The sequence below is a fragment of the Sphingomonas aurea genome (assembly GCF_030678875.1).
Lineage (GTDB): Bacteria > Pseudomonadota > Alphaproteobacteria > Sphingomonadales > Sphingomonadaceae > Sphingomonas > Sphingomonas aurea.
The window spans coordinates 1,054,753-1,168,737 of the sequence record NZ_JAUUDS010000001.1 but is presented as its reverse complement, the minus strand read 5'-3'; the positions used below and the strand labels follow the sequence as shown (position 1 = coordinate 1,168,737).

Here is a 113,985-nt window from a genome sequence, read left to right as displayed (position 1 = left end):
ATCGCGGCCAGTGCGTGGAGCAGCGCGTCCACCGGCGACAGCGGCTCGGCCCGGTCGCTCCACCAGTAATTGACCAGCACGCTGACCGGGTCGAGCGACCGGACCGCGTGCCACCACAGATAGGGAATGAAGATCGCGTCCCCCGGCTCCAGCTCGGCGGTCAGGCCATGTTCCAGCGCCTCGGCGAAGCGTGGGTAGCGGACGAAGTCGGGGGCATCGACGTCGACCATGCTGACCGGGGTGCCGGCCGGCGTGACCTCGAGCGGGCCGACATAGAGGTTTGCGACTTGGTCGGGCGGAAACAGGGTGAAGCGGCGGCGGCCGGCGACGACGCAGGCGACATTGTCGTTCGAGTCGTAGTGGGTCGCGACCGCCACCCGGTTGCCGACCCAGATCCGTGGGCGGACATGGGCATCGAGCAGCGGCAGCGGATTATCCTCCGCGAAGCCGGGCAGCACCACGTCGGTCGGTGCGGACTGCATCGCCAGCGTCAGCGGCTCGGCCGCGGCGGCCTGTTCGACCAACTGATCGAGCAACTCCCCGAGCGGTGCCTCGCGCCGACCGAAGTTCATGCCGCGCATGTCGGCGCGGTAGAAGAACCGGCCTCTGATCGCGGGGACGCCGACCACGCAAGGGGCGGGGCGCTCGCCGGCCGCGGCCCGGAGATGGTCGACGATCTCGCCCCGGCGCGCAGCGGCGACCGCGGGCCAGTCGGCAACCTGTTCACGCAGCACCAGCGGCCGCCCTGCCGCAACGATGGCGGCCCAGTCCTCGCGTCCGATCCGTCCGGATTCCGGCAGGTTCCGCATGCTCTTGTCTCCTGTGAGGGCGATCTACTCCCGACGATGTTAGCGGTCCACATATTCGTGTTGCTCCCGCATCGGACCAATGCTAACAACCGTCAACCGGCCGATGAAGTCGGGGAACTTATTTGAAAACGAACCGCACTTTCTGCCCCGATCTGTGATAGCGCTATCAAGAGCGTGGGGTGAGAGAGCTGACGGCTTCGGGAAGGTTCGTCCCTGCAGGGACGTCGGAGAGGGGAACTGAAATGAGCGATTCGTCCTATTCGTCGATGATCGTCCGGGATCGTCGGCCGCTAACCGCGCTGCGCGCCGGCGCCTCGATCGCCGTGCTGGCGGCGCTGGCGCTGAGTGCGCCCGCCTTCGCGCAGCAGACGCCGGTCGAGAACACCGCTGCCGACCAGACGAGCATCCCCGCGACCACCGGTGGTGCGGGTCAGGAGACGACATCGGCTCCGTCCGACAACCCGACCGCGCAGAACACCGACGGCGAGATCATCGTCACCGGCATCCGCGCCTCGCTGCAGGGCGCGCGCGACCGCAAGAAGAATGCCGAGCAGGTGATCGACTCGATCACCGCGCAGGATATCGGCGCGCTGCCCGATCGATCGGTGTCGGAAGCGCTCCAGCGCATTCCCGGCGTCACGCTGCAGCGGACCAACGAGAATCGCGACCCTGCGCGCCTGTCTGCCGAGGGCGGCGGCGTGTTCATCCGCGGCCTGTCCTTCGTCCGCTCCGAGCTGAACGGTCGCGACGTCTTCTCCGCCAACAACGGCCGCGGCCTGTCGTTCGAGGACGTGTCGTCCGACCTGCTAGCGGGCGTCGACGTGTACAAGAACCCCTCGGCGGAGCTGGTCGAGGGTGGCATCGGCGGCATCGTCAACCTGCGCACCCGCAAGCCGTTCGACGCGACCGGGTACGTCTTCGCCTTCTCGGGCGATTCCAACTATGCGGACCTGCGCAACAAGGGCTTCCTGTCGGGCAACGTGCTGGGCAGCGGCCGGTGGCAGACCGGCCTGGGTGAAGTGGGCCTGCTGCTCAGCTACTCGATCGGCAATATCGGCAACCGCACCGACAGCATCACCGCCGGTCGCTATGACCGCGCGACCCTGACCAGCGCGCAGGACGGCGTGGCGGCGGGTTCGACCGTGTACGTGCCGGCCGGCATGGGCTTTCGCCGGATCGACTGGCAGCAGCGCCGCACCGCGTTCGACGGCTCGTTCCAGTGGAAGCCGAGCGATACGCTGCTCATCACTGCCGAGGCGCTGCTGGCGAAGGCGACGCCGAAGGACATCGAATATGCAGTCGGCGATTACGACACGCCCAGCCCAAACGGCAATTCGACGCTGATGTTCGGTGACCAGAACCAGCTGGAATCGGGCGTGCTGCCCAACCGCAACATCAATTTCGACACGCGTTCCGGCAAGCAGACCAAGAAGACGCAGGATTACTCGCTCAACCTGCGCTGGACGCCGGACGAGCACTGGGCGTTCGGCGCCGACGTTCAGTATGTGAAGTCGACCGCCAAGGTCTACAGCATGACCGCCTTCACCCAGGTCGGCACGCCGACGACGATCGCGTTCGATTTCAGCGGCGACGATCCGTCGATCAACCTGTCGCCGACCGCGGCAGGCGGATCGCTGACCAACAAGAGCCTCTACTGGTGGGCTGCCGCGATGGATCACATCGAGGACAACGAGGCCGACGAGTGGGCACAGCGCGCCGACGTCGAGTACACCTTCACCGACAGCGATTTCCTGAAGTCGTTCCGTGTCGGCGGCCGGGCCACCGACCGCAACGCGATCACGCGGCAGACCGGATATAACTGGGCGCTGCTCTCGGCCCAGTACTGGGGCGGCGGTACGCCGGTGACGCTCGACCAGACCGGGTTTGCCGGCGGGTTACAGAATCCGGGCCTGCCCGCCCAATCCGGGTTCTTCGGCTACAACAACTTCTTCCGCGGCAAGGTGCCGTCGGTCGGACCCGGCTTCTGGTTCCCGACCGCCAGCCTGGTCGAGAACGGCACGGCCAATGCGTACAGCTATCTGAAGAGCACGCAGTCGGCGGGCTGGGGCTGGACGCCGCTGTCGGACGATTACTCGCTGGCCGCGCCGGCCGGCGACAATGTCAGCGGCGGCATCAACAACCAGACCGAGAAGACCTATGCGGGCTATGGCCTGCTGCGCTTCGGCATGGATCAGGGGATTGCCGGTCACTTCGACGGCAATATCGGCGTTCGCGTGATCCGCACCGAGAACAGCGCGGCGGGCTCGGCGCTGCGCGTCGGGACCATCACCAACCCGAACTGCGCCGTCGGCGTAGGCGGGGCGACGGCCGCGGACTGCGCCCTGCTCGCACAGGCGGTGGCGTTCGCTGGCGGCAACATCGGCAGCCAGCAGCAGTCGTCGTCGGGCAACTACACCGACGTCCTGCCCAGCATCAACCTGCGCTTCTTCCTGCAGGACAACGTCCAGCTGCGCTTCGCCGCGGCCAAGGCGATGGTGCGGCCGACCTTCGCGCAGCTGAACCCGTTCACCCAGCTGGGCTTCTCGTTCGACGCGAACGGCGTGGCCAACGGCGTCGGAGTCGGCGGGCGGCGGACCGCCTTTACCGGCACCTCGGGCAATCCCAACCTGAAGCCGACCAAGGCCGACCAGTTCGACACCAGCCTGGAGTGGTATTTCGGCAGGTCGAACAGCCTGACCTTCGCCGGTTTCTACAAGCGCTTGCGCGACTATATCTTCGCGGGCGTGACGCAGCAGTCGTTCACCAGCAACGGCCAGACCGTGACGTTCGACCTGACCCAGCAGACCAACGGGTCAAAGGGTACGATCAAGGGCTTCGAGGTCGGCTACACCCAGTTCTTCGACATGCTGCCGGGTGCGCTCGGCGGGTTGGGTTTCACCGGCAACTTCACCTATGTCGACTCGTCGGGCGGCAAGAACACCGCGGTGAACGTGTTCGATGCGAACCAGACGACCAACGCGGCCAAGGAACTGCCGCTGGAAGGCCTGTCGAAATACTCGTTCAACATCGCCGGCATCTACGAGAAATACGGCATTTCGGCACGCGCGGCGTATAACTGGCGCTCGACCTATCTGCTGACAACCTCGGCGGCGAACCTGAATTTCCCGGTATGGTCGGAGAATTTCGGACAGCTGGACGCATCGATCCTCTATTCGATCGACAAGCACTTCAAGATTGGCGTGCAGGGCACCAACCTGCTCAACTCGCGCACGTTCCTGGACGTGGGCGATCCCGACCTGAAGCCGCGCTACAGCTGGACCGACACCGACCGGCGCATCGCCATCCTGGTCCGCGGCGTGTTCTAGGATCCTTCGCCGCCCGACTGCCCGATACGCTCCCCTCCCTTGTCCAGGGAGGGGAGAAAGGGGAGCGGCGCATGCCGATCGATGCTAGGCGGGTGCGAGTGCGGCAGGAAGGAACGATGAACCAGACCCGGCAATATCCCGGCGCGCAGCATGTCGTCATCGTCGGTGGCGGCACCGCCGGGTGGATGGCGGCGGCGCTGATCGCGCGGTTCCGGACGCCGGCGCAGGCGCGGGTGACGCTGATCGAGTCCGATGCGATCGGCACGATCGGGGTCGGCGAGGCGACGGTGCCGCTGATCCAGCACCTGAACAGCGTGCTTGGCCTGCACGAGCCCGATTTCGTGGCGGCGACCCAGGGCAGTTTCAAGCTGGGCATCGAGTTCGTCGACTGGGGTCGGGTCGGCAACCGGCACTTCCACGGCTTCGGCGATTACGGCGCGGATATCGACGGCGTCGCACCGCATCATCACTGGCTGCGCCTGCGCCGCGAGGGGCTGGACGCACCGATCGGTGCGTGGTCGATGGCCTGGGCCGCTGCCGGTCGCGACCGCTTCGCCCCGCCACAGGCGATGAAGGGGCCGGCCGCTGCCTTCAAGCACGCCTATCACTTCGATGCCGGCCTCTACGCGCAGTTGCTGCGCCGTCATGCCGAGGGCAAGGGCGTGCAGCGGATCGAGGGGCGGATCGCCGGCGTGACGCGCGACGGCGAGAGCGGTGACGTCACGACGCTCGTCCTCGACGGCGACCGCGAGGTGACAGGCGACCTGTTCGTCGACTGCTCCGGTTTCGCCAGCCTGTTGCTGGGGCAGGCGCTGGCAGTGCCGTTCGTCGACTGGTCGCACTGGCTGCCCTGCGACCGTGCGATGGCGGTCGGATCGCGGCGGGCGGGGCGGCTGACCCCCTTTACCCGCGCGACGGCACGGGCGGCGGGATGGCAGTGGCGCATCCCGCTCCAGCATCGCACCGGCAACGGCATGGTCTATGCCAGCAGCCAGATTTCCGACGACGAGGCGGCGGCGACCTTGCTCGCCGGTCTGGACGGCGAGGCGCTGGGCGATCCTCGGCCGTTGCGCTTCACGACCGGACGGCGCGCGCGCTTCTGGGAGCGCAACGTGATCGGCATCGGGCTGGCGGCCGGGTTCATGGAGCCGCTGGAGTCGACCAGCATCCAGCTGATCCAGACCGGGCTTGCGCGGCTGATCGAGCTGCTGCCGTCGGGGTCTGCAGACCCGGCGATCGCCGCCGAGTATAACCGCCAGACGATCGGCGAATATGAGCGGATCCGCGATTTCCTGATCGCGCATTACGCGCTGTCGTCGCGCGACGAGCCGCTGTGGCGGCAGTGCCGGGCGATGGCGCTGCCCGATACGCTGGCGCACAAGCTGGCGACGTGGGACGCATGCGCGCGGGTGCCGCTCTACGACCTGGAATCGCATCAGGAGCCAAGCTGGGTGGCGATCCTGCTGGGCCAGGAGCGGGTGCCGCGCGGCATCGACGCGACCGCCGACACCGCCGATCCGCAGGTGCTGGCGAAGCTGTTCGCCGACCGACGCGCACTGCTTGCCCGGGCTGCCGAGTCGATGCCGGCGCACGACCTGTTCGTCGAGCGCACCTGCCGGGCGCTGGCGGCATGAGCGAGGCGCTGCGTCGCATCGTGATCGCCGGTGGCGGCAGCGCCGGCTGGATGGCGGCCGCGGCGCTGGCACAGGGGCTGCGCGGCACCGGCATCGCCATCGTGCTGGTCGAATCCGAGGAGATCGGTACGGTCGGCGTCGGCGAGGCGACGATCCCGCCGATCCAGGCGTTCAACACGATCCTGGGTATCGATGAGGCGAGCTTCGTCCGCGAGACGAAGGGTACGTTCAAGCTCGGCATCGAGTTCGTCGACTGGTGGCGGCAGGGCCACCGGTACTTCCACCCGTTCGGCCGCTACGGCGACGATTTCGGCATGGTGCCGTTCCACCAGCAGTGGCTCGCCGCGCGGGCGGAGGGGGACACGACGCCGCTGTCCGCCTATTCGCTGGCCGACGCGGCGGCGGCGCGCGGGCGCTTCGCCAAGCCGTCGGGCGACGCGCGATCGGTCTTCGCGACCTATGGCTATGCCTATCATTTCGACGCCAGCCTCTACGCGGCCTTCCTGCGCCGCTTCGCCGAGGCGCGCGGCGTGGAGCGGGTGGAGGGGCGGATCGGCAGCGTCGCGCAGGATGCCGAGAGCGGCTTCGTGCGCGAACTGGTGCTGGAAGACGGGCGGCGGATCGGCGGCGACCTGTTCCTCGACTGCACCGGCTTTCGCGGGCTGCTGATCGGCGAGGCGCTGGCGACGCCCTATCTCGATTGGCGGCGCTGGCTGCCATGCGACCGGGCGGTGGCGGTCCCGACCGTGAATGCCGGACCACCGACGCCCTTTACCCGCGCGACCGCGCGCGACGCGGGGTGGCAGTGGCGCATTCCGCTCCAGCACCGGGTCGGCAATGGCCATGTCTATTGCAGCCGCTTCATCGACGACGATGCGGCAGAGGCGGTGCTGCTCGCCAATCTCGACGCCGCGCCGGCCGGCGATCCGCGCCGGCTGCGCTTCACCACCGGCCGGCGGGAGCGGGCCTGGTCGGGCAATGTCGTGTCGCTGGGCCTCGCCTCGGGCTTTCTCGAGCCGCTGGAATCGACCAGCCTGCACCTGATCCAGAGCGGCATCACCAACCTGCTCGCCTGGTTTCCCGATCGCGGTTTCGATCTCGGCATTCGCGACGAATATAACCGCCGCGTCGCACGCGAGTTCGACGCGGTGCGCGACTTCCTGATCCTCCACTATGTCGCGACGGAGCGAGAGGACACGCCGTTCTGGCGCGCCTGCCGCGCGACCGAACTGCCGGAGACGCTCGTCGAGAAGATGCAGCTCTTCGCCCGCACCGGCCGCCTGCTGGAGCGGCCGGGCGACATCTTCCACGACGCCAACTGGCTGGCGGTGCTGCTGGGGCAGGGGGTGGTGCCGGGCGGCCGCGATCGGCTGGCCGATGGCGTCAGCGCGGCAGAGCGTCGCGCGGTGCTGTCCGGAATGCGGCGCGTGATCGCCGAAACGGCCGAGCGGATGCCGGCGCATGGCGACGTGATCGCCCGGCATTTCCGCGCGGGGTAGCGGCACATGCGCCCCTCCCCTGAAGGGGAGAGGCCAAGTTGTCTGGATTACCGCGGCTTGATGAACTTCAGCGTCATCCGGTCGCTCTCGCCGATCGCCGCGTACTTCGCGCGATCCTTGTCCTTCAGGGCGTAGCTGGGCGGCAGCGTCCAGACGCCTTCGGGCCAGTCGGCGCTGTCCTTAGAGTTGGCGTTCACCTCCGACCGGGCGGCGAGGCGGAAGCCGGCGGCGGTGGCGAAGGCGATGACGCTGCTCGGCTTCATATAGCCGCTCTTCTCCTCGGCGGCGGCGTCGCGGTTCTCGGGCAGGCGGTGCTCGACGACGCCGAGCGTCCCGCCGGGCTTCAGCATCCGGTACATCGCGGCGAACATCGCGCGCGCCCGGTCGGCACCGCCGAACCGCCAGTTATGGACGTTGCGAAAGGTCAGGACGACATCGGCGCTGCCGTCGGGCACGCCCGCCGCGCCTGCCTCTGCGGGAAAGGCGGCGAGCTTCGCCTTGCCATAGGTGGCAGCGTCGCGGGCCTGCATCGCGCGGACGCCGTCCAGCCCCTTCGCCCAGGGGCCGGCGGCGTAGTATGTGCCGGACTTCGCCGTCAGGGGTGCGAGGATCTCGGTGTACCAGCCGCCACCCGGCCAGACCTCGACCACCGTGTCGGTCGGCTTGACCCCAAAAAAGGCGAGCGTCTCGGCCGGGTGGCGATAGCGGTCGCGCGCGACATTGGCGGCGGTGCGGGTCGGCGCGGCGACCGCGGCGGCGACGGCGGCCGGCACGCGCGGCGCGCTGGCGGCGATCAGGGCGGGGGCGGCGGCAAGGAGGAGCAGGGCGGAGCGGTTCATCGTCGACCTTTCGGATCGCATCGGGGGATGCCCGATCGTGCGGCGGCGGAAACTCCTTGGCAAGTACGGCTTTCTGCTGCGACGGGCGAAGTCGCCCGATCTTCAGGAGTGTCCGATGGACGATGCCGACCGCCCGGCTGCCCGGCTCGCGACCCGGCTGGCCTTTCTGATCGCCGGCTTCGGTATCGCCTGCTGGGCGCCGCTGGTGCCGTTCGCCAAGCAGCGGCTGGGGGTGGACGATGGCGCGCTTGGCCTGCTGCTGCTGTGCATCGGGATGGGATCGGTCGCCGCGATGATCGCGACCGGCCCGCTCAGCGCGCGCTATGGCAGCCGGCCGGTGATCGTCGCGGCGGGGCTGGCGATGGCGGCGATCCTGCCGCTGCTGAGCGTGGCGGCGACGCCGGTAACGCTCGGCACGGCGCTGCTGCTGTTCGGCGCGGCGCTGGGATCGCTCGACGTGGCGATGAACGTCCATGCGGTCGAGGTCGAGCGGGCCGCGGGGCAACCGCTGATGTCCGGCTTCCACGCGCTGTTCAGCATCGGTGGCTTCGCGGGGTCGACCGTCATGACCTTCCTGCTGTCACTTGGCGTCGCTGCGCGGGCGGGAACACTGGCCTGCGGCGTGGCGATGGCGGCGGCGATGCTGATCGCCTGGCCGCGGCTGCTGCGTGCGACCGCGGTGCAGGACGGGCCGGTGTTCGTCCGCCCGCGCGGGATCGTCCTGCTGCTCGCCGCGCTCGCCGCGATCACCTTTCTGGTCGAAGGTGCGATCCTCGACTGGAGCGCGCTGCTGATCGAGGGGCGCGGGCTGGTGGCGCGGGCGCAGGGCGGCACCGGCTATATCCTGTTTGCGGTCGCGATGACCGCCGGGCGACTGGTCGGCGACCGGCTGACCGCGCGGATCGGCGACCGTGCCACGCTGATCGGTGGCGGCGCGGTGACGGTGGCAGGGTTCGCGACGCTGCTGGCGGCGCCGATTGCGGGAGTTGCGCTCGCCGGTTTCCTGCTGATCGGGCTGGGCGCGTCCAACATCGTGCCGGTGCTGTTCCGGCGGGCGGGCACGCAGACCGCGATGCCGCCGGCGCTGGCGATCGGGGCGATCACGACGATGGGCTATGCCGGCATATTGGTCGGGCCGGCGGCGATCGGCGTCGTGGCACAAGGCGTGGGGCTGCCGACCGCGTTCTGGCTGCTGGCCCTGCTGATGTGCGTCGTTCCGCTGACCGCGACGCAAGCGACGCGATAACGGACATTGTGTCCGGTTAAGCTCCGGACTATGGCGGCGCCGGTTTGAACAGGGCTGACCCCGATGAGTGACGATCGTCCCGCACCTGAAGACGAGGCTGGCCAGGAGGCACAGCCGCAGCGCCCCGCGCGCAGGCTGAGCGGGCGGGCCAAGCTGATCCTGGCGGCGGTGGCGCTGGCGGTGCTGGTGATCGGCGGGATCTGGTTCCTGCGCTATCAGAGCCACGGCAAATATCTTGAGGAAACCAACGACGCGCGGGTCGAGGCGGACATGACGACGGTGTCGCCGCGCGTCGCCGGCTATGTCGCCGAGGTGCTGGTGGGCGAGAACCAGGACGTGCGCGCTCGCCAGCCGCTGGTCCGTATCGACCCGCGCGACGCCCGCGCCCAGGCGGCGCAGGCCGACGCGCAGATCGCCGTCGCCGCGGCGCAGGCCGATGCCGCCCGCGCGCAGGTGCAGGAGCAATATGCGACGATCGCACAGGCGCGCGCGCAGCTGGCCGCCGCCCGCGCCAAGGCGGCCTATGACGCGGGCGAGGTCGCGCGCTATCGCCCGCTCGCCGCGTCGGGCGCGGAGACGCGCGCGACGCTGGCGCAGCTGGAGGCGACCGCGCGCCAGTCCGCCGACTCGGTGCGCGCGCAGGCGGCGGCGCTGGCGGTGCAGCAGCGCCGCGTTGCCGCGCTGCGCAGCCAGGTGCGTCAGGGCGAGGCGCAGGGGCAGGCGGCCCAGGCGCAGCTCGCCGCCGCGAACGTCGATGTCGGCGCCACCGTGCTGACCGCGCCGGTGGCGGGGCGGATCGGCGACAAGACGGTGACGGTCGGCCAATATGTCCAGGCGGGTACGCGGCTGATGTCGATCGTGCCGCTCGACCGGCTCTATATCACCGCCAATTTCAAGGAGACGCAGCTGGCGCTGATGCGCCCTGGTCAGCCCGCGACGATCGCCGTCGACGCGCTCGACGGGATCGACCTGAGGGGGCGGGTGGAGAGCGTCGCGCCGGGCACGGGTGCGCAATTCTCGCTGCTGCCGCCGCAGAACGCGACGGGCAACTTCACCAAGATCACCCAGCGCGTGCCGGTCCGCATCTCGATCGAGGCGACGCCCGCCGCGCGGCAGCTGCTGGTGCCGGGCCTGTCGGTGACGGTGACGGTCGACACGATCGGCGCCAAGGGCGAGATCGCGCGCATCCGCGACCAGCAGGAGCGGAGCCGCTAGGATGGCCACTGCGGCGGTAAGCCGGACGCCTGCCCGCGCCGAGCAGCGCGCGGATCTGGGCGCGTGGCTGGCCGTGGCGGCCGGGACGCTGGGCGCGCTGATGGCGACGCTCGACATTTCGATCGTCAATTCCGCCTTACCCACGATCCAGGGCGAGATCGGGGCGAGCGGGACGGAGGGGACGTGGATCGCCACCGCCTATCTGGTCGCCGAGATCGTCATCATCCCGATGGCGGCGTGGCTGGAGCGGATGCTGGGCCTGCGCACCTTCCTGCTGATCGCCGCGGGTCTGTTCACCGCCTTTTCCGTCATGTGCGGCGTGTCGACCAATCTGACGATGATGATTATCGGCCGGGTCGGGCAGGGCTTCACCGGTGGTGCGATGATCCCGACCGCGCAGACGATCATCGCCCAGCGCCTGCCCCCGCAGCAGCAGCCGATCGGCATCGCCGCCTTCGGCGTGACCGCGATCCTGGGTCCGGTGCTGGGGCCCCTGATCGGAGGTTGGCTGACCGAGAATATCAGCTGGCATTACGCGTTCTTCCTGAACGTGCCGATCTGCGCGATCCTCGTCACGCTGCTGCTCGTCGGCCTGCCGCACGAGAAGGCGAAGCTGCACCTGTTCGGCGAGGCGGACTGGCTGGGCATCGCCGGGCTGGCGCTGGGGCTGGGCGGGCTGACCGTGTTCCTGGAGGACGGGCAGCGCGAACAGTGGTTTTCGTCCGGGCTGATCCAGGCGATGGCGCTGGTCAGCGTCACCGGCTTCGCGCTGCTGTTCTGGGGGCAGGCGACGGCAGCGCGGCCGATCATCAAGCTGAAGCTGCTGCTCGACCGGCAGTTCGGCTCGGTCGCGCTGATGGGGGTGGTGCTGGGCATCGTACTCTACGGCACCAGCTATGCGATCCCGCAGTTCCTGTCGGCGCTGGCCGATTACAACGCGCTGCAATCGGGCAAGGTCGTGCTGCTGTCGGGCATCCCCAGCCTGTTCATGATGGCGATCGTGCCGATCCTGCTGCGCACGCTGGACATCCGCATTGCAGTGGCGGCGGGACTACTCATCATGGGGACGTCGGCGCTGCTCGATTCCAACCTGACCGCGGCGTCGGCGGGCGGCGACTTCACCGTGTCGCAGCTGCTGCGCGGGGTCGGGCAGATCCTGGGCATGCTGTTCCTGAGCCAGGCGGTGGTCCGGTCGGTCCCGCGCGAGGATGCCGGCGACGCATCGGGGCTGTTCAACGCGTTCCGGAACCTGGGCGGCAGCTTCGCGCTGGCCGGCATCTCGATCCTGCAGGACCAGCGCATGTGGCTGCACCAGCGGCGGATCGAGGAGGGCCTGAACGCCAACAGCCAGGCCGTGCAGGCCTATGTCGGCGGCCTCGCCCACACGGTCGGCGACCAGACCGCCGGGCTGCGGCTGGTGTCGCAGCAGATCCAGGCGCAGGCGCTGACCATGACCTTCAACGACATCTTCTGGATCATGGGGGTCGGCACGCTGGCGGTGCTGCCGCTGGTCCTGTTCCTGAAGCCCCTGCCGAAGACGGCCGGGGCGGCGATGGTGCACTGATGCGCAAGATCCTCCTCCTCTCCACCGTCGCGCTGCTGGGCGCCTGCACCGTCGGCCCCGCCTATCAGGGGCCGCCCAAGGTCGCGGCCGATGCTGCCGGTTTCGTCCGCGCACCGGCGGGCAGCACAAGTGCCACGCCGGGGCTTGCCCGCTGGTGGGAGGGGATGGGCGACCCGACGCTGACCCGGCTGGTCGACGACGCGCTGGCGCACAGCCCGACGATCGACCAGGCGACCGCGCGGATCCGCGAGGCCGAGGCCCAGCTGCGCCAGCAGCGCACCGGCCAGCTGCCGAGCGTCAGCGCCAATGCCACCTATCTCCACGCCGAACTGCCGGGTGTCGGGCTGGGCGGCACGGGGGAGAGCGGTGGCAATGACGAATCGTCCGGCACGCAGCTGAACTTCTACAATCTGGGTGCGAACGCGTCGTGGGAGCTGGACCTGTTCGGCGGCGGCCGGCGCGGGGTGGAACAGCGGCGCGCGACCGCAGAGGTGCGGGTGGCGGACCTTGCGGACGCGCAGGTGTCGCTGTCGGCGCAGGTCGCGCAGGCGTACGTCAACCTTCGCGACGTGCAGGAGCGTATCCGGCTGAACGCCGCCTCGACGCAGTTGCAGGAACGGCAGATCGCGCTGCAACGCCAGCGTGAGGCGCGCGGCACCGCCTCGCGGCTCGACCTGGAGCGGTTGCAGGGCGAACTGGAGAATACGCAGGCGCAGGCGATCCCGCTCGGCGCGCAGGCCGATGCCTATCGCGACCAGCTGGCGGTGCTGACCGGGCGAACGCCGGGTGCGCTCGACGCGACGCTGGCGACGGTCGTGCCGGTGCCGCTTCCCCCCGCCACGGTCGCGATCGGTGATCCGGCAGCGCTGATCGCGCACCGCCCCGACGTGCGCTCGGCCGAGCGCCAGCTGGCGGCGGGCACGGCGGCGATCGGGGTGAACAAGGCGAAGGAGCTGCCCGGCATCCGCTTCCTGGGGCTGCTGGGGCTGGGCGGGACGTCGCCCGCCGACGTGTTCGACCTGGGCAAGCTGACCGCGCTGGCAGCGCCGTCGTTGTCCTGGTCGTTCCTCGACTTCGGCCGGGCGCGCGCGGCGACGCAGGCGTCGGAGGCGCAACGCGACCAGGCCGAGGCGCAGTACCGCCAGACGGTGCTGGCGGCGTTGCAGGACGCGGAGGACGCGCTCTCCCGCTTCGGCAGCACCCGCGCGCAGCTGGGGCAGCTGGTCCGCGCGCAGGAGACGGCCGGCCGGGCGGCGGCGCTCAACCGGCAGCGGGTGGCGGCGGGGACCAGCACGCTGATCGACCAGCTCGACATCGAGCGGCAGCAGCTGTCGGCCGCGATTGCCGTTGTCCAGGCGAAGGCGCAGCTGAGCGGGAGCTATATCGCGGTGAACAAGGCGCTGGGGCTGGGGTGGACGGATCGGGCCGAGCGGCCGGCGTCGTAACGGAGGAAATGCCTACCGAGGCTGCAGCCCTTCGAACAGCAGCGCCAGCGCCGCGTTCAGCTGCTCGCTGACCTCCGCCTCGGTCATGAAGGGCAGCAGCAGTCCGCCGGCCATACGCATCGCCAGCACCACCGCGTGCGGCGTCACCGTCGCTGCGATCTCGCCTCGCGCCTGCGCCTGCTTCACCGCTGGTGCGACCACCCCCTCCAGCCGCACGCCCAATGCCCGGAACGCGGCGATGTTCGCGTCGTCGAGCTTCAGCTCGGCGGCGATGCGCGTGAACAGCGACGCCGCCGGCGCGCCGCTGCGTACCATCGTCGCGATGCTGCCGGCGAGCGGGGCGGCGGGGTCGAGCGCCGCCTCCATCCGGTCGACCTCGCGCGAGAAGATGGCCAGCGCCAGCGCCTCGCGGTCGCGAAAATTGCGGTAGAGCGTACCCCGGCCGACTCCCGCCTCGTCCGCAATCACCTCCAGCGGCACGCCATAGCCGCGCGCGGCGAAGCACGACGCCGCCGCGACGATCAGCGCCTCGCGTCGCGCCTGCGCGTCGCGTCGCGGCGCGCGCCTGGGAGAATTGGGATCATCCGCCATCGGCGACACCGTTATCGCCGATGGCGGCGGCGGTCACCGGCCGATCACGTCCTTCACCGCGTCTGCCGCCTTGGCGAGCAGACCCTTCTCCGCCTCCTCGGCCTCCGCCTTGGTGCGGAACGCCGCGCCTTCGGGTTCGGCCGGGGGCGCATAGACCGAGAAGAGCTTCAACTCGCCCGAGCCGGTGTTGACGATATTGTGCTCCGAACCCTTGGGCACGACGATCAGGTGGTTGGGCGTGGCTTTGGTCGAATGGCCGTTGATCACGACCCGCGCCTCGCCGGAAACGAAGAAGGTGGTCTGGTCGGCGGGGTGGGTTTCCATCCCGATCTCCTCTCCGGCGGGGATGCTCATCAGCACGATCTGCACCTTGGCGTCGCGGTACACCTCCTTCTGCCAAAGGGTGTTGCTGCCGGCCAGTTCGACCATGTCCTTGTTGAAGATCGCCATTCGTCTCGCTCCTGTACGTGTCGCCGGGATCGGACGCGCGAGGGGCGAACGCGTTCCCGCCTGCAATTCGGGCAAGCCGGCTTGCAGCCTCGACAGTCGCACTTCGGTTGCGGTGCAGCATAAAAGCCTTACCTGTCGTGCCTACTCCCGGAGAACCAGTATGATCGAAGCTGAACGGCGGGTGCCCCGGCCGGGATTGGTGTTCTTCGCGCTTGCCATGGGTGGGTTCGCGATCGGCACGACCGAGTTCGCGACGATGAGCCTGCTGCCCGACTTCTCGCGGGGGCTGGGTATCTCGGAGCCGGTGGCCGGCCATGTCATCAGTGCCTATGCGCTGGGGGTGGTGGTCGGGGCGCCGCTCCTCGCGGTGCTCGGCGCGCGGATGGCGCGGCGTAGCCTGCTCCTCGTGCTGATGGTGCTGTTCGCGCTGGGCAACGCGATGAGCGCGCTGGCGTCGTCCTATCACGCGATGCTCCTGTTCCGGTTTCTCAGCGGCCTGCCGCACGGCGCCTATTTCGGGGTCGCGGCACTGGTCGCTGCCTCGCTGGTCGGGCCGGAGCGGCGCACCTATGCCGTATCGCGGGTCATGCTGGGGCTGACCGTGGCGACGGTGATCGGCGTGCCGCTGGCCAACTGGATCGGGCAGGTCGCGGGCTGGCGCTGGGGCTTCGGCATCGTCGCGGTGCTGGGGCTGGCGACGGTGGCGCTGGTCGCGGCGTTCGCCCCGCGCGATCCGCCGGCCGCGACCGCCAGTCCGCTGGCGGAGCTGGGCGCGCTCGCCATCCCGCAATTGTGGCTGACGCTGGGGATCGGCGCGATCGGCTTCGGCGGGCTGTTCGCGGTCTATACTTATCTCGCATCTACGCTGGTGGAGGTGACCGGCCTCGCGCCGACGATGGTGCCGCTGGTGCTGGGCGTGTTCGGACTGGGGATGCTGGCGGGCAACCTGCTGGTCCCGTACTTCGCCGATCGCGCGCTGATGCCGACGGTAGCCGGGCTGCTGCTGTGGAGCGCGGCGTCGCTGGCGCTGTTCCCGCTGGCGGCGCAGAATGGCTGGACGGTGACGCTCGACGTCTTCCTGATCGGCATCGGCGGGTCGCTCGGCACCGTGCTGCAGACCCGGCTGATGGACGTGGCACGCGGCGCGCAGAGCCTGGCGGCGGCGCTGAATCACTCCGCGTTCAACACCGCCAATGCGCTGGGGCCGTGGCTCGCCGGGCTGGCGATCGCGGGCGGGCATGGCTGGACCTCGACCGGCTGGGTCGGCTGTGCGCTGGCGCTGGGCGGGCTTGCCTTCTGGATCATGTCGATGCTGGCGGAGCGGCAGCGGCCGGCGCTCGTCCCGGCCGAATAGAGGCGGGCTGGTAGAACCCTGGTGGGACCGGTGCGTTGCGCCCCCTATGGCCAATACCAGTATCGCCAAGACGATCCGTTCCAACATCGTGCTGTTCGGCGCGCTGTTCGCCAATGTCGGCATCGCCGTCGCCAAATTCGTCGCGGCGGCGCTGACCGGATCGTCGTCGATGCTGTCGGAGGGGTTCCACTCGCTGGTCGACAGCGGGAACCAGATCCTGCTCCTCTATGGCCAGCGCCGCGCCAAGCGGCCGCCCGACACGCGCCACCCCTTCGGTTACGGACGCGAGCTGTATTTCTGGGCGTTCGTCGTCGCCATCCTGATCTTCGCGCTCGGCGCCGGCATCTCGATCTATGAGGGCTGGCTGCACATCCGGAACCCCGAGCCGCTGACCGACCCAACGATCAACTATGTCGTGCTCGGCATCGCCGCGTTGCTGGAGGGGAGTTCGTGGACGATCGCGGTGCGCGAGTTCCGCAGCGCCAAGGGCGACACGCCGTGGTGGACCGCGATCAAGGAGTCGAAGGACCCAGCCAGCTTCATCGTCCTGTTCGAGGATTCGGCCGCGCTCGCCGGGCTGGCCGTCGCAGGGATCGGCGTGTGGGCGAGCCATGCCTGGGAAGACGCGCGGATCGACGGTGTCGCCTCGATCGTGATCGGCGTCATCCTGGCGGCGGTCGCGACGCTGCTGGCGCGTGAGGCCAAGGGGCTGCTGATCGGCGAGCGGGCCGACCCGCGCGTGGTCGAGCGGGTCCGCGCGCTGGTCGCCGCCAGCCCCGGCATCACCGCGGTCAATCATGTCCGCACCATCCACACCGCGCCCGACGCGGTGTTCGTGGCGATCAGCGCCGATTTCGACGATGCGCTGACCATGGGTGAGGGCGAGACGCTGGTCGAGCGGATCGAGGCGCAGTTGCGCGCCGAGTTCCCCGATATCTCGTCGATCTATGTCCGCCCCGAAAAAGCGACGGACGCCCCCTCGATCCGGTAGACCGGCACGATCCCGCCGTCGTCGCCGGCGTCGAATTCCAGCGCGGTGTCGGTCTGGCGGAACGCGACCGGGCCGCCGCCCAGCCGCATCAGGCGGGCGACCCGCGCCGGCCCTGCCTGCCGCCCGAGCGCGCCGACACGCACCGGCCCGCGCGGCGCCTTCAGGAAGAACAGGTAGAGCGCGCCGTCCTTTGTCGTGAACCGCACGTCGCGGGCGGTGAAGCCGGCAAAGGCGCCCTCGTTCTGCATGCCGGTGGCGAGCTTGGTCGGCCCCTCGCCATAGATGCGCCATGGCCGCGAGCCGAAGATCGCGGTGCCGTTCACTGCCATCCACGCGGCCAGCCTGTCCAGAATGCGTTCCTCCTCGGCATCGATCGTGCCGTCGCCGCGCTGGGGAACGGAGAGCAGCAGGTTGCCGTTCTTCGACACCACGTCGGCGAGCCGCTGGATGACGTCCTCGGCCGACTTGTAGCTGCGGTCGGTGAAGCGCGCGCGATTGTAGAACCAGTCGCCGATGCAGGTGTCGGTCTGCCACGGCTCGTCCCACAGCCGGTCGGAAAAGCCGCGCTCGACATCCTGGACCAGGCCGAACCGGGCGTGCGGCTTCAGCTGCTTGGCGGTTAGCACCACGTCGACATGCCCGTGCCAGTCGATCGAGCGGTTGTAGTAATCGGCCGCCGCCGCCAGTCCGATGGGGCCGAACGGCAGCTCGTAATTGTCCATGTAGCAGAAGTCTGGCCGGTATTTCGCCATCAGGTCGGTCTGGCGCAGCAGCCAGCGCTGCGCGTAGCGTGCGTCGCCGGGTGGCGCGGTCTCGATCCACTGGCCGTCATGCGCCTCGTGCCACGCGTCCATCGCCGCGACCGTGTCGATCCCGTCCGGCGCGACCATGTGGCAGCCGGTATAGAGGTCCTGAGGGTCCAGCCCCTCCCACCACTTGCCCCGACCGTCAGCCTTGGTCAGCCGATACGCGTCGTAGCGCTCGCCCTTGTGCGGCCCTTCGGGATCATAGGCATAGGCCGGCTGATACCAGTGCCACGCATGGCTGGCATGGTTGGACACGCCGAAGCGCAGCCCCGCCGCGCGCGCCGTCTTCGCCCAGGTGCCGACCACGTCGCGCTTCGGCCCCACCCGCATCGCGTTCCACGGGTGGTGTGCGCTGTCGTAGCAGTCGAGATTGTCGTGGTGGCAGGCGAGCGACACGAAATATTTCGCGCCCGCCTGCACGAAGCGCCGCATCAACGCCTCCGGATCCCAGCGCGCGGCGGTCCAGCGGTGCTGGATGTCCATCATGCCGGTGTCGGCGGGATGGCCATAGGTCGCCAGATGGTGGCAATACATCGGGTGGCCCTGCATGTAGAGGAACCGCCCGTACCAGTCGCCCTGCTCGGGCACCGATTGCGGGCCCCAGTGCGACCAGATGCCGAACTTGGCGTCGCGGAACCAGTCCGGATAGCGGTAATGCTCGACCAGCGACGGCCAGCTCGGCTGGACCGGGCCGGGCGCGATCACTCCCGCGCGCGCGACAGCGGGCAGGGCCGCGAGCCCCGCCAGCACTTCGCGCCGCCGCCAGGCCGCCGGGATGGAGGACACAGCCATCAGCGATAGCGGCCCATGGTGACCTTCAGAACCTGCGGCCGGTCGATCAGGTTGATCCCGTAATCAGTCTGGTCACCATTCCAGACGCGGGCCGTGACCCAGCGCCCGTCGCGAAAACCGCCTTCCTCGACCCGCAGCACCAGCGCACCCGGCGCCGCATCGGTCGCGGCGAAATTGACGCGGACGTGATCGCCGACGACCAGGAACTCGTCCGGCCCCATCTGCGCGACCGCGACGCCGCCGACCGGCTCCTTGCCCCAGGGGGCGGGTTCGGACTTCAGCCAGGTCCAGTCCTTCATGCCGAACTGCCACTCTCCCCACGAGGCCGTGATCGTCCATTTCCCGAGGGTGGTCGTCTGCGCGGCACCGTCGTCGGGCTTGGCGGCGCCCCAGGTCGGCCCTTTCGCGGCGAGCCGGGCCCAGTCGCGCATGATCGATCCGACCGCGGCATAGGCCTGGACCAGCGGGGCGAGCGCCGCCTCGTCCAGGTCGCGCGCGCCGAGCGGGAAGTTGAAATAGCCGGTCCCGTCGATCCCGAACGGCGCATAGCCGATCGCCCCACGTCCCAGCGCGGCATAGAAGAAGCGGTGGAACTCGCGCGCGTTGCCGATCTCGGGCACCAGCAGGGCGTTGTCGGGACGGGCATATCTGTCGAGATACTGGATGACGTTGGCGCTGGTCCGGTCATAGATGTCGGGCGCGGCGAGGTCGATGTGCGGGGCGGCCGCCTTCCAGATGTCGAGCACGTCCTGCTGCGGCCCGCCGCTCGCCACGCCGTCCGGGTCGGGCACGTTGGAAGGGCCGGCGAGGGCGGCGTTGACGTACATCGGCAGCGGCTTGGCCGCCTTGCCCGCCGCGGCGATCGCATCGACATAAGATGCGACGTACCAGGTGTTGAACGCCCGGTCCGCCTGCGCGCCGAACGCCTGGGTCCAGGTGCCGCGCTTGCCGGTCGCCTTGGCGAGGGCAGATGGAATGGCCTGCGCGAACAGGGCGTTGGCGGTGGCGGAATAGTCGCGCGGGTTGCGATAGCTGCCCGTCTCGTTTTCCGGCTGGACCATGATGACGGTATGCTGCGGATCATGGTCGCGCAGATATTCCATCACCTTGACGAAGGCGCGCAGGTCCGCCGCCAGCGTCGCCTTGCCATGCGCGCTGAGTACGCCATGGTCCTTGCCGGCAGACGTCTTCATTCGTGGAAAGCGGCGCGCGTCCAGCTTCACCCAGTCGGGCGTATAGGCGTAGCCGGTGTTCTTCCACGTCCCGAACCACAGCAGCACGACCCGCTTGTCGTGCGCGCGCGCCTGATCGAGCAGGGCTTGCAGGAACGAGAGGTCGAACTGCCCCTCGACCGGCTCGACCTGCTGCCAGGCGATCGGCACCTCCACCGTATTGGCGTGGATGCGGTCGAGCAGCGGCCAGGCGGTGGCCAGCGGCTCGGCATAGTTGCTGCTGTTGTTGACCTGCGCGGCCAGCATGGTGAACGGCGCACCGTCGACCATCAGGGCGTGGCGGCCGTCGTGGCTCTCCAGCCGGGGAATGGGCGAGGCCGCCTGCGCCAGCGCGGCGGCGGGCATCATGGCGGGCAGCGTGGCGAGCAGGCCGGCGGCCAGCATATGTCTCATCATTCACTCTCTCCCACGCGGTCGCCATAGAACAGGCCGCGACCGTCGGTTCCCAAATAGACGCGGCCCGTGATGCGCGGGTCGCCGGCGATCACGCGGTAGCGGCGGCCCCATCGATGGGCGTCGTCGTCGATCCGCGCCCAGTGTCGGCCCAGATCGTCCGAACGCCAGATGCCATAAACCTGGCCAAGCGTGCCGACCGCGAAGATCGTGCCGCCCTTGCCCAGCCCGAGCAGCTCGACCGCCAGCCCGCCATCGACCCGTGCGAAGCGGTGGCCGAAATCGGTGCTGCGATACAGGGCAGGGCCGATGCGCAGCCACAGTTCGCCGGCTACGCCGGGTGTGGCGACCAGCGCCGATTGCGCCTCGCGGTTGCGGGGGCTTGCACCCGACAGGTCGGCCGGCAATCCGGTCGACGCGACGGGCGTGAAATGGCGGGCGCCGTCGGTAGAGGCCAGCAGGCGCCCGCCCGCCACATCGACCGCGTAGAAGCGCGCCGGGTTGACCTTGTCGGCAACCGCGCGGGTGTTGCCGGGCAGCCCCTCTGGCACCTGCCAGCTCCGGCCACGGTCGCGGGTCAGCCGCGGCTCGGGCGTGGCGACCACGAAGGTGCCGCCGTCCGCCGAGACGGTGATCGCCGCCTCGCCGACCAGATCCTCGCGCCGGGGCGGGGTGCCCATCGGCGGCACGACCAGCGGCCGCCAGCTCCGACCGCCATCGCCCGACCAGCCGAGCGTCGCGTCGCGCGGGCGATCGGCATAGAGGCTGCCGCTGCGTACCAGCACCAGCGGCGCGGTGCCGGCATAGTCGAGCGTGTTGGTGTTCGACAGATACGGGTCGGTGAAACTGGGCTGCGGCGAGCGGTCGAGCCGCTCGTGGACGAAGCCGGCAAGGTCGCCGAATCCCGACACCAGATGCGCGCCGCCGGTCGGCGAGATCAGGGTGATGATCGCGGTCTGCTCGATCCCGGACACCCATGGCGCCCAGTCGATCGTCCCGCTCCGGTCGAGCCCGTCGGTGGCGTAGACGGTGGCGCCGGTCGTGTAGACCAGCCGGCGCGCGTCGAACGGATCTATCGCGAGGCCGGAGATCCAATGACCGAAATCTGCGCCCTTGCCCTCGTGGAGCAGGAAAGGGGTGGCTGACACGTTGCGGCGGCTGCGCGGGCCCAGATCGCTCCAATGCTCGCCCCGGTCGCGCGACAGCCAGACCGTGTCGCCGGCGCGGTAGCGGTTGATCGTCGACACCGCGACCGTGCCCGGCGCGCTGCGGGCAAGCGCCACGCCCAGGAACGCGCCTTCGCTGCCGGTCGCAATGAAGCCCGGCGGAGTGATGTCGCGGCCGCCCGCGCGGTCGAAGCGCCACAGCGCGCCGGTGCGCACATTGCTCGGCCCGATGTCGCTGGCATAGCCGACATAGACGCTGCCATCCGCGGCGATCGCGCCCTTGGCGGCGAGCAGCGCGGGTGAGGGGCCGTCGACCGCCTGCCAGCTCTGCCCGCCATCGTCGGAGCGATAGAGGTGGTGCGCGCCCGGATCGGCGACCCCCGCCCAGATCCGTCGCGATCCGCTGCCGGTCCTGCTCGACGGATCGAACAGCACGAACGACACGCCGCCATGGCTGGTGCGTGGCGCCGGGGTGCCCAGCCCGGTGACCGGGAAGCCCGCGACCTTCGCCCAGTGCAGTCCCGCATCGTCGCTGCGCCACAGCCCGTCATGGCGCGATCCGAACATCAGCGTCGCCGGTCGGTCGGGATCGATCGCCAGCCGCTCGCCCAGGCCGCGGCCGGGTTCGTTGCCGCCCACCGCGAACGGCACCGGCGTGATCCACCAATGGGCGCCGCGATCGGTGGAGCGCAGGATCGCCGCGGGCAGGCGCGCTGCCATGCCCGCCGCCAGATAGACGGTGCCGGCATCGCGCGGATCGGCGGCGATGCTCTCGATCCCCATATAGCTGGGAACGCCATTGTCGTCCTGCAGCGGCACCCAGCGCCGGGCCTTCGCGTCAAAACGATAGGCGCCGCCCATGTCGGTGCGCAGATAGGCGAGCCCGCGCTCGACGGGGCTGAACACGATGTTCGGTGCATAGCCGCCGGCCCCGACCACGACGTTGGTCCAGCGATAGGCCATCACGGCGGCCGCGGGCGTATCGCGGCCCGGGGCCGCACCGGCGCAGCACAGCAACGGGCCTAGGGCCGCGGCCAGCAGCATCGCTCGTCCCACCCGGCCTCTCGCCACGGTCGCGCCTCTCCCGATCGGGGGTCGATCACCCCTTGTCGAACAAGGTCATGGCACGAAAGATATCGCTAACACAACGGCGCGGATCGAGCGGCAATCGATATCGTTCGGGCGATCATCGCCTCCGGGCGGAGGGTCGACGGCGCGGGGCGGCGTCCGACTGGCGGCGGATCAGCGTATAGTCGAGCGTCAGGTGACGGATGCCCCTGGTGCCCGTATCGCCGCCGCTGCGCCGCGCCCGCAGCATCGCGGCGAGCAGCTCGACCGAAGCGCGCGACATATCGGCGATCGGCTGGTGAATCGTCGTCAGCTCGGGCCAGATCGTCGTAGCGATGGCGCTGTCGTCGAACCCGCAGACAGTCAGGTCGCCGGGCACGTCCAGCCCGCGACGGTGCGCGACGGCGACGACGGCGGCGGCCATGTCGTCGTTGCTGGCGAAGATGGCGGAGGGTGGATCCTCGCGGTCGAGCAGCTCGTCGGCGGCGTCGAGCCCGGAGCGATAGGTGAACAGCCCGCCGCTGACCAGCAGCTCGTCAAAGGTGAGCCCCGCTTCGACGAGTGCGGCGCGATAGCCCTCCAGCCGCTCGCCGCTGGCGGTCAGGTTGGGGTTGCCGGTGATGAAGCCGATGCGGACATGGCCCAGCTCGGCCAGATGGCGGGTCATCGCCTGTGCGGCGGCCCGGTCGTCGATCGAGATCGCCGCGGCCTCCGGCGGGGGACAGCCGGTCGCAACCACGACCGTCGGAATGCGCGCGGCGATCAGGATGTCGAGCACGTCGCGCGCGTCGCACAGCGGCGGCGGCAGGATGATGCCGTCGATGCCGCTGCCCACCAGCCGCTCGGCGACGGTGCGTGCCTCGTCCCCGACCTCGCATTTCTGGACGACCAGCTGGATGTCGGAGCGCCCCGCCTGGTCGAGGCTGCCGACGAGGAACTCGCTGAGATAGGCGGCGCTGGGGTTGGAATAGAGGAGCGCCAGGCGCAGCTGCGAGGCGCCGGCCAAGCTGCGCGCGGCGGGGTTGGGCGCGTAGTTCAGTTGCGCGATCGCGGCGTTCACCGTGTCGCGCGTGCTGGCGCGGACATTGTTCTCGGCATTGATGACGCGCGACACGGTCATCGTCGATACGCCGGCCAGCGCCGCCACGTCGGCGATCGTCGGTGCGCCACCTTGACGCCCATGAGGGGTGCGGACTTTGCGCGGGGAGCTTGCCATGGCGGTGGGATGTCGCAGCCGTGCATTCGACGCAAGGTCTCTCCCCGATTTGCAAGCCGATCACGGTTTTCGTGATAGCGCTAGCATCCAAAGCCGCTATGATGAGGCAAAACATGTTCGGGAGAGTGAGATGAAGGGGTTCCACGCGGCCGTTCTGGCGACGTTGCTGGCTGGATCGGCAACGGCGGCACTGGCGCAGGATGCAACCAGCGTCGCCCATCCCGATCGCTGGCCGCAGGCGAAGAGCCAGGGCCTGATCGATCCCGCGACCGAGGCAAAGGTCACGGCGCTGCTGGCGCGCCTGACTCTGGAGGAGAAGGTCGGCCAGATGATCCAGGCCGATATCGGCTCGATCACGCCGGAGGATCTGCGCCGCTATCCGCTCGGATCGATCCTCGCGGGCGGGTCGTCGCCGCCGATCGGCGCGCCGGACCGCTCGCCCGCCGGTCCGTGGATCGCCACCAGTCGCGCGTTCAATGCCGTCGCGCTTCAGCCGCGTGCCGGTCACACCGCGATCCCGCTGATGTTCGGAGTCGATGCGGTGCACGGCAACAACAATGTCGTCGGCGCGACGCTGTTCCCGCATAACAGCGCACTGGGGGCGATGCACGACCGGGACCTGCTCCGCCGCATCGGCGCGGCGACCGCGGCGGAGACGGCGGCGGCGGGGATCGACTGGGCGTTCGGCCCGACGCTGGCGGTGCCGCAGGACGATCGCTGGGGCCGCACGTACGAGGGCTATTCGGAGGACCCCGGCCTCGTCGCCTCCTACGCGGGTGCGATGATCGAGGGGCTGCAGGGCCTGCCTGGAAAGGGCACGATCCAGCAGGGCAAGGTCGCCGCGTCGCCCAAGCACTTCCTGGGTGACGGCGGGACCAGGGATGGTATTGACCAGGGCGACACGCAGGTCGACGAGGCGACGCTGATCCGCATCCACGCCGCCGGCTATCCCCCCGCGATCCGCGCCGGCGCGATGACGGTCATGGCCAGCTTCTCCAGCTGGAACGGGCAGAAGATGCACGGCAACAAGAGCCTGCTGACCGATGTGCTGAAGGGCCGGATGGGATTCGACGGCTTCATCGTCGGCGACTGGAATGGCCATGCCCAGGTGCCGGGGTGCACCACCACCGACTGTCCGGCCTCGTTCAACGCCGGGCTCGACATGGCGATGGCGCCCGATGGGTGGAAGGGCCTGTTCGACGCGACGCTGGCCGAGGCGAAGTCGGGCAAGATCCCGATGGCGCGGATCGACGATGCGGTGCGCCGCATCCTGCGCGTCAAGATGAAGCTCGGCCTGTTCGATCCCGCGCGCCCGTACGAGAGCAGGACCGGCGCCATCGGCGCGCCCGAGCACCGCGCGATCGCGCGCGAGGCGGTGGCGAAAAGCCTGGTGCTGCTGAAGAACAACGGCGTCCTCCCGATCAGGGCGGGCGCCAACATCCTGGTCGCCGGCGACGCGGCCGACGATGTCGGGCGGCAGGCGGGCGGCTGGACCCTGTCGTGGCAGGGCGACGGCAACACCGCCGCCGACTTCCCCGGCGCGACCTCGATCTATGCCGGCATCGCCGCCGCCGCGAAGGCGGGCGGGGGCAGGGCGACCCTGTCCGCCGATGGCCGCTTCACCACGAAGCCCGATGTCGCCATCGTCGTGTTCGGCGAGCAGCCCTATGCCGAGATGCGCGGCGACGTCCGCACGCTGGAGTTCCAGCCCGGCGACAAGCAGGCGCTGGCGCTGCTCAAGTCGCTGAAGGCGGCGGGTATCCCCACCGTCTCGGTCTTCCTGTCGGGCCGCCCGCTCTGGGTGAACCCGGAGCTGAACCAGTCCGACGCCTTTGTCGCAGCCTGGTTTCCGGGGTCCGAAGGTGCGGGCATCGCCGACGTGCTGATCGGCGGCAAGCGCGACTTCACCGGCCGCCTGTCGTACAGCTGGCCGAAGACCGCCGGCCAGTTCACCCTGAACAAGGGCGCGCCCGGATACGACCCGCTCTTCCCGCTCGATTACGGCCTCAGCTACGCGAAGGGCGGCACGGTGCCGGCGCTGAGCGAGGTCGCCGGGATCGACGCCAGCCTCGCCAACACCAGCCTGTTCTTCGCCCGCGGGAAGGTGCCCGCGCCCTTCACCCTCACCACCGACCCGACCATCGCGCGCGCCGCGGTCGACAGCGCGACCGCGCAGGAGGGGGCGACGCGCCTGACCTGGCGCGGGGCCGGTACGGCGCGGATCACTGGTCCGGCGCTGGCGCTGGTGCGTGAGGTAAATGCCGACCTGAACCTTCAGGTCACCTATCGCACCTTGGCCCGGCCGACTGGCCCGGTTACCCTGTCGCTCGGCGGTGGCGCGGTGCCGGTCGGGCCGATCATGGCTGCTGCGGAAGGATGGCAGGTTTTGCGCGTTCCCCTGAAATGCTTCCGTGACAAGGGTGCGAACATGGAGGCGGTGCGGGAGCCGGTGGCCCTGACCGCCACCGCACCGTTCGACGTCGCGATCAGCGACATTCGCCTTGCCACCGACCCGGCCGGCGCGGTGTGCCCGAAATGAGCGGCGGAACGATCGACCGCCGCACCCTGCTCGGCGGCCTCGCCGCGGCGACCGTCGCCGCCCCACTCTCCGCGCAGCCGGCCGTCGCGGGCGGCGAGGTCATCGCGCTCTGGCCCGGCCGTGCCCCCGGCGCGCCAGCGAAGCTGCCGGTGCCCAGGACCGAGCAGCGATCGAGCGATCCCGCCTTCAATGATCGCTGGCTGACCGGCATCGACCGGCCGACCCTGTCGGTACGTCGCCCCGCCAACCCCAATGGCGCGGCGATGATGCTGGTGCCGGGCGGCGGCTATGGCTTCCTGTCCTGGGACAATGAGGGCGAGGAACAGGCACGCTGGCTGACCGCGCTCGGCGTAACCTGCTTCATCCTCAGCTATCGCCTGCCGGCCGAGGGCTGGGCGAGGCGCGACACCGTGCCGCTGGCCGATGCGCAGCGCGGGCTGCGGCTGATCCGCGCGGGCGCCGCCAATTACGGCGTCGACCCGCGTCGCATCGGCGTGCTGGGCTTCTCCGCTGGCGGGCATCTGGCCGGCAGTCTCGCCACCCGCGCCGACGAGCAGGTCTATGCGCCGGTCGACGCGGCCGACCGGGTGTCGGCGCGGCCCGACCTGGCGGCGTTGATCTATCCGGTGGTCAGCTTCGCCGCGCCCTTCACCCATGTGGGCAGCCGCGACAATCTTATAGGACCGCAACAGTCCCAGGCCGATCGCACGCGCCTGTCGGTAGAGACCCGCGTCACCGCCGCGACCCCGCCGATCTTCCTCGCGCATGCCAGCGACGACGGGCTGGTGCCGATCGCCAACAGCCTGGCGCTCTACGGCGCAATGATCGCTGCCGGGCGAGAGGGCGAGCTTCACTGTTTCGACAAGGGCGGCCACGGCTTCGGCGTGCGGCTGGCCAAGTCGCTGCCGGCGTCGGCCTGGCCGACCCTGTTCGCCGCCTATGCGCGCGAGAAGGGATTGTTGCCGGCATGAAGCGCGCCGCCCTTCTGGCGCTCGCCGCGCTGCTGATCGGCGCGACAGATGCGCCCGAGCGTTACCAGAGCAGCCCGCCGCGCCGCACCCTGACGGACATGCGCGACTGGGGGCCTTGGGCAGGTCCGTTCCGCCAGTCGCTGATCCCCGTGCTGATGCAGGATTTCGGCGAGCGATATCTCTACGCCGCCGCCAACGCCGCGCTGCCGCCGCCCCGGCCCGGTGAGCGTCGCGTCGTCTTCATGGGCGACTCGATCACCGACCTTTGGGACCTGTCGCGCGCCTTTCCGGGTAAGCCGTACGTCAACCGCGGTATCGGCGCGCAGGTCACCGCGCAGATGCTGGTCCGCTTCCAGCAGGACGTCGTCGCACTGTGCCCGTCCGCGGTCGTCATCCTGGCCGGCACCAACGACGTGCAGGGCGTGCTGCAGGTAGAGACGCCTGCCTCGATCGTCGCCAACATCGCCGCGATGGGCGACATCGCCGACGCCCACGGCATCCGTGTCGTCCTGTCGGCGATCCTGCCGGTCAACGACTATACCGACAATGCCCGCGACATGCTGCGCGACCGGCCGCCGGCGGTGCTGCGCGCGATCAACGCCGACCTGCGCGCCCTGGCGAAGCGGCGTGGCTATGGCTTCGCTGACTATGACCCGGCGCTCAGCGATGCGCGCGGGATGATGGCCGCGCGACTGACCAGCGACGGGCTTCATCCCGGTGCCGAGGGCTACCGCCTGATGGCCCCGATCGCCGCGACGGCGATCGACCAGGTGCTGTCGCGCCCGGCGCCGAGGGTCGTCCGCCGCTGAAGCGGTGGCCATGGCCGGATCGGGGGCCTAATAGACCGCATCCCATCCTGACCCGGCGACGGAGAAGCGACCATGCCTGCCACCTACGACACGCCCCTCGGCCTCTATATCGGCGGCGAGTGGCTGAGCGGCGGGGGCCGCGATACGCATGACGTGCTGAACCCGGCGACCGGTGCCGGGCAGGCGGCGCTGCCGCTCGCCACGATCGACGACCTTGATCGTGCGCTCGCCGCGGCGGAGCGCGGCTTCATCGCCTGGCGCGCGACCCCGCCCGAGCAGCGCGGCGCCGTCCTGACGAAGACCGCGCAGCTGCTGCGCGAGCGCGCCGACCGGATCACCCGCATCGCGACGCTGGAACAGGGCAAGATCCAGGCAGAGGCAAAGGGCGAATTGGCCGCCGCCGCCGCGCTCCTCGATTTCCACGCCGCAGAGGGACAGCGCATCTATGGCCGCGTCCTGCCGCGGCCCAGCGGTACGCGCAGCATGGTCCTGCACCAGCCGGTCGGGCCGGTCGCGGCATTCTGTGCGTGGAACTTCCCGATCATGAACGTGGTGCGCAAGCTGGCGCCCGCGATCGCCGCGGGCTGCTCAATCATCATTAAGCCGTCCGAGGAGACGGCGGGGAGCGCGGTCGAGGTGCTGCGCTGCTTCCAGGATGCGGGACTGCCCGGCGACGTCGCGCAGTGCGTGTTCGGCGTGCCCGACCAGATCTCGCGCCACCTGCTCGCCTCGCCGATCACCCGCAAGCTGAGCTTCACCGGCTCGGTCCCGGTCGGCAAGCAGCTGATGAAGCTGGCTGCCGACACGATGATGCACACCACCATGGAACTCGGCGGCCACAGCCCGGTGCTGGTGTTCGACGACTGCGACCTCGACAAGACGCTCGACATCCTGGTCACGCACAAGTTCCGCAACGCCGGGCAGGTCTGCGTCGCGCCGACCCGCTTCCACGTGCAGGACGGTATCTACGACCGGTTCGCCTCGGGCTTTGCCGAGCGGACGCGGGCGCTCCGCATCGGTGACGGCATGGACGCCGCCAGCCAGATGGGACCGATGGCCAATCCGCGGCGGCCAGAGGCGATCGCCGAGCTGGTCGGCGACGCGACCGGCCGGGGTGCGACCCTGCTGGCGGGCGGTGACCGGGGCGGGGAAGGGGGCTTCTTCTTCCAGCCGACCGTCCTGTCCGATGTGCCGCTGGCCGCGCGCGCGATGAACGAAGAGCCGTTCGGCCCGGTCGCGCTCCTCACCCGTTTCGGCTCGGAAGCGGATGCGGTCGAGGAAGCCAACCGCCTGCCGTTCGGCCTGGCCGCCTATTGCTTTACCGAGAATGGCCGTCGCCAGAACCGGCTGGGTGACGATATCGAGGCCGGGATGATCGCGATCAACACTGTCCGGCTCAGCTGGGGCGACAGCCCGTTCGGCGGGATGAAGGACAGCGGCCACGGATCGGAGGACGGGCCGGAGGGCATCGCCGCGCATCTGGTGACCAAGGCGGTGCATATCAGCTGACCGGCGGGATCAATCCGATCATAGCCCCTCCCCTGACGGGGAGGGGCTTTCGCGTCACCCCGCCTGCGGCAACGTCGCCAGGTCGATCACGAACCGGTACTTCACGTCGCTTTTCACCATCCGGTCGTAAGCGGTTTCGATCTCGGCGATATCGATCATCTCGATATCCGCGGTCAGCCCGTGTTCCAGGCAGAAGTCGAGCATCTCCTGCGTCTCGGCGATGCCGCCGATCAGCGAGCCGGCGATCGCCCGCCGCTTGAAGATCAGGTTGCCGACCGATGGCGAGGGATGCGGATGCTCCGGCACGCCGACCAGCGTCATCGTCCCGTCGCGCTTCAACAGGGCGGTGAAGGCGTCGAGGTCGTGGCTCGCCGCGACGGTGTTCAGGATGAAGTCGAAGCTGTTGGCATGCGCCGCCATCTGCTCTTCGTCCTTCGATACGATCAGGTCGCGCGCGCCCAGCCGGATCGCGTCGTCGCGCTTGTTCGGCGAGGTCGAGAAGACATGCACCTCCGCCCCCATCGCCGCGGCGATCTTCACGCCCATATGGCCCAGGCCGCCCAGTCCGACGATGCCGACCTTCTGGCCCGGCCCGACCTTCCAGTGCTTCAGCGGCGAGTAGGTGGTGATGCCCGCGCAGAGCAAAGGCGCGACCGCGGCCAGGTCTGCCTCGGCGTGACCGACGCGCAGCACGAAGTCCTGGTCGACGACGATATGGTCCGAATAGCCGCCGAAGGTATGGCCGCCCAGCACCGGATCGGGACCGTTATAGGTGCCGACAAAGCCGGTCGTCTCGCAATACTGCTCCTCGCCCTCGCTGCACGACGGGCAATGACCGCAGCTGTCGACCATGCAGCCGACGCCGACCACGTCACCGACCGCGAACTTGGTCACCTCCGCCCCGACGGCGGACACGCGGCCGACGATCTCGTGCCCCGGCACGCACGGATAGAGCGTCCCGCCCCACTCGCTGCGCGCGGTGTGCAGGTCGGAATGGCAGACGCCGCAGAACAGAATATCGATCGCCACGTCGCGCGCCTGCGGATCGCGGCGCTCGAACGAGAAGGGCGCGAGCGGCGCGTCGCCGGACTGCGCGGCATAGCCGCTGGCCGTGGTGGTCATGGGAACCTCTTGGAAAAAATAGGAGGGTGAGGGGCCGCATCATCGACGCGACGCGCGCGGGTCAACGCCCCTTCGTGCGATCGGTGCCGTTGAAAAAGGCGATTGACCAGTCCTACTCTGCCCGAAAGCGGCCTAACCGATTCTTCTCCCGAAGAAGGAGGGAGAGTCTAAGCCATCACCGAGATCAGGCCGTCTGCGGGCACCTCGGCCGGCGCATCGCCTCGTTCGGCAGCGATCGCCCCGAACCCGGCAACCACCGCGTCCAGCGCGTCGGCGCTGGCGAGGAGCAGTTCGGCCTGCGCCGCGTCGAGGCCGATCCGATCGCGCAGCCCCTCGAGGATGATCGCGCGCGCAGCTCGCTGGTCCGGCGCGGCATAGCCGGTGTGCGGCAGACCCCAGGTGCGCAGTTGCGCGGCGGGGAAGCTCTCGACCAGCATGCCGGGGCCGCGCGACCAGGGCCAGATCGGGCGGCCGGCCTGCGCCAGCAGCGTCAGGCAGGCCGCGGCGAACGGCGCCCCGCCGCGCGGGCCGTTCCACAGGGTCGAGCGGGTGTTGACCCCGCGATTGCGCCAGAGCTGCTCGGTGTCGCGCAGCGGCTTGGCCGAAGCCAGCGGCGCCACCGCCTCTGCCAGCGCGACCAGCGCCGCGCCGGCCGGAAAGGGACGGTCCGGTGCGGCGGGCAGCGCGGCGACCGCCTCCAGCAGCGCGGCGTGGCCCCCGGCCGGTAAGTGCCGCATGGGCAGCGAGAAAGGCGCGTCGATTCCCGCCGCTACGAACGCACCCTGCCTCAGCAACGCAGCCAGCCGCGCGAACGGCGAGCCATCGCCGGGCAACTCCTGCACCGGGCGGACGTCGACCAGCCGCAGCGCCTCCGCCCCCGCGATCGTCGCCACCCATACCGACGGCCGCGCGCACCGCATCCGCCACGGCGCCGCGCCACCGGAAAAATCGATGCCGAGATACAGGTCCGTCATTCCTCCTGCCGCATGCCGGGCTCGTCCCGGCCTCCAGAGCCACAAACGCCACGGTACGCCGCCGCGGATGCGGGGACGAGTCCGGCATGACGAAGAGGAAGCCTTGTGCCGCGATCGTCGCGCTGTAGCATCGCGGCATTGGCGTGCCGACCGCGGCGCGCGCACGAAATCGGGAACGTCCCACTCATGCAGACCACACGACGCGAACTCCTCGCCGGCGCAGGCGCGCTTGGCCTCACCGCCGCCCTGCCGACGCGCCTCTCCGCCGCCACCGGCGACGCCGCGGTCAAGGCGCGGCTCGACGCGATCGCCGAGCGACTGCTCGCCGATCATCCGGAAAACGCCCTGCAGCTCGGTATCGACAAGGGCGCGCGCCCCGCGCTGCACGGCCGCTTCACCGACCGCAGCGCCGCGGCGGAGGCTGCGCGCGCCGGCCGTGCGCGCACGCGCCTCGCCGAGCTGAAGGCGACCGACCGGACCGGCCTGACCCCGGCGACTGCGCTCGACCTCGACGTGACGCAGGCGGCGCATGAGCTGGCGGTGGCCGGCTGGCGCGAGATGCCGGTCGGCGACGTGTCGGTCTTCAACACCGGTTTCCGCAACACGCCCTATCTCGTCTCGCAGCTGGGCGGCGCCTATTCCGACCTGCCCGACCTGCTCGAGAACCGCCACGCGGTGAAAGATGCCGGCGATGCCGATGCCTATCTGTCACGGATCGAGGCATTCGCCACCGGCCTGGACCAGGAAACCGCCCGCATCGCGGCCGACGGCGCGAAGGGCGCGGTGCTGCCCGGGTTCCTGATCGACATCACCAAGGGTCAGATCGAGGGCATCCGCACTACGCCGGTCGCCGAATGGGGAATGATTTCCAGCTTCGGCCGCAAATGCGCCGATGCCGGCCTGCCCGCCAGCTATGCCGCGCGCGCGACCGCGCTGGCGACGCAGAAGGTGGTGCCCGCGCTCGGCCGGCAGGCGGCGCAGTTCGCCGCGCTGCGCCCCACCGCCAGCGACGTACCCGGCATCTGGGCGCGGCCGGGGGGCGAGGGCTGGTACGGCTGGCTGACCCGCGTCGCGACCACCACCACCCGCTCGCCCGACGAACTCCACGCGATCGGCGTCGAGCAGAACCGCGCGCTCACCGCGCAGATCGACGCGCTGCTGAAGGGGCAGGGGCTGACGCAGGGGACGGTCGGCGCCCGGCTGGCGGCGCTCGGCAAGCGGCCCGACCTGCTCTTCGCCAACGACGATGCCGGTCGCGCCAGGCTGCTCGCCTATGTCGAGGGCCGCGTCGCCGACATGCGGGCGCGCCTGCCACGCGCGTTCAACACGCTGGTACCGGGCAAGCTGATCGTGAAGCGGGTGCCGCCCGCGATCCAGAACGGCGCGCCCAATGGCTATGCCGGCCCTGGCTCGATGGACGGCTCTCAGCCCGGCATCTACTATATCAACCTGAAGGACACCGGCATCTGGCCGCGCTACGCGCTGCCGACGCTGACCTATCACGAGGGGATCCCCGGCCATGTCTGGCAAGGCGAGTACAGCTTCCGCCTGCCGCTGATCCGCTCGCTCCTCGCCTTCAACGCCTATTCGGAAGGCTGGGCGCTCTATGCGGAGCAGCTGGGGTCGGAACTGGGCGCGTACGAGGGCGATCCGCTCGGCCAGATCGGCTATCTCCAGTCGATGAACTTTCGCGCGTGCCGGCTGGTCGTCGACACCGGCATCCACGCCAAGCGCTGGACCTTCGACCAGGCGCTCCGCTGGTTCCAGAGCGGGACGGGGATGACCGCGCAGCAGCTGACCTCCGAACTCCAGCGCTACTGCGCGATGCCGGGGCAGGCGTGCGGATACAAGATGGGCCATAACGAGATCAATCGCCTGCGCACCAAGGCGCAAGGGGCGCTGGGTTCACGCTATGACCTGAAGGCGTTCGACGATGTGGTGGTGAAGACCGGCAACGTGCCGCTGACCCTGCTGGAAAGCGTCGTCGACCGCTATGTGGACGGGGCGCGTGGCTGAGCCGCTCCTCCACGGCTATTTCCGCTCCACCGCGTCCTACCGGGTGCGGATCGCGTTGAACCTGAAGGGGATCGCCTACACCGACGCCTTCCACCACCTGCGCCATGGCGAGCAGAATGCGCCCGGCTACCGGGCGATCAACCCGCAGGGGCTGGTCCCGGCGCTGGAGATCGATGGCGCGGTCCTGACCCAGAGCCTCGCCATCTGCGCCTATCTGGATGAAGTCTATCCCGATCCACCGCTGCTCCCCGCCGACCCGGTCGCCCGCGCCCATGTCCGCGCCTTCGCGCAGGCGATCGCGTGCGACATCCATCCGGTCCAGAACCTGCGCGTCCTCGCCCGCCTGCGCGCGCTGGGGCTGGATGAGGCGCAGGTCACCGAATGGGCGCGCGCGACGATCGCCGACGGCCTGGATGCCTGCGCCGCGCTGGTCTCGGAGGAGGGCGGTCCCTATTGTTTCGACGGGCAGGTGACGCTCGCCGACCTCTGCCTTGTCCCGCAACTCGTCAACGCGCGCCGCTTCGGCGTCGACCTGCGCTGGCCACGGTTGCTGGCGATCGAAGCCGCCTGCCTTCGGATCGACGCGTTCCGCCGTGCCGCGCCGGAGCACCAGCCCGACGCCGAATAGGGCGTCCGCTCTCTCCCGGTAGAATCGCCATTGCGGCCCTGTCATTTTCTGCTACAAAATTGGAAGCGCTTCCAATCGACCGCAATCATGCGGCAGCGCGGCCATAGCGTCCGACGGGGATCGGAACGGAAGGGGAGGAAGAATGAACACCGGACATCTGCGGGCGCGTCGGATCACGACCTTGGTCACGCTGCTTCTCGGCTCCACCGCGCTGGTCATGCCGCGGGCCGCCGCCGCACAGGAGGCCGCCGCCCCCGTTCCCGGCAGCACGGACAGCCAGACCGGCCAGCCCGCCGCCACCACTCCGCCCGGCGACGTACCCCAGACCACCGTCGAAACGCGTGATGCGGGCGCCGGCGAGGCGGGCGAGGACATTGTCGTCACCGGCATCCGCCGCGGCATCGCCGACTCGATCAGCCTGAAGCGCAACGAGACCTCGATCGTCGAGGCGGTGTCGGCCGAGGATATCGGCAAGCTGCCCGACGTGTCGATCGCCGAGTCGATCGCGCGCCTGCCCGGGCTCGCCGCGCAGCGCGTCGCCGGCCGTGCGCAGGTGATCTCGATCCGCGGCCTCGCCCCCGATTTCACCACCACCCTGCTCAACGGCCGCCAGCAGGCGAGTTCGGGCGACAACCGCGCGGTCGAGTTCGACCAGTATCCGTCCGAGCTGCTGTCCAGCGTCGTCATCTACAAGACGCCCGACGCGCAGATCGCCGGCATGGGCCTGTCGGGCACCGCCGACCTGCGCACCGTCCGCCCGCTGACCTTCGGCAAGCGCGCCTTCGCGGTCAACGTCCGCGGCGAGAAGACCGAGGGCAGGAAGCTTAACGATGATATCCGCAACACCGGCTACCGCGTCAGCGCCAGCTATATCGACCAGTTCGCCGGCGGCACGCTCGGCATCGCGCTCGGCTATGCCCGGCTCGATTCGCCCTCGGGCAACCGCCACTACAAGGCCTATGGCTACGAGGCATTCGGCAACCAGGACGGCAATCCGGCCAACATCGTCAGCCCCGACGGCGCCGACGGCGCGCTGCTCCTCAACGGGCAGGAGGTGTTCGTCACCTCGCGCACCAACGTCCGCGACGCGTTCATCGGTATCCTCGAATGGCAGCCGAGCGACGTCGTCCACAGCACGCTCGACGTTTATTATTCCAAGTTCCGCCAGAACGAAGTGACGCGCGGCGCGCAGTGGTTCTCCAACCCCTTCGCCGACGGCCTGACCTTCACCGGCGTCACGACCGAGGATCGCGGCGGCTCGCCGGTCGCGGTGTCGGGGACGCAGGTCGGCGGGGTGCCGATCATCCGCAACGACAACAACACCCGCCGCGACGAGCTGTTCTCCGCCGGCCTGAACAACGAGTTCCAGCTCGACGATCGCACCCACTTCTTCGCCGACCTGTCCTACTCGATGAACAAGCGGCGCGAGCAGATCCTGGAGACCTATGCCGGCTATGGCCTGGGCACCGGCGGCGTCACGCCCGATACGCAGCAGGTCGGCCGCACCCTCGACAATATCGGTTTCGAGACGCCGGCCGACGGCTTCCCCAGCTATGCCGAGGGGTTGAACTATGCCGATGCCAGCCGCGTGTCGCTGGGTGATCGCGCGCCCTGGGGCGGCTGGGGTCACGACGGCGCGATCCGCTTCCCGAATGTCGAGGAGAATGTCTACGCGCTCGACCTGCGCCTGAACCATGAGGTCGAGGGCTTCTTCAGCAGCTTCGACATCGGCGTGAACTGGACGCATCGCAGCAAGAGCAAGACCGTCAACGACAACGACCTGTTCCTGAAGAACGGCCGCCAGCAGGTGCTGGTCGACCCCAGCCTGCTCCAGTCGTCGACCAACCTCGGCTTCGCCGGCTTCGGCAGCGTGCTGGCCTTCAATCCCGTCGACCTGCTCGACCGCTATTATGACATCGCCCCGATCCGCGACGCCAATTACTACGACAAGAACTGGTCGATCCTGGAGGATGTCATCACCTGGCACGCCAAGGCGAACATCGACTGGGGCCGGCTGAAGGGCAATGTCGGCGTCCAGGTCGTGAACCAGAACCAGTCCTCGACCGGAGTCGTCATTAACGGGCTGGAACCGGGCCAGCCGATCGTCCCGCAGCGCATCCGCGATGGCGCGAACTATACCGATGTGCTGCCCAGCCTGAACCTGATCTTCGACATGGGCGGCGGCCACCGGCTGCGCTTCGCCGCATCGAAGACGATGGCCCGGCCGCGCATGGACGACATGCGCGCCAACGTCGCACCCGGCTTCAACTCGCTGGTGTGCAGCGGCCAGACCTGCTCGCCCGGCACGGTCGTGAACCCGTGGTCGGCCTCAGGCGGCAACTCCAAGCTGAAGCCGTGGCGCGCCAACGCGCTCGATGCCGCGTACGAGTGGTACGTCAACCCGACCACCTATCTGTCGATCGCCGCCTTCTACAAGGACATCAAGACCTATATCTACCAGCAGAGCGGCACGTTCGACTTCAGCGGCATCCCGCTGCCGACGACCGCCTCGGCGATCCCGGCCGGCGTCATCATTAGCAATATCGGCCAGATCACCCTGCCGGCCAACGGCAAGGGCGGCAACGTCAAGGGACTGGAGTTCAGCGGCGCCTTCAACTTCGGCACGATCACCGACGTGCTCGACGGGCTGGGCGTGCAGGGCAGCCTGTCGCTAACCAAATCGAACCTCAACCCGACCAGCAACCCCGATCCGACCCAGGCGGTGCGCATCCCCGGCCTGTCGGGGCGTGTCTACAACATCACCGGCTATTACGAGCGCGCCGGCTTCCAGGCCCGCATCAGCCAGCGCTACCGATCGGGGTTCAAGGGCGAGGTGGTGCAGCTGTTCGCGACGCGGGGCTTCACCGAGATTCTCGCCGACAAGCAGGTCGACGCGCAGATCGGCTACACGCTCCAGGGCGGCGCGCTGGAAGGGCTGGGCATCCTGTTCCAGGTCAACAACCTGACCAACTCGCCCTATCGCACCCGCCTCGGCCTCGACGGCGGCGGCACCCGGACCGAAAGCGGCGGCGCGCTGTTGGAAACCTATGAGCAATACGGCCGGCAATTCCTGCTCGGCTTCAACTACCGCTTCTGACCGGCCCCCTCCCGGCGGCGGGCCACCCCACCCACCGCCGCTTTTTTCGCGAGGCTTTGATCCAGCTACATCGCCGGGGAGGCGATACGATTGCGAACGATCACCCCAAGACACGGAAGATCGGATAAGAACCGGCGATGGCTCAGTTGAAGCGCATCCTGATCGCCGGCGGCGGATCGGCCGGGTGGATGACCGCGGCGATGTTCGCGCGGCTGTTCAAGGGGCTGTACGAGATCGTCCTCGTCGAATCCGACGCGATCGGCACGGTCGGCGTCGGCGAGGCGACGATCCCCGCGATCAAGAAGTTCAACGAGCTGCTCGGCCTGGACGAGGACGATTTCCTCCGCCGCACCCAGGGCAGTTTCAAGCTCGGCATCCAGTTCAACGACTGGCTGCGTCCGGGCAGCAGCTATGTCCACGGCTTCGGCGTCATCGGCCGCGACCTCGAATGGCTGCGCTGCCACCATTATTGGCTGAAGATGCGGGCCGAGGGGCGGGCAGGGGACTTCGACCGCTATTCGATCAACACCTGGGCGGCGCTCGCCAACCGGTTCATGCGGCCGCGCGCCGACATGCCCGACAGCCCGATCGGCCAGATCGCCTATGCCTTCCACTTCGACGCGGGCCTCTACGCCGCGCTCCTCGCCGACTATGCGCAGGCGCGCGGCGTCGTCCGGCGCGAGGGGCGGATCGTCGACGTGGCGGTCGACGGCGACAGCGGCTTCCTCAGCGCGGTGACGCTCGACGATGGCGAGGTGCTGGCAGCCGACCTGTTCATCGACTGCTCGGGATTTCGCGGCCTGCTGATCGGCCAGGCGCTCGGCATCGGTTACGAGGACTGGTCCCACTGGCTTCCCTGCGACCGCGCCGTCGCGGTGCCGAGCGAGCGGTCCGACGATTTCACCCCCTATACCCGCTCCACCGCGCGTCCCGCCGGGTGGCAGTGGCGCATTCCCCTCCAGCACCGCACCGGCAACGGCCATGTCTATGCCAGCCGCCACATGGACGATGCGGAAGCCGAGACGATCCTGCTCCGCCACCTCGACGCAGCCCCGGTCGGCGAGCCACGCCGCCTGATCTTCACCCCCGGCCGCCGCCGCGCGGCCTGGGTGCGCAACTGCGTCGCGGTCGGCCTGTCCGCCGGTTTCCTCGAACCGCTGGAATCGACCGGGCTGCACCTGATCCAGTCGGCGATCCTGCGCCTCGTCCGGCTGATGCCCGACGCCGGCTTCGACCCCGCCACCATCGCCGAGTATAACCGCCAGACCGATTTCGAGATGGAGCGCATCCGCGACTTCGTCATCCTCCACTACAAGGCGACCGAGCGCGGCGACACGCCCTTCTGGCGCCACGTCCGCGACATGGACGTGCCGGACACGCTCGCCCGCAAGATCGCGCTGTTCGCCGCCAACGGCCGCATCTTCCGCGAGGATGACGAGCTGTTCGCCGAGGAGAGCTGGATTCAGGTGCTGATCGGCCAGGGCGTCGTTCCCCGCGCCCCCGACCCGCTGGTCGACGTCACCCCGCCGGACGAGATCGCCCGCTACCTGTCTGACGTGGAGGCGGTGATCGCCAAGTGCGTCGCGCTGATGCCCAACCACGCCGCCTTCGTGGCGCGCAGCTGCGCCGCGCCGCCTCTTACCCCGCCGGTCCCCGTTGCAGCGCGGCGATGAGCGTGCGGCGCAGCTGCGCCACGTCCTCGGGCGTGTTGGCGTCCAGGATGCCGCGCGCTGCCGGCGGCAGGTGCGCGGCGGGGTCGCCCTGCGCCAGGAAGACATAATGGTCGAACATCGCCCGCCACGCGCGCCGCTGGTCGGGCGGCAGCTGCCTCATGCTCATCATCCCGTGCATCAGCGCGTCCCAGGGCGAACCCAGGTCGCGCCGCGCCGGGTTCCACCAGAAGTTCGCCAGCATGTTGATGCCCGCCAGCGCCTCGACATGATGATACCAGCCATAGGGGATGTAGATCGCGTCTCCCGGCCCAAGCTCCGCGCTCTCTGCCGCTGCCAGCGCCTCGGCGAAGCGGGGAAAGCGCTCCAGGTCCGGCCGCGTCACATGCACCATGCTGACCGGCGTCCCTGCCGGGGTGACGTGGAACGGCCCCATATAGAGGTTGCCGATCTGGTCGGGCGCGAACAGCGTGAAACGTCGCCGCCCCGCTACGACGCAGGCGATGTTCTCGGCCGGATCATTGTGGGTCGCGACCTTGGCGGCGGTGCCGATCCACACGCGCGGGCTGACATCGGGCGGCAGCAGCGCCAGCCGGTGCGCCTCGCCGAAACCGGGCAGCACCGCGCGCGTATCGAGGCCCTGCACCGCCAGCGTGTCCGGCCGCGGCTTACCCGCCTCCGCTGCCAACGCCGCCAGGAAGCCGCGCATCGTCACAGCCGTCCGCGTAAAATTCGGTCCCTTCAGCGCCGCCTCATAATGGAGCAGCCCGTCCTCCTCGGGTGCGGCCCGCACCATCGGGATCGCTTCCTCGGTCGCCATCGCACCCAGATAGTCGCGCAGGCGCCCCTCGCGCGCCGCGACCACCGCCGGCCAGTCCGCCACCAGCCCGCGCAGCACCGCCGGCCGTCCCGCCGCCCGGATCGCGGCGAAGGCGCCTGCGTCGACGTCGTGATGCTCGGCGGTCGGCTGCATCGCCAAGGGGTTGACCGTTGCCCGCGCCAAGTCAAGCGGCAGCCCCGGCGATGACCGCCCCCCGGATCCGCGTCGAGCATGTCGGCCATGAGCGCGAGCCCGTCGTCGTCATCGACGGTTTCGCGCCCGACCCTGCGCGCCTGATCGCAGAAGCCTGCGCCGCGCCGCTCGCCGCGCTCGGCGCCTATTATCCCGGCGTCCGCGCGCCCGTCGACCGCGCCTACCTGGCCGAGGTCGGCCCGGTCCTCGCCGCCGCCGCACGACAGGTGTTCGGCTTCACCCATCGACTCGCCTTTGACCGTGCGCTCTTCTCGCTGACCGTCACGCCGCCCGCCGCGCTGACCCTCGCGCAGCGGCTGCCGCACATCGACGACGTGGCGCCCGGCAAGCTCGCCGTCGTCCACTATCTCGGCGAGCAGGACTGGGGCGGCACCCGCTTCTTCCGCCAGCGTCGCACCGGGTTCGAGACGGTCGGCCCCGATCGCCATCGCGCCTATCTCGACGCGCTCGCCACAGACCTGCGCCAGCATGGCGAGCCTGTTCCCGGCTATATCGACGGCCCCACGCCGCTGTTTGCGCCGATCGCGCAGGTTACCGCGCGTCCCAATCGCGCCGTCCTTTATCGCAGCAACCTGCTCCACTGCGCCGCCATCGACAATGCGGTGGCGCTTCCTGCCGACCCCGCGACCGGTCGCCTGACCGTCGCCAGCTTCCTGACCGCCGCATGATGCCGTCCGCCATCGGCCCGCTTGCGTCACCCCTGCGCCGCTGCCAGACGCCGCGCTCCAGCAGAAGGAGCAGGGGGTGACCAAGCGCAAACCGACGATCGACGACGTCGCCCGCCTGTCCGGCGTCGCCCGCGCGACCGTCTCGCGCGTGCTGAACGGTGGGCCCAACGTCAGCGAGCGGATGCGCGTCCGCGTGCAGGATGCGGTCGCCTCGCTTGGCTATCAGGTCAATCTCCAGGCGCGCTACCTCGCCGGCGGCGGCAATCCCGCCGTGCTGCTGATCCTGTCGTCGGATACCGAGAGCGAGCCGAATTCCTATTATCAGGCCGCGCTGGAGATCGGCGCGCTGCGCGTCTGCGCGCAGGCGGGGCTGGAGCTGGTCACCCACACGCTGGTCCAGACCCGCGACGGCGTCGACGACCGCATCGTCGAACTGGTCGAGGACAGCCGCTGCACCGGCGTCATCGTCACGCCGCCCTTCTCGGACCGGCTCGCGCTGGTCGATGCGCTCCGCCGCACCGGCGTGGCGGTGGTCCGCATCTCGCCGGGCGTGGTGCATGAAGGCGATGCGCCCGGCGTCGGCATGGACGACGAGGCCGCCGGCTTCGCGCTCACCCGCCACCTGATCGCCGCCGGCCATACCCGCTTCGGCTTCATCAAGGGGCTGGCCGAGCATCTCTCCGCCGAGCAGCGCCACCGCGGCGCGCTGCGTGCCCTGGACGAGGCCGGGCTCGACGCTCATGCGATGGTCGCGGTGCGCGGCAACTTCACCTTCAAGGCGGGGGTCGACCTGCTGCCCGACCTCGTCGCCAGCCCGATCGCGCCCACCGCGATCATCTGCGCCAATGACGACATGGCGGTCGGCGCCCTGTTCGCCGCGCACCGGGCGGGGATGGACGTGCCCGGCGACCTGTCGCTCGCCAGCTTCGACGATACCCCCGTCTCCGCACTGGTCTGGCCGCCGCTGACGACGGTCCATCAGCCGATCCAGGAAATGAGTGCCCGCGCCGTCCAGATCATCGCCGCCGCGCGCACCGCCGGGGCAGGGGGCGGGGCGACCGCCGAGTTCCTGCCTTTCACGATCGTCGACCGCGCCTCGGTGGCGGCACCGGGGCGGTAGCGCCGGCCCTTTTCCTTCTCAAAAGGTCGCCCGAAAAGTTGACAAACGCCCGCCCGAACTGGAAGAACCGCCATTGGAAGCGCTTCCAAAAACATAGGACAGGGGACAGGATATGACGCGACCCGGACGCACGACGCGGGCGCAGTGCGCGGCGACCACGGCCTTGTTGCTGCTCGCCGGCGCCCCGGCCCCCGCCCAACAGGTCCAGCCAGACGCCGCAGCCGCCGAACAGCGCGCCGAGACCCTCGCTGCCCGCATGACCCGCGAGGAGCAGCTCCGCTACGTCTTCGGTTACTTCCCGCCGCTGTCGAAGGATCGCCCGGCCGACATGATCCCCTCGGCCGGATATGTTCCCGGCGTCCCCCGGCTCGCCATCCCGACCCTGCGCGAGAGCGATGCCTCGCTCGGCGTCGCCAATCAGATCGAGCAGCGCAAGGGTGATACCGCCACCGCGCTCCCCGCCAGCCTCGCGCTCGCCGCCAGCTTCGACCCCGACCTCGCCTATCGCGGCGGCGCGATGATCGGCAGCGAGGCGCGCTCCAAGACCTTCAACGTCCTGCTCGCCGGCGGCGTCAACCTGACCCGCGATCCGTGGGGCGGGCGCACCTTCGAATATTTCGGCGAGGATCCGCTCCTGTCCGGCATCATGGCCGGCGAGTCGATCCGCGGCGTCCAGTCGAACCACATCGTCTCGACCGTCAAGCACTTCGCGCTCAACCCGCAGGAGACGCTGCGCACCACGATCGATGCGCGCATCGACGAGGCGGCTCTGCGCGAGAGCGACCTGCTCGCCTTCGAGATCGCGATCGAGCGCGGCCGCCCCGGCTCGGTCATGTGCGCCTATAACAAGGTCGACGGCGACTGGGCGTGCGAGAACGACCGGCTGCTGAACCAGGTGCTGAAGACCGACTGGGGCTATCGCGGCTGGGTGATGAGCGACTGGGGTGCGGTCCACTCGACCGTGAAGGCCGCCAATGCCGGGCTCGACCAGCAGTCGGGGCGCGAGCTGGACAAGGCGATGTATTTCGGCAGGCGGCTCGCCGAAGCGGTCGCCGCCGGCACGGTCAGCGCGGCGCGCCTGCGCGACATGAACCGCCGCATCCTGTGGGGTGTCGTCTCGACCGGCCTCATCGACCATCCCGTGCCGACCACCCGCCAGCCGATCGACTATGCCGACCACGCCGGCGTCGCGCAGGAGGTGGCGGAGAAGGGCAGCGTGCTGCTGAAGAACGACGGCAACCTCCTGCCGTTGGCGCGATCTGCGCGCCGCATCGTGCTGATCGGCGCGCATGCCGATGTCGGCGTGCTGTCGGGCGGCGGTTCCAGCCAGGTCCGCTCGGTCGGCGGCGCGCCGGTCGAGATCCCGCTGACGGAAGGGGCCGCATCCTCCTTCGCACGCGTCACTTGGCATGCCTCCTCGCCGCTCGCCGCGATCCGGGCGATGGCGCCGGGTGCCAGCGTCACCTATGTCGACGGGCGCGATCCCGCCGCGGCGGCGGCCTCGGCGCGCAAGGCTGATCTGGCTATCGTCTTCGCCTGGCAGTGGCGGACCGAGGCGCAGGATGTCGAGACGCTGTCGCTGCCCGATGGCCAGGACGACCTGATCGCCGCCGTCGCCGCAGCCAATCGCCGCACTGCCGTGGTGCTCGAAACCGGCGGTCCGGTGCTGATGCCGTGGCTGGCGCGCGTGCCCGCCGTCCTCCAGGCCTGGTATCCCGGCCAGCGCGGCGGGGAGGCGATCGCCAACATCCTGTTCGGCGTGGTCAATCCCTCCGGCCGCCTGCCGATGACCTTCCCGGCCAGCGAAGCGCAGGCGCCGCGCCCGATCATCCCCGGCCTCGCCGCGATGAAGGCGGCCGATGCCGCCGCCAAGTCCGGCAGCACCTACGGCATGGTCGACCGTGACCTGTCGCCGCACGTACCCTATGCCGAGGGCGCGGCGGTCGGTTATCGCGGCTACCTGAAGGCGGGAACGAGGCCGCTCTTCCCGTTCGGCTACGGCCTGTCCTACACCGGCTTCCGCTACCGCGACCTGCGCGTCGAGGGCGGGCCGCAACTGCGCGTCAGCTTCACTGTGACCAACACCGGCCGCGTTGCCGGCGCGGACTCGCCGCAGGTCTATGCCACCGCCGGCCGCCGCGACGGCGCCACCACTCGCCTCGTCGGATTTCAGCGCGTGATGCTGGCACCGGGCGAAACGCGGCAAGTCAGCGTGACCGTCGACCCGCGCCTGATCGCCGATTATGACGTCGCCGGGCACCGCTGGCACGTCGCCGCCGGCCGCTATCCGATCACCGTCGGTCGCTTCGCCGGCGACGCCAGCCTGTCCGGCACCGCCACTCTGGCTGAGCGGGTTGTTGGGCCATGACTCGCCGCGCTCTCGCACTCGTCGCGGCTCTGCTTGCGGTCGGTGCCGCGCCCGCGCCACGCGAGGCGGTGCAGGGCTGGCAGACCAATGCCGACGGCACGCAGCGTCTCGCTCCGATCCGCTTCGCCGCACGTCCGGCGGCGGGGGCAGTGCGGATCACGGTCGATCCCGGCCATCGCTACCAGACCATGGTTGGCTTCGGCGCGTCGATCACCGATGCGTCGGCGATCCTGATCCAGGCTCTGCCGCCCGCCGAGCGCAGCGCGCTGATCCGCGAGCTGTTCGGCCGGGTCGGGCAGGGGGACGGGGAGGGGCTCGGCCTGGATTTCACCCGGCTGACGATCGGCGCGTCGGACTTCTCGCCGACCCATTACAGCTTCGACGACGTGCCTCCCGGCCAGCGCGACCCGGACCTGTCGCACTTCTCGATCGCGCCCAACCGCGCCGCCGTTCTGCCCACCGTCAAGGCAGCCTTGGCGGTCAACGAACATTTGACAGTGATGGCGAGCCCCTGGAGTCCGCCCGCCTGGATGAAGACCGGTGACGCGCTGATCGGCGGCACGTTGCGCCCAGACGCATACGGCGCCTATGCCCGCTACTTCGTCCGCTACCTGCGCGCCTATGCGGCCGAGGGCGTCCCGATCCGCTATCTCACGATCCAGAACGAGCCGGATTTCTCGCCCGACAGCTATCCCGGCATGAAATGGCCCGCCACGGACCGCGCCCGCTTCGTCGGTAACGATCTCGGACCCTCGCTCGACGCGGCAGGTCTGGCGACCAGGATACTGGAATGGGACCATAACTGGGATCAGCCCTGGCAACCCGAAACCGTCCTCGCCGACCTCAAGGCTGCCCGGTACATCGCCGGCGTGGCCTGGCACTGCTATGGCGGAAACGTCACCGCACAGTCTCGCGTGAAGGCCGCCTATCCGACAAAGGATGCGTTCTTCACCGAATGTTCCGGCGGCGGCTGGCGTCCCGGCTGGAAGACCGGTTTCGGCGACGCGGTTCGCAACCTGATGATCGGCGCCACCCGCAACCATGCCCGGGGCGTCCTGCTGTGGAACCTGGCACTCGATCCCAAAGGCGGCCCGCACAAGGGCGGCTGCGACAATTGCCGCGGCGTCGTGACGATCGATCCCGCGACCGGGCAGGTCGTGCGCGAACTCGAATATTACGCGCTTGGCCATCTCAGCCGCTTCGTCCACCCCGGCGCCGCCCGCATCGCCTCCCCCGACCGTACCGACCTTCCCAACACGGCCTTCCGCAACCCGGACGGCAGCACCGTGCTCTTGGTCTACAACGCAACGGAAAAGGCACGGCCGTTCCAGGCAGTCCTCGGATCGGCCACCGCAAACCACGTCCTGCCACCTGGCGCGGCAGTGACGATCCTATGGAAATCGCGCCGTTGAATCGGCGTGATGTCCGCAGACCGCAGAGCAGTCAGTCGTGCAGGATTGGCCCGATCGCGTTGATCGTCAGCTGCAGGCTTAGCGCATGCTCCATCTGTGGCCGCGCACCGGCCAGGGCGAAGCGATATTGATTTAGATAGCCGATATCCAGCAGCGCCTTGCGCGAGAATAGCGGCACGACCACCCCCGCCATGTTGCGCATCCGCTCATAGCCGGCATGCTGACCCCAAGCGGTGCTGTTGGGGATGAAGAAGCTCTCATGGCTCGCGAACAGCGCGAACCCTCGCGATCCGAGCGCATAATTGTAGCGAGCGAGCGGACGAATGCGGAAACCGACTTCGTGCCCGCCCGGATTGAACCGCTCGTCCACCCGCAATCGTCCGATCAGCGGGCCATGGGTCAGCACCACCTGCTGGCGCAGGCGATCCTCATGCACGGCGGCCCTGCTCGCGCTGAACAGGCCGACCCTGCGATAGCCAAAGCCGAACTCGACCCCCTTCGCCAGCTTCGTGCCGAGCAGGGCGCCGAACTCCGTCTGGCTGATCCCGTCTGCCCGATCCCCCCACCGCGCGATCTCCTCCAAAGTGACGCGCACATCGGGGGTCAGCGGCACGTTGAGATTGACCTGCTCCCAGAACTGCTCGTCCTCAACCTGCGCAGACGCCGGTGCCGCTGCGAGGAGGAGGGGCAGACAGGTCAGATATAGTCGGCGCGCCATCATCCCCATCTCCTTCGATGTCCTCCCTGGCATGGGAAGGGAAACACAGCCAGTCTGCTCCGATCCTGCCGAGCCGAACGTTCACCAACAGGCAGATCGCCGGCCGTTCCGCGATGTGCAGCGTTCGGACAAGACATGGTAGGGATCATCAACTCTCCAGCGGAATTTTCCACCAATTACATATTATCCTGCGTTTTCTCCTAAAAGCAAAGGACGGGGTGATTTGTCATTTGTCAGATCGCGATCGGCTAGGCGGCAGCCATGCCTAAAAGAATAGCGATTTGATTAGTGCTAAATCGCGTGCATATCGAATCCTAATCTGGTGATGACCGGCCGGAGTACCATGAATACTCTGTTGACCTTCGTTGCGAATAGGTTAATGGCGTTTCAGGTATTTGCATCGCCGGGGGGCGTTTATGGAAAAGTTGGACGCATATTTTATGCGGCTTGTTGAGCGGCGCCGCCGCGGCCGCATTTTGCTGGCCGTTGGACTTACGGGATTTCTACTGATTTCCCTGATTGTTGCGGTGTTGGGAATTCTGCTGTTGCCGGTACGCGCGGTGTGGTCGATTTTAAAAGCGGGTTGGGCGATCGTCTCGAAGGCCAGCGACCGGAGTGACGGCCATCGCATCGGATACTGCGACGTCCAGCATCCGTCCGGATCGTGCCAGCCGAGCTGAAGCGCTTCCGGAGCGATGCAGGTTTGCACCTCCGCACTGAGCCGATCTGCCCCGCTACGCCATGCGACCGCCGATAATCGGGCAGTCCGTGAGAAGCATAACGATCCACGACGGGATGCATCGTTCCTCCCGACCCCGGCTTCGGAATTTCTTTTGAGCATCATCGGGGACGCAGCCCACCGTCGGATATTCCATACGCTCGACGGACTGCGCGGCGTGGCCGCGCTTGCCGTGGTCGTCTTGCACACCAGCGTCATGCTGGCGCCGATCGATCTTGGCAGTTCCTATCTGGCCGTCGATCTGTTCTTCATGATGAGCGGTATCGTCATCGCCCACTCCTACGACCACCGCCTGGCCGCTGACTTGTCGGCGCGACGGTTCACCGCGATCCGGCTGATCCGGTTGCTGCCGCTTTATTTTGTCGGCTTTTTGGGGGCGACACTGGTCCAGATTCTGGCGCAGGCGACCGGCACGTCGCATTGGGATCCGGCCGACCTCGCGATCGCCTGGGTCAGTATGGCGTTTATGCTGCCGCACATCGGGGGTGGACCTGTGGTCGGTCTTTACCCGCTGAATGTCCCCGCCTGGTCGTTGGCGTGGGAGATTGTGAGCAACGTCGTATATGCGCTGCTCTTCAAATGGTGGACGCCGAAGGTCCTCGCCGTAGGCATCGCCGTTGCGGCGGTCGCGCTGGTGGCGGTGGCGGTCTGGTACGGAGATCTCGACCGCGGTTCCCAATGGGCGGGATGGATCGGCGGGCCCGTGCGCGTCGGGTTCGGCTTTACCGTCGGTGTATGGATCGAGCGTCGGCGCGCGCAAGGTCGCCTGATCCGGATCAGCGTGCCGCCCGTCCTGCTCCTGGCGTTGCTGCTGGTCGTGCTCGCGGTGCCGGCTGCATGGGGCTGGCCGAAGGACGTGGCGATCGTCCTCCTGATCTTCCCGCTGATGTGCGTGGCCGCGATCCAGTCCGAGGGGAGGGGCGTGCGCCTGTTCGCGTTCCTCGGCCTGATCTCCTACCCCCTGTACGTCACGCATGCGGCATTCCGCTATGAACGGATGCTGCCGCAATTCTGGCATGGCGCGGAAAGCGCGGCGCCGTTCAGCGGGATCGCCCTCATCACCGTGATGGTCGCCGTCGCCTGGATACTCGCGCGGTTCGTAGACGTGCCGGTCCGGCAGTGGCTCACCCGGCGATGGCTGGGAGGAGCAGGCCCGCGCCCGGCCCAGGCATCCGCCGGCTGACGGCGTTCACCGTTCCTGCATGGCTACAGCCTATGCCGCGGGCATGATCGCCGGCCGTCCGCATCTTCATGGCCTCACCTGGCTACGCGCGGCCGCGGCATTGCTGGTGCTGGCCTATCATGTCGAGCTGACGCTGGCGCTGCCGAAATATCTCGCGCATCCGGTGCTCCCGGCATTCCGCTGGGGCCAGGCGGGCGTCCAGATCTTCTTCGTCCTCAGCGGCTTCGTCATCCTCTATGCCCATCATCACGAGCCCCAGCGCGACGCCGCGGCGATCCGGGGCTTCGCCGTCAAGCGGTTCCGGACGATATATCCGCCCCTGTGGATCGTGCTCGCCATCGTCGTCGCGCTGACGCTCGCGATCGCCGGCTTGCGGCACTGGACCGCGATCGACGTCGTCGCGGCGTTTCTCGTCATTCCCTTTCCTCGCGACCTGCTGCTGTCGGTCGAATGGACGCTGCGGCACGAGGTGTTCTTCTATCTGCTGTTCGCCGGCTTTCTCTGGAATCGACGGATCGGCGGGACGATCCTGCTGCTATGGGGCGGCGCCAGTCTGATCGCCGCCGCGACGATGCCGCTGGCTTGGCCGTTCGATTTCGTGCTCAACGCCAATCACATCCTGTTCCTGTTCGGCATGGCGGTGGCCCGGCTGCATCTGAACGGGGTGGCGCATGGACGGCGCAGCGCGATCGTCGTGGCGATACTGCTGTTCCTGTGGCTGTTCGCGCGCGATCCGGGCCCGGTCGCCCAGATCCGGGTGTTCGAGACGCTCGCGTTCGGGACCGCGGCGGCGCTGCTGATCCATGGCCTTTGCGCACCGCCACGCTGGAACCGGCGCATGCCCTGGGTGGAGGCATGCGGCGCGGCGTCGTACAGCCTCTACCTCATCCACTATCCGCTCGTGTCGCTGCTCAGTCGGCTCGCGGTGGCGGTGGATCGGCTCTACCCGGTGCCGGCTCTCGTCTATTTCGTCGGGATGGTCGTGATCTGCCAGATTGCGGCGATCCTGTTTCACCGGTGGCTCACCGTGCCGGCGATGGCGGCGGCGGGGCGCCTGACCGACCGGGTCTATGTTCCGGCTTCGGCGACGCGTTAACGGATCACCGACGCTCCGGTCCGAGGGCTCACGCCGACCTGCGACCCCGCACCGAGTCATAGACCGACCGATACTCGTCGATCAGATCACGCAGTCGACGTCGATCCGGCTGCCGCCGTATCAGCGCGTCGCGCGCCGCCTTCACCTCTGCCGGTGCGGCGATCAGCCGTTTCAGCACCGCGGCAGGGGCATCGGCACGCGGCGCGGCGACCCAGCCGGTCACCCCGTCCTCGATGCTCTCGGGAATGCCGCCCATCGCGGTCCCCAGCACGGGGCAGCCCGAGGCCAGCGCGTCGATCAGCGTCAGGCCCGCCGGCTCGTCCCAGATGGAGGGGACGACCGTCACATGGACGCTGGCGTAGAAATCGGCGGGATCGACGAAGCCGACAAAGGTAAGGTCCGCATCGGGCGCCAGTCGTCTCAGCCGCTCCTGATCCTCGGCCGTCGCCCGCCCGGCCAGGCGAAGGCCGATGCGCCCGGGCGGTAGTTGCGCCACCGCCTCCACCAGAAGGTCGATCCCCTTCTCCTCGGTGAAGCGGCCGATATAGCCGATCTGCAACCGGCCATCGAAAGGGAGTTCCGGGACGACGCCCAGCGTATCGCGCGCGATATTGTGGATCACATGCGTCGCGGTGTCGGACGCGAAGAGGCCGCTGTCCTGATGGATTTCCAGCGTTTTGCGGCTGACGCTGGTGACGGCGTCGACGTCACGCGTGCGCCGTCGCCGCGTGTGCGTGAGGGCCGCGCAGGCACCGCAGGGATGGTCGCAGGCATGGCCGCCGCGGAAGCGCGAACAGCGCGGGCAGATCAGGTAATAGTCGTGCAGCGTATGGACGACCGGAATCCCGAGTCCCCGCGCCACTCGCCAGATATCGGGGCTCAACCCGTTGAGCGTATGGCTATGCAGCACATCCGGCTGGAAATCGGCGAGGATCTCTCGCGTCCCGGCAGGCGCCCGGCCGCGATCGTCGATTGCATGCCACGCCAGCCGCGCCGCCGGACCGCGCTTGTCCTGGAACGGCGGAAAGATGTTCCGGATCGGCAGGAAATGGACCGTGACGCCATTCGCGGATTCCACGGCCCTGTTGCCGTCGACGGCGGCCCGCAACACGATCACCTCGCAGCCGGACTCGACCAGCCCCTCGGCCAGTTGGCGGGCGAAAACCTCCGCGCCGCCCAGGACCTGCGGTTGCAGCGGGGTGGGATAGATGGCGTTGCAAAGGGCGATGCGCATAGGTCTGCAGGCTCTTGATAAGGGAAGACCGGCACGAAGCCGCCGGAGCATGACGACGCAGGATGACTATCGATAGCCGGGACGGGGCTGTCGACCTGACGCGACATGCCGATCCCGCCCCAGACGGACGCAGGCTGGAACCTCGCGTCGGGCGTGCGTGGCGACCGCGGCCATCATCGGGCAACAGGCTCACATTCCCGTCGCGAGCGGACATCGGCATACACGGCCAGCAGCGCGGCGACATGCGCGTCGCGCGTGGGCGGCGATTGCCAGAAGCGGCGATAGCCCTCCGAACCCAGCGTTGCGGCACGGGTGCCCGTGAGGTCGCGGAGGACTTCGGCGAGGGCGGTTGCATCGGGGTGGCGGAGATGGATCCCGTCCACGTCGTCAATGATTTGATCGGCGGCCGCCCCCCAGCTGCCGACGATGACCGGCACGCCGCGGGCCTGGGCCTCCAGCGGAACGAGCGGCTGGCATTCGTACCACAGGCTGCTGAAGACGACGGCGCGGGCGCGATCGATCCAGTCCATCACCTGTGCCGGGGTCTGCCAGCCGGTGATGACGGCCTGCGGGTTGATGCGGGCGATCGTGTCGCGCTCCTCGCCCTCGCCGACGAAGATGGCGGGAACGCCCGCCTGCTGCGCCGCCTCTGCGAACAGGGCGCAGCCCTTTTCCTTGCTCAGCCGGCCGATGAGGATGAAGGCATCGTTGGTCGCGACGGGCGCTGGCGGACGCCGTTCGGCGTCGACCGGATTGCCGACATGATGCAGGCGCGCGCCGTGCAGATAGGGCTGCATCACGCGCCGCTGCGTGGGCGAGATGGAGATGATGTCCGTCAGCCCGCGCGGCATGTTGCCGGGGCCGTTGATCGCGATCTGGCGCGCGATCCGCCACGCCTTGAATGCGGCGCGCCGCGAGTCGCAGTTGGTCGACAGGCAGGACAGGCCCAGCGGACGGCGGGTGCAGATGCGATTGTCCGGATAGTGGAAGAAGCCGCCATTGGGACAGGCCAGCGCATATTCGTGCATGGTCAGGACGACGGGGATCGGCTGGCGCGTCAGCACCGCGCCGATCGCGCCGGAGAGCAGCTTGGCGAAGCCGTGGCAGTGGACGATCGTGTCGGCCGCGTCGAACGCACGCAGCACATCGCGCAGCCGGTGTGCGGCGGTCCGGTTCCACACGCCCTGCGCCATGGCCTGAAGTCGGGATGGGTTCGAGCCGATGTCGCTCTGGCCCAGGCATTCCACCCGGACGCCCGCCGTGGTCAGTTCCTCGGCGACCGGGCCGGACCCGGCGAAGAACACGACATTGAGACCCGCTGCCGCCAGGCCGACCGCGCTCTGGATCGCGACCTTTGCCTGTCCGCCGTTGATCGCGGCGTGGTCGTTGATGACGATGACGTTGCGCAGCATGACGATCCGATCGGACAGGGTATGGCGTTCAGTCGCCTGCGCGACGGGCGACACAGAGAGGCGCGCGGTGCAGGGCGACGCCGGTCATCGCCTGCCTTCCGATAGATCTCCGGCGCGCGCGCGGGCCAGCGGGGACAGTGCATGGCCGAGCAGCGCGATACGGGCGGCGAAAAGGATCAGCGCGGTCGCCAGCGAAGCCAGCGCGGCGCCCTGCAATCCAAACGCCAGAATGCCCGTCGCCGTCGCGGCGACCGACACGATGACACCGGCCAGGTTGACCACCGCGTAATGCCCGTCCCGTTCGCGGCTGGCGATGGCGAGATTGAGGAGGTCCGATCCGGCGCGCACGACGGCTGCGGCCAGTAACAGCAGCAGGATGCCGTGGTTGCGGACGAGTTCGGTCATCTTCAGCCGATCGACCGCGACGATGCCGATGACGTAGATCCCCGCCGCCAGAATGCTGGCGACGCCAAGGACGCGCAGCATCTCTCGCCGAACCTGCTCTCCCCAGCCGGCCGACCCGGGCGCGCGGGCGTGCCGGACGAGTGTGGGAAGCGCGGTCTGGACGATCGCGGTCTGGATCAGCGTCTGCAGCGCATTGGCCAGCGACCAGTAGAAGGTGTAGACGCCCGTCGCGGCGAGGCCCAGCATCGAGCCGACGATATAGCGATCGAGATAGATGAGGCCGACGAGGCCGATATCGCTGAGATAGATGAACCAGGCGCCGCGCAGCCGCCGGCCGACCCATTCCCGGTCGACAGGCGCGTCCATCAGGCGACCCAGCGGCCATCGCCGAACGAAATAGGCCAGCAGGCCGAGCCAGAGCAGATGTCCGCCGATCCAGGCGAAGAACACCGCCTCCAGCGAGCGTGCCGCCTCCAGCCAGATCGCGCAGACGACCAGCGGCACGATCCACAGCGCGGTGCGCACGAACAGGAGAATGTTCGCTTGCAGCGCCATCTCCAGCCCGAGCATCGGCAGGTGGATGTCGATCGTCAGCGCTTCCAGCCATATCAATGCGATGATCGACAGCGTCAGCGGCGTGAGCGGCAGGCCGACCAGCGGCGCCGCAGCGACGGTGACCAGCGTCGCGACCGTCATCGTCGCCAGCGTGACGAGCAGCCGGTCACGAATACGGAGCATCGCCGTGTCCACCGGCAAGCCGACGACTTCGCGCATCACGAAATAGTTGAGTCCCCAGCCGAGGATCGCGGGGACCATGCCGATCGCGCCGAGCGCCAGGCCATAGATGCCAGCGGCTTCATAGCCGAGCATCTTGACGACCCAGAAGGACAGGCCGAACCGCAGCCCGAGCGTCGCGCCGCGCAGCCCGATATTCGCAAACTGGATCATGGCGCCGTTCGGCATCGTGACTTCGCAATGCAGAGCCGGCCATCGCTACGTTTCAATGTTGTTCCCCCGCGGCCCTGTCGCTCGTCCCCCCGCCGCTGGAGCGCCGTGGAGCCGTATCGACGAATATGCAAACCCACATGAGGGGTCGGCAATGCGCGGGTGAGGCGAAGCATGCTGCAAGTAACGTCATGGCAGATCACGCATTAGGATAAATCGGCGGTCAAAATGCGACAATGTTCATAAGTAACTGAAAACCGGTGATGTCATTTAGTGGTCAATTGTACCGTTTATGGACCAAAGAAAAGACTACCGCGTGTAGTACTTACATGACACTATTGGTTCATGGTTGGTAGCAGGGGATTGCGGCCACCGTTTGACATGAATCAATATATCTAGGTTCACGGGGTGATGGCAATGCGCGTGATGCATGTGTGCGACAGCATCATTGGCGGGACGGGCAGCTATCTTACCGAGTTGCTTCTGGAACAGCATCGCAGCACGCCAGATATCGAGTTGATGCTGCTGATGCCCGCCGAGCATCTGTCGTATCTCGATGAGCGCTTCGCGGATAGTGGCATCGCAATCAAGACCTTCCGTCGTGCGGGGCGGACGCGTGGCATGGTCATGCTTCTGCTATGCTATCTTCGCCATCTGATCGGGTGGAAGCCCCAGATCGTCCATGCCCATTCCTTCGGGGCCGGCGTCGTCACGCGGATCGTACCTGGCCGGTGGGCCGGACTTATCTATTGCCCGCATGGCTGGTCGTTCAACATGACCCTGCCGACCTTGATCCAGCGAACATTGTCGCTGCTGGAGTGGATATTGGCCTGGCGATCGGATGCGCTGGTGCTGATCTCTCGGCACGACTATGACAGCGGCCGCGAGTACGGGATTCCGGCGCGAAAGATGCGACTGGTCCTGAGCGGGATCGAGGCGCGCGCGCCGGTGGGGCCCACAGCGGCGTGGCAGGACCCGCGGGTCAAGCTGCTGTTCGTCGGCCGGTTCGACCGCCAGAAGGGGCTCGACGTGCTGCTGCGCGCGATGGAGCCGGCGCGGCACCATGCCTGCCTGCGTGTTATCGGTGCGCCCGTCGTCGGCGAGGGCGGCGACCTGCCGATGCCGCGCGACTATCTCGAGCCGATCGGATGGCAGGACCGCGAGGGTGTCTTCGCGCATATGCGCGCCGCCGATGCCGTCGTGGTGCCGTCGCGCTGGGAGGGGTTCGGGCTGGTCGCCATCGAGGCGATGCGCCTGGGCAAGGCGGTGATCGCGTCGAATGTCGGCGGATTGGCCGAGACGCTGGGTAACGGCAAATACGGCCATGTCTTTCCGCCCGGCGACGACGCGGCGCTGGCCCGGACGATCCTGTCGCTGACGCCGGCACAACTCGCCGAGACGGGCCGCATCGGCCGCGAACGCTTCGCGGCCGCCTATACCAGCGACCGGATGGCCCAGCAGATCACCGACATCTACCGCGCCATCCTGTCCTCCGATCCGGCGGATCGCGTTCAGGTCGCCGAGTAGACGGCGGGGATCAGCGCGGCAGCAGGCCCGCCGCGGCCAGGGCCTGGCGTTCGCTCGCGGGCAGCGGACCGCCGGCGAAGGCGGTCAGGATCGACATCGACAGCTTGGGCTGGCCATAGGCGGTCATCAGGCCGAAGCGGTTTTCCGGCGCAGGCTTTTCGGGCTCGTCCCACATTTCATAGGCGACGACCGCCTCGATGGTCAGTTCCCGCTGATCGCGAAAGAATTGCAGCGTATTGCGAAAGCTGCGGAAACCCTTCTGCGTCAGGGCGTCCGTCGGCGAATTGGCGTATTCGTCGTGATAGATCTCGGCGGCGTTGACCTCTCCGATGATGACCGGGCGCTTGTAGGTCGCGAGCTTCTTGAACAGGTTATAGGCCGGCAGCGGCGGTGCGCGGTACAAGGCGCGCGGGTCGGCGCCCTCCCAGTTGTAATAGTGATAGTCGATCACCTCGAACTTCACGCCCTGCGCGATCATGAAATCGAGGAAGCCGAAATTGCTGCTGGTGGTGTTCAGGACGCGCCGCGTCGTGGCGCCGCCCGGACGCTGGCGGATCACGTCGATGGCATCCGACATGCCGCGCAGCACCGCCGCCCAGTCATACATCAGTGGCTTGTCGAACTCGGCATCGGTCCAGCCGCGATCGAACAGCGGAAAGCCGTCGTCCCCGGCCGCGAGCAGATTGATCTCGTTGCCGAGTTCCCAATCGATCGGCTCGCCCCGGAACTGGTCGACAAAGGCCAGGGTGCGATCATAGCCCTGGCTGTACAGCGCCGCGCGATCGGCGGCGGGGTAGCGGCCGGCATCGGTGCGATCCTGCCACGCAAAGCCGGTCTGCAGCACGACCACGAGGCGTCCGCCGCATTGCCTGACCAGGGTCAGGATACGGCGCAGGCGAGAGGCGGCATAGGGCTCGGTATCCGCCGTTACCGGCACGTCGACGCGATACACCTGCAACTTGCGCTTGCAGAACGTCTCGAACGTCGGTGCGTCGAGATCGAAGCTGCGCTTGATCGGGTGATCGTTGACGCCGTACCGGATCGCGTCCGTCGCAGCGATGGACACGCCGTTGGTGGTCGTGTCGGTCACCTGGCCATCCTGCACCGCGATATAGGACAGGTCCGCCGCCGGCCCACCGCCTCCGGCCGAACAGGCGGTGGTGAAGGCGAGGGCTAGTGCGGCCACACCGCATCCGAAGGTCTTTAGGCGCGTCGTCATTGGTTTTCCCTTCGCGACGAATGCAGCGGTCGCGTCGTGGCCGGCATGAGACGGCAATGAGGAGGCCGATCGGCCCGTTGCCTCCGCCACCATCGTCAGGCCGACCGCAGTCGAGTTCCGCAATGTCGGCGATTGGCGAACATTTTCTTAAACGGAAGGTGGGTACGGAAGGGGTATGAACCTTGCGGATTGCTATCACAGCCTGATCGAAGCGATCATCGATGCGGCGGGATGCAGCGATAAGACGCTTCATGTGCTTGTAGGAACTGCATCTTTTCTGTTCCTGGCGATGATCGGTCCGAATCGCGGCCGATTGCCATTCGCCGCTGCCGGTCTTTTTGTGCTAGAAATGATGAACGAAAGTCTTGATTTCGTCCATGCCGGCGCGCTCAATCCAGGCGATACCTTTGGCGATGTCATGGCAACCTTCGCCGTACCTGTGCTGATCTGGATCATTACCTATCCGACCGGCAATCATTACGGATGGCGCCGCGGCGCACGGGCGAGTATCGGCGGCCTGTCGCGGCCACATGGCTGAGGCGGTTCGGGGCGGGGGCGGGCTGGCGAGTGATGGCGGGGGGTGCGGTCGGTTGCGACCATGATGTCTCTGCGCGCCCTGTCGTGTCGCATCGGGCCGGTTCGAGCCGTGCCGGATCGAACCGTGTTGGATCGAGCAGGGCCGGATCGTGGCCGGCGCTGAGCTGGGATGCGCTGGGTCCCGCGCTTGCCTGCCTGTTGTTCGCGCGCGATGTGATCGCAGCGCCGCTGCGCTTCTATCTGGATCAGGTACATCTTGGCGTCGTCTGGCTGGTGCCGGACGTGCTCGCGCTGGCGGGGTTCGCCCTGTTTCTTCGCGTGCTGATCCTGCGGTTGCGTGCGCCGCTCGCCATCCTGATCCTCGCGCAGTTCGTGGTCGGGCTGGCGATCGGCATCGTCTTCATGTCGTCGGGTGCGCTGGCGATCTTCTCGTCGATCAAGCTCTTCCTGCCGTTCGCGATCGGTTTTGCGATGGCGGGCCGGTCGATGATGGACATGGCCTGGGTGCGACGGTCGCTGATGGCGCTGTTGCTGATCTCCGTATCCGGTCTGCTGATCGCGCCCCATGTCGATTTTCCCTGGGTCGGTGCCGAGCTGGAGATGCTGGGCAAGACGCTGGTCGCGAACCTGCAATGGTGGTCGGACGACGGAACACCGCGTTATGGCGGATTCGCGAGCGACAGCACGTCGGCGGCGTTCAACTGCATCTTCCTGTTCTTCCTGCTGGCGGACCATGCGCCGCGACGGCTGATGCTGGCGCTGATCCCCGCCATCTCGCTCGCGCTCTATTATTCGAACAGCAAGACAGCGATGGGGCTGTGGGCGCTCTATCTTCTGTATCGCGGCGCCCTGCTGGCGCGGGCGCCGGAGACGCGGCTGCGCTGGACGCGGCTGCTCGCCCGCTGGTCGTTCGTCTGCGTGCCGCTGCCCGTCATCCTGGTCGTGTTGCTCTCCGGCGTCGACCTTTCCGCGATCTCCCCCAAATTGTTCAGCGCGCAGGACCGGATCAGCAACACCTGGATGGCGCCCTTCGCCTGGCTGCGGGACAACGATCCGATCCTGCTGCTGACGGGCTGCGGCTATGGCTGTTTCGGCTATCCGATGCTGAACACCGAAAAGGCGGGGATCATCGTCCCGCTGGATAATTTCTACCTGACCGGCTTCGTCATGTCGGGGGTGTCCTATCTGTTCGTCGTGATCGCCATGTTCTTCGGCGGCACCCGGTCGGGCGATCCGATCAAGCTGCAGCTGATCTGGCTGTTCAACGTCTATACCGTGTCGCTGCAATGCTATGGCCCCGGCGGCAGCAGCTTCCTGATCGCCTATGCCTTCAGCGATGCGTTCCTGCCGTATCAGGCGAGCTGGCGGCGGCGGATCGCGCCGGCGCGGGCCGTCGCATGATCGCGAACCTCCAGCTCCTGCGCGCCTTGGCGGCGATGCTGGTCGTCCTCTTCCACGCGCGGGAGATTGCGCCCGACGTGGCGGAGTATCCGCTGTTCCGCGGGGGCATGTGCGGGGTCGACATCTTCTTCGTCCTGAGCGGTTTCGTGATGGTCTACACGACCGAACGTCCCGATCAGGCGCGACGGTTCCTGCTGCGGCGGATGTTGCGCGTGGCGCCGCCCTATTACCTCATCGTACTGGTCGCGGCGCTGCTGTGGATGCTGTCGCCGGGCCTGTTCCGCTCGACCGTGATCGATCCGGAGTCGCTGACGAAGACGCTGGCGTTCGTGCCCTATGTGAAGAGCGATGCGCGTATCTATCCGATCCTGTTCGTCGGCTGGACGCTGAACTACGAGATGTTCTTCTACGCGGTGTTCGCGGTCGCGATGCTGGTATCGCACCGTTACCGGGCGATGGTGGCGGGGATCGCGATCGCCGTGCTGACCCTGGGAGAACTGGCGGTCAGCGGCCTGGAATATGGCCCGGTCGCCTATGTCCTGACCCGCTCGATCATGCTCGACTTCGTGCTGGGAATGGCGGTTGGGCGCGGGCATGGGGCGATCGTCCGCCTGGCCGGGCGGACGGGGGGCTGGCCGTTCGGCCTGCTCTTCGCCGCGGGCGCCGGCCTGCTGGCGCTGGCGGCGACGGCGGACTGGCCGGCCGCGGCGATCGTGCCGGATACGAGCGGCTTCTTCCGCTTCGGTCTGTTCGCGGCGATGATGGTCGCAGGGGTCGTGGGGCTGGACGCGGCAGGCCATCGCATCCGCAATCGCCTGGCGTTGCAGGTCGGCGATGCCAGCTATGCACTATACCTCCTCCATCCCTTCGTCGTGATCCTGGGCGTAAAGGTCGCAGACCGGCTGGACCTGTCCCTGCCGACCCGGCTGGGCGTGATCGTGGCGGCGATGGCGATCGCGACGGGCCTTGCCATCCTGTTCCATCGCCGGGTGGAGCGGCCGATGGTCGCGGCGCTCAACCGTTGGTTCGTCCCGCGCCCGCAGGCGGCGGCATGACGATGTCCGCCCGTTGCCTCTGCCTGATCCTGTCCGCCGCGCTGTGTCCTGCGGGGCAGGCGGGTGCGCAGACGCTGGAACTGACCCCTCCGACGCCCGGCGCCGCGCCCTGGCGCATCGGTGCCTCGATCGAGACGGTCTATGACGACAACATCCTGCGCATCGACAGCGATGCCGGCCGACCCACGGCCGACCTGATCCTGCGCCCGGGTGCCGCCGGCCGGTATGTCCGCGCGGTCGGCCGGCATGAGCTGACCGTCGAGGCGGCCGCCGATTACGGCTATTACACCGGCAACCCGGATCGCAGCCGGCTGCGCGCGCGTGCCGCCACGGCGCCGCTTCTCCGCATCGGCGGCATCGAGATGACCCCGGTCGCCAAGATCGGTGTGGAAGATGCCGATTACGGCGACATCAACGCGGCGCTGACCAACCGGCGAACGACCGCGACGCTGGGCACCGGCTTGCGCTGGGCGCGCGAGGTCGGCTTCTACCCGCTCGCCGAAGTGGCGCGCGACGTGACGCGCAACAACGCGCCGTTCGGCTTCGCCGACCAGCGATCGACCTTGTACCGTGGCGGCATCGGCTATGTCCGCCCGTCGCTGGGACGGGCGGTCGCCTATTATGCGCGCGTCGAGAGTCGGCGCCCGGCGGTGGGGATCGTCAATCGAACCGACCGCGCGGGACTCGGCTTCTCCCGGTCGGTGGTATCGCACCTGTCGATCGATGCCGATCTGCATTACCTGCACGTCGACAGCAGCGGCGCGCGGCTGGCGCCGTTCAGCGGGCTTGGCTGGGACGGTGCGCTGACGGTCCGGCCGGGCGAGCGGCTGGCCGTGCAGCTGGGCACCAGCCGGCGGATCATCAACGATGCGCTGATCCCGTCCGGCTATGCGATCTCGTCCGAATATCGGGTGAAGCTGCGCTGGCGGGTGCAGGACCGTTTCCGCCTGGAAACGGGAGCGGAGCTGGCGGATCGCACCTTCCGCCAGGACCAGCAGGTCATCGCCAGCCCGATCGGCGCCGACCGCTATGTGCTGCTGTCCGGCGGCGCCCGCCGGACGCTGCAGCGCGGACTGGGGATCGCGGCCAACGTGCAGTATGTGCGCCGCACGACCGATAGCGGCGTCAACGCCTTTCACGCCACCATGGCCACACTTGGGATGTCAGTGGAGTTATGAAGCAGCAGCTTGCCAAGGCGATGCGGTCGCCCCGTCGGTCGATCCTGCGATCCGCGATCGCATGGGCGATGGCGTCGATCGCGGTGGTGGCGCCCGCGACGCTGCCGGCCCAAGCCGCAGTCGAGGGCGAGAATTACCGCATCGGCGTCGGCGACGAGCTGGAGATCGCGGTGTTCGGCCAGCCCGAGATGTCGGGCAAGGTGCGCGTGCGCACGGACGGCACGATCGGACTGGCGTTTCTCGATGCGGTCAAGGTGATCGACCGGACGCCGGCCGACATCGCCGCGGAACTGTCGCGCCGGTACGTCGCGGGCGGTTACCTGAAGAATCCCTCGGTCAATGTCGATGTCGTGACCTATGCGGGGCGGACGGTGACCGTGCTGGGCGCGGTGGCCAAGCCGGGGCTGTACCCGCTCGACCGACCCTATACCGTGGCGGAGGTCGTCGCGAAGGCGGGTGGTACAAGGGCGGACGGCGCCAACGCCGTGATGCTGACCCATGAGGGGCGTACCACGCGCATCTCGCTCTACGACATGGCGGGCGCCGCCGCGCAGCACCTGCGGCCGGGAGACAGCCTGTTCGTACCTGCCGAGGAGCAGGTCTTCGTCTATGGCTTCGTCAACAAGCCGGGCGGCTTCGCCTTTCAGCCCGGCATGACGGTGCGGCAGGCGCTGGCGGTGGCGGGCGGCCCCACGCTGGCGGGGTCGACGCGGCGGTTGAAGGTCAGTCGCGAGGGGCAGGAGATCCGCGTGGCGCTGGACGAGGGTCTGCGCCCCGGCGACGTGCTGCGCATCGGCGAGAAGGCGTTCTGATGCCGGGGCACGGGTTGGCATCGCTGGTGGCGCCGTGACCATGTTGTCGCGCTGGGCGGCGCGGGTCGGCGGCTTCTTCGCGCCGCGCCCGTCGAAACGGGCGAGCCTGCCGGTCGTTGCCGGACAGGTCCGTGCGACGGCCGGCGGAACGCAGTCGGTTGCGGGAGTCGGGGCGCGTCGGGACGACACGCCGCCTCCCGTCCCACCGACGCCGGTCGCGCCGCCGCTGCCGCGACGCCAGCGTGTCTATGCCGGGTTCGATGCGAACATGCCGGTTGCGGACCGCACCGGCATGGCCGGGCGGACGCGCGAATTGCAGCGGCTGGAGCAGGCGGTCTTCGACCAGCGCCTGCACGCGCTGATCTGCGGCACCCGCGGATCGGGCAAGACATCGCTGGCGCGCGTTTTCGGCGAGATCGCCGATGAGCGTGGCTGCCTGGTCCTGTACGATATCGCCAGCGGCGACATGGCGTTCGATGCGCTATGCCGTGGCTTCCTGGAGGATCTGGTGCGCGAACGCGCGGGGCGGCCGGGGGCGGCGGCGATCGCCGACCTGCTCGCCCCGGAAACGGATGGCCGCCGGATCGCGACGGTGCTGGCCGAGCATCTCGACCAGACGGTGGTGATCCTGATCGACGAGTTCGACCGCATCACGTCGCAGGAGACGAAGACTGAATTCGCCAGCCTGTTGAAACTGCTGTCGGATCTGCGCGCGAACGTGCGTTTCGTCATCGCCGGGATCGCGGCCGATCTGCACGACCTGATCGAGGGGCATCTGTCGCTCCGCCGGCACCTGGCGGTCGTCCGCACCGGGCGGATCGAGGCGCATGATCTCGATACGTTGCTCGCCGCCTGTGCGGCCGGCGCCGGGATGCAGGTCGCGCCCGCTGCCGCCGACCTGATCGTCCGTACGACGCTGGGTTCGCCCTATCACCTTCGCCTGTTCGGGCTGCACGCGGCGCTGGCGGCGCTGAACGGCGGATCGCGGGTGATCGGGCCGGAGGAGGTCGCGACGGGGCTGGCCGACGCGTTCGAGCAGTGGCGCGAACTGACCACGCTGCCGACCGCCGTCGCGGCGCGGCTGCAGGGTACGACACCGACGATGACGATCGGCCTCTGCGCGATCCTCGTCATCGCTGCGCATCATGGCTGGTTCGATCGCGGCGAGGTCGTAGCGACGGTGGCCGATATTCTGGGGGACCGCCGCGCGGATGCCGACACGCAGACCGACGCGGCACTGGGCGAACTGGACGGCTTGCTGACGCGCGCCGCGGACGGGCGCCTGCGGTTCCGCGACACGCTGGCGCCGCAATTCCTGCTGCTGCTGATCCAGGGTGTCGTCACCCTGCCATCCCCGGCGCCGCGGATCGATCCGCGCGACGTCTCGTCCCTCCATATCAAAGGCATCGCGTGACCAGCCTGTCCGATATCCTCGCCGTCCTGCGTTCGCGCATACGGCTCGTCGCGACCATCAGCGGGCTCACCATGCTGCTGGTCCTGGCGCTCGCGCTGGTCCAGCCGCGCGCCTATACGGCCGGCGCCTCGCTGATCGTCACGCCGCGCACCGATGAGGCGTTCGCCAATCCCCAGGCAATCGAGGCGATCATCGGCACGCAGATCGACATCCTGCGCAGCGATGCGGTGCTGCGCGAGGTGATCCGCCGCGATCCCGCCTTCCGCCGGGCCGGTGATCAGCAGGGTGGGACGCAAACGGCGCTCCAGGATCTGCGCCGCCAGTTCGTCGCGGCGGCCGAGAAAGGCAGCAACGTCATCAAGCTGTCCTACACGGCTCGATCGCCGGTGGATGCCGCGCGCGTGCTGAACCTGATCGGCGACATCTATCTGGAGACGCAGGGCGATCTGAAAACGACGGCGGCACAGCGCGAACAGGCGTTCTTCGCCAAGCGCACGCAGGAAGCGCGGACCCGGCTGGAAGCGGCGCAACGCGCCCTGACCGAGGCGCAGCAGCGATCCGGCATGGTCGGTACGACCCGGATGGATCTGGATGCCCAGCGGATGAGCAATCTGTCGAGCGAGCTCGTCCGCGCCCAGGCGGATGCCGCGCAGGCGTCTAGCCGCGCGGGATCGAGCCGCGATCCCTCCGTTGCGCAGTCCGAAATCGTCCAGAACCTGGAACGCGACCTCAGCCAGCAGGCGAGCAAGGTCGCGCAGCTGGCGCGCGACCTCGGCCCCAATCACCCGACGATGAAGGCGGCGGAGGCGCAGCTCGCCTCGCTGCGCGCATCACTGGCGTCGGCGCGAGCGTCGCAGACCAACGCGCTGGGTTCGGCCAGCCGCTCGGCCGGGCGCCGTGTCGCGGAGATCCAGGGGGAACTGGCGCAGCAGCAGGGGCGATTGCTGCAATCGGCGGACGTGCAGGACCGGATCAATGTGCTGCAGCGCGACGTCGACGCCGCGCGCGACGGCTATGACGCGGTGCGCAAGCGGCTGAACCAGGTCGATCTGCAAAGCCGCAGCGCGCAGGCCGATGCCACGCGGCTCGACCGGGCGACGCCGCCGCGGCGCGCTTCAGCGCCCTCGCTCGTGGCATGGGGCCTCGCGGCGCTGGTACTGGGGGCGATGGTGGGGCCGATGACCGCGCTCGTCCTCGAACTCTATCGCCCGCGTGTCCGCTCCACGGCCGGAACCGCACGGGCTCTGCAGATGGACGTGATCGTCGACATGACCCAGCCACGCATGCTGACGCAAAGCAGCCAGCGGCTGCTGGGATCGGGCGCCTGATGCGCTTCCGCAGCAAACGGGCGGGCGGGCAGCAACCGCAGGACGCCGACACGCAGCTCGCGGCGCAGCTGGTGCGGCTGGGCGGCCTGGATGCGCGCCAGGTTGAGTCGGTCCGCGATCTGATGGCGACCGACCAGCTGGATTTCGCCGCCGCGGCGTTGCGGCTGGGGGTGGCCGACCGGCCGGCCATCGAGGCGGCGCGCGCGTCGGGAGAGCAGTATCTGGCCCCCGGTGACGATCGCGTCGACGCCGCCTTGATCGCCGCGTTCACGGCGAACGACAGCTATCTGGACGGCATCCGCGTGATCCGCGCCCGACTGTTGCAGCGAGCCGCCACCGCGTCGGATCGGATCGCCGGCTTCGCGATCATCGCATTCGATATGGACGACGACCTTGCAGTGCTGGGCGGCAATCTCGCCATCCTAATGGCGCGAAGCGGATCGAACACGCTGTTGATCGACCTTGACGGCGATCGAGCGAGCGCCATCGATCTTTTCGCCGATGCTCCCGCGGCAGGACATTGCGGGTCGGTCGAGGCGATCCCCGGCCTGTCGCTGCTACGCCTCAGCGCGGATCGCCTGCGCGATGACACCCGCTCCATCGTGGAACTGTCGAGCGACTGGCCTGCCGATGGTGGCCGGCTGCTCGCATTGCTGCATCACGATGCCGATCGTTCCGCCATCGCGACCGCCTCCCTGTTGCGGGACATGCAGGGTGTCGTTCTGCTGCTGCGGCGCGACGTCACCGAATATGCCGCCGTACGCGCGCAGATCGACGCCCTGGATGCGAGTGGCGTGACAATCGAAGGGTGCGTTATCTTGTGAAGGGCCTCCGTCGAACCAAACGCACCTGCCGGTAGAGGAGGGCAGGGTAGCGCAGCCTGCATGCCCACTCCCGCAGGCGGCCTCGCCGTTCCGCTACGTCAACTCGTTGCCCAGTTGATACGGCTGGTGGTGCTGAAAAAGCTACCCTCGCAGCGCGACGACACTGCTCTACGAGCGCAGCTTCGCGCCGTTCAAGACCACGGGTGCGATCCAGGCGCGCTTCCGCGACCTGATGGCTATAAAGGAGGTGCGCGAGGTCCACGTGGAGCTGGTCGCCCGCGAGATGGTGCAGCACTATGACAAGCGCGCTCGCGCTCTGATTACCGCCTGCGGTGCGGTCGCTCGGGTCGTCGGGGGTACTATCGCTTCGATAGCGGGGGTACGCACCCCGATGAAGACCGCGCAAAACGGCTAATCTCTGCCGCTGGTGACCCCTACGGGACTCGAACCCGTGTTTTCGCCGTGAGAGGGCGACGTCCTAGACCGCTAGACGAAGGGGCCGTTGTGCGGTGGAGGCGGGCGTCTATCCGGCGGCGGGGGGCGCGTCAAGCGGGGTGCGCGCCCGTTGCCGAAAAAGATCGGCCGCCGCTGGACAGGCGATCCGTCAGGCCGCAGCCTGGCGGCGTTCGGCCATTTCCGTGTTGAGCATCTCGGCCAGCAGGAACGCCAGTTCCAGGCTCTGGCTGGCGTTCAAACGCGGGTCGCAGTGGGTGTGATAGCGGTCGGCCAGCGACTGCTCGGTCACGTCGATCGCGCCGCCGGTGCACTCGGTTACGTTCTGGCCGGTCATCTCGGCGTGGATGCCGCCGGCATGGGTGCCCTCTGCGCGGTGGACGGCGAAGAAGCCGCGCACCTCGGCCAGGATGCGCTCGAACGGGCGGGTCTTGTAGCCGGTCGTCGCCTTCACGGTGTTGCCGTGCATCGGGTCGCAGCTCCAGACCACCGGATGCCCTTCACGCGTGACGGCGCGGACCAGGCGGGGCAGGTGCGCCTCGATCTTGTCATGGCCGTAGCGGGTGATGAGCGTCATCCGGCCGGGCACGCGACCCGGATTGAGCGTGTCGAGCATGCGCAGCAACACGTCCGGCTCCAGGCTGGGGCCGCATTTCACGCCGATCGGGTTGCCGATGCCGCGCAGGAACTCGACATGCGCCGATCCTTCGAATCGGGTGCGGTCGCCGATCCACAGGAAATGGGCGGAGGTGTCGTACCAGTCGCCGGTCAGCGAATCCTGCCGGGTCAGCGCCTGCTCGAAGGGGAGCAGCAGCGCCTCGTGGCTGGTATAGAAGTCGGTCTGCGCGAGTTGCGGCACCGTTTCCGGATCGATGCCGCACGCGGCCATGAATTCCAGCGCCTCGCCGATCCGGTCGGCGGTCTCGCTGTACTTCTGCGCCCAGGGGCTGCGGCCCATGAAGTCGTGGGTCCAGCGATGGACCTGGTGGAGGTTCGCATAGCCACCCTGCGCGAAGGCGCGCAGCAGGTTGAGCGTCGCCGCCCCTTGCGAATAGGCGCGGATCAGGCGCTGCGGATCGGGCTGGCGCGCGTCGGCGGTGAAGGCGATGTCGTTGACGTTGTCACCGCGATAGCTGGGCAGCTCGACGCCGTCGATCGTCTCCGTGGGCGTGGAGCGCGGCTTGGCGAACTGGCCGGCCATGCGGCCGAGCTTCACCACCGGCAGCTTCGACGCCCAGGTGAGGACGACCGCCATCTGCAGGATGACGCGGAACGTGTCGCGGATGTTGTTGGCGCTGTGCTCGGCAAAGCTCTCCGCGCAGTCGCCGCCCTGCAGCAGGAAGCCGCGACCCGCCGCCACTTCGCCCAGTTGGGCGGTCAGGTTGCGCGCCTCGCCGGCGAAGACCAGCGGCGGATAGGTCGACAGCGTGTCGGTCGCACTCTTCAGCGCGGCGGCGTCGGGATAGTCGGGCATCTGGCGCGCCTCTGCGGCGGTCCAGCTGTCGGGGGCCCATTTGGCGGCCATGGTCGAAAGCTCCTGCGGATCGGCCCCGCCCATGCGCCATCGCGCGCGCCCGCGCAAACCCTTCCGTACCGGCCCGGTTGCGCCGATGCGCGCAGTCAATAGCCGGCGGCGAGATCCACGACATTTTGCATGCGTTTGCCCGCCTGCCACGCCGCCAGATTGTCGAGGAACAGCCGCCCGGCCCGCGCGAACATGGTCGACTGGCTGCGGCCCGACAGGTGCATCGACAGGATCGCATTCGGCGCGGTCCAGAGCGGGTGGTCGGCGGGCAGGGGCTCGGGATCGGTCGGGTCGAGGAACGCACCGGCAATCGTGCCGCGATCCAGCGCGGTCAGCAGCGCGTCCTGGTCGATCATGTCGCCGCGGGCGATGTTGACCAGCCAGGCAGTCGGCTTCATCGCCGCCAGTTCGTCGGCGCCGATCATCGCGCGCGTGTCGGCGGTCGAGGGTGCCGCGAGGATCAGCCAGTCATATTCGCCCAGCCGCGCACGCCATTGATCGGGCGTCAGCGTGCCGTCGCGACCGGAGCGGGTGACGCCGTCGGTGGCGACGCCAAAGCCCGCCAGCCGATCGGCGATGGCGCGGCCGATCGTACCCTGGCCGACGATCAGCGCGCGGGTGCCGTCGAGTTCGACCTTGCCCGGCGCATCCCATGGCCACTCGCGCGCGTCGGCGCTGCGGACGACCCTGTCGAAGCGCTTGGCCGCGACCAGCATCCCCATCACCGCATATTCGGCGACCGCCACCGCGTTGATTCCACCGCCATTGGTGACGGTCACGTCGCGCTCGCGCAGCCAGTCGAGCGGAAAGGCGTCGAGTCCCGCGTAGAGCGTCGAGACCCAGCGCAGCTTCGGCCCGCCGGCGCGGATCGTCTCGGCGGCCAGCCGGGTCGGCTGCATGTCGACCCAGGCGATCGTCGCGTCGGCCATCGCCGCCTTCGCCTCTTCGGGAGACGCGAACCAGCGCGGCTCGATCCCGGCCGGCAGATGCGGCTCGAGCAGGCCGCGCGCGATCGCCGGCAGGACTGCGACGACCGGCGCGCTCACCTTGCTGCTCACCGGCCGATGGCCGTGTAGGCGAAGCCGGCGGTCTCGACCGCCTGACGGTGATAGACGTTGCGCAGGTCGACCATCACCGGCGCCGCCATCGCGCCCTTCAGCCGGTTGAGGTCGAGCGCGCGGAACGCGTCCCACTCGGTCACGATCACCACCGCGTCTGCGCCCTTCGCCGCCTCGTACGGATCGTTGCAATAGGTCAGGTCGGGCATCATCCGCCGGGCCTGCTCCATCCCCTCGGGATCGTGCGCGCGGACGGTGACGCCGGCATCGGCCAGCGCGGTCGCGATCGACAGGCTTGGCGCGTCGCGCATGTCGTCGGTATTGGGCTTGAAGGTCAGGCCCAGGAGCGCGACCGTCTTGCCGCGGGCATCGTCCCCCAGCGCGTGGAGCACCTTGCGGCCCATCGCGCGCTTGCGGCTGTCGTTCACCTTCACCACGGCCTCAACGATGTGGACCGGGCTCTCGAAATCCTCGGCGGTCTTCAGGAGCGCGAGCGTGTCCTTGGGGAAGCACGACCCGCCATAGCCGGGGCCGGCGTGGAGGAACTTGCGCCCGATCCGGTTGTCGAGACCGATACCGCGGGACACGTCCTTCACGTCGGCGCCCACCGCCTCGCACAGGTCGGCGATCTCGTTGATGAAGGTGATCTTGGTCGCCAGGAACGCGTTGGCGGCGTATTTGATAAGCTCGCTGGTGCGCCGGCCGGTGAACAGGATCGGGTTCTCGTTCAGGTAGAGGGGGCGGTACACCTCCTGCATCACCGCGCGCGCGCGCGGGTCGTCGGTGCCGATCACGACGCGATCGGGGCGCTTGAAGTCGCTGATCGCCGCACCCTCGCGCAGGAATTCGGGATTGCTGACCACCGCCACATCCATGTCGGGGCGGATCTCGCGGATGATCCGCTCGACCTCGTCGCCGGTGCCGACCGGCACGGTCGACTTGGTGACTACCACGGTCGGGCCGGTGATCGCCTCGGCGATCTCGCGCGTCGCGCCATAGACATAGGTCAGGTCGGCATGGCCGTCGCCGCGCCGCGCGGGGGTGCCGACGCCGATGAAGATCGCCTCGGCCCCGGCGACCGCTCCGGCCAGCTCGGTGGTGAAGGTCAGCCGACCGGCCGCGACATTGGCGGCGACCAGCTGGTCGAGCCCCGGTTCGTAGATCGGCATCCGTCCGGCGTGCAGCGCCTCGATCTTGGAGGCATCCTTGTCGACGCATACCACCTGGTGCCCGAAATCGGCGAAGCATGCCCCCGACACCAGGCCAACATAGCCAGAGCCGATCATCACAATGCGCATCGTCAAACCCGTGTGTTGGCGGCCAGCCGGGCCGCGAGGACGACGGTGTCTGTAGGAGCGGACGGCGCGGGCGGCAATGCGGCGCGACAGGGGAAAGGGCGATGCCTATAGCGGCATCATGTCGCGTTTCCCTGCATCCGCCGCCGCCCTGGTCCTGCTGATCGGTGCGGCGCCACCATCGGCGGAGGACCGGGCGGTGGCGCGGGCGGATGCGATGCTGGCGCGGATTGGCTATCGGCTGGCGACCGGCAATGCGGCACTGTGCGACCGGCTGGCGCCGACGCCGGGCTGGCTGGTGCAGGCGGTCGACCAGTATCTGCCGCAGCCGCTGCCCGCGGGCGCGAAGGTGGACGGATTCCCGACGCCGGTCGCGGTCGCGCTGGTCGTGCCCGAGGCTCCGGCGGCGCGGGCAGGGGTGATGGCGGGGGACGGGCTGGCGGCGGTCGCCGGCACGCCGCCGCCGACACCGCCGGCGGGTCCGCCCTCCACCCGCACCCGCGACGCGGCGCAGGCACTGGTCGAGCGCCAGCCCGCCGACCGGCCGCTGGCCGTGACGCTACGCCGCGACGGCACCGACCGCAGCGTCTCCATCCCCGCCAGCCCCGGCTGTCGCGCGACGTTCGAGGTGGTGCCGGGCAAGGCGATGACCGCTGACTCGGATGGGCAGGTGGTGCGGATCGGGGTGCGCTTCTTCGACCGCTACGACGAGGCGGCGGTCGCCGCAGTAGTCGCCCACGAACTCGCCCATATCGTCCTGCGCCACCGCGAGCGGCTGGCGGCGGCGGGGGTCAGCTGGGGCCTGTTCTCGGAGCTGGGCCGCAACGGCCGGCTGTTCCGCCGCACCGAGGACGAGGCCGACCTGCTCGGCGTCGCGCTGCTGCGCAACGGCGGCTGGGATCCGGCGGCAGCGTCACGCTTCTGGCGCGATCATGGCGGCGACGTCGACGGCGGGCTGTTCCGCAGCCGCACCCATGCCGGGTCAAAGACGCGGGCAGCGGCGATCGACGCGGCAATCGCAGGCGCGCCGGCGGATCGCGGCGTGCTGTGGCGGCCGGCGGTGCTGGCAACGCGGGATCAGCCGCTCAGCTGACCCGCCAGTCCCAGCCGAGCGGGTCGCCGTCCATCACCTCGACCCCCGCCGCCGCAAGTTCGTCGCGGATCGCGTCGGAGCGGGCGAAGTCCTTCGCCGCGCGTGCCGCGCGCCGTTCGGTCAGGCGGGCGGCGATGCCGGCCTCGTTGATCGTTGCTTTGGCTGGGCGCACCCGCAGCGCGGCGCGGTCGAGCGTCGTCAGGCCGAGTCCCAGCACCGCGTCGAAGTCCGCCAGCGCCGCCAGCCGGTCGGCGGGCGAGATCGTCTTGTCCGCCAGCAGTTCGTCCAGCACCGGCAGCGCGCGGGCGGTGTTCAGGTCATCCGACACCGCCTGGTCGAGCCGCTCGGCATAGGGCGCCGCGCTCGCCGCCGAAGGCGCGTCGGGCCGCGCGCGCAGCGCCTCGACCGCCTGCACCAGCCGCTTCAGCCGGGTCTGCGCGGCGGCGAGCCCTTCCCAGGAAAACTCCATCTCCGACCGGTAATGCGCCTGCAGGCACATCAGCCGGTAGGAAAGGGGGTGATAGCCGCGATCGACCAGCGTCTGCAGCCGGGTGAACTGCCCGGACGATTTCGACATCTTGGCATCGCGTTCGTTCAGGAAGTTGTTGTGAAGCCAGTAGTTCGCGCCGGTGTCGGCGGTGCCGCTCATCGCCTGGTTCTGCGCGATCTCGTTCGGGTGGTGGATCTCGCGGTGGTCGATGCCGCCGGTATGGATGTCGAACAGCGCGCCCAGATAGGCACGGCTCATCACCGAGCATTCCAGGTGCCAGCCCGGCGCACCGCGGCCCCAGGGCGAATCCCATTCCATCTGCCGGTTCTCGCCCGGCGCAGAGGTGCGCCAGATCGCGAAGTCGGCAGCGTGGCGCTTGCCCGCCACCTCCTCGATCCGACCCTCGCCTTCGTCCGAGGCGTGGCGCGCCAGCCGGCCGTAATCGGGAACGGTCGAGACATCGAAATAGAGGCCGTCGGGCAGGCGGTAGCAGTGGCGCGCCTCGATCGCCTCTCCCCACTCTATCATCGCCGCGACGTGATCGGTGGCGAGCGGGAAGCGGGCCGCCTCGCGGATATTGAGGTCGCTCAGGTTCTGCTTGAAGGCATCGGTATAATGCCTTGCGATTGCCCAGATATCCTGACCGGTCGCCTTGGCCCGCGCCTCCATCTTGTCGTCGCCGGCATCGGCGTCGGAGGTCAGGTGGCCAACATCGGTGATGTTGATGACATGGGTCAGCGAACCCCAGCCCATGTCCCCGGCCTTCCACGTCAGCACCCGCGACAGCGTGTCGGTGAAGACATAGGCGCGCAGATTGCCGATATGCGCATAATTGTAGACGGTCGGCCCGCACGAATAGACGCGCAGGTTCGCGGGATCGATCGGCTGGAACGTCTCGACCGAGCGCGACAGGCTGTTGAACAGAAGAAGCGGCGTCATGCCGGGAGCCTTACGGACACCGGCACGCGCCGCCAAGGGGGAGCCCCGGCCGGATGGGAGGTCCGGCCGGGGCCGCGCGGCGACAGGGGGGGCGCCGCGCGTCTCGTGGGCCCGGCGCGCCTACCGCGCGAGGCCGATCAGGGCCGTGGCGGTATAGCCCTCGCTGACGCTGCCGGTGATGGTCGGCGTCTGCTGGGCGATCTGCGCCGCGGTATTGTCGCCGAAGACATTATCGCTCGACAGGGTGATGCGGGCGAGGTTCGACGCACTGGAGGGGTAGGTGGTCGTGTCCGCATAGACCGCGGTGCTGGCCGCCTGCGGCATGGCGAGCTGCGAGACCAGCGCGGCGTAGCGGCCGCTGGTCGCGGTCGACAGGCTGGAGAAAACCTCGAAATGGATGTGCGGCCAGCGGCCGGAATAGCAGCCCGGATAGACCAGGGTGAAGGTGACCTGGCCGTTCGCGTCGGTCACCTGGATGCCGCGCAGGTAACTCTCGTTCGCGGCGGTGTAGAGCGAGTAGTTGCCGCTGCGGTCGCAGCACCAGATATAGACCGCATAGCCGGCCAGCGGTGCGCAGCTGGCGTTCACGTTGACGACCGTCAGCGTCAGCGTCAGCTTGACGCCGCCTGCCACCGTCGTCGTGCCCAGGAAGCTGGAGCGGATGTCGCTGCGCACGATCCCGCTGGCGGTCAGCGCGTTGGAGGTGGAGCCGCTGGAGGTGTTGGTGCCGTCCGCCGGGTAGGGTCCGTTCGTCTCGGTCGGATCCAGGACGCAGCCGGTAGTGGCGGTCGGCGTCGGGGTCGCCGTGGCGGTCGGGGTGGGCGTGGCGGTCGCGGTAGGCGTCGGCGTCGCGCCGGTAACCACGTCGACGCTGGCCGAGGCATCGCCGTCGCTGCCGCCGCATCCCGCGACCAATGCGGCGGTGCCGGCACCGGCGAACCATTTCAGCGCACGGCGGCGCGCGACCTGCGCCGCGATCAGCGGCAGGTCATCGGCCAGCCCGTGGCCGTGCGGCGGCTCCTGAAGATTAAGGTCGGTCATTGCAGTTCCCCGGTGATGTCGGGGAGCTTATGGCGGCGGCGTCTTGCCGCGATATGTCGTGCAGCTGACGTAATATTACCAAAAATGTCAGGAAGCGGAGGGGTAGTCCTTGATCCCGCGCAGCCGGCGACGACGCGCGGCGCGCTTGCGCGACACGACCACCGTGGTGATCGCGGCGGCCAGCACAATGACCCCGATCAGGCCATAGGCCACTATCAGTCGTAGTTCCAACGCGGCTTCCCGGACGCTCTTGTCGATCGCCGGCGTGTAGTTGGACGCTCCGCGGCTGACAATCCCGTCATGCCAGCGGCAGCGTCACCCGCGCCTGCGCCCCGGTGGCGCCGTTGCCCAGCACCACCTCGCCACTGTGCCGCGCCGCGATCGACCGGACGATCGCCAGCCCCAGTCCGGTGCCGCCGGTCGCGCGGTTGCGCGACGGGTCGCCGCGGACGAACGGCTCGAACAGCCGCTCGACCGTGGCCGGGTCGACGCCGGGGCCGTGATCGTCGATCGTCACCTCCACCTCGCGGCCGACGATCCGCCAGCCGATCTCGGCACGATCGCCGTAGCGGATCGCATTCTCGACCAGGTTGGCGAACAGCCGGCGCAGCGAGCCCGAATCGCCGCGCACCACCGCGCGTGGTCCGGCATCGCGCAGGGTGACGGCGCCCGCCTCGCGCATGTCCTCGACCAGGCTGTCGAGCAGGCTGCCGAGTTCGATCCGCGCCGACATATCGGCATTCTCGTCGCGTGCGAAGGACAGGGCGGCGGCGATCATCGCGCGCATCTCGGCGATGTCGGCCGCGGCCCGCTCGCGCGCGGCGTCGGGCAGCTGCTCGACCCGGAATGCGAGGCGGGAGAGGGGGGTGCCCAGATCGTGCGCGATCGCCGCCAGCATGGTCGTGCGCCCCTCGGCATGGGCGGCGAGGCGGGCGTGCATCGCCGCGACCGCGCGTGACAGGTCGCGCACCTCGCTCGATCCGCCGACCGGCAGCGGCGGCAGCGCGGCGCCGGCGCGCGCCTCCCGTGCCGCCCGCGCCACCGCCCGCACCGGGCGGGATATGGCGCGGGCGATGATCCAGGCGGGCAGGGCAAGCGCCAGGATCGCGAGGAGCATCGCCGTCAGCGTCTTCAGGTGCCACGGCGCGAGCAGGGGGCGCGGCGTCTCGACGATCCGCCACGGCCCGCGCCCGTTCGGATGCCAGGCGAGTATGAAATCCCGGCCAAAGCCCGACCGGTCGGGATCGGGGCGCATCGACCAGGCGACGACCTGGTCCAGCGGGACGTCCAGCAGCCGCGACAGCGTGCGCCGCGCTGCCGGATCGGGGCGAAACGGCTGGTCGGGCGCGGGCAGGGCCTCGTCCGTCCGGAACGCCAGCATCCGCCCGCCCGGATCGGATGGCGGTTTGCCGGTGCGCAGCATGGTCGCCACCGCCGCCTCGCGACTGCGGATATTGCCCGGCGGCGGTCCGTTGAAGGTGACGAAGAACACCACCGTCGTGCCGAGCACCACCGATGCGATGACGAGCGCGAAGATCGGCCAGGCGATCGAGTGCGCGCGCGGGCCGCCGCCGCCCGGAAGCGCGCTCTTTCGCGCGTTTCCGCCCAGGGTTTCAGCGCGTCTCGACATCGGCCGCGAACATATAGCCCTCGTTGCGGATCGTGCGGATCAGCTCGTCGCCGGTCCGCCCGCCGTCGCCCGACAGCTTGCGGCGCAGGCGGCTGACCTGCACGTCGATCGCGCGGTCGAAATGCTCGGCATTGGGCCCGCGCGAATGATCGAGGAGGAAGTCGCGGGTCAACACGCGCAAGGGGTGGTCGACGAAGGTCATCAGCAGCCGGAACTCGCCGTCGGACAGGTTGATGACGACCTCCTCCGGATCGATCAGCTGCCGCCCCTGCGGGTCGAGCCGCCAGCCGGCGAAGCGCTGATAGACGCGGACGGCATTGCCGCCGACCGTCGCCAGCCGCGGCCCCGACTGGGGACGCTCGCCACGCCGGCGCAGGACGGAGCGGACCCGTGCCAGCAACTCGCGCGGGTTGGCGGGTTTGGCGACATAATCGTCCGCGCCCATCTCGAGCCCCACGATCCGGTCGACCTCCTCGCCGATCACCGACAGGATGATGACCGCCGGCGCGGTGGCGCGGTCGAGCGAGCGGAGGATCGCCAGCCCGTCTTCGCCCGGCATCATCACGTCGAGCACGATCAGCGCATATTCGTGGCGGGTCAGCGCGGCGCGCATCGCCACCCCGTCCTCCGCCGTGTCGACGACATAGCCGTGCGCGACCAGGAACTGCGCGGTCAGCTCGCGGATACCGGGATCGTCGTCGACGATCAGAAGGCGGGTTTCCAGATCCATGATCTCGATCGGCTGTAGCATGGAAGCCAGGGTGGCGGCGCTGGGTATCGCTCGCATTGCACCGCTGCAACATTTGCCGATTGGCCGCTCGCTGTGGCAGCCATGCCACACCCGATCGGCGTCGGGCTGGACCGGCCGGTCGTCCGCGGGGTTGCGTAACGGCGGGCGTGCTGGTAGGCGGGCCATTCTAACGGCGCGGATCATTTCGCGCCGCTATCGTTATTTTGCCGGAGTTGGTTGGGTTTTATGCAGATCATCGTTCGCGACAACAACGTCGACCAGGCCCTGCGCGCGCTCAAGAAGAAGCTGCAGCGCGAGGGCGTGTATCGCGAGATGAAGCTGCGCCGTCACTACGAGAAGCCGTCGGAGAAGCGCGCGCGTGAGCGTGCCGCTGCCGTGCGCCGCGCCCGCAAGCTGGAGCGCAAGCGCGCCGAGCGCGACGGCGCCCGGTAAATACCGGTCGGCGGCGGGGAAGCCCGCCGCCCTTCGCACCGCTGCGATCCTTCGCCGGTGTGACTTTCGATGACTTCTGACCGGTGGCGGCGACCGGGCCGGCACCCCGAACTCCAGGTGCCCTGCCTATGTCGACCGTCACCGCCGTTCCGCTTCAGCCGGTGAAGCGCAGCTACCTCGTCTATCTGTGGATCGGCCTGGCACTGGCGGCGATCGCCGCGGTGGCGCTGGCGCGGCAGGGCGACGACTTCATGACCCGCAACGCGCGGGCGCGCGGCGTCGTGACCACCGCCTCTGGCCTCCAGTACAAGGTGCTGGAAAAGGGCGTGGCGAACGGCCCCAAGCCGACCGACGCCGACGTCGCGCTGGTCAATTACGAGGGCAAGCTCCTCAACGGCACCACCTTCGACAAGTCGCAGCAGCCGACGCCGATGCCGGTCGCCGGCGTCGTGCCCGGCTTCTCCGAGGCGCTGAAGCTGATGCCCAAGGGCGCGAAGTACCGCATCTGGCTGAAGCCCGCGCTTGGCTACGGCGACAAGGCGACGGGGCCGATCCCGGCGAACTCGACGCTGGTGTTCGATGTCGAGCTGGTCGACTTCCTGCCCGAGGAGCAGGTCCGCCAGATGCAGATGCAGCAGCAGATGATGATGGGTGGCGCCCCTGGCGGCGCGGCTCCCGGCGGGGCGCCTGGCGGGCGCTGATGCGCCTGAGGTCGAAGATGAGCGTCTGATCCACCTGGTCTGAACCAGCTCTTTTACCTCCCCGGCGAAGGTCGGGGCCCAGATGGATAGGCTGATCGGACGAAGTGCGACGCTCGTCATCAGTGTCCCCCGACTGGACCCCGGCCTTCGCCGCGGAGGCGGTCAAACTCCGATAGATCGTAATTCAAACCAGATTCCGGTCTGCACTGGTGACGGATCAGGTCACCCCCGCGGCGCCGTCTGCAACAGCCAGTGCCGATCGCCCTCCAGCCCCAGCGCGGTCAGGACCCCGGTCAGATAGGCGCCGGTGTCGATCGGGAACCGTACCGGGCCGGGCGTCGCGGTCTCGACGATGGTGTGGCCGTGGACGATCAGTTTCTCCAGCGGCTTGCGGTGCGACAGGAACGGCTCGCGGATCCAGCGCAGGTCGCGCGGGCGCTGGTCCTCCAGGGCCGTGTCGGGATGAATGCCGGCATGGACGAAGGCATAGTCGCCCTTCACCACCATATTCTCCAGCGACTCCAGAAAGACGCGGTGCGTTGCCGGCACCCGCGCCTGCATCTCTGCGAGCAGCACGTCATAGTCCGCCTCGTCATACGCTGTGGGCGTCATGCCGTAGCTCAGCACCGTCTCGCGCCCTCCGACCCGGGTGAACAGGCGCAGCGGCTTGTCCTCGCCGGCGAGCGCGTCGATGAACAACTCCTCGTGATTGCCGATCAGGAAGCGGGTGTTCGGCCGTCGCTGCCGCAGCGCCAGCAAGCGGTCGATCACCTGCGCGGACGATGGCCCGCGATCGACGAAATCGCCCAGGAACACGATGGTCGTGTCCGCCGGCCCGCGCGCGGCATCGTCCCGCTCGATCTGGCCGAGCAGGTCGTCAAGCTCGACCACGCAGCCATGGATGTCGCCGACCGCATAGACGCGCTCGCCCGGCGGAACGGAAGGCCCCGTCGTCTTCGAGCGGGCGGCAAAGATCTTCTTCAACATCGTCGGACAGTCCAGGAAGTCGCCGGGTGACAGATCCGCGGCGGGCGGCGGTTACCGCAGAAACGCGTCGATCAGGCTGGCGATACGCCCGCTTGCCTCGCCGGTTCCGTAGGGCAGGTGACGCATCGCCATCGCTGCCATGCGGGCCGGCGAATCGAGCAGCGCGGCGGTCGCGGCGACGATCCCGTCCTCACCGGTTCCGACCAGCTTCGCGGTGCCGGCCGCAATACCCTCGGGCCGCTCCGTGGTGTCGCGCATGACGAGCACGGGTTTGCCAAAGAACGGTGCTTCCTCCTGAAGGCCGCCGGAGTCCGTGAGCACGAGGTCACACGTCGACAAGGCGTTAACCGCATTCGGATAATCGAGCGGCTCGGTCAAGGCGATGTTGGGATGGCTGCCAAGCTCGGCCCGGATGACGGCGCCGACTGCCGGGTTGGGATGCACCGGCAGCAGGATGGCCGCATCGCCCCGATCGGCGATCCGTCGCAGCGCCCGCGCGATCCCGTCCAGTGCGGCGATGCTCTCCCGCCGATGGACCGTGGTGAAGACGAGCTTGAGGCCGCCGAAGCGCGCCAGCACCCCGCGCAGTTCGGCAGTCCGCGCGTCGCTTGGATCCAGGCCGCGATGGATCGCGGCGAGCGCGTCGATGACGGTGTTGCCCGTCAGGTGCACGGCGCCCCGCACGTTTTCGTGTCGCAATGTCTCCGCGGCGGCAGCGGTGGGGGCGAAGTGGAGCGTCGACAGGGCGGTGATGATCCTGCGGTAGCCCTCTTCCGGACAGGGATCGTGCAGCGACCCGGACCGCAGCCCCGCCTCGACATGCGCGACCGGAATGTGGCGGTACAGGGCTGCGAGCGCCGCCGTCATCGCCGAGACGGTGTCGCCCTGCACGACGATCAGGTCGGGCCTGACGCGATCCAGCGCCTCGCCGAGCGCGACCATCAGCGCCGCGCTCAGCCGGTCGAGCGCCAGCCCTGCCGGGATCGCCAGGTCGACCGCCGGCCGGATCGCCGCCATGGCGAGGACCTGATCGACCATCTCGCGATGCTGGCCGGTGGTGCAGGTGACGACGTCCAGCGCGGGGCAGGCTTGCAGCGCGTGGATCACCGGGAACAGCTTGATCGTTTCCGGACGCGTTCCGACAACGACGAGCACGCGCTTCAATTGCATAAGGGCTGGGCTCCGGATAAGCGCCGTCGACTGAAATTTCGACAGGCGGCTTAATCATGACGAAGCGGGTGCGTAAGGCGGTGTTTCCCGTAGCTGGGCTGGGCACGCGCTTCCTGCCTGCGACCAAGTCGATGCCCAAGGAGATGCTGACCGTCGTCGACAAGCCGCTGATCCAGTATGCCGTCGAAGAGGCGCTGGAAGCAGGGATCGAGCAGATCATCTTCGTCACCGGCCGCGGAAAGGGGGCGCTGGAGGATCATTTCGACGTCTCCTACGAACTGGAGGCGACGATGGCCGCGCGCGGCAAGTCGATGCACCTGATCGAGGGCATCCGGCAGAAGCCCGGCAGCCCGGTCTATGTCCGCCAGCAGGAGCCGTTGGGCCTGGGCCACGCGGTCTGGTGCGCGCGCGAGATCGTCGGCGATGAGCCGTTCGCCGTGCTGCTGCCCGACGAACTGATGGTCGGTGGCTTCCTGAAGCAGATGGTCGAAGCGTACGAGCAGGTCGGCGGCAACGTGATCGGGGCGCTGGAGGTGCCGGACAGCGAAACCGACAAATACGGCATCATCTCGCCCGGCCGGCAGGACGGCCGCCTGACCGAGGTGGTGGCGCTGGTCGAGAAGCCTAAGGGCAAGGCGCCGTCCAACCTGATGATCCCCGGCCGCTATATCCTTCAGCCTGAGGTCATGCAGATCCTCAACGCGCAGGAGCCGGGAGCGGGCGGCGAGATCCAACTGACCGACGCGATGGCCAAGCTGATCGGGCGTCAGGCGTTCCACGGCTTCACCTTCGACGGGCAGCGCTACGACTGCGGCGACAAGGCGGGGTATATCCAGGCCAATCTGGCGCTCGCCCTGGACCGGGAGGATATCGGCCCGGCGATCAGGGACTTCGCTCGGACGCTGCTGGGGTGAGTGCCGTCCTGGTCACCGGGATCGCGGGCTTCATCGGCTTCCATGTCGCAGCGCGGCTGGCCGCGCGCGGCGAGCGGGTGATCGGGATCGACGACCTGAACGACTATTACGACCGGGCGTTGAAGCGAGCGCGGCTGGCGACGCTGGCGGAGCGCTTCGGCGACCGTGTCCGCTTCGTCGAGGCGGATTTTGCCGACGAGGCGCGGCTGCACACCGTCCTCGCGGATGCCGCGTTCGACCGCGTCGTCCATCTCGGCGCGCAGGCCGGGGTGCGCTATTCGATCGAGCAGCCGCAGGTCTATGGCCGCGCCAATCTGGTCGGCCACCTGACCCTGCTGGAACTGGCGCGGGCCCGGAGTGTCGCGCACATGGTCTATGCCTCGTCCTCGTCGGTCTATGGCGGCAATCGGACGATGCCGTTCCGCGTCGGCGATCCCGTCGATCGGCCGGTTTCGCTCTACGCCGCGACCAAGCGCGCCAACGAACTGATGAGCGAGAGCTATGCCCATCTCTTCCGCCTGCCGCTGACCGGCCTGCGCTTCTTCACCGTCTATGGGCCATGGGGGCGCCCGGACATGGCGGTATGGCTGTTCACCAAAGCGATCCTGGCAGGCGAGCCGATCCGCGTGTTCAATGGCGGGCGGATGGAGCGGGACTTCACCTTCATCGACGATATCGTCAGCGGTGTGGTCTCGGCGCTCGACCGCCCACCTGCCGATGACGGAGCGGAGAAGCCGGGCGGCAGCGTCGCTCCGCATGCCGTGTACAATCTCGGCAACAACCGGCCCGAGCCGCTCGGCCGGCTGATCGACCTGATCGAGGCAGCGTGTGGGAAGGCCGCGATCCGCGACGATCAGCCGATGCAGCCGGGCGACGTGCCGGCGACCTTTGCCGATATCGACGCTGCCGCGCGGATGCTGGATTATCGGCCCGCGGTGCCGATCGACATCGGCATTCCGCGCTTCGTCGAGTGGTATCGATCCTATGCCGGCGTCTGATCGCCGCAGGTCGGACAGCCGGGATCGGCAGGCAGGGCGATGCTGCGGAAACGCCAGGACAGCAGGTCGGCCAGTAGCAGCCGCCCCGCCGGATCGTCGCCGAATGGCACGATCGCACGGATCGCCTCCAGCGCGGCCATCGCGCCCATCATCCCGGTAACGGGGCCGAGCACGCCCTGATCGGCGCAGCTTCCCGCTGCCCGGTCCGGATCATTGCCGACGAGGCAGCGATAGCAGGGGAGGTGCCGTTCCCATCCGCGGAACACGGCCAGCTGCCCCTCGAACTGTCCCACAGCGGCCGAGATCAGGGGAATGCGCTTTGCATGGGCCGAATCGGCGGTCAGCAATCGCGTGTCGAAATTGTCGGTGCCGTCGATCACGACGTCGGAGCCGGTCAGCAGCGCGTCGACCGTCTTCGGTCCGACCCGCTCCACGCGGACGTCGGTCGCCACCTTCGGATTCAAACGGGCCATGGCGATTGCCGCTGCCGCCGCCTTGGGCAGGCCGATGTCGCTGGTGTCGTAGATCGTCTGACGTTGCAGGTTGGAGAGATCGACCAAGTCGTGGTCGATGATCCGGACGGTGCCTATGCCCGCGCCAGCCAGATATTGAAGCGCCGGTGATCCGATCCCGCCCGCGCCGACGACCGTTACCACCGCACGCCGCAAGCGAAGCTGCCCCAGACCGCCGATCTCGCGCAGCACGATATGGCGGGCGTAGCGATTCAGCTCCGTATTGGAAAATGTTTGCATGCCAGTCATGTAGACCGATTTCACCGCACAAAAAAATAGCGGCCCCGAAGAGCCGCTATTTCCTCCAACTCGGATGAGTGGATTTTAGTTGCTGTCAGCGTCGTCGTCGCTGTCGGCAACGATCACCACACCGGCAACCACGGCAGCAGCCGCGATCAGGGCAACGATCAGGCCGCCACCGGCGAGCTCATTCTTCTTCGACGAAACCGAACCCGCACGGGCCGACTTCGAAACCGACAGGCTGGCTGCCGGGTTGGCCGGAGCGGCCATGGCAGGCGCAACCGCCATCGTGGCGACAGCGGCGGCCATGAGATACTTCCCAAGACGCATATTGAACTCCCTTCATGGTCGTCACCGCGTCCCTTGCACACTGCGGCGCACAAGACAACCCGGTAACCCTGCACAGAGTGAACGCGTTTCACACCGATGCAGTGCAGCCACACTTATCGCCGGCCACGACAGCTGCCTAGCAGCAATGAATGAAAGTTACGCGAAGAATTCCGTCGTCTCGTCGCGAAAGTTGAACTGCAATCGATCCGATCTACCAGTGGTACTCGATAGCGAGGCTGTACCAGCCGGCCCGTGGCGGAGTGGAGCCCGGTGCGGCGCGCGTGAGCGTCATCAGATAACCCACGGTGTACTGCTCGACCGTGGGACAGCCGATCGCCTGCGGCACGATCTGACGGATCGCGCCGGTCGGACCCACCAGAATGGCGATGGGAGCGACCAGATCGCTGCCCTCCGGCGGCACGGAACAGCGGCCGGCGGCGATCTCCGCCTTCACGAAGGCGGAGCCCTCATCCGGCGCGGTGGTCCGAGACAGGGGAAACACGGGCAGATCGCGCCAGCTGGCGACCGGCGGCGGTGTCAGCCCCTGTAGGGCGGCGGCGAGCAGCGCGATCATCGGCCGGTCGATCCGAAGCCGCCCACCCCGCGCGCGGTTTCGTCGAGCGTCTCGACCTCGTCCCACGCCGCGCGCTGCACGGGGGCGGGCACCAACTGCGCGATCCGCTCTCCGCGAACGACCGCGAACGGCTCGGTGCCGAGATTGGCGAGGATCACCTTTACCTCGCCGCGATAGTCGTGATCGATCGTGCCGGGCGTGTTGAGGCAGGTGACGCCGTGCTTGAGCGCCAGGCCGGAGCGGGGGCGGACCTGCACCTCGTAACCGGCGGGGATGGCGATCGCGAAGCCGGTCGCCACCGCCGCGCGCGCGCCGGGGGCGAGCGTCAGGCTCTCGGCCGCGACGACGTCCATGCCGGCGGCGCCGTCGGTGGCGTAGCGGGGGAGGGGGAGGCCCTCGCCCTGGGGCAGGCGGGTCAGGGCGATACGGATCGGGGTCATGCCGCCCCCATTAGCGCATCGGCGATGCGCCGCGCGAGCCCCCGGGCGACCTCGTCCTTGCCCGTCCGCGGCCAGCTGTCGACGCCGTCCGCGGTGACGATGTGGACGGCGTTGGCCTCTCCGCCCATCACGTCGCCCGACACGTCGTTGGCGACGATCCAGTCGCATTGCTTGCGGGTGAGTTTGGCGCGGGCATGGTTGAGGACTTGCTCCGTTTCGGCGGCAAATCCGACGACGAGTGACGGGCGTTGGGGCGAGTGGGACAGGGTCGCGAGGATGTCGGGGTTCTCGATCAGCACGAAGGCGGGGGTGTCGCCGGTCTTCTTCACCTTCTGCGGTGCGGGCGCGACTCGCCAGTCGGCGACGGCGGCGACCATCACCGCGGCGTCGGCGGGCAGGGCCGGCTCCACCGCCGCCGCCATGTCGAGCGCGGTCTCGACATCGACGCGGTCGACGCCGGCCGGCGTCGGTAGCGACACCGGCCCGGCGATCAGCGTGACCCGCGCGCCCAGCGCGGCGAGGGCGCCGGCGATGGCGAAGCCCTGCCGCCCGGAGGACCGGTTGGCGATGTAGCGCACCGGATCGATCGGCTCGTGCGTCGGACCGGCGGTGACGATGACGTGCCGTCCGGCGAGCACCGGCTCGACCGGCGTCAGTGCACCGTCGATCGCCGCCGCGATCGCCGTCGGTTCGGGCAGGCGGCCGGGGCCGTACTCGCCGCAGGCCATGGCGCCCTCGTCCGGCTCCAGCACGGTGATGCCGTCGGCGCGCAGCCGGGCGACGTTGCGGCGGGTGGCGGGGTGCTGCCACATCCGCACGTTCATCGCCGGCGCGGCGAGCACCGGCGTATCGGTGGCGAGCAGCAGCGTGGTGGCGAGGTCGTCGGCGATGCCCGCCGCCATGCGCGCGATCAGGTCGGCGGTGGCGGGGGCGACGACGATCAGGTCGGCCTGGCGACTGAGCTGGATATGCCCCATCTCCGCCTCGTCCTTCAGGTCCCACAGGGTCGTGAAGACCTGATCCTCGCTGAGCGCCGCCAGCGTCATCGGGGTGACGAAGTGGCTGCCCCCCTCGGTCAGGACGCACCGCACCGCGTGGCCGCGCGCGCGGAGCAGGCGGATCAATTCGCACGCCTTGTACGCGGCGATACCGCCGCCGACGATCAGGAGGATGCGCTTCATCGTACGACCCCTTAGCGAACCACTCTTGTCACCGTGATACGCCGGCTGTCGAGCGCGGCGCGCAGCAGGTCGCGGATGCCGTCGATCGCCGGGAGCAGGCCCAGCAGCACCAGCGGCGCGACCAGTGCTCCGGTCGTGACGGCGGTTCCGGGCAGGAAGGCGAGCAGCACGAGGCAGGCGATCACGGTCGCCGCCGCGCGCACCGCAAGCGGGTCGCGCCACGCGCACCAGCCGGCGAGCGCGATGGCGAACAGCGGTGCGGCGACGCCCGATGGCAGCACCCGCAGCCCGCTGGTCGTGAGCAGCGCGTCGAGCGCCGCCAGCGGACCTGCCGACGCCCATCCGGTCGTGGCGTCCATGGTGCCGACCGCATCGGTGGCGGCGCGCGCATGGACGGCAACCACGGCAAGCGTCGCCAGCAGTGCGCCGCCCCATATCGCTGCCTCGCGCCGGTGGTCGTCGTGCCAGGCGGCGAGAGCCATGATCGCCAGATAGAGCGCCGCACCCTCGTAGACGATCGCCGCGGCGAGGCCGATCGCGGCGCTCTCCAGCCAGCGGCCGGGTCTGCGCAGGGCGAGCGACAGCGCGATGAACAGTCCGGCCCAGAGCTGCGGCAACAGGTCGTTGCCGCTCTGCATCACGCCGAACGCCGCGGCGAGAGCGACGGTGAAACAGAGCGACCGTCCCGGTCCCGGCCGCGCGAAGTGCCGTGACCAGGCGGCCGCCACCAGACCGATCAGTGGCGCCATCAGGCCGAGGAGCGAAATCGCCGACAGCTGGCCGGCGATCGTCGCCAGCGCCGGCAGCGGAAAGGCGGTGAAGGGTCGCGTCGGCAGGTCGCTGCCGCGCAGGGCTGCGGCGGTCGCGGTGTAATAATCCTCGCCGCCGTGGCGCAGCCGGTCGACGATGGCACCGTGGAAGCCGATCTGCCGCGTCAGATCGGGCGCGGGATCGGCGGCGGGCAGGGCGCCCAAGAGCAACAGGACGAGGACCAGCACCGCCAGCACCGCCCGCGCCTGCCCGCGGCCGATCGTCGCCAGCCGGGTGGGGCCGGGCAGGATCAACGGCGAGCGGGCGCGGCGCATCGGCTCGGTCGTCAGTGGATGAGCGCGACCGTAGCGCCGACTGCGGCGACGGCGGAGAGGATGGCGACCGCGGCGTAGCGCCAGCCGCCGCCCAGCCGCACCACCTCGACCTGGCGGAGTGGCGGGGCGGGGGGCTCACCGCCCGGCGCGGGGTAGCGCGCCTCGATCCGGCGGACCAGATCGGGCAGGCGGGCAAGCGTCTTCAGGTCGAGGATCAGGCGGTCGGCGATGGCGGCCTCCGGCCCCAGTTCGGTCCTGATCCACTCGCGAACGAAGGGGGCGGCCGAGTCCCACAGGTTGATGTTCGGGTCGAGGCTGGTCGCCACGCCCTCGACCATCACCATCGTCTTCTGGAGGAGGAGCAGGTGCGGCTGGGTGACCATGTCGAAGTCGCGGGTGATCGAGAACAGCCCGTCGAGCATCATGCCGATCGACATGTCCTTTACCGGCAGGCCGCGCATCGGCTCGCCGACTGCGCGCAGTGCCGTGGCGAACTCGGCGACATTGTGGTGGGCGGGGACATAGCCCGCCTCGAAATGGATCTCGGCGACGCGCTTGTAGTTGCCGGTGATGAGGCCGTAGAGGATCTCCGCCAGCCACACCCGCGCGCGGCGGTCGATCCGGCCCATGATGCCGAAATCGATCGCGGCGATGCGGTCTCCCGGCAGCGCGAACAGATTGCCCTGGTGCATGTCGGCGTGGAAGAAGCCCTCGGCGATCGCCTGGCGCAGAAAGGCACGGACAAGGGTCTGCGCCAGTTTCGGCAGGTCATAGCCGGCGGCGACCAGCGCGGCGCGATCGGACAGCTTGATGCCGTCGATCCACTCGATCGTCAGCACCTTGGCGGTCGAGCGCTGCCAGTCGATCGCGGGGACCATGAAGTCCGGCTCGGCGGTCATCGCCTCGGCCAGCTCCGACGCCGACGCGGCCTCGCGGCGAAAGTTCAGCTCGCGCAGCGTCCAGCGGCGGAAATTCTCGATCGTCAGGCGCGGGCGCAGCCGGCGCGCCTCGGGGCTCAGCGCCTCCAGCTGGGCGGCGGCCCATTGATAGGTGTCGATGGCGCGGGCGAAATCCTCCTCGACGCCGGGGCGCAGCACCTTGACCGCGACCTGCCGCCCGTCGGTGGTGACGGCACGGTGGACCTGCGCGATCGAGGCGGCGCCGACCGGCGTCTCCTCGATCCGGCTGAACAGCGTGGCGGGATCGCGGCCCAGGCTGGCGCGCATCGCCTGCTCGATCGTCTCGTATGGGACGGCCGGCAGCTGGTCTTGCAGCCGGAGCAGGTCGTGCGCGGCCGCCTCGCCGACCAGATCGGGGCGGGTCGCCAGCGTCTGGCCCAGCTTGATGGCGGCGGGGCCGATCGCCTGAAACGCGTCGGCATAGCGCGGAACTGCCGGCACCCGCGCGCCGAGCCGGGCGATGCGGGCGAGACGGCGCACCTGCGCGGGCGTGTTGGGATCACGCTCGATCCCGCGCAGTGCCCCGTGGCGCGCCAGGATGCGGCCCCATTTCAGGAGTCGCCAGCTATGGACGATGGGCGACGTCACCGGATCAGATTTTCCAGCCGCTGTGGATCGCGACGAGACCGCCCATGATCGGCTCCACCCTCGTGTTCACGAAGCCGGCCTCGCGGATCATCGCCTCGAACGCCGGCATCGGCGGGAAGCGGCGGATCGATTCGATCAGGTAGCGATAGCTTTCCGCGTCGCGCGCCAGCAACTGGCCCAGTCGCGGCACCAGCCGGTGCGAGTAGACGTCGTACACGTCGGCGAAGCCCGGCCACTCGACCGTCGAGAATTCCAGGCAGAAGAAGCGCCCGCCGCGCCGCAGCACCCGGTGCGCCTCGCGCAGCGCGGCCGGGATGTCGGTGACGTTTCGGATGCCGAAGGCGATAGTATAGGCGTCGAAGAACCGGTCGGGGAAGGTCAGGACCTCGGCATTGGCCTCGCTCCAGACGAGGCCGTCCAGGCCGCGCTTCTGCGCGCGCGCCATGCCGACCTCCAGCATCGCCGGGTTGATGTCGGCGACGGTGATCGCGGCGCCGCTCGGCTCCATGCGGAACGCGATGTCGCCGGTGCCACCGGCCATGTCGAGGATCTGCTCGCCGGCGCGTGGCTTCACCCGGCGGACGAAGCGGTCCTTCCACAGTCGGTGCATGCCGCCCGACATGGCGTCGTTCATCAGGTCGTAACTGCCGGCCACGCTGCGGAAAACGCCGCCGACGCGGGCGGTCTTCTCGGTGGCGGGAATGTCTTCATAGCCGAAGGAGACGGTGTCGGTCATCGCTCTGCCCTAGCGACCGCTTGTGGCAGGGGCAAACGCAACCTAGCTCATCGGTGATGCCCGAGCTTCCCGAAGTCGAAACCACGGTGCGCGGGCTGACGCCGGTGCTCGCCGGCCAGCGCCTGACCCGCGTCGAGGCGCGCCGCGCTGACCTGCGCAAGGCGATTCCGGTCGACCTGCGCCAGCGGATGGAGGGGGCGACCGTGACCTCGCTCGGCCGTCGCGCCAAATACGGGCTAATCGACACCGATCGCGGCGACACGATGGTCTTCCATCTCGGCATGTCGGGGCGGTGGCGGGTCGATCCGGCCGACACGCTGGCGCACGACCATCTGGTGATCGAAACGGCGGCCGGCCGGCGGCTGGCGCTGAACGACCCCCGGCGATTCGGCTTCATCGACCTGCTGCCGACCGAGGCGCTCGCGACCTATCCGCCGTTCATGGCGATGGGGCCCGAGCCGCTGGGCGCGGACCTGACCGCCGACTATCTGCTGACCGTGCTGGAGGGGCGGGCAGCGCCGATCAAGGCGATGCTGCTCGACCAGCGGATCGTGGCGGGGCTGGGCAATATCTATGTGTGCGAGGCGCTGCACATGGCGCGGATCGCGCCGGACCGGGCGGCGGGGCGCATCGCGCTGCCGCGGCTGGAGCGGCTGGTGGTGGCGATTCGCGCGGTCCTGCTCGCGGCGATCGAGGCGGGGGGATCGACGCTGCGCGACTTCGCGGCCCCCGATGGCGAGCTTGGCTATTTCTCCAAGCAGTTCCTGGTCTATGGCCGCGAGGGGGAGCCGTGCGGCTGTGGCGGCCCGGTGCGGCGGCGGGTCGAGTCAGGACGGTCGACCTTCTGGTGCCCGCGCTGCCAGCGGAGTTGACCGGCGGCGCCCAAGTCGGTATGGCGCGCCCCAACCGGAGAGCGTGAGGCATCCTCGCGCTCCCTTTTTCATTTTGGACCAAGGGACTGTCGATGGCGAACACGCCGCAAGCCAAGAAGCGTATCCGTCGCAACGAGCGTCGCGCCGAGATCAACGGTGCACGCGTCAGCCGCATCCGCACTTTCGTGAAGAAGGTCGAGGCGGCACTGGCGTCGGGCGACAAGGCTGCGGCGACCGAGGCTCTGGCAGCGGTGCAGCCCGAGCTGGATCGCGGCGTGGCCAAGGGCGTGATGCACAAGAACACCGCCAGCCGGAAGTTCTCGCGCCTGACCAAGCGTCTGTCGGCGCTGGCCTGACCTTCCATTCGTCGCCCGTTTCGGGCGTCTGACGAACGACCCGCCAGGAGCGATCCGGGCGGGTTTTTTCGTGCGTGCGAACGGAACCGAAACGCCACTGGCAGAAATGGCTGAATCGCTGGGATTCCGGTTCTGCCGCCTTCGCAAATTCTCGGTTAAATTCAGCAATATCAGATGCTTATAAGAAAGTTTGACGCATTTCTGCGGCGGAAGGCGTGTCAATCCGGTTTATTTCATTTTTGTGGCCGGAGACGGGCTTGATCGTGCCGCGCCGGGCTTCATAAATGCCGCCACGCCATCGGTGACCACCGGGCGACATGACAGCAGTCGAGCAAGGGCCGGGCATCCAGTCGGATGGCCAACGGGGGCTTTTTGCCTGTGGGAATTTTGGGCGGCGGAGGCACGATGCTTCCGCCGGCGGAGGAGTGCGCGCGTGAGCCATTGGCAGCAGGGAATGGCGAGCGAGCAGGCCAAGGCCTGGGCGCGCGTGCGTTCCTCGCTGCGGGAATCGGCCGGTGCGCGGCTGTTCGACCAGTGGCTCAAGCCCATCCAGCTGATCGAGGGCGACGAGGCCGATACGGTGCGCCTGGCGCTGCCATCGGCATTCATGACCAACTGGGTCCGCAGCCACTATGCCGAGCGGCTCCAGCTGGAATTCCGCCAGCTGCTGCCCGAGGTGCGCAGCGTCGTCGTCGAGACGCGCATTCCGGGGCCGCAACCGCTGGCGCTGATGATCGAGGCGGTGCCGGAGGCCGCGCCGGTCGCCGCCGCGCCCGTGTCCGTTCCCGTCCCCGTCCCCGTCGCGGCGCAGCCGGCCCCCTCCGGCGAGCCGGTGGAGCGGCCGCTGCTCGACCCGCGCCTGACCTTCGAACGATTCGTTGTCGACCAGTCGAACCGCGTCGCCTTCAACGCCGCGCGGATCCTGGCCGAGCCGGGAAGCCCTCGCTTCTCGCCGCTGTTCCTCCATTCCGGCACGGGGCAGGGCAAGACCCACCTGATGCACGCGATCGGCCACGCCTTTCTGGCGCAACACCCCGATGCGGTGGTGCTGTGCATGTCGGCCGAGCGCTTCATGTACGAGTTCGTCGCCGCGATGCGCGCGCGCGACACGTTCGCGTTCAAGCAGCGGCTGCGCTCGGCCGACCTGCTGCTGATCGACGACCTGCAGTTCATCGCCGGCAAGGACGCGACGCAGGAAGAATTCTTCCACACCATCAACGAGCTGGTCGGCACCGGCAAGCGGCTGGTGATCGCTGCCGACCGCTCGCCGCAGGGACTGGACGGGGTCGAGCCGCGGATCATCAGCCGGCTGGGCGCGGGGCTGGTCGCCGACATCAAGCCGCCCGAACTGGCGCTGCGCCGCGCGGTGCTGGAACGGCGACTCGCCGACCTGCCGGGGGCGGAGATGCCGGACGAGGTCATCGACCTGATCGCCCAGCGCATCCACACCAGCGTCCGCGAACTGGAAGGTGCGCTGAACCGCGTCGTCGCCTATGCGCAGCTGACCGGCGAGCGGATCGACCTGGAATTCGCGGTTCAGACGCTGGGTGAGGCGCTGCGCGGCGCCGAGCGGCGGGTGACGATCGACGAGATCCAGAAGCTGGTATCCACCCATTTCGAGCTGAAGCCGCTCGACCTCGTCTCCGCGCGCCGTGCCCGTGCGGTCGCCCGGCCGCGCCAGATCGCGATGTATCTCGCCAAGCGGATGACGACCCGCTCGCTGCCCGAGATCGGGCGCAAGTTCGGCGGGCGCGATCATTCGACCGTGATCCACGCGGTCAAGCGGATCGAGGAGCTGCGCGATACCGACCGGGAGGTCGATGCCGCGGTGCGCGTGCTGATGCGGGAACTGGGCGCGTGATCCGCGCCGCCCGCTGGCTGTGGGCGGCGCTTCTCGACGGGATCGTCAGAGGCTGTTTGAAAACGTGCCGAGGCACCGCCTCGAAACTCGCTTTTCCGCGAGTTTTGGAACAAGCTCTCAGACTTGCAGGCCGACCGCCTGCTGCGCGGCCTTCAGCGTCGGTGCGGCCAGTGCGCGGGCCCGCTCCGCACCCTGTTCGAGCGCCGCAGCGACGGCGGCGCGGTCGTCCAGCAGCCGGGTCAGCCGCTCGCGGATCGGGCCGAGCACGGCGATGGCGAGGTCGGCGAGCGCCGGCTTGAACGCCCCGAAGCCCTGGCCCGCGAAGCGTGCCAGTACGGTGTCGGTCCCGACCCCCTCCAGCGCGGCGTAGATCGTCACCAGATTGCGCGCCTCCGCCCGGTCCGCCAGCTCGGCCATGGTGGCCGGCAGCGGTTCGGCATCGGTGCGCGCCTTGCGGAATTTCTGGGCGATCGCCTCGTCCGAATCGATCAGGTTGATGCGCGAGGCGTCCGACGGGTCCGACTTCGACATCTTGGCGGTGCCGTCGCGCAGGGACATGATCCGCGGGGCGGAGGGCGAGATGAACGGCTCGGGCAGGACGAACAGCTCGGTGTCGAAGTCCAGGTTGAACTTGGTGGCGATGTCGCGCGCCAGCTCCAGATGCTGTTTCTGGTCGTCGCCGACGGGGACGTGGGTCGCCTGATAGAGCAGCACGTCGGCCGCCTGGAGGACGGGGTAGTTGAACAGGCCGGTGCTCTGGCTGGCGCCGTCCTTGCCCGACTTGTCCTTCCACTGGGTCATGCGGTTCAGCCAGCCCATCCGCGCGGTGCCGCCGAGGATCCATTGCAGCTCGCTGTGCGCGGGCACGCGGGCCTGGTTGAACAGGATCGCGCGGCTCGGATCGATGCCGCAGGCGAGCAGCGTCGCCGCCATCTCGACGGTGTTCTGCGCCAGCTGCGCCGGCACTACCGGCTGGCTGAGCGCGTGGAGATCGGCGAGGAAGAACAGCGACTCCGCCTGATCCTGCATCGCGACCCACTGGCGGATCGCCCCCAGATAATTGCCGAGGTGGAGATTGCCGGTGGGCTGGATGCCGGAGACGACGCGCATGGCGACCCTTTTCAACGCAGGAAGGATTTCAGGTCGCGCGGGCGCAGCGCCCCGGTCGCGAAGACTGATGCCGCATAGACGGCAGCGCCGGTGGCGACCAGCACCAGCATCGCCGTCCAGCGCATCAGGCTGGTGCCCGTGACATAGGGGCGGAACAGGTCACCCAATGCGTACATCGCCACGCCCATCGCCAGCGCCGCGAGCAGCATGCGCGGTGCGCGACGGCGCAGCTGCGCGTCGGCGGTGAAATGGCCCCGGCGGGCGAGGGTGCGATAGAGGAATACGACGTTGACGGTGCTGGCGATCGCGGTGGCGAGCGGCGGCCCCATATGGCCGAGCGGCCAGATAAAGGCGAGGTTCAGGACCAGGTTCACCGCCATCGATATGGTGGCGTAGCGCACCGGGGTGCGCGTGTCTGACCGGGCATAATAGCCCGGCGTCAGCACCTTCACGAGGATGTAGCTGGGCAGGCCGATCGAGAAGGCGGCCAGCGCCTGCGCGGTGTAGAGCGTGTCGGTGGCGTCGAACCGGCCATGCTGGAACAGCGCCGCCGCGATCGGCCCGCCGCAGACGATCAGCGCGACGGTGGCGGGAAGCGTCAGGAACAGCGCCAGCTCCATGCCGCGGTTCTGCGTCTCCATCGCCGCTGATTCCTCACCGCGGCCGAGCAGGCGCGAGACGGTTGGCAGCAGCACGGTGCCGAGCCCGATGCCGATCAGCCCGAGCGGCAGCTGGTTCAGCCGGTCGGCATAATAGATGTAACTGACCGACCCGTGCGGCAGGAACTTGGCGGCGAGCGCGGTCGAGACGACGAGGTTGATCTGCACCGCGCCGGCCCCCGCCGCCGCCGGCCAGATCAGCGCCATCAGCCGCTTCACGTCGGGGCCGAGCCGCGGCAGCTTCAGCCGCAGGGTCACGCCGGCACGCCGGCATGCCCACCACAGCCAGAACAGCTGGAACGCGCCCGACACCGTCACCGCGATCGCCTGGTTGCGGGCGGTCAGCAGCGGGTTCGCGTCATGGACAAACAGCAGCGCCGCGATCAGCGTCAGGTTGAGGAGGATCGGCGCCGCCGCATTGACCCAGAACCGGTGCAGCGAATTGAGGATGCCGCCGAGCAGCGACACCAGGCTGATGAGCAGCAGGTAGGGAAAGGTCAGCCGGCACAGCTCGACGACATAGGCGAACTGCGCCGGTGCCACGTCCTTGAAGCCGAAGGTCAGTGCCCAGGTGACCGGCCAGGCGAAGACCTCGACGATCGCGGTCATCAGGATCAGGATCGGCAGCAGGACCGACAGCGCATCCTCGGCAAAGACCAGGCCGTGGCGCAGGCCGTTGCCGTCCGGCTCCTTCTCACCCTCTGCCACCTTGCGGTTGAACATCGGGATGAAGGCGGCGGAGAAGGCGCCCTCCGCGAAGAGGGCGCGGAACATGTTGGGCAAGCGGAACGCGATCAGGAAGGCGTCCGACGCGAACCCTGCGCCGACGAAGCGGGCGAACAGCGAGTCGCGCACCAGCCCCAGCACCCGGCTGGCGAGCGTCAGCCCGCCGACCGAGCCGAGCGCCCTGCCGAGATTCATGCGCGCCGCTCCGCCCGCCGGTCCGGATCAGGCGTGGCCGGTTTCCGTGGTCGTCGGCTGCTGACCGGCGGCCTGCTGCAGGTAGAGCTGGCCGAAATCGATTGGCTCGAGGAGCAGCGGCGGGAAGCCGCCGTCACGCACCGCATCGGCCAGCACGCGGCGGGCGAAGGGGAACAGCAGGCGCGGCGCCTCGCCCAGCATGAACGGCTGGATCTGGTCGGCGGGCACGTTGCGGAAGCCGAACAGGCCGGCGAACGACAGGTCGACGATGAAGGCGACCTGGCCGTCGATGTCGGCGCGCACGTCGATCTTCAGCACCACCTCGTGCACGTCGTCGGCGACCTGGCTGGCGCCGATGTTGAACTGCACGTCGATCGCCGGCTGCGCCTGTGCCTGGAAGATCGCCGGGGCGTTCGGGTTCTCGAAGCTCAGATCCTTGATGTATTGCGAGATCAGGCCGGCGGCAGGCGCGGTGTCGGCACCGTTCGCGATGGGCTGCGCCGACGCGCCGTTGTCGAGATCGTCCATGTCGGTCTTCCTTCAAGTGGAGGGGGCAGATGGAGGGGAGCGAAGCGGGTCATCCGCGCGTTTCGTCCGATCGGGCGCGACTAGCAGCGGCTCGCCATGGATTCAACGGGGCGAGTTTCAACGGGCCGGGTTTGAATAGCGGCTGGCATGCGCCTATGTGGAAGGCGAAGATCGGAGGCCCAGTGCTCTACGTAGTTGTGTTCGCGATGATCGCTGCCTTTGTGGCGCTCCGTCTGTACGGCGTGCTGGGCAAGCGCACGGGCCATGAGCAGCAGCCGCTGCCGCGCGCTGCCGAGGACCGGCCCGGGGCGACGCCGCTGGCGCGCACCGTCGAAGCCGTGGCCGAGACGCGCGAGCGGACCGATCGCAATATCGAGACAAAGGCCGAGCAGGGCATCCGCGCGGTCGTCGCCGGCGAGCCGGGCTTCGACGTCGCGCAGTTCCTGTCGGGCGCCAAGAGCGCGTACCGGATGGTGCTGGAAGCGTTCTGGCGTGGCGACGAGGACGCGTTGGCGGAACTGGTCGACCCGGACGTCCGCGCCGCCTTTGCCGAGGCGATCGCGATGCGCCGCGAGGCAGGCGAGACGCTCGACAACCGGCTGGTGACGATCGAGCGTGCGGTGATCGCCGACGCGCAGGTATCGGGCCGCGAGGCGCGGATCACGGTGCGCTTCGACGCCGACATCGCCGCCGTCACCCGCAATGCCGAGGGCAAGGTGATCGCCGGATCGCTGACCGATGCGGTCGATACGCATGACGTGTGGACCTTCCGCCGGACGCTGAAGAGCGCCGACCCCAACTGGACGCTCGCCGACACCGACGAGGCCTGAGGCCGTGTTCTGGCGGAGGGGGATCGGCGCGAGCGTTCCGCTCGCGGCACTGGCGCTGAGCGCCTGCGTCGGCGGCGGGATGCCGCCGGTGGCGCGCGAGGGCGCCGCGCCGCCGGCCGGGCCGATACGCCATCATGTGACGCGCGGCGAGGATGCCGCCAACCTCCGTGGCGCGACCGGGCAGATCGTCGGTGCTGCGCCGCTGGCGGGGCAGCCGGTGGTGGTGCCGGCAGGGGTGACGAACGCAGCCGCCGCCGGCGTCGTGGCGGGGCCGCCGGTCGCCAGCCTGCCGATCACCGACGCGCAGGCCGTTGCGGCACGCGCGGCCTTCGCGCGGTCCTGCCCCGGGCTGATGCGCCGCACCGACACCTCCGGACTGACCCGCGGCACCGACTGGCAGGGTGCCTGCGCGGCGGCAGCGGCCGGCGGTGACGCGCGTGCCTTCTTCGCGACCTGGTTCGAGGCGGTGCAGGTCGGCGACGGCAAGGCGTTCGCGACCGGCTATTACGAGCCGGAGATCCGCGGATCGCTCGACCGCGCGCCCGGTTACGAGGTGCCGGTCTATGGCCGGCCGAGCGATCTGGTCGACGTCGATCTCGGCAAATTCTCCGACGATCTGAAGGGCAAGACGGTGCGCGGCCGGGTGCAGGGCAAGGCGCTGGTCCCCTATTATGACCGTACCGAGATCGAAGGGGGTGCGATCGCCCGCACCGCGCCGGTGCTCGCCTGGGCGGCGGACCCGGTCGAGATCTTCTTTCTCCAGATCCAGGGATCGGGGCGGCTGCGGCTGCCCGACGGCAATGTCCTGCGCATCGGGTACGACACGCAGAACGGCCGCAGCTACACCGGCATCGGCAGCCTGATGCGTCAGCGCGGGTTGCTGGCGCCCGGACAGGCATCGATGCAGGGCATTGTCGCCTGGCTCCACGCCCATCCCGACGAGGGCCGGGCACTGATGCGCGAGAACAAGAGCTTCGTGTTCTTCCGCGAGCTGGACGGCCCGCCGCAGGGCGCGATGGGCTATGCCGTCACCGGGCAGGTCAGTGCCGCTGCCGACCCGAAGTTCGTGCCGCTCGGCACGCCCGTCTTCCTGTCCGCCGACCGGGCGGACGCGACGGGGCTGTGGGTGGCACAGGATACCGGCGGGGCGATCAAGGGCGCCAATCGCTTCGATACCTTCTGGGGAGCAGGGCCGCTGGCCGAGACGGTCGCGGGCGGCATGTCGGCGCGGGGATCGGCGTTCCTGCTGCTGCCGATCGGCACGCTGGCGAGGTTGAGCGCTGCCGCGAGCGGAGCGGCCGGTGCGACGCCTTCACCCTGACGAATCGCAGGCATGGGGCCGGGTGATGGCGACGGTGCGGCCGCTGCGTCCGGTCGCCGTGCCGCCGCGACCGGTGACGTCTTCGCCCCCGCCACAGCGTTCGCCGGCAAAGCCCGTCGCTGCGGCTCGGCCTGTCGCCAAACCGGCGCCGCGCCCCGCGGTTACGATCGTTGCGGCCAAGCCTGCGCCCCAGAACAATCTCGACGGGTCATGGGACCGGCGGCTGGGGCGGGGGATCGTGTCGCCCGACAGTTCGGTCGACCTCCATGGCCACACCCTCGCGTCGGCGCACGCGCTGCTCGATGCGGGGCTGGACCGGGCGATCCGGCGCGGCGACCGGGTGCTGCTGCTGGTCACCGGCAAGCCGCCGCGACCGGAAAGCGAGCGCCCGCACGCGCGCGGCGCGATCCGGGCGGCGGTGGCGGACTGGCTGGCGGCGTCACGCCACGCCGATGCCATCGCGGCGGTGCGCGGCGCCCATCCGCGCCATGGCGGGCTCGGCGCGCTCTATATCGTGCTCAGGCGCCCGCGCGGCGGATGATATCGGCGTAGATCGCGGTCAGCGCGTCGAGGTCGGCGACCGCCACCGCCTCGTCGACCTGATGCATCGTCGCGTTGAGCAGCCCGAACTCCACCGTCGGGCACAGCTGCGACAGGAAGCGCGCGTCAGAGGTGCCGCCGGTCGTCGACAGCTCGGGCGTCAGCCCCGTCTCCGCCTGGATCGCGGCCGACACCATCGCCGACAGCGGGCCGGGTGGGGTCAGGAACGCCTCGCCGGAGATGCGCGCGGTGATGGTGGCGCCATGCGCCTCGGCCAGGGTGCGAATCCGCGCGACCAGATCGGCGCCGCGATGCTCGTCGTTGAAACGGATCGACAGGCGTCCCTGCGCGCGCGCCGGGATGACGTTGGTCGCAGGGTTGCCGACATGCAGGTCGGTGATCTCGATGTTCGACGGCTGGAACCAGCGATTGCCGGCATCGAGCACGATCGCCTCCACCTCGGCGAGCAGCGCCACCAGCCGGGGCACCGGATTGTCGGCGAGGTGCGGGTAGGCGACATGGCCCTGCCGCCCGGCGACGTCGATCCAGATGTTGACCGACCCGCGCCGGCCGATCTTGATCGTGTCGCCCAGCAGCCGTGCCGATGTCGGCTCACCGACCAGGCAGAGATCGGGAGCGATGCCGCGTTCGGCCATGCGATCGATCAGGGCGAGCGTGCCATAGGTCGCCGGCCCTTCCTCGTCGCCGGTGACGATCAGGGTCAGCTGCGCCTCGGGTCGGCGCGCAGCGGCGGCGACGAAGGCGGCGACCGCGCCCTTCATGTCCACCGCGCCGCGGCCGTAGAGCAGGCCGCCGCGCACGTCGCCCGACCAGGGCGAGCCGGTCCAGCCCTCGCCGGCCGGCACCACGTCGACATGGCCGGCAAAGGCCAGGTGGCGGCCGGTGCCGGGACGGATGGCGAGCAGGTTCTCGACCGGTCCGTCCGGCGCCTCGCCAACGACGAAGCGATCGACCACGAAGCCGAGTGGCGCGAGCGCCGCCTCCAGCACGTCGAACACGGCCCCGCGCGCGGGCGTGACGCTGTCGGCGCGGATCAGCGCGACGGCGAGATCGGTGGCGGAGATCACGCGCCGGCGGGCTTGGCCGGCTGCTCGTACTGCTGGATCACCCAATCCTCTTCCTGCGCGCCGGCGATCCAGTCCTGCATCCAACGATGGCTCAGTACCGCCTGCATGTAACCGGCGGCGAAGCGCGCGATCGGCAGCTGCCAGGTGATGATGCGGGTGACGACGGGGGCGAACATGATGTCGGCCGCGCCGAACTCCCCAAACAGGAAATCGCCGCCGCCACCGAAGCGCGCGCGGGCCTGTGCCCACAGCTCCATGACGCGGCTCAGCTCGGCGAGCACGTCGTCGTCGGGGCGGCCCGCCGGAAAGGTCTGGCGGACGTTCATCGGATGCTTGCGGCGCAAGTTCTGAAACGAGGAGTGCATCTCCGCCGCCATCGACCGCGCCATCGCGCGTGCCGCCTCGTCCGCCGGCCAGAAGCGGTCGCGCCCAACCTTGTCGGCGAGATAGTCGACGATCGCCAGGCTGTCCCAGACCACCGCCTCGCCGTCCCACAGGATCGGCACCTTGCCCGACGAGGGGGCGAACTCGTCGCCTTCGCGCCGGCGGTCCCATTCCGCGTCGTAGAGCGGGACTACCACCTCCTCGAACGGGAGGCCGGACTGTTTGCATGCCAGCCAGCCGCGCAGCGACCAGGAGGAATACGCCTTGTTGCCGATGATGAGCTTCATGGCGATGGCCTAGCCTCTGGTCGCCGACGCGGCAACCGCATCAGGGCAGGGTGGGTGCCTTGTCGCCGTCGGTCATCACCACGGGCCGGATCGTGCCGTCCGCGGCGTAGCGGACGCGGTCGATCGCCACCTGCCGCTCGCCCTTGAAGGGTGCAGGGCCGGCGGGATTCTCCCAGCGGTGATAGACGATCAGCGTCTCACCCTTGGGCGTCACCACGAAGCTGTGATGGCCCGGCCCCTTGTGCCGCCTGTCGCTGGTCAGGATCGCGCCGCGATACCGCCACGGCCCGGTGGGGGAGGGGGCGGTAGCGTAGTGGACCGAATAGTCGGGCCCGTTGAACCGGCCATGGCTGTAGGAGAGGTAATAGGTCCCGTTCCGCTCGTGCATGAACGCGCCCTCGGTAAACTGGGGCGGGTTGTCGACCGGCACCTCGCGCGCGATGCTGGTCATGTCGCGGTTCAGCTCCCACACGCGCAGTTTCGCGCCCGCGCTGCCGCCGGCATAGAGATACGCCTTGCCCGACTTGGGGTCGATGAAGGCCATCGGGTCGATCGCCTCGAACCCGTTGCCGCCGGTCACCAGCGGACGGCCGATATCGGTATAGGGGCCCTGCGGCCGGTCGGCGACGGCGACGCCGATGCGGCTCGGCGTCGGGTTCTGCGGCCCGACCGAGTAATAGAGGAACCACTTGCCATCGCGGGTGGCGACGCCCGGCGCCCACAGGAAATGCTCGCGCGCGCCGTCGTCCTTGATCCACTTGATCGTGTCGATCCGCAGCACCTCACCGCGCGACCGCCACGCCTTCAGGTCGCGCGACGAGAAGGCGCCAAAGCGGTCCGCCGCCCAGCTGCCGCCCGGCCCGCCGGTGGGGAATACCCACAGCTCACCGTCGATGAAGGTGGCGTGGGGGTCGGCCCCCTGGAACTGCGGGTTGCGCGCCACCGCCGCGCCGCCGAGCGCGAGCGCTCCGACAAGGGCGATCGTCACATGGCGGACAGGCAGGTGGCGCATCATCATCATTCTCTCCCGATCAGAAGCGGAACCGCAGGCCGAGCGAATAGGTCCGCTCGAGATACAGGACCTGCCGGACGAACTGGTCGCCGGCATCGTCGAACGCGCGGGTCCGGCGGATCGGATTGCCGAGCAGGTTGACGATATCGAACGCGATCGTGACGTTGGGGATCGGCGTCAGCGTGGTCGAGAAATCGAGCTGGCCGCGGCCCTTCTCGATCACGCCGCCGGTCCGCTGTGCGCCGTTGACGTCGACGTCGAGCGGCTCGGCACTGTAATAGGTCACGAAGTCCGACCGGTAGTTATAGGCGAGGCGCGCCGAGAAGAATGGCCGCTCGTACAAGCCGACCAGGTTGTACGCCCATTTCGACACGCCGTTGAACCGCTGCTGGCGCCCGGCGACGTTGGGATTGTCGCGCAGGGTGGAGGACAGGTCCCCCTTGGCATCGATATAGGTGCCGTTCGCCTGGATGCCGAAGCCCTTGGCCCAGTCGGGCAGCCCGTCGATGTCGAGGAAGCTGGTAAAGGCCAGCTCCGCACCCTGGAAGCGCGTGTTCCCCAGATTCTCCGGCTGGGTGTAGCGCACCCGGCCATAGACGGGATCGTCCTGGAAGACGGTGATCGGCGAGATGAAGCCGTTGGCGTCGCGCCGGAACACCGCACCGGTCAGCGATCCCGTGCGCGAGAAATACCATTCCAGGCTGACGTCGTAGTTGTTCGAGGTCAGCGGCCGCAGGTTCGGGTTGCCCGCATTGATGTTGCGGACGTTGCTGTTCGGATCGTTCGGGTTGGGCGGGTTGTTGGGATCGATGACTGGCGGCGGGCCGACCGTCAGCGCGGGGTTCAGGTCGAAGAAGTTCGGCCGGGTCCGCGTCTGCGTATAGGCCAGGCGCAGCTGCAGCTTCTCGGTAAAGCCGACGCGCGCACTGACGTTAGGCAGATAATCGGTATAGCTGTTCTCGGCGGTGACCGGCGAGATGGTCGCGGTGGCATCGTCGCGCAGGAAGCCGCTGATCCGGTTCTCGGTTTTCACCGCGCGCAGGCCGACCAGGCCGTCGACCGTCATGTCGCCCAGGTCGAACCCGTACTTCACCTGCGCGAAGGCGGCATAGGCCTTCTCATTGGCGCGGAAATTCTCCGACGGGTTGAACGCGGGGTCGCCCGCCGGCGCGCCGAAGAAGCTACGCAGTTCGGTCAGGTTCTGGCGCACGCTGCCCGACGGGATGCTGGGGAAGGTGCGGATCGGGAAGATGTCGTTGCTCTTGAACGCGGGCAGCGACGGCTGGATGGTGACCGGCAGGCTGGAGATCGGAATGCGCTGCCCCGAGATGGACGAGCCGTTCAGCTGATCGACGTACGGATTGGCGCGGTCGCGATTGGCGTCACGGTCGTTGAAGCGGATGCCGGCCTGGATGCGACGGATGAAGCCGCCGTCAAAGTCGTACTGCGCGTCGAGCCGGGCCTGGATGTCCTGACCGCCGACCTTCAGATATTCCTGATAGAAGCCGCGGGCGAGGTAGTTGGCCGGGTCGGTGACGTTGAAGTTCACGAAGTCGAAGCTCGGCCCGCCGTCCTTGCCGGCCGCGTCGAAGGTGACGGTGCGGGTCGGCGAGCTGGCGAACAGATAGTCGATGTTGATAAGGCTGAACGTATAGGTGCTGTCGGTATAGGCGACGTCCGCCGACAGCTGGAACCGGTCGCGCTTCCACACCGCACCGCCGCCGATCTGGTAGGTGTCGGTCTTGCCCTTGGCCGAGCCGTAATAGCCGTCGGGCGTGTTCGCGCCGATGACGGTCGCGCTCTGGGCGATGTTCGGGCTGCCCTCACGCGTGGTCAGGTTGGCCAGCTGGAAATCGGCGCCGCCGAAGATCGGCGTGAACATCCACTGGTTGGTGTCCTCGCCCCGGTATCCCTGGAACAGGCCGTCGACATAGATTTCCAGCTCCGACGACGGGCGCCACTGGAAGGCGGCGTTTGCCGAGGGACGGAAGCGGTCGCCATAGCCGGTGAAGCGGCCCTGCGCGTCGGGATAGCGGACGCCGCCGGCGGTGCCGGGCGCATTGGTGCTGTTGGTCGTGCCGATCACCAGCGACTGCTCGCGCGTGGCATCCAGGAAGTTGATGCCGACATAGGAGGCGTTGACCAGCAGGCCCATCTCGCCGATCCCGGTGTCCCAGCGGTCGCTGACCAGCAGGTTGCCGTTCCACGACAGCTTGCCCGAATTCTCCCAGTTCACGCCGTTCAGCGAGCCCGACACCTCGAACCCGTTGAAGTCGAACGGGCGCCGGCCGCGGACGTTGACCTGGCCGCCGATACCGCCCTCGATCAGGTTGGCGGTGCCGGACTTATAGACCTCCAGCGCGGCGACGGTGCCGGCGGGGAAGTCCTGGATCTGCACGAAGCGGCCCTCGGCGGTGAAGATCTCGCGGCCGTTATAGGTGGTCGAGATGTCGGGCAGGCCGCGCACCTGCACGCCCGCCGCCTCGCCGGCGCCGCGGGTCACCTGCACGCCGGTCACGCGCGCCAGGGCGGCGGAGGCGAAGGTGTCGGGCAGCTTGCCGATGTCCTCGGCGACGATCGCGTCGACGATGCCGTCGGAGTTGCGCTTGACCGCCTGCGCCGACTGAAGGCTGCGGCGCAGGCCGGTGACAACGATCGCGTCGTCCTCTTCGGCCGGGCTTTCCTGGACCGAGGGCTGGGGGGTGGCCGGGTTGGCGTTCTGGTCGGATGCGGTGGTCGGCTTGGGCAGGTCCTGCCCCTGGCCGGCCGGTACCTGCGCGCTCGCCGGCATGGCGGCCAGCGTCGCGAGCGTCGCTGCGGATGCGTATAGAATGGCCTTGGCTTTCATGGCCCTCTCTCCCTGACTGTTGCTTGTCGGCGCCGTGCCGAAAAATGCTAATAAACCTATGAGTCAGGCTGCTAATCCCGCTGTTCGCGAGCGGCAATAGCGAGCACCCATCTCGATGCCCGCCACGGCATTGTCAGATAATTATACGATCGATTTGTGATTTTCATGCCACAGCAGCATGTTAGCGGCGCATCCGGTGAACGCCTCGCCACCACGCGCCGAGGGCGCCGGCTGGCAGCGGACAGCAACAAGAAATCACATCATTCGCACAAACGGGCCGCAAACTTGTTCGACAAATGCGGGTTTCGGCGACATGATCGGGTCCGGCGCCGGGCTCGCAAAGCGGATCGGCGAACGATGGAATGAACCAGGGGAGCGGATGTCGCAGTGCGGATGCGGACGGCCATCGACGGGTATGATCGCCCCTCGATCGAGCGCCGCACCTCGCGCGCTGGATCGCCGCCGATCGATGGAGTGACGATATGAAGACGCTTGGCCTCGCGCTGCTTGCCGCGACCGCCCTTGTCCCGATGCTCGCATCGCCCGCCGAGGCGCGGGGGCGCTGGACCGAGGCGCAGGCGAAGGACTGGTATGCGCGCCAGCCCTGGCTGGTGGGATCGAACTTCGCGCCTGCCAACGCCATCAACCAGCTGGAGATGTGGCAGGCGGCGACCTGGGACCCCAAGCGGATCGATTACGAGCTGGGGCTGGCGCAGGGGATCGGCATGAACACCATGCGCGTGTTCCTGCACGACCAGCTGTGGCAGCAGGATCCCGAAGGCTTCAAGCGGCGCATCGACGAGTTCCTGACGATCGCCCAGCGCCACGGCATCAAGCCGCTGTTCGTGCTGTTCGACAGCTGCTGGGATCCCGACCCGAAGCTCGGGCCGCAGCACCCGCCGATCCCGGGCGTCCACAATTCCGGTTGGGTGCAGGGGCCGGGCATGGCCGGCCTGCGCGACCGCAGCCGCTATCCCGGCTTCAAGGCCTATGTGCAGGGCGTGATCGGCGCCTTCGCCAAGGACGACCGGGTGCTCGGCTGGGACCTGTGGAACGAGCCGGACAATGGCGCCGACCAATACAAGGGGCAGGAGGGCAAGGAGCCGCTGGTCCGCGCGCTGCTGGCGCAGGTGTTCGACTGGGCGCGGGACGCCGATCCCACCCAGCCGCTGACGTCGGGTGTGTGGCTGGGCGCGGACTGGGCGCCGGGCGGCAAGTCGTCGGCGATGGAGAAGTTGCAGCTCGCCCAGTCGGACGTGGTGACCTTCCACGATTACAGCTGGCCCGAGACGTTCGAGCGGCGGGTCCGCCAGCTGCTGCCCTATAACCGGCCGATCATCTGCACCGAATATATGGCGCGCGGTAATGGATCGACCTTCGACGGGTCGCTGCCGATCGGCAAGCGCTACAATATCGGCATGATGAACTGGGGCTTTGTCGACGGGAAGACGCAGACGCGGCTGCCCTGGGACAGCTGGCAGAAGCCCTATGTCCTGTCCGAGCCGACGATCTGGTTCCACGAGGTGTTCCGTAATGACGGCACCCCCTATCGCCAGGCGGAGACCGACCTGATCCGGACGCTCAGCGCCGCGCCCAAGGGTGTGGTGCCGGCCCCCGCCGGCGCGATGCCCGAGCAGCGCCGGACGCGCCGCCGGTGATTTCGTCGGTAATCGGGCGGACGATGGCGGCACTGCTGCTGGCGGCCGCGCCCGCCGCGGCGCAGCGGGCCGCGGTGGTGCCGGCAGGCGACATTTCGCCGGTGCACGACCCCGTCATCATTCGCGAGGGCGGCACCTATCACGTCTTCTCGACCGGGCTCGGCAAGGGGCCGCAGGGCATCATCGCCGCGCGCACCTCGCCCGACCTGACGACGTGGCAGCGCGGCACCCCGCCGTTCGAGCGCATTCCGGACTGGGCGGCTAAGGCGATCCCCGGCGCCACCAATATGTGGGCGCCGGACATCTCTTATGTGAACGGCCGCTATCGCCTCTACTACGCCGTCTCGACCTTCGGCTCGAACCGTTCGGCGATCGGCCTGGCGACCAGCCCGACGCTCGATCCCACCGCGCCCGGCTATGGCTGGCGTGACGAGGGGCTGGTGGTGATGTCGCAGCCCGACAGCGATTATAACGCGATCGACCCGGCCTTCCTTCAGGACGAGAAGGGGCGCCACTGGCTGTCGCTCGGCAGTTTCTGGAGCGGGCTCAAGCTGTTCGAGCTGGATCCTCGCACCGGCAAGCTGCTCCGTCCGGACGCGCCGCCGCGCACCATCGCCGCGCGCAAGGTGCCGGTGGGGGCGCCGTCGGCGGTCGAGGCGCCCTATGTCTTTCGCCACGGCGGCTATTACTGGCTGCTCGCCTCCTACGACTATTGCTGCAAGGGCGTGAACAGCACCTATTACACGGTGATCGGCCGCTCGAAGCAGGTGGAGGGTCCGTATCTGGGCAAGGACGGCAGCGCGATGACGGCGGGGGGCGGCACGATCCTGCTGCGCGCCGACCTGCAGGAGCGCGAGCGGTTCCGCGGACCCGGCCATGTCGGGCACCTGCGCGACAAGGACGGGACGGACATCCTCGTCTATCACGCCTATGACCGCGAGCATCAGGGCGCGCCGACGCTGCGCATCGCGCCGCTGCGCTGGGGCGCCGACGGCTGGCCGGAGGCGATCACGCAATGACCATGGAGCCGAAATCGATGACCGACCTGTCGCGCCGCCTGTTCGTCTCGGGCGGGCTCGCCCTGACCGCCGCGCCGGTGCTGGCTAGGACGAAGCCGGCGGCGGCCGGCCGGATCGTCAATCCGCTGGTCCGCCAGCGCGCCGACGCGCAGGTGTTCCGCCATACCGATGGCTGGTACTATATGACCGGATCGGTGCCCGAATATGACCGGCTGGTGCTGCGCCGGTCGCGCACCATCGCCGGCCTGTCGACCGCGCCGGAAAAGATCCTGTGGCGACACCAGGCGAGCGGGCCGATGTCGGGCTTCCTGTGGGCGCCCGAGCTGCACCTGATCGACGGCAAGTGGATCATGTACTTCGCCGCCGGTCCCAGCGGCGGCGGCGAGGACGTGTTCCGCATCCGCACCTATGCGGTGGTGTGCGACGGTGCCGACCCGATGACCGGCCGCTGGTCGGTGCTGGGTGAGCTGAAGACGCCGTGGGACAGCTTCAACCTCGATTCGACCAGCTTCGTCCATCGCGGGCGCCGCTATCTCGCCTGGGCGCAGCGCGAGCCGGGGATCGAGACGAACAGCAACCTGTACCTCGCGCCGCTCGCCACGCCGCTGACGCTGGCGGCGAAGCCGGCGCGCCTGTCGGTGCCGACGCTCGACTGGGAGGTGCGGGGCTTCAAGGTCAACGAGGCGCCGGCGGTGCTGGCGCGCAACGGCCGATTGTTCATGACCTATTCGGCGAGCGCGACCGACGCACGTTACTGCATGGGCATGCTGACCGCGCGCGACGATGCCGACATTATGGACCCGTCCGCCTGGACCAAGTCGCCGGTGCCGGTCTTCGCCTCGTCTCCCGCCAACAATGTCTGGGGGCCGGGGCACAACAGCTTCACCGTCGACGAGCGCGGGCGCGACATGCTGGTCTATCACGCCCGCGACTATCGCGAGATCAAGGGCGACCCGCTGTTCGATCCCAATCGCCACACCCGCGTTCAGCCGATCGCCTATCGCGCGGACGGCACGCCCGATTTCGGGCAACCCCGCCGCAACGGACCGCTTCCGGCGTGAAGCGGGCGACGGTCGCGGCGGCGCTGCTGCTGCTCGGCGCGGGGGTGGCGGCGCAGGCCGATACGCCCGCCACCAACCCGCTGCTTCCGTCCGGGCCCGATCCGTGGATCGTACGGTCGGGCGACACCTATTACTATATGGCGACCGAGGGTAAGCGGCTGGCGATCCGCCGCACCCGCGATCTGGCGCGGCTGGACGAGGCGGAGCCGGTCACGGTCTGGACGCCGCCGGCCACCGGCCCCAACGCCCAGTCGATCTGGGCGCCCGAGCTGCACCGGATCGATGGTCGCTGGTTCATCTACTACACCGCCGCGGCCAGCGGGCATGACGACGACGCGCATCGCGGCATCTTCGTGCTGGAGAACGAGGCGGCCGACCCGACCACGGGCCGCTGGACCGATCGCGGCCGGATCGCGACGCGCTGGCCGGGGATCGACGCCACCACCTTCGCCTATCGTGGACGCCGCTACCTGGTCTACTCGCCCTATGTCGGGCCGGACAGCGTGCTGGCGATCGCGCCGATGCGCGATCCGTGGACGCTGGCCGGACCGGAGCGGATCATCGCCCGCCCGGATCGCGCCTGGGAGCGGCAGGGGGGACGGCAGATCCTGGAAGGGCCGGAGTTCCTGCAGGGTCCGTCGGGCAGGCTGTTCCTGACCTATTCGGCCAGTGCCTGCTGGTCGGACGACTATGCGCTGGGGCTGCTCAGCGCCCCGGCCGGCAGCGATCCGCTCGACCCCGCCGCCTGGACCAAGGCGCCGGCACCGGTGCTGAAGAGCAACCCCGCCGGCAGCGTGTTCGCGCCCGGCCACAACGGCGTCTTTACCAAGCCGGACGGGTCGACCTGGATCGTCTACCACGCCAATCCGCGCGCCGACATGAAGTGTACTGCTGCCCGTGCGCCGCACATCCAGCGGGTGCGCTGGACGGACGACGGCAGGCCGGTGTTCGCGCCACCGGCCGCCGGACCGGTCGGCGGGTAGGGCCCGCCGCCGGTCGCCGCAGTCGCCTGGGCCAGATCGACGTTCAGCGTTTCGTCATCCCCGCGCAGGCGGGGATCCAGAACCTCTGACGCTGCGGCTCTACAATCAGCCCCCGCGTGTCTGGACTCCCGCCTGCGCGGGAACGACGACAGGGCGTTTGCAAAGCCTGCGATGCTGAATGTCGATCGGTCCTAGCTCTTCTTGGCGGTCAGGTGCGCGCTCAGATGCTTGTTCATCTCGAACATGCTGGCCGACTTCTTGCCGAAGATCTTGCCGAGCTTGTCGTCGGCGTTGATTTGGCGACGATCCTTGGCGTCCTGAAGGTCGTGCTTCTTGATATAGTCCCACACCTTGCTGACCACCTCGCTGCGGGGCAGGTCGTCCTTGCCGACGATCTCGGCGAGTTCGGGGGAGGGGGTCACAGGTGCGGTGATGCCGCCGCGGGCGCCGCCCGTCGCCTTGCCGGTCGCCTTGACCTTCTTCTCGGCCGCTGCCGTCTCGTCCTTGCCGCGCTTTTCCGCCGACCGTGCCATCCTTCCCTCCATCGATTGCCTGCCCAAGCTGTCGGGCATGGCAGGTATAACGCGATGTTTCCGGATTTGTCGCGCGTGCAGGCAGGATAATCAGGAAAAGCCGATCGGCAGTGCCAGGCACACTGCCAGTCCCGGCTCCGCGTCGCGCAGGCTGACCTCGCCGCCGTGCAGATGCGCCACCGCCGCGACCAGCGACAGGCCGAGTCCCGCGCCGGTGCCGGACCGGGCCGCATCGAGCCGGCCGAACTTGCGCAACGCCGTTTCGCGATCCTGCGGGGCGATGCCGGTGCCCTCGTCGATCACGCCCAGCTCCAGCCGCGTGTCGGTACGTGCCAGCGTCAGCCGAATCGCGCCGGCACCGTATTTCAGCGAATTGTCGATCAGGTTGCCCAGCGCCTGCCCCAGCAGCTCGCGATGGACCGGTACGACCGCCGTCACCCCGTCCGCCGCCACGGCGATCGAGCGGCCGGCATCCTCGGCCAGGGGGCCATAGATTTCCGCCAAGTCTTCCAGCATCGCCGGCAGGTCGACGGCGCGGAAACTGTCGCGCCCGATCCCTGCCTGCGCGCGACTGATGCTGAGGGCCGTGTCGACGACGCCGAGCAGCCGGGTGCCCTCGTCCTGCGCGCGTCGCAGCGCGATGCGGGCGGCGTCGGGGTCCGCTAACGCGCGGTCGGCATGATCCAGTGCCGAGCGCAGCCGGGTGATCGGCGATTTCAGGTCATGCGCCATCGCATCGGTCGCCAGTTTCAGCTCGGCGATCAGCCCCTGCAACCGGTCGAGCGTCGTGTTGACGACGCGGCCGAGCGCGGCGAAGGCGTCGGTACCGCCGCCGTCATCCACCCGCTGCGCCAGGTCGCCTCGTCGCGCCGACTCCAATGCCTCTATCGGTTCGGCGAGCTGCGCATCGAACAGGCGGGCGGAAACCAGCGCCGTGACCAGCGCCAGCAGGATCGCGAGCACCAGCGCTGCGGCGCTCGCCTCGCCGACCGCGGCCAGTGCGCGCAGCTCGCCCTGAACCACCATGCCGGTCAGCAGATGGGTGCCGTCGGGCAGGCGCGTCGTCATGACGCGCATCGATTCGGACTGGTCCTTGCCCGGCCGCAGCAGCGTCGCGTCGATCGGGGTCCGTCCTCCGCTCAGGTCGCGTGGCCATGCCGCCAGTGTCCCGGCCATCCGGGTGAAGTCGCGGTCGGCGAGCAGCATGACCGCGCCCGGCGTGGCACGTCGCGTCGCCCGATCGTCGATCGCTCGCGCCAGTGCCCGTAGGCCATCCCGGGCATAGACCGACAGAAGATCCTCCCGCATCACCCGCACCGCCCCATCCGCCTCCGCCGTCACCTCCCATCGCACATAGGCGCCGAGCCCGATAACCAACGTCGCCGCGCTGACGACCTGGAAGCCGAAGACGAGCACTGCCAGGCGGGTGGTGGTGCTCGTTGGTTTCATGCCTCTGTACCGAGCCGATAGCCGACGCCGCGGACGGTGTGGAGCAGCGGGCGGGCGAACCCGTCATCCACCTTGCGGCGCAACCGGCTGAGATGCACGTCGATGACGTTGGTGCCGGGGTCGAAGTGATAGTCCCAGACACCCTCGAGCAGCATGGTGCGCGTCACCACCTGCTCGGCGTGGCGGAGCAGGAATTCGAGCAGCCGGAACTCGCGCGGCTGCAGCTCCACCGGCCGCCCGGCACGGCGAACGCGGCGGGAGAGCAGGTCCATTTCCAAATCGTCGTGGCGCAGCACCGTCTGCGGCGCGACGGCCGCCGCGCTGCCGCGCCGGATCAGGAGGCCGATGCGCGCCTGCAACTCGGCGAAGGTGAAGGGCTTGGTCAGGTAATCGTCGGCACCGTCGGTCAGCCCCTTCACGCGGTCCTCCGGGGCGCCGAGGGCGGAGAGGATGATGACCGGCGTGTGGATGCCGGCGCCGCGCAGGCCGGCGAGTACCGCCATGCCGTCGATGCCCGGCAGCATGCGGTCGAGCACGATGCAGTCGTAGCTGCCGTCCGTCGCCAGGAACAGGCCGTCCCGGCCGCCGCCTGCGCGGTCGGCAGCGAAGCCCGCCTCTTCCAGTCCCTTGACGATGAAGTCGGCGGTCGCCGCATCGTCCTCGATCACCAGGATCTTCGCCATTGCGCGCCTTCGCTTTGCCCCCGTCGTCGGCATCCTATGATGCGCAAACCGGGTCCGCCGCAACCCCGGTGCATTACCGATCGGTCATCTTCCCGCCAGCACCACGAAGCCCGGCCTCCGCCAGTGCGACCCGATGACCAGGGAGCGTCAAGACGGGGCCGTGGCCGAACGGGCAGGGGCCGAACGGATAGCAGGGCGGCGAAAGCCGCATCTCGACGACCGTACCTGCCGCCTGATCTGCCCGATCGCGGCGGGGATGGTGGGCGTATGCCTGACCACGATCGGCATCATCCGGGTGGCGATCCGCGCACGCCACATCCATACCCTGGCCGACGACCTGCTCGCCGTCGACGCGGTGCTGTTCCTGGGCGCGATGCTGTCCTCGTATTTCGCGCTGCGCGTGCAGTCGGTGATGCGCCACCACCGGCTGGAACAGATCGCCGACGTCTGCTTCATCATCGCGATGGTGGTGCTGACGATCGCCTGTTTCATCGTCACCTACTGGGTGGACCAATGATCCGCGCGCGCATCGCCCGCGCCGCGCTGGTGCTGTTCCTCACGGCGATCCTGGGAGCGATCGGGTTCGGCGCCCATCTGGGCTATTTCGGCGGGCCGGTATTCACGCTCGTGCCAGCCCGAGGCGCTCCGCCGGCACGGACGCGGGGCACCGCACTGGTGTTCTTCTCGGGCGACATGGGGTTCAACACCGGGATGGGGCCGCGCATGGTCGCGCGGCTGGCGGGGCAGGGAATACCGGTGATCGGCGTCAACTCGCTGACCGCCTTCGCCCGGCGTGGCGATGCCGCCACTGCCGCGGCACTGGTGCGGGAGGCGGTGGAGCGCGCCGCGGCGCTGCCCGGGATCGAGCGGGTCGTGCTGACCGGCCAGTCGTTCGGCGCCAATCTGGTACTTGCGGGCGCCGCCTCGCTGCCGCCTGCGCTGAAGGCGAAGGTGCCGCTGGTCGAGCTGGTCGTGCCCGCCCGGACGATGCTGTTCAAGGCGACGCCCGGCGGCGCGTTCGACACGGGCACCGACGGACCTGCCATGCCCTATGCCCGGCAGCTGAGCGGCACGCCGGTGCTCTGCATCCATGGCGAGGCGGAGGAGGACAGCCTTTGTCCCGTCTGGCGCCAGCGCAACGTCCAGGTCGTGGCGCTGCCCGGCGACCATTACCTCCATCACGACGACGCGCTGGTCGCCGCGACGATGCTGCGGGTGCTGCGCGCCATCAGGGGGTGAGTCCGGCGCGGGACTTCATGACGGAATTGTAAGCCGATGCCCAAGGTCTCGCAACGCCGGGGCCGGTATCGTCGACACCATCGAAGGGGAGAAGTGGAATGTCACGCCGCGGAACGATCATGGCGGTCATCCTGGCCTTGGCGGCTGCCACGCCGGTCGCCGCGGTCACGCCGGCGCCGGCGGGGGGCGACCTGTGGCTCAATCCCCACCGCTCGGTCGCGGTACATATGGGAAGCTGCGGCGACCGGCTGTGCGGCTGGATCGTCTGGGCGAACGAAGAGGCGCTGTCCGACGCGCACGATGCGGGGATCGACCACCTCGTCGGCACCACCCTGTTGCAGGATTACCGGCCCAGTGGCGTGCGTCGCTGGAAGGGGACCGTCTTCGTCCCCGACATGGGCCACAGCTTCGCGTCCGAGATCGACGAGATCAATCCCGGCGCCCTGAAGGTGAAGGGCTGCGTGCTCGGCGGGCTGATCTGCAAGTCGCAGATCTGGACCAGGATAGCGAGCGTTCCCCGTGCGTAGGATTCCCCCGCTCCTGGAGCGCTATCGCGCCTGGATCGCCGCAGGTGTAGCGGCGGCACTGCTGGCGGCGGCGCTGGTCGCGCTCGACCGGCTGACGCGCGAAGTGCGCATGGCCGATGTCAAGGCTGCACTGGCGATGCTGTCGCCGGCACGGGTGGTGCTGGCAGGGGCGTTCACCGCCGCAAGCTATCTGGCCCTGACCGCGTACGACGTGCTCGCGCTCAGGATCATAGGTCGGCCGCTGCCGTGGCGGACCGCGGCGACCGCGTCGTTCACCAGCTACACGCTCAGCCACAATCTGGGCATCGCCCTCCTGACCGGTGGCTCGGCGCGCTACCGCGTCTACACCGCCGCCGGGCTGGACGGGCCGGACGTGGCGCGGGTCATCGCACTGGCGTCCGGCACCTTCTGGGCGGGCGTGGCGGCAGTCGCCGGCGCTGCACTGGCGCTGCATCCGGACACGCTGAACCTGCCGGGCGTCACTCTGGCCGGCTGGCAGGCCCAGGCGATCGGCATGGTCGTGCTGTGCGCGGTCGCCGGCATGTTCGCCGCGACCCGGCTGCTCCGCACACCTGTGCGGCTGTTCGGCTTCGCACTGCCGCTGCCGGGGGCAGGACAGTTCGCCGCGCAGCTGATGGTCGCGGTCGTCGATCTGGCCTGCGCCAGTGCCGCGCTGTTCGTGCTGATCCCCGACGCCGCGCCCGCGCTGTGGCCGGCATTCATCCTTGCCTATTCGCTGGGCATCGTCGTCGCGGTCATTACCCATGTGCCGGGCGGGATCGGCGTGTTCGAGGCCGTGGTCATCAGCGTGCTGCCGGGCGACCGTGCGACGCTGCTCGCCGCGCTGCTGGCCTATCGGGTGATCTACTATCTCGCCCCGCTCGCACTCGGCATCGTCCTACTCGCCTTTCACGAGGGGCGGCGGCAGCGCGGCGCGGTGCGCTTCGTCACCGGGGTAGAAGACGCCGTCGCGGCGATCGCGCCACTGGTGCTGTCTGCGGCGGTGTTCGCCGGGGGGGCGCTGCTGCTGCTGTCAGGCGCGCTGCCATCGGTCGGCACGCGGATCGGCGATCTGGCGCACGTCGTTCCGCTGCCCTTCATCGAGGCGAGCCACCTGGCCGCCAGCCTGGTCGGGACCATGCTGCTGCTGCTGGCGCCTGGGCTCTACCGGCGACTGGACGGCGCCAATCTGTGGGCGCGGACGCTGCTGGTCGCCGGTGCCCTGTTCTCGCTGGCCAAGGGGATCGATTACGAGGAGGCGATCGTCTGCCTCGTCATCGCCGGGCTGCTGCAATGGACACGGGGCGCCTTTTACCGCCGTACCGCGCTGACCCAGGCGCCGTTCAGTGCGGGCTGGCTGGCCAGCGTCGCGATGGTGCTGGGCGCGACGGCGTGGGCGGGATTCTTCGCGTTCCGCTACGTTCCCTATTCCGACGACCTGTGGTGGCGGTTCGCGGTTCATGGCGACGCCCCGCGCTTCCTGCGCGCCGGACTGGTGACCATGGCGGTATTCGGCGTGGTGGCGATCTGGCGCCTGTTGTCTCCGGCCCCTTCGCGCGCCGGTCCGGCGGCGCTGGAGCAGGGGCGGCTGGACGTCGCCCTGGCCCATGCCGAGCGGACCGACGCGATGCTGGCGCTGACCGGCGACAAGAGTTTCCTGTGGTCGCCGGAAGGCGACGCGTTCGTGATGTATGCGCCGTCCGGCGGCACCTGGGCGATGATGGGCGATCCCGTCGGCCCGCGCGACCAATGGCCCGACCTGATGTGGCGGCTGCGCGAGGCGGCGGACCGGGTGCAGGCACGGCTTCTCCTCTACGAGGTGTCCGGGCCGGTCCTCGACCTGGCGATCGGCATGGGGCTGGCGATCGTGAAGTTCGGTGAGGAGGCGCTGGTCGATCTGCCGGAGTTCGACCTGGAGACCCCGCGCGTGCGCAACGTCCGCCGCACGGCGCGGACGCTGGAGCGCAAGGGGCTCAGCTTTCGCATCGTGCCCGCCGGTGCCATGCCGCTGGTGATCGACGAGCTGGCCGAGGTCTCCCGCGAATGGCTGGCCGCCAAGGGCCAGCGGGAGAAGCGGTTCAGCCTGGGCCGCTTCGATCGGGAGTATATGATGCGCTTCGACACCGGTATCGTTCAGCTCGACGGGCGGATCGTCGCCTTCGCCAACCTGTGGACCACGCCGAACGAGAGCGAGGCGTCGGTCGACCTGATGCGCCACCGTGACGAGGCGCCGTCGGGGACGATGGACTTCCTGTTCGTGCAGCTGATCCTGTGGGCGAAGGCGCGGGGCTTCGCCCGCTTCTCGCTCGGCATGGCGCCGCTGTCGGGGATCGAGGACCGGCGGCTCGCCCCGGCCTGGGCGCGGCTGGCGAGCTTCGCCTTTCGCCACGGCGAGCGGCTGTACGGCTTTCGCGGCCTGCGGACGTACAAGGAAAAATACGCGCCCCGGTGGGAGCCGCGCTACGTCGCCGGACCCGGCGGCGTGGGCATGCTGCTGGCGCTGCGCGACGTCGCCCGGCTGATCGAGGGACGTCGCCGGCAGCGCCGTCCCGTGGCCGTGGACCGCGCCGTGTCGATGCCGACGGTCCAGCCGACCCTTACGGTGGTGGGCTGAGGTGGCGGGGCGTCGTGTTCGCCGCTGGCTCACCGTCGGTGGCGCCGCCGCACTTCTGCTCTCGCTGCCGGCCTGCGTGCCGCAGCTGCTGGGCGGGCGGGCCTATCGCGTGTTTCCGGCGCCGCCTGCGCGCACCGTGGCGCTGTTCGTGTCGGGTGATACCGGCCTGCGCTACGGCATGGCGCGGCACGTTGCCAAAGTGCTGGCGGCGGACGGTCTGCCGATCGTCGGGATCAGCTCGACCACGGCGTTCGCGTCGACCCGCACCCGCGCCGATGTCGACGCCGTCCTGATGCGCGGCATCCGACAGGCGCTGGCGCTGCCCGGAGCGGAGCGCCTGATCCTGATCGGCCAGTCCTTCGGTGCCGACATGCTGTCGACCGGCACACCCGACCTGCCCGAAGACATACGTCGCCGCGTGGTCGCCATCGTGCTGGTGGTGCCGGGCAAAACGGCCTTCTTCCACGCCGATCCGCTCGGCTTCGCCTATCACGGCACGCCCGATGCCCGGCCGGCCGCCGGCGTGCGTGGGATCGACTGGGCGCCGGTCACCTGCATCCAGGGAGCGGAGGAGGAGGACAGCCTGTGTCCGGAACTCGTGGGCAGCCCGGTCGTGCGGATCGTCCTGCCCGGCGGGCACTATCTGCACCACGACTATCAGCGGGTGGCCGCCACCGTCCGCGGGCGGCTGGCGCAGTTTCTGCCGGACAGGGTGCCTCCGCAGCGGGAGCCATGATCGCCAGCTGGGCAACCGTCCGTGTGCAGGGTGCCGTTTCTGTTCGGTGGGGCAGGCGCGGCAAGGGCGGCGCTACCCGGATGTGCCAACATCCGCGATGCTGGTGACCCCTACGGGAATCGAACCCGTGCTTCAGCCGTGAAAG

The 113,985-nt window shown here is 69.0% G+C and carries 96 protein-coding genes, 2 tRNA genes and 1 pseudogene (2 of these 99 cut by a window edge); 53 read left to right on the top strand and 46 right to left on the bottom strand.

Annotation, left to right across the window (positions count from 1 at the left end; genetic code table 11):
- On the bottom strand, positions 1–809 hold the 5' portion of the coding sequence (locus Q5H91_RS05895; protein WP_305172283.1) for a cupin-like domain-containing protein. Its footprint begins 178 nt before the window's first position; the window shows 809 of its 987 coding nt (coding positions 1–809); the start codon lies at positions 807–809; its stop codon lies beyond the left edge, outside the window.
- 242 nt (positions 810–1,051) lie between these two features.
- On the opposite strand from Q5H91_RS05895, the gene Q5H91_RS05890 reads away from it, so the two are divergent.
- The 3 genes from Q5H91_RS05890 to Q5H91_RS05880 all read left to right on the top strand — a co-directional run bounded on the left by Q5H91_RS05890 (position 1,052) and on the right by Q5H91_RS05880 (position 7,268).
- Positions 1,052–4,135: a TonB-dependent receptor gene (locus tag Q5H91_RS05890; protein ID WP_305172282.1), complete on the top strand. Its 3,084-nt coding sequence runs from the start codon at positions 1,052–1,054 to the stop codon at positions 4,133–4,135.
- Positions 4,136–4,251: 116 nt separating this feature from the next.
- On the top strand, positions 4,252–5,769 hold the full coding sequence (locus tag Q5H91_RS05885) for a tryptophan halogenase family protein (protein WP_305172281.1): 1,518 nt from the start codon (positions 4,252–4,254) through the stop codon (positions 5,767–5,769).
- Complete coding sequence (locus Q5H91_RS05880) at positions 5,766–7,268, top strand: tryptophan halogenase family protein (protein WP_305172280.1); 1,503 nt, start codon at positions 5,766–5,768, stop codon at positions 7,266–7,268. The genes Q5H91_RS05885 and Q5H91_RS05880 overlap by 4 nt, the downstream gene beginning before the upstream one ends.
- Before the next feature lie 47 nt (positions 7,269–7,315).
- Here the strand turns inward: Q5H91_RS05880 and Q5H91_RS05875 are convergent, their stop codons facing one another.
- Entirely contained in the window at positions 7,316–8,107 is a 792-nt protein-coding gene (locus Q5H91_RS05875; protein ID WP_305172279.1) for a class I SAM-dependent methyltransferase, read from the bottom strand.
- Between the two features lie 115 nt (positions 8,108–8,222).
- Here Q5H91_RS05875 and Q5H91_RS05870 point away from each other — a divergent pair, with 115 nt between their 5' ends.
- The 4 genes from Q5H91_RS05870 to Q5H91_RS05855 all read left to right on the top strand — a co-directional run bounded on the left by Q5H91_RS05870 (position 8,223) and on the right by Q5H91_RS05855 (position 13,577).
- Entirely contained in the window at positions 8,223–9,353 is a 1,131-nt protein-coding gene (locus tag Q5H91_RS05870) for an MFS transporter (protein ID WP_305172278.1), read from the top strand.
- Positions 9,354–9,416: 63 nt separating this feature from the next.
- Positions 9,417–10,568, top strand: a complete 1,152-nt coding sequence (locus Q5H91_RS05865) for an HlyD family secretion protein (protein WP_305172277.1) — start codon at positions 9,417–9,419, stop codon at positions 10,566–10,568.
- Position 10,569: 1 nt separating this feature from the next.
- Complete coding sequence (locus Q5H91_RS05860; RefSeq protein ID WP_305172276.1) at positions 10,570–12,132, top strand: MDR family MFS transporter; 1,563 nt, start codon at positions 10,570–10,572, stop codon at positions 12,130–12,132.
- Positions 12,132–13,577, top strand: a complete 1,446-nt coding sequence (locus Q5H91_RS05855; RefSeq protein ID WP_305172275.1) for an efflux transporter outer membrane subunit — start codon at positions 12,132–12,134, stop codon at positions 13,575–13,577. Before Q5H91_RS05860 ends, Q5H91_RS05855 begins: the two co-directional genes overlap by 1 nt.
- Before the next feature lie 12 nt (positions 13,578–13,589).
- Here Q5H91_RS05855 and Q5H91_RS05850 read toward each other — a convergent pair whose 3' ends face one another.
- A complete protein-coding gene (locus tag Q5H91_RS05850; protein ID WP_305172274.1) occupies positions 13,590–14,168 on the bottom strand; it encodes a TetR family transcriptional regulator in 579 nt (192 codons plus the stop codon).
- Between the two features lie 33 nt (positions 14,169–14,201).
- Complete coding sequence (locus Q5H91_RS05845; protein ID WP_305172273.1) at positions 14,202–14,618, bottom strand: cupin domain-containing protein; 417 nt, start codon at positions 14,616–14,618, stop codon at positions 14,202–14,204.
- A gap of 160 nt (positions 14,619–14,778) precedes the next feature.
- On the opposite strand from Q5H91_RS05845, the gene Q5H91_RS05840 reads away from it, so the two are divergent.
- Both Q5H91_RS05840 and Q5H91_RS05835 read left to right on the top strand, forming a co-directional pair.
- On the top strand, positions 14,779–15,972 hold the full coding sequence (locus tag Q5H91_RS05840; protein WP_305172272.1) for an MFS transporter: 1,194 nt from the start codon (positions 14,779–14,781) through the stop codon (positions 15,970–15,972).
- Between the two features lie 46 nt (positions 15,973–16,018).
- Complete coding sequence (locus tag Q5H91_RS05835; RefSeq protein WP_305172271.1) at positions 16,019–16,963, top strand: cation diffusion facilitator family transporter; 945 nt, start codon at positions 16,019–16,021, stop codon at positions 16,961–16,963.
- Here Q5H91_RS05835 and Q5H91_RS05830 read toward each other — a convergent pair.
- The 4 genes from Q5H91_RS05830 to Q5H91_RS05815 all read right to left on the bottom strand — a co-directional run bounded on the left by Q5H91_RS05830 (position 16,918) and on the right by Q5H91_RS05815 (position 23,636).
- On the bottom strand, positions 16,918–18,561 hold the full coding sequence (locus Q5H91_RS05830) for an alpha-L-fucosidase (RefSeq protein ID WP_305172270.1): 1,644 nt from the start codon (positions 18,559–18,561) through the stop codon (positions 16,918–16,920). The genes Q5H91_RS05835 and Q5H91_RS05830 overlap by 46 nt on opposite strands.
- Positions 18,561–20,186, bottom strand: a complete 1,626-nt coding sequence (locus tag Q5H91_RS05825; protein WP_305172407.1) for a DUF5597 domain-containing protein — start codon at positions 20,184–20,186, stop codon at positions 18,561–18,563. Before Q5H91_RS05825 ends, Q5H91_RS05830 begins: the two co-directional genes overlap by 1 nt.
- Positions 20,186–22,315: a WD40/YVTN/BNR-like repeat-containing protein gene (locus Q5H91_RS05820; protein ID WP_305172406.1), complete on the bottom strand. Its 2,130-nt coding sequence runs from the start codon at positions 22,313–22,315 to the stop codon at positions 20,186–20,188. Before Q5H91_RS05820 ends, Q5H91_RS05825 begins: the two co-directional genes overlap by 1 nt.
- A gap of 223 nt (positions 22,316–22,538) precedes the next feature.
- On the bottom strand, positions 22,539–23,636 hold the full coding sequence (locus Q5H91_RS05815; protein WP_305172269.1) for a LacI family DNA-binding transcriptional regulator: 1,098 nt from the start codon (positions 23,634–23,636) through the stop codon (positions 22,539–22,541).
- 130 nt (positions 23,637–23,766) lie between these two features.
- Between Q5H91_RS05815 and Q5H91_RS05810 the strand changes: the two genes are divergently transcribed.
- The 4 genes from Q5H91_RS05810 (at position 23,767) to Q5H91_RS05795 (ending at position 29,464) form a co-directional block, all read left to right on the top strand.
- The gene (locus Q5H91_RS05810) at positions 23,767–26,175 is read left to right on the top strand and encodes a glycoside hydrolase family 3 protein (RefSeq protein WP_305172268.1); all 2,409 of its coding nucleotides are present in this window, start codon (positions 23,767–23,769) and stop codon (positions 26,173–26,175) included.
- Positions 26,172–27,146 carry an alpha/beta hydrolase gene (locus Q5H91_RS05805; RefSeq protein WP_305172266.1) on the top strand — a complete coding sequence of 325 codons (975 nt, stop codon included), beginning with the start codon at positions 26,172–26,174 and terminating at the stop codon, positions 27,144–27,146. Before Q5H91_RS05810 ends, Q5H91_RS05805 begins: the two co-directional genes overlap by 4 nt.
- Entirely contained in the window at positions 27,143–27,955 is an 813-nt protein-coding gene (locus Q5H91_RS05800) for a GDSL-type esterase/lipase family protein (RefSeq protein ID WP_305172264.1), read from the top strand. The genes Q5H91_RS05805 and Q5H91_RS05800 overlap by 4 nt, the downstream gene beginning before the upstream one ends.
- A 72-nt stretch (positions 27,956–28,027) precedes the next feature.
- Entirely contained in the window at positions 28,028–29,464 is a 1,437-nt protein-coding gene (locus Q5H91_RS05795) for an NAD-dependent succinate-semialdehyde dehydrogenase (protein ID WP_305172263.1), read from the top strand.
- Positions 29,465–29,518: 54 nt separating this feature from the next.
- On the opposite strand, the gene Q5H91_RS05790 is transcribed toward Q5H91_RS05795, so the two are convergent.
- Both Q5H91_RS05790 and Q5H91_RS05785 read right to left on the bottom strand, forming a co-directional pair.
- Complete coding sequence (locus tag Q5H91_RS05790) at positions 29,519–30,586, bottom strand: NAD(P)-dependent alcohol dehydrogenase (RefSeq protein ID WP_305172262.1); 1,068 nt, start codon at positions 30,584–30,586, stop codon at positions 29,519–29,521.
- Positions 30,587–30,753: 167 nt separating this feature from the next.
- On the bottom strand, positions 30,754–31,560 hold the full coding sequence (locus tag Q5H91_RS05785) for a DUF429 domain-containing protein (RefSeq protein ID WP_305172261.1): 807 nt from the start codon (positions 31,558–31,560) through the stop codon (positions 30,754–30,756).
- A gap of 186 nt (positions 31,561–31,746) precedes the next feature.
- On the opposite strand from Q5H91_RS05785, the gene Q5H91_RS05780 reads away from it, so the two are divergent.
- The 4 genes from Q5H91_RS05780 (at position 31,747) to Q5H91_RS05765 (ending at position 38,974) form a co-directional block, all read left to right on the top strand.
- Positions 31,747–33,576, top strand: a complete 1,830-nt coding sequence (locus tag Q5H91_RS05780; RefSeq protein WP_305172260.1) for a DUF885 domain-containing protein — start codon at positions 31,747–31,749, stop codon at positions 33,574–33,576.
- Entirely contained in the window at positions 33,569–34,204 is a 636-nt protein-coding gene (maiA, locus tag Q5H91_RS05775; RefSeq protein ID WP_305172259.1) for a maleylacetoacetate isomerase, read from the top strand. Before Q5H91_RS05780 ends, maiA begins: the two co-directional genes overlap by 8 nt.
- A 142-nt stretch (positions 34,205–34,346) precedes the next feature.
- A complete protein-coding gene (locus Q5H91_RS05770; RefSeq protein WP_305172258.1) occupies positions 34,347–37,301 on the top strand; it encodes a TonB-dependent receptor in 2,955 nt (984 codons plus the stop codon).
- A gap of 137 nt (positions 37,302–37,438) precedes the next feature.
- Positions 37,439–38,974 carry a tryptophan halogenase family protein gene (locus Q5H91_RS05765; protein WP_305172257.1) on the top strand — a complete coding sequence of 512 codons (1,536 nt, stop codon included), beginning with the start codon at positions 37,439–37,441 and terminating at the stop codon, positions 38,972–38,974.
- Here the strand turns inward: Q5H91_RS05765 and Q5H91_RS05760 are convergent.
- The gene (locus tag Q5H91_RS05760) at positions 38,940–39,944 is read right to left on the bottom strand and encodes a cupin-like domain-containing protein (RefSeq protein ID WP_305172256.1); all 1,005 of its coding nucleotides are present in this window, start codon (positions 39,942–39,944) and stop codon (positions 38,940–38,942) included. The two genes, Q5H91_RS05765 and Q5H91_RS05760, sit on opposite strands and share 35 nt — an antisense overlap.
- Before the next feature lie 50 nt (positions 39,945–39,994).
- On the opposite strand from Q5H91_RS05760, the gene Q5H91_RS05755 reads away from it, so the two are divergent.
- The 4 genes from Q5H91_RS05755 (at position 39,995) to Q5H91_RS05740 (ending at position 45,572) form a co-directional block, all read left to right on the top strand.
- Complete coding sequence (locus Q5H91_RS05755) at positions 39,995–40,672, top strand: DUF6445 family protein (RefSeq protein WP_305172255.1); 678 nt, start codon at positions 39,995–39,997, stop codon at positions 40,670–40,672.
- 76 nt (positions 40,673–40,748) lie between these two features.
- Positions 40,749–41,792, top strand: coding sequence for a LacI family DNA-binding transcriptional regulator (locus Q5H91_RS05750; protein WP_305172254.1), 1,044 nt, complete (start codon positions 40,749–40,751; stop codon positions 41,790–41,792).
- Positions 41,793–41,904: 112 nt separating this feature from the next.
- Positions 41,905–44,160 (top strand): beta-glucosidase, encoded by a 2,256-nt coding sequence (locus Q5H91_RS05745; protein ID WP_305172253.1) that lies wholly within the window; start codon positions 41,905–41,907, stop codon positions 44,158–44,160.
- The gene (locus tag Q5H91_RS05740; RefSeq protein WP_305172252.1) at positions 44,157–45,572 is read left to right on the top strand and encodes a glycoside hydrolase family 30 protein; all 1,416 of its coding nucleotides are present in this window, start codon (positions 44,157–44,159) and stop codon (positions 45,570–45,572) included. Before Q5H91_RS05745 ends, Q5H91_RS05740 begins: the two co-directional genes overlap by 4 nt.
- Positions 45,573–45,603: 31 nt before the next feature.
- On the opposite strand, the gene Q5H91_RS05735 is transcribed toward Q5H91_RS05740, so the two are convergent.
- Entirely contained in the window at positions 45,604–46,293 is a 690-nt protein-coding gene (locus Q5H91_RS05735; RefSeq protein WP_305172251.1) for a DUF2490 domain-containing protein, read from the bottom strand.
- Between the two features lie 413 nt (positions 46,294–46,706).
- On the opposite strand from Q5H91_RS05735, the gene Q5H91_RS05730 reads away from it, so the two are divergent.
- Genes Q5H91_RS05730 through Q5H91_RS05720 form a run of 3 tightly spaced genes read left to right on the top strand, consistent with a single transcriptional unit; the run spans position 46,707 to position 49,308 of the window.
- Positions 46,707–46,970, top strand: coding sequence for a hypothetical protein (locus Q5H91_RS05730; RefSeq protein WP_305172250.1), 264 nt, complete (start codon positions 46,707–46,709; stop codon positions 46,968–46,970).
- 15 nt (positions 46,971–46,985) lie between these two features.
- The gene (locus Q5H91_RS05725; protein ID WP_305172249.1) at positions 46,986–48,212 is read left to right on the top strand and encodes an acyltransferase family protein; all 1,227 of its coding nucleotides are present in this window, start codon (positions 46,986–46,988) and stop codon (positions 48,210–48,212) included.
- A 19-nt stretch (positions 48,213–48,231) separates the two neighbouring features.
- Positions 48,232–49,308, top strand: coding sequence for an acyltransferase family protein (locus Q5H91_RS05720; protein ID WP_305172248.1), 1,077 nt, complete (start codon positions 48,232–48,234; stop codon positions 49,306–49,308).
- A 28-nt stretch (positions 49,309–49,336) separates the two neighbouring features.
- Here the strand turns inward: Q5H91_RS05720 and Q5H91_RS05715 are convergent, their stop codons facing one another.
- From Q5H91_RS05715 to Q5H91_RS05705, 3 genes are all read right to left on the bottom strand, one after another.
- A complete protein-coding gene (locus Q5H91_RS05715) occupies positions 49,337–50,542 on the bottom strand; it encodes a glycosyltransferase family 4 protein (RefSeq protein WP_305172247.1) in 1,206 nt (401 codons plus the stop codon).
- A gap of 173 nt (positions 50,543–50,715) precedes the next feature.
- A complete protein-coding gene (locus Q5H91_RS05710) occupies positions 50,716–51,954 on the bottom strand; it encodes a glycosyltransferase family 4 protein (protein WP_305172246.1) in 1,239 nt (412 codons plus the stop codon).
- 84 nt (positions 51,955–52,038) lie between these two features.
- Complete coding sequence (locus tag Q5H91_RS05705) at positions 52,039–53,307, bottom strand: lipopolysaccharide biosynthesis protein (protein ID WP_305172245.1); 1,269 nt, start codon at positions 53,305–53,307, stop codon at positions 52,039–52,041.
- Between the two features lie 414 nt (positions 53,308–53,721).
- Between Q5H91_RS05705 and Q5H91_RS05700 the strand changes: the two genes are divergently transcribed.
- The gene (locus tag Q5H91_RS05700; RefSeq protein WP_305172243.1) at positions 53,722–54,831 is read left to right on the top strand and encodes a glycosyltransferase; all 1,110 of its coding nucleotides are present in this window, start codon (positions 53,722–53,724) and stop codon (positions 54,829–54,831) included.
- 10 nt (positions 54,832–54,841) lie between these two features.
- Here Q5H91_RS05700 and Q5H91_RS05695 read toward each other — a convergent pair whose 3' ends face one another.
- The gene (locus tag Q5H91_RS05695) at positions 54,842–56,050 is read right to left on the bottom strand and encodes a hypothetical protein (protein ID WP_305172242.1); all 1,209 of its coding nucleotides are present in this window, start codon (positions 56,048–56,050) and stop codon (positions 54,842–54,844) included.
- Between the two features lie 175 nt (positions 56,051–56,225).
- Between Q5H91_RS05695 and Q5H91_RS05690 the strand changes: the two genes are divergently transcribed.
- The 8 genes from Q5H91_RS05690 to Q5H91_RS05655 all read left to right on the top strand — a co-directional run bounded on the left by Q5H91_RS05690 (position 56,226) and on the right by Q5H91_RS05655 (position 64,599).
- Positions 56,226–56,588 carry a hypothetical protein gene (locus Q5H91_RS05690; RefSeq protein WP_305172241.1) on the top strand — a complete coding sequence of 121 codons (363 nt, stop codon included), beginning with the start codon at positions 56,226–56,228 and terminating at the stop codon, positions 56,586–56,588.
- 197 nt (positions 56,589–56,785) lie between these two features.
- Positions 56,786–57,988: a hypothetical protein gene (locus Q5H91_RS05685; RefSeq protein ID WP_305172240.1), complete on the top strand. Its 1,203-nt coding sequence runs from the start codon at positions 56,786–56,788 to the stop codon at positions 57,986–57,988.
- Positions 57,985–59,043 carry an acyltransferase family protein gene (locus Q5H91_RS05680; RefSeq protein ID WP_305172239.1) on the top strand — a complete coding sequence of 353 codons (1,059 nt, stop codon included), beginning with the start codon at positions 57,985–57,987 and terminating at the stop codon, positions 59,041–59,043. Before Q5H91_RS05685 ends, Q5H91_RS05680 begins: the two co-directional genes overlap by 4 nt.
- Positions 59,040–60,221: an outer membrane beta-barrel protein gene (locus Q5H91_RS05675; RefSeq protein WP_305172238.1), complete on the top strand. Its 1,182-nt coding sequence runs from the start codon at positions 59,040–59,042 to the stop codon at positions 60,219–60,221. Before Q5H91_RS05680 ends, Q5H91_RS05675 begins: the two co-directional genes overlap by 4 nt.
- The gene (locus tag Q5H91_RS05670) at positions 60,218–61,033 is read left to right on the top strand and encodes a polysaccharide biosynthesis/export family protein (protein ID WP_305172237.1); all 816 of its coding nucleotides are present in this window, start codon (positions 60,218–60,220) and stop codon (positions 61,031–61,033) included. Before Q5H91_RS05675 ends, Q5H91_RS05670 begins: the two co-directional genes overlap by 4 nt.
- Before the next feature lie 40 nt (positions 61,034–61,073).
- Positions 61,074–62,447, top strand: coding sequence for an ATP-binding protein (locus Q5H91_RS05665; RefSeq protein ID WP_305172405.1), 1,374 nt, complete (start codon positions 61,074–61,076; stop codon positions 62,445–62,447).
- Positions 62,444–63,775, top strand: coding sequence for a GumC family protein (locus Q5H91_RS05660; RefSeq protein ID WP_305172236.1), 1,332 nt, complete (start codon positions 62,444–62,446; stop codon positions 63,773–63,775). The genes Q5H91_RS05665 and Q5H91_RS05660 overlap by 4 nt, the downstream gene beginning before the upstream one ends.
- On the top strand, positions 63,775–64,599 hold the full coding sequence (locus Q5H91_RS05655) for a hypothetical protein (RefSeq protein WP_305172235.1): 825 nt from the start codon (positions 63,775–63,777) through the stop codon (positions 64,597–64,599). Before Q5H91_RS05660 ends, Q5H91_RS05655 begins: the two co-directional genes overlap by 1 nt.
- Before the next feature lie 425 nt (positions 64,600–65,024).
- On the opposite strand, the gene Q5H91_RS05650 is transcribed toward Q5H91_RS05655, so the two are convergent.
- The 4 genes from Q5H91_RS05650 to Q5H91_RS05635 all read right to left on the bottom strand — a co-directional run bounded on the left by Q5H91_RS05650 (position 65,025) and on the right by Q5H91_RS05635 (position 68,933).
- A tRNA-Glu gene (locus Q5H91_RS05650) sits at positions 65,025–65,100 on the bottom strand.
- 103 nt (positions 65,101–65,203) lie between these two features.
- Positions 65,204–66,577: a class II 3-deoxy-7-phosphoheptulonate synthase gene (locus Q5H91_RS05645; RefSeq protein WP_305172234.1), complete on the bottom strand. Its 1,374-nt coding sequence runs from the start codon at positions 66,575–66,577 to the stop codon at positions 65,204–65,206.
- Positions 66,578–66,672: 95 nt separating this feature from the next.
- Positions 66,673–67,635: a D-2-hydroxyacid dehydrogenase gene (locus tag Q5H91_RS05640; RefSeq protein WP_305172233.1), complete on the bottom strand. Its 963-nt coding sequence runs from the start codon at positions 67,633–67,635 to the stop codon at positions 66,673–66,675.
- Positions 67,632–68,933 (bottom strand): UDP-glucose dehydrogenase family protein, encoded by a 1,302-nt coding sequence (locus tag Q5H91_RS05635; protein ID WP_305172232.1) that lies wholly within the window; start codon positions 68,931–68,933, stop codon positions 67,632–67,634. Before Q5H91_RS05635 ends, Q5H91_RS05640 begins: the two co-directional genes overlap by 4 nt.
- 118 nt (positions 68,934–69,051) lie before the next feature.
- Here Q5H91_RS05635 and Q5H91_RS05630 point away from each other — a divergent pair, with 118 nt between their 5' ends.
- Positions 69,052–70,023: a peptidase M48 family protein gene (locus tag Q5H91_RS05630; protein ID WP_305172231.1), complete on the top strand. Its 972-nt coding sequence runs from the start codon at positions 69,052–69,054 to the stop codon at positions 70,021–70,023.
- Here Q5H91_RS05630 and cysS read toward each other — a convergent pair.
- The 5 genes from cysS to Q5H91_RS05605 all read right to left on the bottom strand — a co-directional run bounded on the left by cysS (position 70,016) and on the right by Q5H91_RS05605 (position 74,874).
- A complete protein-coding gene (cysS, locus tag Q5H91_RS05625; protein WP_305172230.1) occupies positions 70,016–71,452 on the bottom strand; it encodes a cysteine--tRNA ligase in 1,437 nt (478 codons plus the stop codon). The two genes, Q5H91_RS05630 and cysS, sit on opposite strands and share 8 nt — an antisense overlap.
- 120 nt (positions 71,453–71,572) lie before the next feature.
- Positions 71,573–72,493 (bottom strand): intradiol ring-cleavage dioxygenase, encoded by a 921-nt coding sequence (locus tag Q5H91_RS05620; RefSeq protein WP_305172229.1) that lies wholly within the window; start codon positions 72,491–72,493, stop codon positions 71,573–71,575.
- A gap of 87 nt (positions 72,494–72,580) precedes the next feature.
- Positions 72,581–72,724, bottom strand: a complete 144-nt coding sequence (locus Q5H91_RS05615; RefSeq protein WP_305172228.1) for a hypothetical protein — start codon at positions 72,722–72,724, stop codon at positions 72,581–72,583.
- A 67-nt stretch (positions 72,725–72,791) separates the two neighbouring features.
- Positions 72,792–74,123 (bottom strand): sensor histidine kinase, encoded by a 1,332-nt coding sequence (locus Q5H91_RS05610; protein WP_305172227.1) that lies wholly within the window; start codon positions 74,121–74,123, stop codon positions 72,792–72,794.
- Entirely contained in the window at positions 74,107–74,874 is a 768-nt protein-coding gene (locus Q5H91_RS05605) for a response regulator (RefSeq protein ID WP_305172226.1), read from the bottom strand. The genes Q5H91_RS05610 and Q5H91_RS05605 overlap by 17 nt, the downstream gene beginning before the upstream one ends.
- A gap of 225 nt (positions 74,875–75,099) precedes the next feature.
- Between Q5H91_RS05605 and rpsU the strand changes: the two genes are divergently transcribed.
- Both rpsU and Q5H91_RS05595 read left to right on the top strand, forming a co-directional pair.
- Positions 75,100–75,306, top strand: coding sequence for a 30S ribosomal protein S21 (gene rpsU / locus Q5H91_RS05600; RefSeq protein WP_007404630.1), 207 nt, complete (start codon positions 75,100–75,102; stop codon positions 75,304–75,306).
- Between the two features lie 128 nt (positions 75,307–75,434).
- A complete protein-coding gene (locus Q5H91_RS05595) occupies positions 75,435–76,007 on the top strand; it encodes an FKBP-type peptidyl-prolyl cis-trans isomerase (protein ID WP_305172225.1) in 573 nt (190 codons plus the stop codon).
- Positions 76,008–76,229: 222 nt separating this feature from the next.
- Here Q5H91_RS05595 and Q5H91_RS05590 read toward each other — a convergent pair whose 3' ends face one another.
- Positions 76,230–76,994 carry a metallophosphoesterase family protein gene (locus tag Q5H91_RS05590; protein ID WP_305172224.1) on the bottom strand — a complete coding sequence of 255 codons (765 nt, stop codon included), beginning with the start codon at positions 76,992–76,994 and terminating at the stop codon, positions 76,230–76,232.
- Positions 76,995–77,045: 51 nt separating this feature from the next.
- Positions 77,046–78,164 carry a non-hydrolyzing UDP-N-acetylglucosamine 2-epimerase gene (gene wecB, locus Q5H91_RS05585; RefSeq protein ID WP_305172223.1) on the bottom strand — a complete coding sequence of 373 codons (1,119 nt, stop codon included), beginning with the start codon at positions 78,162–78,164 and terminating at the stop codon, positions 77,046–77,048.
- 56 nt (positions 78,165–78,220) lie between these two features.
- Here wecB and galU point away from each other — a divergent pair, with 56 nt between their 5' ends.
- Both galU and Q5H91_RS05575 read left to right on the top strand, forming a co-directional pair.
- A complete protein-coding gene (gene galU, locus Q5H91_RS05580) occupies positions 78,221–79,078 on the top strand; it encodes a UTP--glucose-1-phosphate uridylyltransferase GalU (RefSeq protein WP_370655224.1) in 858 nt (285 codons plus the stop codon).
- A complete protein-coding gene (locus Q5H91_RS05575) occupies positions 79,075–80,076 on the top strand; it encodes an NAD-dependent epimerase/dehydratase family protein (RefSeq protein ID WP_305172222.1) in 1,002 nt (333 codons plus the stop codon). The genes galU and Q5H91_RS05575 overlap by 4 nt, the downstream gene beginning before the upstream one ends.
- Here the strand turns inward: Q5H91_RS05575 and Q5H91_RS05570 are convergent.
- From Q5H91_RS05570 to Q5H91_RS05535, 8 genes are all read right to left on the bottom strand, one after another.
- The gene (locus tag Q5H91_RS05570) at positions 80,061–80,828 is read right to left on the bottom strand and encodes a HesA/MoeB/ThiF family protein (RefSeq protein WP_305172221.1); all 768 of its coding nucleotides are present in this window, start codon (positions 80,826–80,828) and stop codon (positions 80,061–80,063) included. The genes Q5H91_RS05575 and Q5H91_RS05570 overlap by 16 nt on opposite strands.
- 84 nt (positions 80,829–80,912) lie before the next feature.
- Positions 80,913–81,137, bottom strand: a complete 225-nt coding sequence (locus Q5H91_RS05565; RefSeq protein WP_305172220.1) for a hypothetical protein — start codon at positions 81,135–81,137, stop codon at positions 80,913–80,915.
- A gap of 232 nt (positions 81,138–81,369) precedes the next feature.
- Positions 81,370–81,732, bottom strand: a complete 363-nt coding sequence (locus Q5H91_RS05560; RefSeq protein ID WP_305172219.1) for a hypothetical protein — start codon at positions 81,730–81,732, stop codon at positions 81,370–81,372.
- Positions 81,729–82,172 carry a dUTP diphosphatase gene (gene dut, locus Q5H91_RS05555; RefSeq protein ID WP_305172218.1) on the bottom strand — a complete coding sequence of 148 codons (444 nt, stop codon included), beginning with the start codon at positions 82,170–82,172 and terminating at the stop codon, positions 81,729–81,731. The genes Q5H91_RS05560 and dut overlap by 4 nt, the downstream gene beginning before the upstream one ends.
- A complete protein-coding gene (coaBC, locus tag Q5H91_RS05550; protein WP_305172217.1) occupies positions 82,169–83,353 on the bottom strand; it encodes a bifunctional phosphopantothenoylcysteine decarboxylase/phosphopantothenate--cysteine ligase CoaBC in 1,185 nt (394 codons plus the stop codon). The genes dut and coaBC overlap by 4 nt, the downstream gene beginning before the upstream one ends.
- Before the next feature lie 11 nt (positions 83,354–83,364).
- The gene (locus Q5H91_RS05545) at positions 83,365–84,438 is read right to left on the bottom strand and encodes a hypothetical protein (protein ID WP_305172215.1); all 1,074 of its coding nucleotides are present in this window, start codon (positions 84,436–84,438) and stop codon (positions 83,365–83,367) included.
- 11 nt (positions 84,439–84,449) lie between these two features.
- A complete protein-coding gene (gene ubiB / locus Q5H91_RS05540) occupies positions 84,450–85,985 on the bottom strand; it encodes a 2-polyprenylphenol 6-hydroxylase (protein WP_305172214.1) in 1,536 nt (511 codons plus the stop codon).
- 4 nt (positions 85,986–85,989) lie between these two features.
- Positions 85,990–86,721, bottom strand: coding sequence for a class I SAM-dependent methyltransferase (locus Q5H91_RS05535; protein ID WP_305172213.1), 732 nt, complete (start codon positions 86,719–86,721; stop codon positions 85,990–85,992).
- 56 nt (positions 86,722–86,777) lie between these two features.
- Here Q5H91_RS05535 and mutM point away from each other — a divergent pair, with 56 nt between their 5' ends.
- From mutM to dnaA, 3 genes are all read left to right on the top strand, one after another.
- Complete coding sequence (gene mutM, locus Q5H91_RS05530; protein ID WP_305172212.1) at positions 86,778–87,593, top strand: bifunctional DNA-formamidopyrimidine glycosylase/DNA-(apurinic or apyrimidinic site) lyase; 816 nt, start codon at positions 86,778–86,780, stop codon at positions 87,591–87,593.
- Positions 87,594–87,685: 92 nt separating this feature from the next.
- Positions 87,686–87,949 (top strand): 30S ribosomal protein S20, encoded by a 264-nt coding sequence (gene rpsT / locus Q5H91_RS05525; RefSeq protein WP_305172211.1) that lies wholly within the window; start codon positions 87,686–87,688, stop codon positions 87,947–87,949.
- 454 nt (positions 87,950–88,403) lie between these two features.
- Positions 88,404–89,810 (top strand): chromosomal replication initiator protein DnaA, encoded by a 1,407-nt coding sequence (gene dnaA / locus Q5H91_RS05520; RefSeq protein WP_305172402.1) that lies wholly within the window; start codon positions 88,404–88,406, stop codon positions 89,808–89,810.
- Between the two features lie 117 nt (positions 89,811–89,927).
- Here dnaA and trpS read toward each other — a convergent pair whose 3' ends face one another.
- From trpS to secB, 3 genes are read right to left on the bottom strand one after another with little or no spacing between them, the layout of a single operon-like run.
- A complete protein-coding gene (gene trpS, locus Q5H91_RS05515; protein ID WP_305172210.1) occupies positions 89,928–90,920 on the bottom strand; it encodes a tryptophan--tRNA ligase in 993 nt (330 codons plus the stop codon).
- Positions 90,921–90,931: 11 nt separating this feature from the next.
- Complete coding sequence (gene murJ, locus Q5H91_RS05510) at positions 90,932–92,500, bottom strand: murein biosynthesis integral membrane protein MurJ (RefSeq protein ID WP_305172209.1); 1,569 nt, start codon at positions 92,498–92,500, stop codon at positions 90,932–90,934.
- A 27-nt stretch (positions 92,501–92,527) separates the two neighbouring features.
- Entirely contained in the window at positions 92,528–93,028 is a 501-nt protein-coding gene (secB, locus tag Q5H91_RS05505) for a protein-export chaperone SecB (RefSeq protein ID WP_305172208.1), read from the bottom strand.
- Positions 93,029–93,183: 155 nt separating this feature from the next.
- Between secB and Q5H91_RS05500 the strand changes: the two genes are divergently transcribed.
- The 3 genes from Q5H91_RS05500 to Q5H91_RS05490 all read left to right on the top strand — a co-directional run bounded on the left by Q5H91_RS05500 (position 93,184) and on the right by Q5H91_RS05490 (position 95,720).
- A complete protein-coding gene (locus Q5H91_RS05500; protein ID WP_370655223.1) occupies positions 93,184–93,858 on the top strand; it encodes a Tim44/TimA family putative adaptor protein in 675 nt (224 codons plus the stop codon).
- Positions 93,859–93,937: 79 nt separating this feature from the next.
- Positions 93,938–95,179 carry a murein transglycosylase A gene (mltA, locus tag Q5H91_RS05495; protein ID WP_370655237.1) on the top strand — a complete coding sequence of 414 codons (1,242 nt, stop codon included), beginning with the start codon at positions 93,938–93,940 and terminating at the stop codon, positions 95,177–95,179.
- Positions 95,180–95,204: 25 nt separating this feature from the next.
- Entirely contained in the window at positions 95,205–95,720 is a 516-nt protein-coding gene (locus Q5H91_RS05490; protein ID WP_305172401.1) for a Smr/MutS family protein, read from the top strand.
- Here the strand turns inward: Q5H91_RS05490 and dapE are convergent.
- From dapE to Q5H91_RS05470, 4 genes are read right to left on the bottom strand one after another with little or no spacing between them, the layout of a single operon-like run.
- Complete coding sequence (gene dapE / locus Q5H91_RS05485; RefSeq protein WP_305172205.1) at positions 95,698–96,807, bottom strand: succinyl-diaminopimelate desuccinylase; 1,110 nt, start codon at positions 96,805–96,807, stop codon at positions 95,698–95,700. The two genes, Q5H91_RS05490 and dapE, sit on opposite strands and share 23 nt — an antisense overlap.
- A complete protein-coding gene (locus Q5H91_RS05480) occupies positions 96,804–97,478 on the bottom strand; it encodes a glutathione S-transferase (protein WP_305172204.1) in 675 nt (224 codons plus the stop codon). The genes dapE and Q5H91_RS05480 overlap by 4 nt, the downstream gene beginning before the upstream one ends.
- A 40-nt stretch (positions 97,479–97,518) precedes the next feature.
- Positions 97,519–98,499: a family 43 glycosylhydrolase gene (locus Q5H91_RS05475; protein ID WP_305172203.1), complete on the bottom strand. Its 981-nt coding sequence runs from the start codon at positions 98,497–98,499 to the stop codon at positions 97,519–97,521.
- Positions 98,500–98,509: 10 nt separating this feature from the next.
- Entirely contained in the window at positions 98,510–101,338 is a 2,829-nt protein-coding gene (locus tag Q5H91_RS05470; RefSeq protein ID WP_305172202.1) for a TonB-dependent receptor, read from the bottom strand.
- 482 nt (positions 101,339–101,820) lie between these two features.
- Between Q5H91_RS05470 and Q5H91_RS05465 the strand changes: the two genes are divergently transcribed.
- The 4 genes and pseudogenes from Q5H91_RS05465 (at position 101,821) to Q5H91_RS05450 (ending at position 106,059) form a co-directional block, all read left to right on the top strand.
- Positions 101,821–102,996: a cellulase family glycosylhydrolase gene (locus tag Q5H91_RS05465; protein WP_305172201.1), complete on the top strand. Its 1,176-nt coding sequence runs from the start codon at positions 101,821–101,823 to the stop codon at positions 102,994–102,996.
- A 23-nt stretch (positions 102,997–103,019) separates the two neighbouring features.
- Positions 103,020–104,015 carry an arabinan endo-1,5-alpha-L-arabinosidase gene (locus Q5H91_RS05460; RefSeq protein WP_370655236.1) on the top strand — a complete coding sequence of 332 codons (996 nt, stop codon included), beginning with the start codon at positions 103,020–103,022 and terminating at the stop codon, positions 104,013–104,015.
- Between the two features lie 17 nt (positions 104,016–104,032).
- Positions 104,033–105,070: pseudogene (locus tag Q5H91_RS05455) on the top strand (glycoside hydrolase family 43 protein); the annotation flags it as partial.
- Positions 105,071–105,099: 29 nt separating this feature from the next.
- Positions 105,100–106,059 (top strand): glycoside hydrolase family 43 protein, encoded by a 960-nt coding sequence (locus Q5H91_RS05450; protein WP_305172400.1) that lies wholly within the window; start codon positions 105,100–105,102, stop codon positions 106,057–106,059.
- Between the two features lie 191 nt (positions 106,060–106,250).
- Here Q5H91_RS05450 and Q5H91_RS05445 read toward each other — a convergent pair whose 3' ends face one another.
- From Q5H91_RS05445 to Q5H91_RS05435, 3 genes are all read right to left on the bottom strand, one after another.
- Positions 106,251–106,592 carry an SWIB/MDM2 domain-containing protein gene (locus Q5H91_RS05445; RefSeq protein WP_370655222.1) on the bottom strand — a complete coding sequence of 114 codons (342 nt, stop codon included), beginning with the start codon at positions 106,590–106,592 and terminating at the stop codon, positions 106,251–106,253.
- 90 nt (positions 106,593–106,682) lie between these two features.
- A complete protein-coding gene (locus Q5H91_RS05440) occupies positions 106,683–108,041 on the bottom strand; it encodes a sensor histidine kinase (RefSeq protein WP_305172199.1) in 1,359 nt (452 codons plus the stop codon).
- Positions 108,038–108,724 (bottom strand): winged helix-turn-helix domain-containing protein, encoded by a 687-nt coding sequence (locus Q5H91_RS05435; RefSeq protein WP_305172198.1) that lies wholly within the window; start codon positions 108,722–108,724, stop codon positions 108,038–108,040. Before Q5H91_RS05435 ends, Q5H91_RS05440 begins: the two co-directional genes overlap by 4 nt.
- Positions 108,725–108,884: 160 nt before the next feature.
- On the opposite strand from Q5H91_RS05435, the gene Q5H91_RS05430 reads away from it, so the two are divergent.
- From Q5H91_RS05430 to Q5H91_RS05410, 5 genes are all read left to right on the top strand, one after another.
- The gene (locus Q5H91_RS05430) at positions 108,885–109,241 is read left to right on the top strand and encodes a hypothetical protein (protein WP_305172197.1); all 357 of its coding nucleotides are present in this window, start codon (positions 108,885–108,887) and stop codon (positions 109,239–109,241) included.
- Positions 109,238–109,963 carry an AcvB/VirJ family lysyl-phosphatidylglycerol hydrolase gene (locus Q5H91_RS05425; protein ID WP_305172196.1) on the top strand — a complete coding sequence of 242 codons (726 nt, stop codon included), beginning with the start codon at positions 109,238–109,240 and terminating at the stop codon, positions 109,961–109,963. Before Q5H91_RS05430 ends, Q5H91_RS05425 begins: the two co-directional genes overlap by 4 nt.
- Before the next feature lie 98 nt (positions 109,964–110,061).
- A complete protein-coding gene (locus Q5H91_RS05420; protein WP_305172195.1) occupies positions 110,062–110,490 on the top strand; it encodes a DUF2147 domain-containing protein in 429 nt (142 codons plus the stop codon).
- Positions 110,483–113,104: a bifunctional lysylphosphatidylglycerol flippase/synthetase MprF gene (gene mprF, locus Q5H91_RS05415; protein WP_305172194.1), complete on the top strand. Its 2,622-nt coding sequence runs from the start codon at positions 110,483–110,485 to the stop codon at positions 113,102–113,104. The genes Q5H91_RS05420 and mprF overlap by 8 nt, the downstream gene beginning before the upstream one ends.
- Before the next feature lies 1 nt (position 113,105).
- Entirely contained in the window at positions 113,106–113,840 is a 735-nt protein-coding gene (locus tag Q5H91_RS05410; protein ID WP_305172193.1) for an AcvB/VirJ family lysyl-phosphatidylglycerol hydrolase, read from the top strand.
- A gap of 101 nt (positions 113,841–113,941) precedes the next feature.
- Here Q5H91_RS05410 and Q5H91_RS05405 read toward each other — a convergent pair.
- A tRNA-Glu gene (locus Q5H91_RS05405) sits at positions 113,942–113,985 on the bottom strand; it runs 31 nt beyond the window's last position.

Excerpts from the sequence above, each read along its gene's own strand:
- Q5H91_RS05890 (WP_305172282.1), top strand. The coding sequence starts at position 1,052 with ATGAGCGATTCGTCCTATTCGTCGATGATCGTCCGGGATCGTCGGCCG.
- Q5H91_RS05885 (WP_305172281.1), top strand. The coding sequence starts at position 4,252 with ATGAACCAGACCCGGCAATATCCCGGCGCGCAGCATGTCGTCATCGTC.
- Q5H91_RS05880 (WP_305172280.1), top strand. The coding sequence starts at position 5,766 with ATGAGCGAGGCGCTGCGTCGCATCGTGATCGCCGGTGGCGGCAGCGCC.
- Q5H91_RS05875 (WP_305172279.1), bottom strand. The coding sequence starts at position 8,107 with ATGAACCGCTCCGCCCTGCTCCTCCTTGCCGCCGCCCCCGCCCTGATC.
- Q5H91_RS05870 (WP_305172278.1), top strand. The coding sequence starts at position 8,223 with ATGGACGATGCCGACCGCCCGGCTGCCCGGCTCGCGACCCGGCTGGCC.
- Q5H91_RS05865 (WP_305172277.1), top strand. The coding sequence starts at position 9,417 with ATGAGTGACGATCGTCCCGCACCTGAAGACGAGGCTGGCCAGGAGGCA.
- Q5H91_RS05860 (WP_305172276.1), top strand. The coding sequence starts at position 10,570 with ATGGCCACTGCGGCGGTAAGCCGGACGCCTGCCCGCGCCGAGCAGCGC.
- Q5H91_RS05855 (WP_305172275.1), top strand. The coding sequence starts at position 12,132 with ATGCGCAAGATCCTCCTCCTCTCCACCGTCGCGCTGCTGGGCGCCTGC.
- Q5H91_RS05850 (WP_305172274.1), bottom strand. The coding sequence starts at position 14,168 with ATGGCGGATGATCCCAATTCTCCCAGGCGCGCGCCGCGACGCGACGCG.
- Q5H91_RS05845 (WP_305172273.1), bottom strand. The coding sequence starts at position 14,618 with ATGGCGATCTTCAACAAGGACATGGTCGAACTGGCCGGCAGCAACACC.
- Q5H91_RS05840 (WP_305172272.1), top strand. The coding sequence starts at position 14,779 with ATGATCGAAGCTGAACGGCGGGTGCCCCGGCCGGGATTGGTGTTCTTC.
- Q5H91_RS05835 (WP_305172271.1), top strand. The coding sequence starts at position 16,019 with ATGGCCAATACCAGTATCGCCAAGACGATCCGTTCCAACATCGTGCTG.
- Q5H91_RS05830 (WP_305172270.1), bottom strand. The coding sequence starts at position 18,561 with ATGGCTGTGTCCTCCATCCCGGCGGCCTGGCGGCGGCGCGAAGTGCTG.
- Q5H91_RS05825 (WP_305172407.1), bottom strand. The coding sequence starts at position 20,186 with ATGAGACATATGCTGGCCGCCGGCCTGCTCGCCACGCTGCCCGCCATG.
- Q5H91_RS05820 (WP_305172406.1), bottom strand. The coding sequence starts at position 22,315 with ATGGCCTATCGCTGGACCAACGTCGTGGTCGGGGCCGGCGGCTATGCA.
- Q5H91_RS05815 (WP_305172269.1), bottom strand. The coding sequence starts at position 23,636 with ATGGCAAGCTCCCCGCGCAAAGTCCGCACCCCTCATGGGCGTCAAGGT.
- Q5H91_RS05810 (WP_305172268.1), top strand. The coding sequence starts at position 23,767 with ATGAAGGGGTTCCACGCGGCCGTTCTGGCGACGTTGCTGGCTGGATCG.
- Q5H91_RS05805 (WP_305172266.1), top strand. The coding sequence starts at position 26,172 with ATGAGCGGCGGAACGATCGACCGCCGCACCCTGCTCGGCGGCCTCGCC.
- Q5H91_RS05800 (WP_305172264.1), top strand. The coding sequence starts at position 27,143 with ATGAAGCGCGCCGCCCTTCTGGCGCTCGCCGCGCTGCTGATCGGCGCG.
- Q5H91_RS05795 (WP_305172263.1), top strand. The coding sequence starts at position 28,028 with ATGCCTGCCACCTACGACACGCCCCTCGGCCTCTATATCGGCGGCGAG.
- Q5H91_RS05790 (WP_305172262.1), bottom strand. The coding sequence starts at position 30,586 with ATGACCACCACGGCCAGCGGCTATGCCGCGCAGTCCGGCGACGCGCCG.
- Q5H91_RS05785 (WP_305172261.1), bottom strand. The coding sequence starts at position 31,560 with ATGACGGACCTGTATCTCGGCATCGATTTTTCCGGTGGCGCGGCGCCG.
- Q5H91_RS05780 (WP_305172260.1), top strand. The coding sequence starts at position 31,747 with ATGCAGACCACACGACGCGAACTCCTCGCCGGCGCAGGCGCGCTTGGC.
- Q5H91_RS05770 (WP_305172258.1), top strand. The coding sequence starts at position 34,347 with ATGAACACCGGACATCTGCGGGCGCGTCGGATCACGACCTTGGTCACG.
- Q5H91_RS05765 (WP_305172257.1), top strand. The coding sequence starts at position 37,439 with ATGGCTCAGTTGAAGCGCATCCTGATCGCCGGCGGCGGATCGGCCGGG.
- Q5H91_RS05760 (WP_305172256.1), bottom strand. The coding sequence starts at position 39,944 with ATGCAGCCGACCGCCGAGCATCACGACGTCGACGCAGGCGCCTTCGCC.
- Q5H91_RS05755 (WP_305172255.1), top strand. The coding sequence starts at position 39,995 with ATGACCGCCCCCCGGATCCGCGTCGAGCATGTCGGCCATGAGCGCGAG.
- Q5H91_RS05745 (WP_305172253.1), top strand. The coding sequence starts at position 41,905 with ATGACGCGACCCGGACGCACGACGCGGGCGCAGTGCGCGGCGACCACG.
- Q5H91_RS05740 (WP_305172252.1), top strand. The coding sequence starts at position 44,157 with ATGACTCGCCGCGCTCTCGCACTCGTCGCGGCTCTGCTTGCGGTCGGT.
- Q5H91_RS05735 (WP_305172251.1), bottom strand. The coding sequence starts at position 46,293 with ATGATGGCGCGCCGACTATATCTGACCTGTCTGCCCCTCCTCCTCGCA.
- Q5H91_RS05730 (WP_305172250.1), top strand. The coding sequence starts at position 46,707 with ATGGAAAAGTTGGACGCATATTTTATGCGGCTTGTTGAGCGGCGCCGC.
- Q5H91_RS05725 (WP_305172249.1), top strand. The coding sequence starts at position 46,986 with ATGCAGGTTTGCACCTCCGCACTGAGCCGATCTGCCCCGCTACGCCAT.
- Q5H91_RS05720 (WP_305172248.1), top strand. The coding sequence starts at position 48,232 with ATGGCTACAGCCTATGCCGCGGGCATGATCGCCGGCCGTCCGCATCTT.
- Q5H91_RS05715 (WP_305172247.1), bottom strand. The coding sequence starts at position 50,542 with ATGCGCATCGCCCTTTGCAACGCCATCTATCCCACCCCGCTGCAACCG.
- Q5H91_RS05710 (WP_305172246.1), bottom strand. The coding sequence starts at position 51,954 with ATGCTGCGCAACGTCATCGTCATCAACGACCACGCCGCGATCAACGGC.
- Q5H91_RS05705 (WP_305172245.1), bottom strand. The coding sequence starts at position 53,307 with ATGATCCAGTTTGCGAATATCGGGCTGCGCGGCGCGACGCTCGGGCTG.
- Q5H91_RS05700 (WP_305172243.1), top strand. The coding sequence starts at position 53,722 with ATGCGCGTGATGCATGTGTGCGACAGCATCATTGGCGGGACGGGCAGC.
- Q5H91_RS05695 (WP_305172242.1), bottom strand. The coding sequence starts at position 56,050 with ATGACGACGCGCCTAAAGACCTTCGGATGCGGTGTGGCCGCACTAGCC.
- Q5H91_RS05690 (WP_305172241.1), top strand. The coding sequence starts at position 56,226 with ATGAACCTTGCGGATTGCTATCACAGCCTGATCGAAGCGATCATCGAT.
- Q5H91_RS05680 (WP_305172239.1), top strand. The coding sequence starts at position 57,985 with ATGATCGCGAACCTCCAGCTCCTGCGCGCCTTGGCGGCGATGCTGGTC.
- Q5H91_RS05675 (WP_305172238.1), top strand. The coding sequence starts at position 59,040 with ATGACGATGTCCGCCCGTTGCCTCTGCCTGATCCTGTCCGCCGCGCTG.
- Q5H91_RS05670 (WP_305172237.1), top strand. The coding sequence starts at position 60,218 with ATGAAGCAGCAGCTTGCCAAGGCGATGCGGTCGCCCCGTCGGTCGATC.
- Q5H91_RS05665 (WP_305172405.1), top strand. The coding sequence starts at position 61,074 with ATGTTGTCGCGCTGGGCGGCGCGGGTCGGCGGCTTCTTCGCGCCGCGC.
- Q5H91_RS05655 (WP_305172235.1), top strand. The coding sequence starts at position 63,775 with ATGCGCTTCCGCAGCAAACGGGCGGGCGGGCAGCAACCGCAGGACGCC.
- Q5H91_RS05645 (WP_305172234.1), bottom strand. The coding sequence starts at position 66,577 with ATGGCCGCCAAATGGGCCCCCGACAGCTGGACCGCCGCAGAGGCGCGC.
- Q5H91_RS05635 (WP_305172232.1), bottom strand. The coding sequence starts at position 68,933 with ATGCGCATTGTGATGATCGGCTCTGGCTATGTTGGCCTGGTGTCGGGG.
- Q5H91_RS05630 (WP_305172231.1), top strand. The coding sequence starts at position 69,052 with ATGTCGCGTTTCCCTGCATCCGCCGCCGCCCTGGTCCTGCTGATCGGT.
- cysS (WP_305172230.1), bottom strand. The coding sequence starts at position 71,452 with ATGACGCCGCTTCTTCTGTTCAACAGCCTGTCGCGCTCGGTCGAGACG.
- Q5H91_RS05620 (WP_305172229.1), bottom strand. The coding sequence starts at position 72,493 with ATGACCGACCTTAATCTTCAGGAGCCGCCGCACGGCCACGGGCTGGCC.
- Q5H91_RS05610 (WP_305172227.1), bottom strand. The coding sequence starts at position 74,123 with ATGTCGAGACGCGCTGAAACCCTGGGCGGAAACGCGCGAAAGAGCGCG.
- Q5H91_RS05605 (WP_305172226.1), bottom strand. The coding sequence starts at position 74,874 with ATGCTACAGCCGATCGAGATCATGGATCTGGAAACCCGCCTTCTGATC.
- rpsU (WP_007404630.1), top strand. The coding sequence starts at position 75,100 with ATGCAGATCATCGTTCGCGACAACAACGTCGACCAGGCCCTGCGCGCG.
- Q5H91_RS05595 (WP_305172225.1), top strand. The coding sequence starts at position 75,435 with ATGTCGACCGTCACCGCCGTTCCGCTTCAGCCGGTGAAGCGCAGCTAC.
- Q5H91_RS05590 (WP_305172224.1), bottom strand. The coding sequence starts at position 76,994 with ATGTTGAAGAAGATCTTTGCCGCCCGCTCGAAGACGACGGGGCCTTCC.
- wecB (WP_305172223.1), bottom strand. The coding sequence starts at position 78,164 with ATGCAATTGAAGCGCGTGCTCGTCGTTGTCGGAACGCGTCCGGAAACG.
- galU (WP_370655224.1), top strand. The coding sequence starts at position 78,221 with ATGACGAAGCGGGTGCGTAAGGCGGTGTTTCCCGTAGCTGGGCTGGGC.
- Q5H91_RS05570 (WP_305172221.1), bottom strand. The coding sequence starts at position 80,828 with ATGCAAACATTTTCCAATACGGAGCTGAATCGCTACGCCCGCCATATC.
- Q5H91_RS05565 (WP_305172220.1), bottom strand. The coding sequence starts at position 81,137 with ATGGCCGCCGCTGTCGCCACGATGGCGGTTGCGCCTGCCATGGCCGCT.
- Q5H91_RS05560 (WP_305172219.1), bottom strand. The coding sequence starts at position 81,732 with ATGATCGCGCTGCTCGCCGCCGCCCTACAGGGGCTGACACCGCCGCCG.
- dut (WP_305172218.1), bottom strand. The coding sequence starts at position 82,172 with ATGACCCCGATCCGTATCGCCCTGACCCGCCTGCCCCAGGGCGAGGGC.
- coaBC (WP_305172217.1), bottom strand. The coding sequence starts at position 83,353 with ATGAAGCGCATCCTCCTGATCGTCGGCGGCGGTATCGCCGCGTACAAG.
- Q5H91_RS05545 (WP_305172215.1), bottom strand. The coding sequence starts at position 84,438 with ATGCGCCGCGCCCGCTCGCCGTTGATCCTGCCCGGCCCCACCCGGCTG.
- Q5H91_RS05535 (WP_305172213.1), bottom strand. The coding sequence starts at position 86,721 with ATGACCGACACCGTCTCCTTCGGCTATGAAGACATTCCCGCCACCGAG.
- mutM (WP_305172212.1), top strand. The coding sequence starts at position 86,778 with ATGCCCGAGCTTCCCGAAGTCGAAACCACGGTGCGCGGGCTGACGCCG.
- rpsT (WP_305172211.1), top strand. The coding sequence starts at position 87,686 with ATGGCGAACACGCCGCAAGCCAAGAAGCGTATCCGTCGCAACGAGCGT.
- dnaA (WP_305172402.1), top strand. The coding sequence starts at position 88,404 with ATGGCGAGCGAGCAGGCCAAGGCCTGGGCGCGCGTGCGTTCCTCGCTG.
- trpS (WP_305172210.1), bottom strand. The coding sequence starts at position 90,920 with ATGCGCGTCGTCTCCGGCATCCAGCCCACCGGCAATCTCCACCTCGGC.
- murJ (WP_305172209.1), bottom strand. The coding sequence starts at position 92,500 with ATGAATCTCGGCAGGGCGCTCGGCTCGGTCGGCGGGCTGACGCTCGCC.
- secB (WP_305172208.1), bottom strand. The coding sequence starts at position 93,028 with ATGGACGATCTCGACAACGGCGCGTCGGCGCAGCCCATCGCGAACGGT.
- Q5H91_RS05500 (WP_370655223.1), top strand. The coding sequence starts at position 93,184 with ATGTGGAAGGCGAAGATCGGAGGCCCAGTGCTCTACGTAGTTGTGTTC.
- mltA (WP_370655237.1), top strand. The coding sequence starts at position 93,938 with ATGCCGCCGGTGGCGCGCGAGGGCGCCGCGCCGCCGGCCGGGCCGATA.
- Q5H91_RS05490 (WP_305172401.1), top strand. The coding sequence starts at position 95,205 with ATGGCGACGGTGCGGCCGCTGCGTCCGGTCGCCGTGCCGCCGCGACCG.
- Q5H91_RS05480 (WP_305172204.1), bottom strand. The coding sequence starts at position 97,478 with ATGAAGCTCATCATCGGCAACAAGGCGTATTCCTCCTGGTCGCTGCGC.
- Q5H91_RS05475 (WP_305172203.1), bottom strand. The coding sequence starts at position 98,499 with ATGATGATGATGCGCCACCTGCCTGTCCGCCATGTGACGATCGCCCTT.
- Q5H91_RS05470 (WP_305172202.1), bottom strand. The coding sequence starts at position 101,338 with ATGAAAGCCAAGGCCATTCTATACGCATCCGCAGCGACGCTCGCGACG.
- Q5H91_RS05465 (WP_305172201.1), top strand. The coding sequence starts at position 101,821 with ATGAAGACGCTTGGCCTCGCGCTGCTTGCCGCGACCGCCCTTGTCCCG.
- Q5H91_RS05460 (WP_370655236.1), top strand. The coding sequence starts at position 103,020 with ATGGCGGCACTGCTGCTGGCGGCCGCGCCCGCCGCGGCGCAGCGGGCC.
- Q5H91_RS05445 (WP_370655222.1), bottom strand. The coding sequence starts at position 106,592 with ATGGCACGGTCGGCGGAAAAGCGCGGCAAGGACGAGACGGCAGCGGCC.
- Q5H91_RS05440 (WP_305172199.1), bottom strand. The coding sequence starts at position 108,041 with ATGAAACCAACGAGCACCACCACCCGCCTGGCAGTGCTCGTCTTCGGC.
- Q5H91_RS05435 (WP_305172198.1), bottom strand. The coding sequence starts at position 108,724 with ATGGCGAAGATCCTGGTGATCGAGGACGATGCGGCGACCGCCGACTTC.
- Q5H91_RS05425 (WP_305172196.1), top strand. The coding sequence starts at position 109,238 with ATGATCCGCGCGCGCATCGCCCGCGCCGCGCTGGTGCTGTTCCTCACG.
- Q5H91_RS05420 (WP_305172195.1), top strand. The coding sequence starts at position 110,062 with ATGTCACGCCGCGGAACGATCATGGCGGTCATCCTGGCCTTGGCGGCT.